Raw genomic sequence first — 115343 nt, 5'->3', positions numbered from 1 at the left:
CAGGGACTGGCCAACGCCGGCCCGCAGCGCGGTGGCCGCGGCTTCGTAGCTGCGCAGACCGAGCAGGAACTCCAGGTCGGCGGCTCTGCCCTCCGCCGTGTCACGGCCCTTGGGCGCGGAGCGCAGATAGGCGAACACCCGGCGCAGGTCCTGGGGGACCAGGTTGTTCCAGAGCGGTCCCGGGACGGCCCGCGCGGGATCGTCGCCACGACGAAGGAGTCCCAGCGCCACGCGGGTCCGGACCGGCTCGGGGAACAGGGCGGGCGGCAGCGACAGCGGGTCGATCGGCTTGGCGCCCTCGGCGGGTTCGCCGCTCGCGGTGGGAAGCCCTTCCGCGGCGGCGAGCCAGACGTCCAGGTGATCCTCCCGGGTGGCCGCGGCGGCCAGCGAGGCGTAGCGCTCCTCGTCGTCGTCCCGCTCCCGTGCGAGCACGGTGAGCAGTGCCTCGACCTCGGGTCGTGTGCCCACTCGGAACACCTCGCTCGCCAGGAACGCCGGATCCGCCAGCAGATCGGAGTCCTCGTCGTCCGCCTCCAGCTCCGCGATGAACGCGCGCGCGGCGTTCAACCGCTGCTCGGCCGCATCCTGCTGACCCCTTTTCCGCTTGTAGCGGTCGGCCCGGGCGCGGGCCGTCAGCCGTCCGGAGGATGCGGCATCGGGGTGTACGGCGGCGTCCGCGTCCCTGGGCCGACCGGTTTCCGTGGCGGTGCGCCAGGAGGTGTCCCCCCATCGCACCCGGGTCAGCACCGCCGGCGCGATCCCCGAGCCGTCGTCCCGGGCGGGCAGCGACCCGGCCGCCTCTTCGGCCGCACCGAGCAGGGCTTCCTCGTCGTCCCCTCGGACATGCAGCAGCACTGCCGCGCCGGGGAGCAGCGAGGCGACCGCCCGCATGAGGTCCACGGCGGGACGGACGGCGCCCGAAGCGCAGCCCCGGGGCGCGTCCCAGCACACCACGAACCCTGTCGAGGAACCGTCGGGGTGCGCCTTCAGGTGCGCGTTCCAGCCGTACGGGCGGGAGACCAGGAGGTTCAGCGCGTCCGGGGAGCCCGGGATCTCCGCGCCGTCGCACTGCAACTCGTACCACTGCCGCCGGGGTAACAGCGCGGTCCCGGTCGCCCGACGTCCGGGGGGTGTGGTGGCGGGCGCCAGCGGGCCGTACTCCACGCGGTCGAGTTCGTCGGCGAGCCGGGTGTCGGGCCGGTCGGCCAACACGCCGCGGATCGGCCCCCGGTCGAGGCCCCACAGGACGTCGAGCCGGCACGGACCCTCGTCGTATACGAGTCGGCCCGCCGTGGCCCGCTCCCCCGACACGGCCGGGAACGCCGTGAGTTCCTCGCGCGCCACGGCCGGCGCCGGTGCCCGGAACCGGGCGTCCGGCGCGGACTCGGAGGTGTGGAGCACGGGGAGCCATCCGGGCTTGCCCACCTCGTCGCGGGCCCGGGCCAGCGCGTTCTCCACGGAGTCGCCGTCCTTCAGCCCGGCCAGGAACTGCCGGGTCAGCTCGGCCGCCACCTTGTCGTCCACCAGGCCGCGTATCCCGATCACCCACGGGACCCCGCCGTCGACGAGAGTCCCGGCCACGCTGCTCCAGCCGCTCGGCGTGTCGACGGCGCCGGAGCCTGCCTCGGTGGCCGTATGGCATGCGGCGAGGACGGCGACCTGCACCTTCGCGGCGTACAGGACGCGGGCGAGGTCGGTCGCGGTCATCAGCTCCAGGTCCTCCCGGCCGCCGGGCCCGGTGAGCACGATGCCGTCGGCGGTGCCGTGGCCGCCGAACACGAACGCCCAGGCCTGGGTGGCGAGGACGTCGCACAACTCGTCGCGGCTGACGGGATCCCGGGTCACCACCGGCTCGTAGCGTGTGCCCTGGAGCCGATCGGCCGCCTGCACGGCGCTGATCGCGGAGATGTGCCCGCCGACACCGGGCTTGCGCTCCTGGAGTCCGAAGCGGCCGTGGCGGTCGAAGACGTCCAGCGCGGTGGCCACGACCACCGGCCCGGTCTCGCGGGCGAAGGCTTCCGCTTCCGGCGGCCGGAAGGAGCGGACACGCCTGCGCGCCACGGACACCGCCTCGTGGCGGTACAGAAACCGCCGTTCCGGTCCGCCGCCCGCGGTGTTCACCTCCACGGAGCAGATCTCCCAGGGGACGGCGGCCAGTTCGGGGTCGGTGGTCTCGATGCACAGCCGGACTCCGGCCCGCCGCTGCCGGGCGTCCTCCAGGGCGGCCCGGAAGCGGGCGGCGACGAGCTTGGGAAGCAGCGCGCTCCCCATGATGCTCGCCATGTCGGAGTCGGTGACGCCGAGTTCGTCGAACCTCTCCGCGAACTGCCGTACGTTCTCGATGTGAAGCGACCTGCCCGGGACCCGGACCTGGTCCTCCACCGCGTACACGTCGAAACAGAGCCTCCCGGAACCGCCCCCGGTGTCACCCGTACCGTCCGTCGGGTATGTCCGGACCAGGCGAACGGTGAAGTCCCGGTACTCACAAGGCCTGTTCTGCCCGACCACCGTGCCGTGCCCCCTCGCCCGGGCCTCAGGCCCCGGTGACGTCTTCGGACGGCCGAGGCGAGGCGCGCTCTCATCCCCCAGATTACGTACCGATGAACAGATTTGTGTGAGAAAAGGTTCTCCTTGACAGGACTGAGACTGGCAGGATGTCCGGGCGCCCTCAGCCAGCCGTCTCCGGAGGTGTCAGCGACCGTGCCTTCCAGCCGTTCCGATTCCGGACGTCCCGCCTTTCCCGCCCTGCCGCGTGGCGTCACCGACGCGCGGGTCCGCAAGGTCGTCCACGCCGGGTGGCACAAGCTCTCCGAGGGGACCCGAGCCGCTCTGGTCGAGTTCTACGACCGCTCCCACGGTCTGGACAACGACGACTTCCAGGCGGAACTCGCGGAGCTCGTCCACACGCACACGGACCTCCAGGACCTCCTGCCCCAGGGCGAGTTCGCCGAGAACTCGGACCCGCGAGGCACCGATATGCCGGCCGAGCCGAACCCGGGGGCGGCCGGGCTCCCGGACCCCTTCGGCAGCGCGAACGCCCAACAGCCGCCGCCACCGCCGCCACCGCCATCGAGCGGCGGGGAGTCCCAGGCGCGAAGGTAGGCGAGAAGGCAAGAGGGGAAGGCAAGGGGAGAAGATGCCGACCAGTGTCGTCGCGCTCGCCGTGCTGCTCGTCTCCGCCGCACCCGGGTACGTCTACGTCCGTATCGTCGAGGTGCGTCGAGCGCGACGCCGGCGCACCTCCCTCCTGGAACTCGTGGACCTGGTGTGCGTGGGAGCCGCGGGCAGCGCCGTGGGCACGCTGGTCGTGCTGCTGCTCGCGCCGCACTGGACGGCGCTGCTGCCGCTCGAAGGGCTGCTGAAAGGCTCCGCCTACCTCACCGTTCATCCCTGGCAGGCCATCTGGTCGGGTGTCCTGGCGTTCACCATCAGCCTGGGGATCGCGGGGTCGGCCGGACTGGCGGTCGCCCGCTACAAGGGCACGTCGGTCCGGCACACCCCCTCTCCCCCGCTGCACAGGGCCGTCGAGCTGACCCCGCCGGGGCATTCGCTGTGGCTGGCGGTGCAGTTGACCGACGGACGCCTGTGGGAGGGGAAGCTGCTGAGCCTCGACGGCGAACGGGACACGCTCGGCGAGGGCGACCTGGTGCTCCAGTGGCCGCTCGCGGTCACCGAACCCGGGCAGGAGCGGCGCCACCACCCGGCCCGGTTCGTGGCGATACCCGGCCCGCAGATCGTCCTGGTCCACGGAGCCGACCTGCCGCCCCAGCCCCCCACACCCATCCCGGAACCGCCCGCCCCTCCGGAACCGCCGGACGCGCCACCGCCCTAGCTGCGACTCGGGGCGCGGCACTGCGGGACCGGGCACAGTGGTTCGGGTTGCACGGGCCGTTGCGTCGACGGACCCTGAGAAGAGGCGGATTCCGGCGTCGTCCCCGGCAGACGAAGACCGGACGCTCCGCTCTTGGACCCGTACGACCGGCCGGGCCGGCCTCGTGGTCATGTGTCCCGCACGCGGCAACGCGGAATGTCCGCGTCCGCGCGCTCCCCGACCGAGTCGGAGAGCCGGCCATGACAGGCAGCACCGAACTCAGCATCCTTCGCCCCCACGACCTGGTCGCCCTGGACTTCCGGCTGGTCAATCTGCGGGTGTCGGCCGACGGGCAGACGCTGGTCCCCGAGGACGAATCGGCGGAAGCGTTCGTCGTCGTCACCTTCCCGCCCCAGGCGATGTCCGAGACGGTCGTTTCGGCCGAACCGCCACGGGCCGTCCCTCCGCTGCGGACCGCGCTGGCCGGACCCAGCCGTCTGGTGTTCCGGCTCCCCGCCGGGCAGGGACTTCCGTTGACGACGGAGGCGCTGCTGGCCTGGAACGACTGGACTCCCGTCGTAGCGCCGACGGCCCTCCTGCCGCGCGGAACCCCTGGGAGCGCGGCCCTGCCGGAACGAGTGCCTCCCACCGAGCTCGAGACAGCCGTCGAGTTCCCGTGGCGCCTGCTGCTCTCGCCCGTCGAGGACGGCCGCTGGCACACGGACAACGGGGCCTCGCTGGGTGGCGCCCACCAGTTGTGGAGCGCGGTGCTGGCTACCGCCACGGGCCGCGGGGGCGATGTGCGGGCGCTGACCGCCCTCGCCGGGCCAGACCCGGACTTCCCGACCTCCCTCTCCGACGGGCCCGTCGGGGACCGGGAGCAGATCGCCCGGCTCAGCTCCGACTTCCACCTGCCGACCGGTGACGGGACGTACTTCACGCCCGTCCCGCTGACGGCCGGCCGGCTGGAGCTGACCGCGCTGGGCGCCAACACCGAACTGGAGGCCGGCTGGGACTACCCGGAGTTCGCCGCGGAGGGGGAGACACCCCCGCCCAGCGGCTACGTCCCCCTGAGTCTGCGTCAGTACATGCACATCGCCGCGCTGGGGCGCGACACCCTGGTGCGAACCGTGAAGGCGGGATATCTCTGCCCCACCGGTCACCGGGCCGTGGTCGTCGAGAGCGTCGAGCGGCTCCCCCAGCCTGTCAACGCCGGCGGTGCGCGGGGTGTTCTGGTCAGGACGGCCGAACTGATCGTGCAGCAGCCCGTGGTCGACTACGTCCCGCTCGTCCCCGCCTTCGCCCGTGCGGGCCGCGAGTTCCCCTTCGCCTCCGTACAGCTCACCACCACGTCCGCACGGATCGACGCTTCGGAGTCCGTGGACGCCAAGCCGGTCTGGCTCCGCGATCCGGACAGTTCCATCCCGATCGGGTTCCGTGCCGTCGGCCTGGACGTCGCGGGCCATGCCCTCGACTTCTCCCTGCCGCTGATGTTCGTGACGTCCGGTCAGATCAGAAGCCCTCGCACCATCTCCGACGCCTACTTCTCCTCCCCGGACGAGCCGCCGATCACCGTCACGCTGGGCGGCCAGTCCATGGCGGCGGCCGCGGAGGCCCCGGGCCGGCCCGGCCCCACGACACTGAAGGTCGAAAGCCTGGACTGGAGCCTCGAACTGCCACCGGGAGCGTCCAAGGCAGACCCTGATTTCGCCATGCAGCCGGCGCCGCCGTGGTACGTGCCCTGCTTCCTGCCCCGCATCACCAACATCACGGCGTCCGTGCCCGCCATCGACGAACTCCTCGGCATGTCCGGACCCGTCGACTTCACCCTGGACCCCGTGTACCTGGAGCACGGCTTCGAAACCGCCAACCGCGCGCAGGTCTTCGTGAGCCTCACGAGCGAACTGCCGCTGGAGCTGTCCCCACAGCGCGGCGGCGGCCTGGCCAGTCCCGCACTGGCCGTCACAGCGGTGTCCCGGACGCTGGGGCCGGTCTCCGCACCGGACAAGCTGCAGGCCGGCCAGGTCGACGTCGCCGCCTTCAGCAGGATGAAGCTGCTCGGCACGATCACGCTCATGGACCTGCTGGACACCCAGCGCATGGACTTCATGGGCGGCGACTCGGCCGGTGCCGAGGTGGCCCAAACCCAGCTCGACCAGCCGGAGTTCGTGCTCAATCCGCCTCGGCTGACGAGCCGGCGGCTGCCGGCAGCCGGGCCCGGAGGTTCCGAAGGCGTGGAAACCCGCTTCTTGTGGAAGCCCCCGCTGGCCAGGCAGGGAAACCCCCTGCTCGACCTGACGGGAGCCGACCTGCTGCTCGACGCCACCACGCGCAAGGTCCGCGGGCAGGAGGCCGTGACCGAGGTGAACGGGCGGCTGCGAAAAGTGGGGCTGACCTTCGCGGGGGCACTGAGCGCGAGGATCGGCGTCCTCGCCTTCCGCTCCGAAAGCGGCAAGAAGGTGGAGGTCGAAGCCACGGCCGTCAAGATCGAGTTCGAAGACCCGCTGAAGTTCGTGGACGCCCTGCTGTCGGTCCTGCCTTCGGACGGGTTCGCCGATCCGCCTTTCCTGACGGTAGACGGCCAGGGCGTGGTGAGCGGCTACACCCTCGGGGTACCCAGCGTCTCCGTCGGCGTCGTCAGCGTGCAGAACATCGCCGTCACCGCGGCGCTCTCCATCCCGTTCACCGACCGCCCGGCAGGCCTGCGCTTCGCCGTTTCGGAGCGGCACAAACCGTTCCTGGTCACGGTCAGCCTCTTCGGCGGCGGCGGGTTCTTCGCGGTCGAGGCCGGCGCGAAGGGCCTGGAGCAGCTGGAGGCGTCGATCGAGTTCGGCGGGAGCGTCAGCCTCAACCTCGGCGTCGCCTCCGGCGGTGTCTCCGTCATGGCCGGGATCTACTTCGGCATGAAAGGCGCGAGCGTCGAGCTGACCGGCTATCTGCGCTGCGGTGGATACCTGGAGGTGCTCGGTCTGATCTCCGTCTCCCTGGAGTTCTACCTGGCCTTCACTTACGGCGAGACGCCGAACGGCGGCACCGAGGTGTGGGGGCAGGCAAGTCTCACCGTGCGCGTGAAGATCGCCTTCATCAGCAAGTCCGTCACCGTCTCCGTCGAGCGCCACTTCGCCGGCTCGGGCGGTGATCCCACCTTCCAGCAGTGCTTCTCGCCGACACAGTGGGCGGGATATCTGGAGGCGTTCGCCTGACCGAAGCCCGGCCCAAGACCCTGCGACCAAGTCCCCGCGACCGAGGCAGGACCTCATGATCCGACACCAACTCGTCCAGTGGATCCTGCTCCCGGGCGGCCTCACAGGCGACGGCCAACTGCGGGCCTCCGTGTTCGTCGCCCCCCGGCTGCACCCGGGAGGAAACGCCACCCTGGCCGACTTCCCGGACTTCGCGGACTGGAGCTCGGTCCTGAACGGGCTCACACTGCTCGTGGAAAGACCGGACGGCGCCACGGAGGCCCCCCTGCGGGTGACGGCCTCCGCGAGAGGTGGACTGTGGCGGGCGCTGCTCCCGGCCACGACGCCGGTGACGGCTTTCACCTTCGAGGACCTCGCCGACCGGCCGCTCATCAGCTTCCCCGTCGGCGACGTCCTGGCATACCTGCGCAACCAGTGGGCGACGCTCGCCCTGGCCGCACACGACGATCTGCCCGTCACCAACGACAACGCCTCGCCCATCGGAGGAGCGTCCACGAGGCAGGGAGAACAGCGCCCGTTCACCCTCTCGCGCCATTTCAGTGACCTCATCGAGGCCCTGAAGCTCGGTGGCTTCGAGGGGACCGAGGAACGGGAGGAGCTCTCGCGCCGGTTGCGCTCCGTGCTCGACGGCGCCGCCGAGGAGGCACGGGCCCTGCGACAACGGCACGAGACGCTCACCCAGGACCTCGTGCGTCCCTTCGGCTCAGGAACGGGCGGCCCCGCGCAGGCCCTGTACGCCCTGGCCGGGTTCCACGCTCGTCCGCAGAAGGAGAAGCCGAAGGTCCTCCCGGCCGACCAGACCGCCGCGCGGGCGCAACAGGAGCAGACCGAGGACTTTCACCAGCACCTCTCCACTCTCGGCGACCACCCGGCACTGCTGCGCCGCCTCGGCCTCGTCCTGGACCTGGAGATACGGCCGGACTTCGTCCCGCAGAGCACCGACTCGGACCCGCCGACCAGGCTGCGGCTGCGCGTCGAGCGCCCGTCCGCCTTCCCCTCCCGCGACGACGATCCCGACGCGGACGCCTGGAACGCGGACGTCACGCCCTGGACCGTCTGCCGGCGCAGCGAGATCGGCGGGCAGCCGTTCTTCGACGCGGTCGAACGGACCTCCCGAGGGGACTTCGCACACGGGTTCCTCCGTATGGACCCCGACCGCTACCGGCCGGAGACCGTGGACGTGGACGGGCTCGCGCTGAAGGCACTGAACATGGCCGCCACCCTCGGCCGCCAGGAGGACCAGAAGCAGCGGCCCGTGGACGAGCCCGAGCGCGACGGCGTCCCCACCGCACGGACGGGTGGCCTGGCTGTGGTCCACGCCCACCACGCCGAGGAACTGCACGAGGACTTCTACCAGGCGCGGCTCAACAACGACGCCCTCGAAAAGGACCCCGACAACCCGCCCGTCCTCGCCTATGAGGATCTGCTGCGCGGCTTCCGCATGGACGTCCTCCGCACCGGCGACGGTTGGCGCTCCCTGCACGCCCGGCACATGGTGTACACCCCCTTGCGTGACCCGGGCGAGGAAGTGACCGTCGACGACGAAGGATTCGTCCAGCTCTCCCTGACCGCGGAGATGGACACCCCGCAGGCGCCCGCCGACCCGGACCGGCCGCTGTACGCCCACGAGTCGCTGGTCACCTGGGACGGCTGGAGCCTGTCGGCGCCCCGCCCCGGAGAACCCGTCGCCCAGGAACCAGCGCCTCCGGCAGCCGCCGCGGACCTCGGCGGCCTGCGGTTGTCGATCGCGGCCGGCGCACCGCGCGGCGCCCTGCCCAGACTGCGGTTCCGCTCCCGCTACCGAATCCGGCTGCGTACCGTGGACCTGGCCGGACGAGCCCACGAGCTGCCTGCCGCGGACGCGCTGACGCAGATTCTGGAGGCCGGCGGCGACAACCGCTATGTGTGCGCCGCTCCCTCGGGCGAACTGCCCTACCTCCGCTTCGAACCGCTGCCCCCGACGGAACTGGTCCCCCGTCGCCCTTTCACCCCCGGCGAGGGCATGGAGCGGCTGGTCGTCCGCAGCACGCCCGGCCAGTCGGCCGCGGAGTACGCAGCCGCCTGCCAAGCGTCGACCGGTCCCGCCCACGAGTTCCGGGCGTTCTGCGACCGTCACCTTGCCGCGCCCAAGGCGTCGCTCCAACTGTTCGAGACGCATGGGCTGCTGGACGACACCATCCAGGCCATGCACGGCTCCGATCCTTTGGCCGCGGCCGCGGCGGCCCAGTCCGCGTACGACTTCGCGGTGCGGGAGTGCGCCGCCTTCCACGAGGTCCCCGGCCCACCGGATGCGGACCGGGCGTATGTGGTCGTCGACGCCGACACTGTTGACCTTCCCTATCTGCCGGACCCGCTGTGCGCGGGCCTCAAGGCGCGGCTCACCCTGCGGCCGGACGCCCCGGAGAAGACCCTGGACATCCCCTTCGAACAGGCCGGCGCCGAGCAGGACGGCTCCCACTGGCCCAGGCCCCTCCCCATCCGACTGCGCCTGGAGGAAGGCGACTTCACCACTCACTACAGTGCCGACGACCGATTGCTCACCGTCGGGCTCCCGCCCGGCCGTACGGCACGGCTACGGCTGTCCTCGCTGTTCCTCGACGATCCCGACGTCTTCGCCCTGCTGGGATGGTGCGACGACGTACTCGGGGCCTCAGACGCGCAGACGGTGCGCGAGGCGATCGCCGCCGGTACCCACTGGATGACCACACCGTGGCGGGACCTGGTCCTGGTGCACGCCGTACAGCGTCCCGTGGAGCAGCCCAACCTGCTGCTGACAGACCGGCAGGGGACAGCGGTGACCTCCCTGGCGCGTACCCAGGGGGCGAGCGCCGCCGATCTTGAGGGCCTGATGTATTTCGACGAGTTCTCGACCGGCCGGCTGGACCTGTCCGCCAAGTGGGACGAAACCGAGGACGACGGCGCCACACGCTACGCCGACGTGCACGCCATGGTGCGGCACGTCCGGAACACCGTCTTCTCGCTGACGGTGCCCGAGCCCTTCGGTACCCGGTGGCTGCCCGAAATCAAGCCGCTGATCGGCCCGTACGACCGCTGGATGCCGTTCCGGACCCGGGGCGCCGAGGGCGAGACGCCGGAGACCCTGCGCGCCCGCCTGCTGTCCGCTGCGGCGGCCGCGGATCTCCCCGCCGCCGAGCGGCGCCGACTCGAGGCCGGGGCCGCCCAGCTGGAAACGTTTCGAGCACACGAGTTCGGAGACACCCGCTACCGCCGCGTCACCTACCGGTTCACCGCCGCCACCCGCTTCCGCGAGTACTTCGACCCCGCCATGCCGACCACGGACGGCAGCAGCGCCGCCGAGCCGTTCGACGTCATCCTGCTCAGCAGCGCGCCACCGGCGAAACCGAAGGTTCGGCAGGTCCTGCCGTTGATGGGCTACGCCCAGCATCGTGCGACCGACGGCTCCGTCGTCAGCGAGCGCACGAACCTCGGTGTGCGGGTGTGGCTGGAGAGACCGTGGTTCTCCTCGGGGGCCGGGGAGGAACTGGCCGTAGTCTGCGGCGACAAGCTGATCAGCCCTCTCACCGAGCTGTCCCGCGAAATCAGCTGCCTGCTCCACGACCCGACCCATGGTTCGACCGTGCCCGAGCCCCTCCTCGCCCCGTCCTTCGGCAACGGCCGGCAAAGGGGACGGGTCCGGCTGTGTGCATCCTCCCTGGAGAAAGATGTCGTCACGTTCCAGCCCACCTGGGACCCCGAACGCGCCTCCTGGTACGTCGATCTTCGCTTCCCGACGGGAATGGCCTACTTCCCCTTCGTACGACTGGCGCTGGCGCGCTATCAGGAACATTCCCTCCCGGGCTGCGAGCTGTCACCGATCGTGCCGACGGCCTTCCTTCAGACCGTGCCGGACCGCACCCTCAGCTGTGCGGTTTCCGGAGACCGGGCACATGTCACCCTGAGCGGTCCGGCACCGGAATCGTCGGCCGACGAGCACGGCGACGTCATCGCCCGCTCGAACACGGTCGCCGCCGTCGTCGAGGTCCAAGACCCGGCGTTCACTGACCCGTACCTCGGCTGGACGGCCGTGGACGGCGTCGAAACCCTGCTGAACGGAGCGCCGGCCGTGGCCGGGCACCCGGTTGTCTGGGAGGGCGACGTGCCGCTGCCGCCGACCGGCGGGCGCAGGCTGCGGATCGCGGTACGGGAGTACGAGCTGCATCCGGCCGACGACCGCGCCGCCTCGCCTCCCGTCTCCCTCACCGAGGCCCGCCGCCTCGTCCACGCCGACATCGTCCCGTTGTGACCCAGGCCGACGGGAGCCTGTCCGCGGTCTGCACCCGCCTGGCCGAGCAGTCCGGCCATGCCGAGCCGTACCGTGTCAGGAGTGCACCGGCATGGGCACATGGGCCGGGCGGCCCGGTGGGTTGAGGGGTCGTGCCGGCGGCGGGCGGGTCGGTCGGCTGTCTAAGGTACAGAGAGATCACCGCCTGCCCGGGAGTTCCCATGATCGGTATCCGTCGGAAGAGAGCCGCCGACACCCTCGATGCCATCGAGCCTCCGAGCAACGCCGAGACGGTCGTCGGGGTCCTGTCGGTGACGGTCCTGGTGGAGGTCCTCGGCGTCCTCTCCGGGTCCGAGGTGTGGCTCCTCGGGCTACTGGTGTTCCTGCCGGGGACGGCGTCGGCACTGTGCACCGTCCAGCAGACGAAGTTCGTCGCCGCGTGGACGACTCTCTTCGTCACCCTCACCGTGCTGCTGCGCACCGGCAACGGCGGCCGACCGCTCGACCGGACGCTGCTGGTACTGCTCACCCTCGCCCTCGGAGTCGCCTCCGTCTACGCCTGCCACCGGCGTATCGGGCGCGAGCACGAGATGCTGCGGCTGCGCTCCACCGCCGCCGCCATGCAGCGGCACATCCTCCACCCCCTCCCCCTGCTCACCGACGACGTCCTGGTCAACGGCGTCTACGAACCCGTGCAGGAGGACCGGCTCGTGGGCGGCGACATCTACGACGTCGTCGCCTCGCCCTGGGGCACGCGGGTGCTGATCGGCGACGTGCAGGGCAAGGGCCTGGCCGCCGTGGGCGCCGCGTTCGCCGTCATCGGCGCCTTCCGCGAGGCGGCCCACCGCGAGCCCACGCTCACCGCGCTCGTCGACGCCCTGGACGCCTCCGTCGTCCGGCACAACTCCTACGCCGAACAGACCGGCGACGACGAGCGGTTCGTCACCGCCCTCATCATCGGCGTCGACGCGGGCGAGGAGGTGCAGGCCGTCAACTGCGGCCACGTCCCGCCCCGGCTGGTGCACGAGGGCGCCGTCAGCACTCCGCCGCTGGACTCCGGCGTCCCGCTCGGGCTCGCCGAACTGGCCGCCGAGCCCACGACCGTGGACTGGTTCGCGTTCCCGGCCGGTTCGACGCTGTTGCTGACCACCGACGGCCTCACCGAGACCCGCGCCGCCGACGGCACGTTCTACCCGGTCGACGAGCGCCTGATGAAGCACCTGGACCTCTCCCCCACCGAGCTGCCCCGGGCGCTGCACGAGGACGCCCGCGGGTTCGCCGGCGAGGACCGGCGGCACGACGACGTCGCCGTACTGACCGTCCGCCGGTCACCGCGCCGCTGACGTCCTCCTGGCACGCGCTCAGCTCGGGCACACGGTTCTCACGGGGCGGTCTTGCGCGGCGCAGGACGGGCGCGGCGCGCTGCGCATCGTCCGGGACCGCGCCCCGCACGTCGTCGTCCTCGCGGTGGTCATCCGGCGGCAACTGCGCCCGCTCGGCCGGGTCGCGGCCACTGCCGCCGAGCTCACCCGGGTGCCGCTGGACCGCGGCGAGGTCGCCCCGCTCGCCCGCGTCGCCGCCCGGGACACCGACCCCGGGACCGAGGCCGGCCAGGCCGGCGTCGTGCTCAACCGTCGGATCGACCACGTGGAGTCGTCGCTCGCCGAACGCCGGCGCACCGAGGAGCGCATGCGCCGGTTCCTCGCCGACACCGGCCACGGACCTCGTCGAGGACCTGCTCCTGCCGGCCCGGCTCGACGAGGGCCGGCCTCTGGAGCTGACCGAGGTGAACCGCGCGACCCTGGTCACCGAGGCGGTCTGGGACGCCCCGGCCGCGGGAAGCGGACACGACCGGCAGCTCGCGCTGCGCCTCGGCGGCCCGGTGTCGGTCGTCGCCGACCCGTCCCGGCTCCACCAGGCGGTGGCCAACCTGTGGACCGACACGGCAACGCCCTGACCGACACCCACGTCACCTGGACCGGCGGCACCGGCGACGACCACGCCTCCTACGTCCGCCTGCACAGCCCCGTCGGGTGGATCGAGGTCGACTGCCAGGCCCCGGGGCCGCTCGCGGGCGCGTAGGGCGCGACCCAGGGCAGCGGCGATCTGATCACCGGGCCGGGGCCCCGTCGTCCCGGCCCGGTTTCCCCTCGCGGGAAAGGCGGTATGCCCGCCCCAGCGGGCCGAATCGTCGTGCCCGTTGGGCCCCCGGCCCCGGTGGGTCTATCGTCTGAACCGTGGGCCAGAGCGTTGGAGGGCGGCCGGTGATGCCGCAGGACGAGGCCGTGATCGGCTGTACGGGGAAGGTGCTCGTCGGAACCCGCGGTTCCGCGGGCCCCGGCGAGATCCTGGTGCGGGTCAGAGGCGGTTCCGAGACCTTTCTCGCCTGGTCGGAGGATCCTCTACCCGCTGGGGCGACGGTCCTGGTGATCGAATCGCGTGGATGCCGCGAGGTCGGCGTCATCGAGTGGAGGGATCCATTGGACGCGCTCGGCGATCTCGCCGACGCCGACTGAGGAGCATAAGAGAGATGTTCGGATACCGCGTTCCCGCTCCCGACGAGGCGATGTTGATCTCGGGGGGCCGGCGGGGACTGGGGGGCGCGCCGTTCCGAGTGGTGACGGGGCACGGCAAGTTCGTGATCCCGTTCTTCCGAAAGACCCGTTTCCTCACGCTGTCGATGTGCGAGGCCGAGGTCACCGAGACCTGTGTGACCAGGCAGGGCATCGCCCTGCACGTGCGTGCCGTGATCGCGTTCAAGGTCGGCAACGACCACGAGAGCATCATCAACGCCGGGCAGCGCTTCCTCTCCGACCAGGACCAGATGTCGGTGCTGACCGGGCGGATCTTCGCCGGGCACCTGCGGGCCATCATCGGCTCGATGACGGTCGAGGAGATCGTCACCGAGCGGCAGAAGCTCGCCGCGGAGGTGCTGGACACCTCCAAGATGGAGATGGCGAAGATCGGTCTGATCGTGGACTCGCTGCAGATCCAGTCGATCGACGACGGCGACGCCGGCTACATCGACGCGATGTCCGCTCCGCACAAGGCGGCCATCCAGCGGCAGGCCCAGATCGCCCAGGCCCAGGCCACCCAGGCGTCGGTCGAGGCGGAGCAGGAGGCGGCCCGCAAGCAGGCCGAGTACGCCCGGCAGACGGCCATCGTCAAGGCGGAGTACTCGGCCGAGGTGGACCGCGCCCAGGCCCAGGCCGCCCAGGCGGGCCCGCTGGCGCAGGCCCACGCCCAGCAGGAGGTGCTCGCCGCCCAGACCGAGCTGGCGCAGCGCCAGGCCAAGCTGCGCCAGCAGCAGCTGGTGGCCGAGATCGTGAAGCCGGCCGAGGCCGAGGCCGAGCGGATCCGGGTGCTCGCCGCCGCCGACGCGCAGCGCATGAAGATCCAGGCCGAGGCGGCCGCGTCCTACGACCGGGTCGCGCTCGACCGGATGCTGATCGACCAGCTCCCGCAGATCGTGAAGGAGGCGGCCGGCGGCCTCGCCGGCGCCAACGTCAACGTCCTGAACGGCGCGGACGGCCTGGGCGAGATCGCTGCCGGCCTGGTCTCCCAGGGCCTGACGATCCTCGACTCGGTCCGCCAGAACCTGGGCGGCCAGGACTCCGGCGAGGGCCGTGGCCGCCCCGAGAACGGCAACGGCAGCGCCCTGCTCCAGCTGCACCCGGGCAAGGACCGCAAGCCGGACGACGGCCCGGTGGACGTCGACTAGGCCGGCTGGGCCCTGTCCGGCCAGGGCCCGCCCGACCGGGCCCGCCCCGCCCCCGCCGCCGTCTCGGCCTCCCACTCCGCCGCCGTCAGCGCAGGGCGCCCTTCGTGGCGTCCGCGATGAAGCCCCGGGCGAAGAACGTGAACACCAGCACCAGCGGGATGACCGACAGGAGCACCCCGGCCATCACCATGCTGTAGTCGGTGGAGTGGCCGGCGTACAACTGGGCCAGCGCCACCTGGAGGGTGAGACGGTCGGGGTTGACCAGCATCACCAACGGCAGGATGTAGTCGTTCCAGGCGGCGATGAACGTGTAGATGCCGAGGAACGCCAGGGCCGGGCGGACGCACGGCAGCACCACGTGCCAGTACAGCCGGAAGAACCCGGCGCCCTCGATGCGGGCGGCGTCCAGCAGTTCGTCGGGGACGCTGGTGGAGGTGTACTGGCGCATCCAGAAGATGCCGAAGGCATTGGCGGCGGCGGGCACGATGAGCGCCTTGAGCGTGCCCAGCCAGCCCAGCTGCACCATGATCTCGTACTGCGGGATGATCGCCAGCTGGGTCGGCAGGATGTACATCGACAGCAGCACGCCGAAGAGGAACTTCTTGCCGGGGAAGTCGTACTTGGCGAAGGCGAAGGCGGCCAGCGAGTCGAAGAACAGCACCAGCGCCGTCGTACAGACCGCGACGATCACCGTGTTGAAGAGGGAGCCGAAGAAATCCATCTTGTCGAACAGGTGCTGGATGTTGGTCAGCAGGTGGTCGCCGAACCAGAGTTTCGGCGGGTAACTGTAGATGTCCTGCGAGGTGTTCGTCGCCATGACGACGATCCAGTAGAACGGGAACACCGAGATGACGACGCCGGTCATCAGTGCGGCATGGACGCTGAACCCCCGCAGGCGTTTACGGTTCTGGCTGTTCACGACCGTCGCTCCTTACGCTGCACCAGACGCCAGTTGATGAGGACGATGAGCAGGATCAGCAGGAAGAAGGCCCAGACGATGGCGGCGCCGTAGCCGAAGTCGTTGTTGTCGAAGGCCTGGTGGTAGAAGTACAGCAGGGTGGTCATGCCCGCCTGGCCCGGACCGCCGGAGTTGGGGTTGGTCGAGGCGTCGCTGTTGAACAGCACCTGGGGTTCGGTGAAGCTCTGCAGTCCGGTGACGGTGGAGACCACCACGGTGAACAGGATGATGGGCCGCAGCAGCGGGATCGTGAGGGAGAAGAAGATCCGGACCGGTCCGGCGCCGTCCATCCGTGCGGCCTCGTAGAGCTCCGAGGGGATCGCCTGGAGCCCGGCCAGATAGATGATCGCGTTGTAGCCGGTCCACTGCCAGGTCATCAGCGCCGCGATCACCAGCTTGATCGTCCACTCGTTGCTCAGCCAGGGCACGGCCGACACGTGCAGGGCCCGCAGGATGGCGTTGATCAGGCCGAAGTTGTTGCTGAAGATCGCGCCGAAGAAGATCGCGATGGCCACCAGCGAGGTGATGCTGGGGATGAACAGGGCGACCCGGTAGAACGCGGTGAGGCGATTGGTGGAGTTCACCAGCACCGCGAGCACCAGTGCCATGAAGAGCATCGGCACGGTCGACAGGACCCAGATGACGAGGGTGTTGCGGATGGACAGCCAGAACACCGGGTCGTCCCACAGGAACCGGAACTGCTGGAACCCGACGAAGTGCATGTCCCCGATGCCGTCCCATTTCTGGAACGCCAGGTACACGGTGTAGATCACCGGGAAGAGCATGAAGACCGAGAAGATCAGGTAGTACGGCGAGATGGCCAGGTACTGCGGCCAGTGTCTGGCGACCCGCCGCCCCGGCCCGCGCCGGGCCCCGGCCGACACCGGCCGGATCCGGGGGGCGCGTCGGCCCGGACCGTGGAGACGGTCCGGGGCCGGCTGCCCGGTGGGACCGGTGTCGGATCCGGAGGTCGGTCCGGTGGGAGCCGGGCCGGCTACCGGGCTGGACGACATGTCACTTCACTCCCTGCCGCTGGGCGATCTGCTTGGCCTGGCCGACCGCGTCCTTCCAGGCCTCGTCGGGGTCCTTGCCCTTGGCCTCGATGCTGGTCAGCTCGCTGTAGTAGGGCGCGGCGACCGCCGCGTCGGCCGGGGCCTCGTAGGCCGCGGGGATCTTCTCGGCGGCCGGGCCGAAGATCTCGATGGTCTTCTGGCCGCCGAAGAAGGCGTCGCCGCCGGTCAGCGCCGGCAGCTTGTAGGCGGCCGGGGCGGTCGGGAAGAGGGCCGCGTCGGTGAAGCCGCGGGCCTGGTTGTCCGGGTCCAGGATCCAGCTGATGATCTTGAAGGCTTCCTCGGGGTTGCCACTGGTCGCGGGGATGGCCAGGAAGGACCCGCCGAGGTTGGACGGGCCGCCCGGCAGGCTCGCCACCCGCCACTTGCCCTTGGTGGCGGGCGCGGCGTTGCTGATGTCCAGCGCGTGCCAGGCGGCGCCGATCTCGGTGCCCAGGGAGCCGTTGCCGATCGCGGCGTTCCACGTGTTGTCGTTGATCTTGGCGTCGATGCCGAGGGTGTAGGGCTTCACTGCGGTGGTCCAGGCGGTACGGATGTGGTCCTGGTCGCCGATGAACGTGTTGTTCTCGTCGATGAAGCGCTGGGTGCCCTGGCCGATCATCATCGAGAACACGGAGCCGATGTTGTTGATCAGATAGGTCTTCGGCACGGCCTTGTGCAGTTCGACGCCGGCCTTGAAGTAGTCGTCCCAGGTGGCCAGCTCGGCGGAGACCTTCGCCGGGTCGGTGGGCAGCCCCGCCGCGGCGAAGAGGTCCTCGCGGTAGAACGTGGCGCAGGGCCCGATGTCGATCGGGAAGCCGATCAGCTTGCCGTCCTGCGTGGTGGCCTGCTTCAGCTTCCAGGACAGGTACTGCGGCATCAGCTTGTCCGCGCCGACGGTCTTCAGGTCGACGAAGCGGTCGGCGTTGGGCAGGAAGGAGGCGATGTCCTCGCCCTTGACGCCGGTGATGTCCGGGGCGGACTGGGCGGCCCTGAGGCCGGTGAGCAGCTTGGTCTTGAAGTCGCCGCCGACCACGGAGGTCTTGAGGGTGATGTCGGAGAAGTGCTTCTTGGCGTCCGCGACGACCTTGTCGCTCAGCCCGCCGGACCAGTACCAGAGGCTCAGGTTCTTGCTGTCCTTGCTGCCGCTCGATCCGGAACCGCCGCCGCACGCTGCGGTGGCGCCGGCCGCGGCGGCCGTCAGTACGGCGGCCTGGAGGAATCGTCTGCGGGAAAGGTCCACTGTCTTCTCCTGGATTTCGGCGAGTTCGGCGAGTTCTGGGGATACGGCGGGTTCGGCGGGAACGGCGTGTCGGGCATGTCCGACAGGACCTGTGGGTGCTGGGCCGCGGTGGGGCGCGGCGGGGAGGCCGGGTGGCTGAAGAGCATCGGCGTGGGTGGTAACCCTTCAGCCACCCGGGGTGTGTGACCTGGTCCTCTCAGACGGCGCCGACGCGTCGTGACGGCGGAATACGCCGTTCATCCGCTTCGGCCGACCGGAGTGGGGTCCGGGCCTGGCTCCGAATTACGCAAGAGAGTGCACCCGGTGCGCGGGTTTGACAAGGGTCAAGCAGGTATCGAGACATTCATGCGCGACTTTGCTTGAGTTTGGCGAGTTCGCGAGTATGGTCTGCCGCATGCTCCCTGACCGAAGACATCAGCTGATCCTGCGCGCACTGCGTGCGGACGGGCCCACCTCGGTGGTCGCCCTGGCCGAGAAGGTCGGGGCGAGTCAGGCCACGGTCCGGCGCGACCTCGCACAACTGGACGACGAGGGACTGCTCAAGCGGGTGTACGGCGGCGCCGCCCCCGTCGTGGGCGAGGACGACCCGTTCGCCGACGTGGCCGGCGTCCGGGTCGAGGCGAAGGACGCCCTGGCCCTCTGGTGCGCAAACCTCGTCAGGGACGGCGAGACCGTGCTGCTCGACATCGGCACCACCGCTCACCGGGTGGCCCGGCATCTCCACGGCCGGTCCCTGACCGTGATCACCAGCAACCTCGCCGTCTACGAGGAGCTCCAGGACGACAAGGACGTCCAGCTGATCCTGCTGGGCGGCGTGGTGCGGCGCGACTACCGTTCGCTGGTCGGTTTCCTCACCGAGGACAACCTGCGCCAGGTCCACGCCGACCGGCTGTTCCTGGGCACGAGCGGGGTGCGACCCGACGGACAGGTGCTGGACACCACCGCGGTCGAGGTGCCCGTCAAACGGGCGATGATCGCCGCCAGCGCCCAGGTGGTCCTGGTGGCGGACGCCGGCAAGTTCCCCGGCACCGGGATGGCCCGGGTGTGCGGCCCCGAGGAGCTCGACGTCGTGGTGACCAACGCGCCCGGGGACGCGAAGACCTGTAATCGACTGCGCGAGGCGGGAGTTGAGGTGGTCGAAGTATGAGACTGACGATCCTGGGCGGCGGCGGCTTCCGGGTCCCGCTGGTCTACCGGGCGCTGCTGGGCGACCGCGGCGAGGGACGCGTCACCGAGGTGACCCTGTACGACCTGGACGCCTCCCGGCTGGCCACCATCCGCAAGGTCCTCGCCGACCAGGCTGCCGGGCATCCCGACCCGCCGGCCGTCACCGCCACCACCGACCTGGACGAGGCGGTCACCGGAGCGGACTTCGTGTTCTCCGCCATCCGCGTCGGCGGACTCGCCGGCCGCGCGGCGGACGAACGCATCGCGCTGGCGGAAGGCGTGCTGGGCCAGGAGACCGTCGGCGCGGGCGGCATCTCCTTCGGGCTGCGCACCGTCCCGGTGGCCGTCGGGATCGCCCGCCGCATCGCGGCCCTGGCGCCCGAGGCCTGGGTCATCAACTTCACCAATCCGGCCGGTCTGGTCACCGAGGCGATGACCGCGCACCTCGGGGACCGGGTGATCGGGATCTGCGACTCGCCGGTGGGCCTCGGCCGCCGCGTGGCCGGGGCGCTCGGCGTCGATCCGGCACGCGTCCGCCTGGACTACGTGGGCCTGAACCACCTGGGCTGGCTGCGCGGCCTGTACGCCGAGGGCCGCGACCTGCTGCCGTCCCTGTTCGCGGACGAGGCCGCGCTGACCTCCTTCGAGGAGGGCAAACTCTTCGGCGCCGACCTGCTGCGCACGCTCGGCGCGCTGCCCAACGAGTACCTGCACTACTACTACTTCAGCCGCGAGTCGGTGCGCTCGGCGGGGGCCGCCGAACAGACCCGGGGCGCCTTCCTGCACTCCCAGCAGCAGCACTTCTACGACTCCCTGGGCGCCGTCGCCGACGCCCCGCCGGCGTCGCACGCCGCCTGGAACGCCTGGGACGCGACCCGCCTGGAGCGCGAGGTCACCTACATGGCCGAGAACCGCGAGGCCGTAGGCATGGGGGAACGCGACTCCTGCGATCTGGAGTCGGGCGGCTACGAACAGGTGGCCCTCGCCCTGATGCGGGCCATCGCCCTGGACGAGCGGGCGACTCTCATCCTCAACGTCCGTAACCGCGGCCGGATCCCGGTCCTCGACGACGACGCCGTCATCGAGGTGCCCTGCCATGTGGACGGCAACGGCGCCCATCCCATCGCCGGGGCGCCGCTGCCCGACCACGGCACCGGCCTGGTGTGCTCGGTCAAGGCCGTCGAACGTGCGGTGATCCGGGCCGCCACCACCCGCGATCGCGCGCACGCCATGAAGGCCCTGACCATCCACCCCCTGATCGACTCGTACGCCGTCGCCAAGCGCCTGCTGGACGCCTACCAGAAGCACTTCCCCGAGCTCGCCTACCTGGGCCGCTGACGCGTTCACCCGAGACACGGCCACGAGGGGCCGGACCGGCAACAGATATTCCTTGACACGAATATTCTCTGTCAGGAATACTCGTGGCCATGGACGCACTTCTCACCGCGCTCGCCGACCCGGCGCGCTGGCGGCTCGTGAGCCTGCTGGCCGAGCGGCCCCGCTCCGTCGGGGTTCTCGCCCAGCTGGCCGAGGCGCGTCAGCCGCAGACGACCAAGCATCTGCAGACCCTTGAGCGGGCCGGCGTCGTCACGTCCCAGCGCACCGGCCAGCGCCGTGTCTACGCGCTGCGGTCCGCCGCCCTGCGGGACCTGGCCGCCGAGCTCAGCCGGCTCGCCGACACCGCGGACCGGGCCGACGGCCCCCGCTCGGCCTACGACCGCCATGGGCTCAGCCTCCGGGCGGAGCGGCTGGCCGCCGAGGAGCCGGGGTGGGCCGACGGCCGCTCGTTCAGGTTCCTCCGGTCGCTGAAGGGGCGCCCCGAGCTCGTGTGGCGCCACCTGACCGAGCCCGACCTGCTCGCCCGTTGGTGGACGCCCGACGACCTGCGCGTCTCCGAGCTCGTCTTCGAGGCGCGAGAGGGCGGGCGGGTCGTCCTGGAGTACCGCGACGCCGAGGACGCCGACGGCTCCGACCTGGTCGCCGGGCGCGCCGAGGGCGTCGTCCACGAGGTGCACGCGGGTGAGCGCCTCGTCTACCGGCTCTCCCCGCTGCTTCCCGACGGGGGTCTCGCCTTCACCTCCCACGTCGAGTTCGTCCTCACACGCACCGGCGCCGGCACGGACCTCGACGTCCTTTACCGGATCACCGACAGCACCGTCGACTCCGCGGACTTCGTCGCGGGCATCGAGACCGGCTTCGGTCAGAGCCTCGACAAGCTCACGGCGACTCTCGCAGCGGAGCCCGACGTCACCCACGACACCGGTGCCTCCGACGGCACCGACATCGACACCGACATCGACACCGACATCAACATCGACACGGACCCGAGGAGCACGAAATGACCGAGCAGACCGCCGCCCATGGCCGCAGGGTCGTCACCAACATGAGCCTCTCCCTCGACGGCCGGTACGCCGGACCGGACAACCCCCTGGACATGAGCTGGGTGATGCCGTACGCGGTCACCGACGTCGCCCGCGACCATCTGATCAGCCTGTGGGAGCCGGCGACGACGACCCTGCTCGGACGGGTCAACGCCGAGGGTTTCCTCGGTTTCTGGCCCACCGTCATCGGCATGGAGGGCGCCGACCCGCGCGACGAGGCCTTCGCGAAGTGGCTCGTCGACACCGACAAGGTGGTGCTCTCCTCCACCCTCGGCGAGGCGCCGTGGGAGCGGACGACGATCGTCGACAAGCCGGCCGCCGAGGCGGTCACGGACCTCAGGGCGACCGACGGCGGCGACATCCTCGTGCTCTCCAGCGCGAGCGTCATCAAGGCGCTGCTGGCCGCCGACCAGGTCGACCGGCTGGCGCTCACGGTCTTCCCGGTCTTCCTCGGCGGCGGCCCGCGCCTCTTCGACGACGGCCTGCCCGCGGGGAAGTGGTCGCTGGCCAGTCAGACGGCGGGCGAACACGGCACGTTGGCCCTGGTCTACGACCGGATCCGCTGAACCGCGGCTTCGGGCTCACCCTGGTCGGCCACTGGCTCGTCGGCCTCGCAGCCACCGCACTGCTCCTCCTGCGCCGCTTCCACCACGCCCTCACCCTCCACACCGCGCCCCCGGCGATCGCCACCCCCTGAGGGGTCACGGTCACCCGGGGCGTGATCGGCCTCGGCGAGGAGGGTCCTCCTCCCCCGGCTCCTGCGGCGTACGGGTCGTGAGCCCGGGCAGGCGGCGGGCCGCCACATGCGCGCACAGGCTCAGCCAGGCGGCGGCCAGCAGCCAGCCGCCGAGGACGTCGCTCGGCCAGTGCACGCCGAGGTACACGCGGCTCAGGCCTACGGCGACGGCCCAGCAGGCGGCCACGGCGCATACCGTCCGGGCCTGGGCGGGCGCCGTCCGCCGCAGCACCGCCCAGGCCAGCAGACCGGCGGCCAGCGCCGAGGTCGTCGCATGGCCGGAGGGGAAGGCGTAGCCGGAGGCGGCCGTTGCCCAGTCGGCGGGGGCCGGACGGGCGCGGGCGAGCAGCTCCATCAGTCCGGAGCGGATGGACTGTCCGGCGAGGAGGACGCCCACGGCGACCGCCACGGACCAGAGCCGCTCCCGAGGCGATCGTCCGGCGATCAACCCGGCCGCGACGGCGATCAGATACGGCCAGACACCCCCGCCCGTCACGGTGACCCCGTGCGCCAGCGCCTCGGCCACCGGCGGCCGGTGCGCGAGCGACCATGCGTGGACGGCGCGGTCGCCCGGCAGCGGCGCGCCCTCGCGCACGGCCACGACCGTGGCGAGGGCGGCGAACAGCGCGAGGCAGACGCAGGCGAGCAGGAGGGCCATGGCCGCGACCTCTTTTCCTGCCGGAACGAGCCCGGTTGACTACAGGTGCGTAGACGGTCCAGCGCACTGTAGACGAAAGAGGGTCGAGGAGCGATCGCCCGAAGGGAGGACGGCTCAGGCCCAGGCGGTCACCGGCACGAAAGAACTGTCCTGGCGGAAGAGGTCCGTGCCGTCCGGCTGCTCCACGCGGAGTTGGTAGTTGTAGTGGCGCAGGTAGTAGCCGGGGTAGTTGTACGACTCGAAACGGATCGCACCGCTCGTCGAGCCCGTCCGGGCGATGAACGTGGCGTCCCTGGCGAAGGTCGACGTGCCGTCGTTGGCGTCGAAGCGGCCCCGGAAGGAGTAGTGGCGCAGATAGTTGCCGGAGGCGTCGCGGAAGGAGTAGGCGTTCGCGTCCGCGAGACCCGCCACGACCGTGAAGGTGGACGCCTGCTTCTCGGCGGTGGTGCTGGAGCCGGTCACCACGGGCAGGTTGAGCAGCGCGGACTGCTCCTGCCAGTAGCGGGTGGTGTAGTTGGCGGAGCGCAGGGACCGCGTGGCGTTCTTCGTGATGGCCGGGCCGCCGGTCACCGTCTCCTTGATCACCGTGAAGTGGCGTGCCGTGCCCGAGATGCCGGGCAGGGCCTTCGGCGCGGTCCAGGTGGCGAAGGTGTCGTAGCTGTCGCTGTAGTAGTAGTTGCCGTCGCCGTAGCCGTCGAAGAAGATCCGCCAGCCGCCGTTGTCGAGCTGGATGACGGACGGGCCCTCGCGGTAGCTGCCCCAGCCCGCCCAGTCGCCGGTCCTGGTGATCGTGTACGGGCCGGCGAGGCTGGACGCGGTGCCGTACTCGATGTACTTCGCCGTCTCGTTCTTGGTGAACGCGTGGTACGTCGAGCCGATCTTCACGATGTACGTGTCAATGTGGTTCGACCCGATGCCGGACAGGGCGACCGGTGAACTCCAGGCGGTGAGCGCGGAGTTGGTGGCCTTCAGCAGATACGGGGTGAAGATCCACTCGTCGCTGGTCACCGAGCAGGACACGATGACGTTGACGCTGCCGTCGCTGTCGACGAACCACTCCGGCGCCCAGGCGCGGGAGAGGTTCGCGATCGGGACCGTGTAGTCGTACAGGAACGTCCAGTTGACCCGGTCGGAGCTGCGGGCGAAGCCGATGGTGGTGCTGGCGTCCTGCCAGGTGTGGGTGGTGTAGGTGATGTAGTAGTAGCCGTTGGTGTGCCTGAAGACGCTCGCGTCGCGGATGCGGTTGCTGGGCGGGGTGTACGCGGAGGACTGCACCAGTCGGAAGTCGGTGGCGTCGTCGGACTGGTAGACGTTCACCGTGCCGTCGTTGCTGTTGAGGAACGGCACGATGGTGTAGCGGGTGGCCGATCCGGCGGCCGGCGCGGCGGCGAGGGCCGTGCCGAGCAGGCCGGGCGCCTCGCCCAGCACGAGTGCCGCGGCGGGCAGCGCGGCCATCGCGCGCAGCATGGCACGGCGGGACGGAGCGGGGTGACGTGTCGTCATGGTGCGGCTCTCCTACGGCTCAAGGTTCGAAATTCCGAACACGGTTCGGAACATCGATCGGAAGGTAGGGGCGAGACAGGGACACGTCAATCCTTCGCGCAGTAACAGACGATGCCTGTGGGACGGCTGTGGCGCGGATCCTGGTCGCGGGGAAGCGGTCGCGGACCGCCCGGCCGGCCGAGCGGGTTCCACCCGTACCCTGTGACCATGGACGATGCGTCGATGGTCGGGCTCATGGGGCGGGTCACCGGGGCGATCGGGCCGGGACTCGTGGGCGAGGTGATCGTCCGGGTGCGCGGCGGGGCCGAGCACTTCCTCGCCTACCCGGCGGACGGCACGGGCCGCATCGAGTGCGGCACGGTGGTGATGGTGGTGGAGCACCTGCCGCCCAGGACGGTCTACGTCACCCCGGCGTACGACAGTTGAGCCTGCTTCGGCGCAGGTGAGAGCGGTTTGGTGCGCCTTCGGGAACGTATGCGTCAAGATTGCAACAAGGATTCCACAGCGTCTTCAACCTGGACTCGGGCAGGCGCACACTCCCTTCGTTCGGTGCCGAAAGGGCACCATCCAAAGGGGGCGTATGCCGATGATTGTCGGCGTCGTTGCGGGGGCGGCGGTTGTCGCCGTTCTCGTTCTGCTGGGTCTGTTCAAGATGATGTGGCGGGTCGCGGAACCCAACGAGGCACTCGTCATCTCCGGTTCCAACCACCGCACAGAGGGCCTGGAAGCGGGGATGGGCTTCCGTATCGTCACCGGGCGCGGCACGCTGGTGATGCCCGGCGTGCAGGTGGTGCGGAAGCTGTCGCTGGATCTGAACGAGACCGAACTGCATGTGGACTGCGTGACGCACCAGGGCATTCCGCTCAAGGTTCGGGGCGTGGTCATCTTCAAGGTGGGCGACGACTTCGTGTCGATCGCCAACGCGGCCCGGCGTTTCCTCGACCAGCAGAAGCTGATGTCGGAGCGGGTGCACAACGTCTTCGCCGGCCATCTGCGGTCCATCGTGGGCGGGTTGACGGTGGAGGACATGATCCGCGACCGGGAGAAGCTCACCGGGCAGACCCGTGCCGCCTGCGGTACGGAGATGGAGAAGCTGGGCCTGATCGTGGACTCTCTGCAGATCCACGAGATCGAGGACCCGACCGGCTACATCCGCAACCTGGCGATGCCGCACGCGGCGGCCGTGCAGCGGGACGCGCGCATCGCCCAGGCGGAGGCGAACCGTCTCGCCACGGAGGCGGAGCAGGCCTCGTTCGCGCGGATGGCGGAGGCCACCCGGGACAGCGAGATCCTCCAGGCCGGCTACCAGGCCGAGCGTGACAAGGCGGGCGCCAAGGCCCGCCAGGCGGGGCCTCTCGCGGACGCGGCCGCCCGGCAGGAGGTCGTCGTCCAGGAGACCCGGGTCGCCGAACTCGAGGCGCACCGCAGGGAGCAGCAGCTCCAGGCGGACGTCCGCAAGCCCGCGGACGCGAAGGCGTACGAGAAGCGCACGCTGGCCGAGGGCGAGCGCGACGCCCGGATCTCGGCGGCGCAGGCCAAGGCGAAGGAGACCGAGCTCGCGTCCGCAGCCGAGGCGAGCCGGCTCAAGCAGGCCGCCGGCGCCGAGGCCGAGGCGACCAGGGCCCGCGGTGAGGCCATGGCGGCCGCGACCCGGGCCACCGGTGAGGCCGAGGCGGCCGCCGCGCAGGCCAGGGGTCTGGCGGAGGCCGAGGCGACGAGGGCGCAGGGCCTTGCGGAGGCGGAGGCCATCAAGGCCCGGGCCGCCGCGCTGGCCGAGAACCAGGAGGCGGTCGTCGCCCAGCAACTCGCCGAGAACTGGCCGGAGATCGTACGGGCCGGCGCGTCCGCGTTCGGCAACGTCGACAACATGGTGCTGCTCAACGGCGCGGACGGTATGGCGGACGTTTTCGCCAAGGCGCTCACCATGGGCGGGACGGGCCTCGGTCTGGCACGTCAGCTGCTCGCCTCGATGAACCAGAACGGGCAGGCCCCGCACGGGACTTCGCCCCTCAACGGGATCGTGAGCCCGCCCTCGGGCCCGCCGTCGCAGCGGGTGCCGGTCGAGGAGAAGTGACCCGGCGGTGAAACGCGGTCACGGGGGCAGCCTCTAAGGTGCCCCCGTGACCGCGTTTACCGATGCAGATGCAGACGTCCCGGGCCGCTTCGGCCCCTCCGCCACGACCGAGGCCGACCCCCGCGAGACCGGCCGGGTGCGCACGGAGTACTCCCCCGCGCACGACGGCGACCCCGACCCCGGCGAGATCGTGTGGACCTGGGTGCCCTTCGAGGAGAACGACGGCCGGGGCAAGGACCGCCCGGTGCTCGTCGTCGCCCGGGAGGCGGGCGGCACGTTCCTCGCCGTACAGCTCTCCAGCAAGCGGCATGAGGGTGACCGGGAGTGGGTGGCGATCGGCAGCGGGCCTTGGGACCGGACCGGACGGGACTCCTGGGTGGACGTCGACCGCATCCTGCGGCTCCACGAGGACGGCATGCGCCGCGAGGCCTGCGCGCTGGACCGGATGCGGTTCAACCTGGTCCGACAGCGGCTGCATGAGCGCTACGGCTGGACCTGAGCCTCTGTCGGACCATGAAGCGGGGCGAACGTCTCTTCGAATGCGCCCCGCACCGCGCCGCCCGGCGTCCGGTCGAGCACTCCGAACACCACGCGATCGAACGCCCGCCCGAACCGCCCGTCAGGGGCGAGCAGGGCCCGGAACGCCCCCGCCACCTGCGCGGGGTCGTTGCGGAACACCCCGCAGCCCCACGCGCCCAGCACCAGGCGTCGGTAGCCGTGCGCGACGGCCGTCTCCAGGACGCGCTCGGCACGGACGGCCAGCGCGCGCGGCAGCTCGGACGTGCGCTCCGGCGCCGTCCGCAGCACCACGCCCGCGTTGGGCGCGGCGGCCGTCAGAAAGCCGACGGGGTACGGCTCGTCCAGCAGCCGGCCCCGGTCGTCACGGAAGACGGGCACGGCCGGTGAGTGGATGACGCGGTCCGTGTAGAACGGGTCGCGGTGGGCGCGGTGGTGGTCGTAGAACTCCCGGGCCGTGAGCAGGCAGGTGTACAGCGCGGAGGCCCGGCACAGGGCCTCCTCCTGCGCCTGGGCGCCGTTGAGGTAGCCGCCGCCCGGGTTGCGCGCGGAAGCGAAGTTCAGGACGGCGACGGGGCCGGCGTCGGCGAGCCGGCGGGCGGCCTCCAGGCTGCTCTCGCCCGTGACCTCGATCAGCGTGTCCGCGACCGGAGCCACCGGCGCGGGCACGGCGACCGGCCCCGGTCCCGCCGTCCGCGTTGCCGCGCGGGCCGCCTCGATCGCCGCCGCGAGGGGCACCTCGCGCCCGCCGGACGCGCGGTAGCCGCCCTCGGCGACGATCTGCTGCGTCTCGTGGGCGATACCGCGCAGTCGCGCGCTCATGGCGCCACCCCCGTGGACTCCATGGTCGCGCGCCGCGCGGTCACTCGCGCCCCGCCCGCCTCCCCCGCCGTGCTCATGCACGCATCGTGAGCGATCCTGGACACCTGGTGCAACAGGGTTTCCAGGGCCGGGTAACACCGCGCCGACACGCCGAAAACACATAGGAAACAGCTCGAAATCGGCACGGAATGAGCAGGGAATGACCAGGGAATCCGGCATTCCCGGTCCCAAAAGTGCCGTTGTGTACCCTTGTGCGATTCGTTTCGAGGGACTTGGGTGGGACGAGCTATGCCGGTCCGGCCGCACCGAGGCCGGACCGGTGGCATGGTGGAATCTCAGGAGGATCCCGACATGTCCGATTCGGTCAGCGACTGTACCGACAGCACCGAAGGTACCGAGCGCCGCACCGCCCTCACCGAAGCCGAGGTGGAGGCCCTGGTCAGGGGCATCTGCTTCAAGACCGGCCCGCCCCGCACCGTCGGGGTCGAGGTGGAATGGCTCGTCCACGAGCTGCGCTCGCCGCAGCTCCCCGTCACAACCGAACAACTCGAAACCGCTTACGCCGCACTGCGCACCGTGCCTCTGAGCTCGCCGCTCACCGTCGAACCAGGCGGCCAGCTGGAACTGAGCTCCCCGCCCGCCGCCTCCCTGATGGAGTGCGTGGGCACCGTCTCCGCCGACCTCGCCGCCGTCCGCGCGGCCCTGGCCGAGCACGGACTCGCCCTCTCCGGCAACGGCACGGACCCCTGGCGCCCACCCCGCCGGTTCCTGCACGAGCCGCGCTACGACGCCATGGAGGCCTGCCTCGACCGCACGGGCCCGGCCGGCCGCGCCATGATGTGCACCTCGGCCTCCGTGCAGGTCTGCCTGGACGCCGGGTACGAGGAGCCCGGCCCGCTGGGGCACGGACGGCGCTGGTGGCTGTCGCACACGCTGGGCGCGGTGCTGGTGGCGGCCTTCGCCAACTCCCCGCTGCTCGACGGCAACCCCACCGGCTGGCGTTCCACCCGGCAGTTGCTGTGGATGGAGATCGGCGCCGGCCGGGCGGGCGGACCCGTCCTGGACGGCGATCCACGCGCCGCCTGGGCCCGGCATGTGCTGGACGCGCCGGTGATGTGCGTCCGGCGCGACAGCGGGCCGTGGGACGTGCCCGAGCGGCTCACGTTCCGGGAGTGGACCCGGGCGGGAGAGCCGACCCGGGAGGATCTCGACTACCACCTCACCACCCTGTTCCCGCCGGTCAGACCGCGCGGCCACCTGGAACTGCGCATGATCGACGCGCAGCCCGGCGACGACGGCTGGATCGTCCCGCTCGCCGTGACGGCGGCGCTGTTCGACGACCCGGAGGCGGCCGAGAACGCCTACCGCACCGTGAAGCCGCTGGCCGAGCGCGCCCAGCCGCTGCCGGCTCCGCACAATCCGCTGTGGATCGACGCGGCCCGCTACGGGCTGGCCGACCCCGAGCTGCACGAGGTCGCCGTCGCCTGCTTCACCACGGCGCTACGGGCCCTGCCCCGCCTCGGCGCCGACGACGGCGTCATGGACGCGGTGACGGACTACTTCAACCGCTACGTCCTCAAGGGCCGCACCCCCGCCGACGACCAGCTCGACCGCCTGCGCGGCACGGACACCCGCGCGTACGGGAAGGACCTCCGCACATGACCGAGCCCGCACTGGACACCGAGCCCGCGCCGGCCACCGAGCCGGCCGGGGACGCCGCGGCCGCGCCGGACGCGGAGGCCCTCCGCGCCCGCGTGCTCGCCTCGCTCACCACGGCCCGCGAGCGCACCACGCTGCTGACGAGCTGCGTGGAGGAGCCCGACCTCACCGCCCAGCACTCCCCGCTGATGTCCCCGCTGGTGTGGGACCTCGCGCACATCGGCAACCAGGAGGAGCTGTGGCTGCTGCGCGCGGTGGCCGGCCGTGAGGCGATGCGCCCCGAGATCGACGGGCTGTACGACGCCTTCGAGCACTCGCGCGCCGAACGGCCCTCGCTGCCGCTGCTGCCGCCCGCCGAGGCCCGCCGGTACGCGGCGGAGGTGCGCGGCCGGGTGATGGACGTGCTGGAGTCGGCCGACTTCCGGGGCACCCGGCTGACGGAGGCCGGCTTCGCCTTCGGGATGATCGCCCAGCACGAACAGCAGCACGACGAGACGATGCTGATCACCCATCAGCTCCGCACCGGCCCCCCGGCCCTGACCGCCCCCGACCCCGACCCGGTGCCGTTGTTCACCGGCCCGTCCGAAGTCCTCGTCCCCGGCGGCCCGTTCACCATGGGCACGTCCGGCGAACCCTGGGCGCTGGACAACGAACGGCCCGCGCACCGGCGCGAGGTGGCGGCCTTCCACATCGACACCACCCCGGTGACGAACGCCGCGTACCAGGCGTTCATCGAGGACGGCGGCTACGACGAGGAGCGCTGGTGGACGAAGGAGGGCTGGGCGCACATCCGCGGGCACGGCATCCACGCCCCGCTGTTCTGGCGGCGCGACGGCGGGCAGTGGCTGCGCCGCCGCTTCGGCGTCACCGAGGTGGTCCCGCCCGACGAACCGGTGCTGCACGTGTGCTGGTACGAGGCCGACGCCTACGCCCGCTGGGCCGGACGCCGGCTGCCCACCGAGCCCGAGTGGGAGAAGGCGGCCCGCTTCGACCCGGCGACCGGCGGCTCCATGCGCTACCCGTGGGGCGACGCCGATCCCGGCCCCGAACACGCCAACCTGGGCCAGCGCCATCTGCGCCCGGCTCCGGCCGGCAGCTACCCGGCCGGGGAATCCCCGCTCGGGGTACGGCAGTTGATCGGTGACGTGTGGGAGTGGACGTCCAGCGACTTCCTTCCCTACCCCGGTTTCCGGATGTTCCCGTACAAGGAGTACTCGGAGGTGTTCTTCGGCCCCGAGTACAAGGTGCTGCGCGGCGGTTCGTTCGCGGTGGACCCGGTGGCCTGCCGGGGCACGTTCCGCAACTGGGACTACCCGATCAGGCGACAGATCTTCTCCGGGTTCCGCACCGCCCGCTCGGCCGGGGCCGCCTGATGTGCCGTCACCTCGCCTATCTGGGCCGCGAGGAGCCACTCGGCCGGCTCCTCGTGGAGCCCCCGCACGGCCTGTACCGCCAGTCGTGGGCGCCACGCCGGCAGCGGTACGGCACGGTCAACGCCGATGGTTTCGGGGTGGGTTGGTACGCCGAGGGGGATCCGGTGCCGGCGCGTTACCGCCGGGCCGGGCCCATCTGGGCCGACCTGTCCTTCGCCGACCTCGCCCGGGTCGTACGCAGCCGGGCACTGCTGGCCGCCGTCCGCGACGCGACGCTGGCCGGGGCCGACGCGGAGGCCGCGGCGGCGCCGTACGCGGCCGGGAGCTGGCTGTTCAGCCACAACGGAGCGGTGGCGGGCTGGCCACGCTCGCTGGGGCCGCTCACCGGCTCCCTGCCCGCCGCCGAACTGCTGTCGATGGAGGCCCGCAACGACTCGGCGTTCGTGTGGGCGCTGGTCCTGGCCCGGCTGCGCGGCGGGGACACGGAGAGCCAGGCGCTGACGGACACGGTCGTCGAGGTCGCCGCGGCGGCCCCCGGCTCCCGGCTCAACCTGCTCCTCACCAACGGCGAGACCATCACGGCGACCGCCTGGGGCGACACCCTCTGGTATCTGGCGGAGCCCGGCCGGGGCACGGTCGTGGCCTCCGAACCCTACGACGACGATCCGCGCTGGCAGGAGGTCCCCGACCGCACCCTGCTCGCGGCGAGCCGCGCCGACGTCCTGCTCACCCCGCTCAAGGACCCGAGCCCGGACGTGGCACCCGCACCCCGCAAGGAGACCGGCACGTGAGCCCGTTCCAGATCACCCGCACCCTCCCCGGGGTCGCCACGGACGCCGCCCCGCGCGCCGCTGTTCGGAGGGTCATCGTTGCCGCGGGCGTCGCCTGCTCAGCCGATGAAGTGCGGCTTCCGCCCTCCACCGACATGGCGTCAACCGAAGAGAGGCACTCATGACCGGCACTCGTGGTTACGGTTACACCGACACCCTCGACGCCGAGCACTACACCAAGGCAATTCGCGCCGACATCCACGGCGGACTGACCAGCACCCCCAAGTCCACGGCTCCCACCTGGTTCTACGACGCCCGGGGCAGCGAACTCTTCGAGGAGATCACCCAGCTCCCGGAATACCCCCTGTGGCGAGCCGAACTGGGGCTGCTGCGACTGCACGCCCGCGACGTCGCCGCCCGAACGGCAGCCCGCAGCCTTGTCGAGCTCGGATCCGGGAGTTCGACCAAAACCAAGCTGATCATCGAGGCCTTGGGGCCGACGGGCCTGAACTACGTGCCGGTCGATGTCAGCGCGGATGCCCTCCACCAGGCCAGCGCCCAACTCGTCCAGGACTACCCGGGGATCCGTCTTCACGCCCTCCGCACCGACTTCACGGCTCCGCTCGTTCTGCCGGAGCTGCCTGAGGCCGGCCCTCGGCTCATCGCCTTCCTCGGCAGCACGCTGGGCAATTTCCGCCGGCCCGCCCGCGGCCCCTTTCTCCGTGGGCTCCGTGACATCATGCGCCCCGGCGATTTCCTCCTGATCGGCGCTGACCTCGTGAAAGACGAGCAGGAGATGATCGCCGCCTACGACGACACCCAGGGCGTTACGGCCGAATTCAACAAAAATCTGCTCTGCGTCCTGAACCGCGAATTGAACGCCGACTTCGACCTCGACGTCTTCGACCACGTAGCCGTATGGAACAGCACGGAAAGCCACATCGAAATGAGGCTGCGTAGTCGAGCCGAGCAGCTGGTCAAGATTCGGGAACTCGACCTGGCGGTTCACTTCGAGCGCGGAGAGGAATGGATCACCGAGCGCAGCGCCAAGTTCACCACGGAGGGACTGGCGGAAGAGATCATTGGAGCCGGCCTCCGTACGCAAGAGCTCTGGGCAGACTCCGACGCCGGGTTCGCGCTGATTCTCGCCACGGCTGAATAGAGGGCATCACTCTCACCGCGTCGCCGGATCGCCGGCCCTCGACGTCCGGGCTGTGCCGCAGACACCGACGTAGGGGGCCGGTTCGACTCCGAGCAGCCGTGGAGCAACTCCTCGACGGTGGCCGCCCAGCGGTTCCAGCCGCCGGCGAGGAGGCGCACCGGCCAGTCGGAGCCGAACATCAGCCGCTCCGGGCCGAAGGCTGAGACCAAGGTGTCCCATACCGCGCGGATCTCGGCGACCGTCCACTGATGGCAGCTCCGGGTGGCGTTCGGCGAGGCGGATCGCCCGCGGGAACCGGTGGCTGCGGATGAGGACGTCGTAGGCAAATCCACGTTCGGCCACAGCGCGCAACGGCGGTGGGGACGGCGGGAGGCGCCCGCGAAGTGGGGGGCGAGAGTGCGGACCACGGGCAGGGAGCGAGCCAGGAAAACCGCTCGACCGCCGTGGCGAGTCATCAGCGGCCCGGCGCAGTGCGCCGGCCGTCAGAAGCAAGGTGAGCGTGGGGATGAACGCGGCGACCAGCAGGATCGATTCGGCCAGGACGGCCACAGCCACCACCAGGTAGGCCGAGACAGGGGGAAGGAGGCCGAGGATCTCGGACAGCGCGTTCACCGCTTCACGCCTCGACGACGTCCAGGCCGGCGGGCGGGGTGCCCGGGCCCTCACGGGTTCGGTCAGGGCGCGGACCAAGGCCTTTCCGCTGGGGGCCACGCCGCCCGTGCTCCTCAGAGCGCGCGCCGTGTCGACCGCGCTCCCCGACGGAAGTAGGGGGTCAAGGTGACAGATCGTCGGACGGAAGGCCCGCACGGAATCCGTCATTCTGCGACGGAGTCCCCCTACGAAAGCAGGGGGCGGACATCGCCGATCGTCGGACGGAACCCAGCGGTGGCCTGCCTAGGATCGCGAAGGTGAACTGGAGCAGCGCCTAGAGGTGGGCAGCGGGCTTCGGGCGCGTAGGACTCGTGGTGTTCCTTGTGGTCGCCGCATCGGTGAACGGCGCATCGGTCGCGGGCGGTCGATACATGGCCCCTGTCATGGCCTCGGCAGTGGCCTGCGCGGTGGTGCTGCTCGTGCCGCCGCTGCGGTGGCCCCTCGCGCCGGTTCTGGTCACGGCGGTGACGGCGTGGTGGGGGTGGCTGGCGACGCCGGACTCACCGCATGACCTGAGCCCGTCTCAAAGGATGAGGGCCGTTAGTACTGCGGTACTGGTCGTCGACCGAAGCGGGTCCCGGGGTGCCGGGGTCGCGCGGGGATTCGCTCCTAGCTTGAAGTCCGGGTCGTCCAGGCCCGTTCTCGTACCAATGTCTTCCCTGCTGGGGGTATCACCGTGGCTACGTTCCTCTACCGGCTGGGCCGGTTCTCGTTCCGGCGACGACGGCTCGTCCTGATGCTGTGGATCGTCGTTCTGGCAGGCCTCGGCATAGGGTCCACCAGTGTCAGCGGCAAGACGTCCGACGCGTTCACGCTGCCCGGCACCCAGTCCCAGAAGGCCATCGATCTGCTGGGCAAGGAGTTCCCGCAGGCCTCCGCGGGCGGCGCCACCGCGCGCGTCGTCTTCGAGGCGCCCCGCGGGCAGAAGTTGACCTCCGCCGCGCACAAGTCCGAGATCGAGGCTCTGGTCGCCGAGCTGAAGAAGGCGCCGCAGGTCGCGACGGTCTCGGATCCCTTCGAGAACCGTCAGGTCAGCAAGGACAGCACGATCGCCCTCGCCGGTGTGACCTACACGGTCCCCCAGGCCGACGTCAGCGGCGCCGCCCACGACCGGCTCAACGAGATCGCCGCCGAGGGAGAGAAGGCGGGCCTGAACGTCAGCCTGGGCGGCAACGCCGTCAAGGCCAAGGAAGCGAGCAAGGCCGCCGAACTGATCGGTCTCGCCGTCGCCGCCGTCGCACTGGTCATCACCTTCGGCTCACTTCTCGCGGCCGGGCTGCCTCTGCTGACCGCCGTCCTCGGCGTCATGGCGGCCATCTTCTGCATCACCATCGCCACCCGGTTCTGGGACGTCGCCTCCACCGCCTCGACCCTGGCCCTGATGCTGGGTCTGGCGGTCGCCATCGACTACGCCCTGTTCATCGTCTCCCGCTACCGCAGCGAGGTCCGCGAGGGCCACGACCCGGAGGAGGCCGCCGGACGCGCCCTGGGCACCGCCGGATCCGCCGTGGTCTTCGCCGGCCTGACCGTCGTCATCGCGCTCGCCGGTCTGAGCGTCATCGGCATCCAGATGCTCACCTCGATGGGCCTGGCCTCCGCCTTCGCGGTCGTGATGGCCGTCGTCATCGCGCCGACGCTGTTGCCCGCGCTGCTCGGCTTCGCCGGGATGCGGATCACGAAGGGCAAGCTGCTCACCCGCCGTATGAAGGCCCTGGAGCGCGGCGAGGGCGAGTCGATGGGCGTGCGCTGGGCCAGGCTCGTCACCGGCCACCCCGTCAAGACCCTCGTGCTGTCGGTGGCCGCCCTCGGGCTGCTGGCCATCCCCGCGATGTCGCTGCGCCTGGCCCTGCCCGACGACAGCATGAAGGCGCCCGACAGCACCCAGCGGGTCGCCTACGACACGATCAGCAAGGGCTTCGGACCGGGCGTCAACGGTCCGCTGACCGTGGTCGTCGACGCCCGCGCCAGTCACGACCCCAAGGCAGCCGCCGCGGACGCGACATCCGCCCTGGGCAAGCTCGACGACCTCGCCTCCGTCCGCCCGGCCGCCTTCAACCAGTCCGGCGACGTCGCCATCATCGGCGTCATTCCGAAGAGCTCTCCCAGCAGCCAGGCCACCAAGGACCTGGTCTCCGCCATCCGCGACCAGAGCACCACCCTGCGCAAGGACACCGGCGCCGACCTGATGGTCACCGGCACCACAGCCGTCAACATCGACGTCAGCACCAAGCTCGGCCAGGCGATGGTGCCCTACCTCGCCATCGTGGTCGGCCTCGCGCTCGTCCTGCTGCTGCTTGTCTTCCGTTCCGTGCTGGTCCCGATCAAGGCCGCCCTCGGCTTCCTGCTCAGCGTGGCCGCCACCCTGGGTGTCCTCGTCGCGGTGTTCCAGTGGGGCTGGCTCGCCGACGTCTTCGGGGTCAGCCAGACCGGCCCCATCGTGAGCGTCCTTCCCATCCTGCTCATCGGCGTGGTCTTCGGCCTGGCCATGGACTACGAGGTCTTCCTCGTCACCCGGATGCGCGAGGAGTACGTCCACGGCGCCGAACCCACCAAGGCCGTGGTCGAGGGCTTCCGGCACAGCGGCCGGGTCGTCACCGCCGCCGCGGTCATCATGATCTCCGTCTTCTCCGGCTTCCTCCTCGACGACACCGCTCTCATCAAGTCGATCGGTCTGGGGCTCGCCTCCGCCGTCCTCTTCGACGCCTTCGTCGTCCGGATGACCATCGTCCCCGCGGTCATGGCCCTCGTCGGCCGCCGCGCCTGGTCCCTGCCCACGTGGCTGGACCGCGTCATGCCCGACGTCGACGTGGAGGGTGAGAAGCTGCGCCACCAGCTGGAGGCGAAGCAGACGGCCGCCGCACCGGGCGGTGACGCCGAACCGCCTACCGGCACAAGCGCCCTCGTCGCCGTCGGCGCGGCCCAAGCCGCCCGGACGGCCCTCGACGCGAACGCGGCGGCCCCGTCCGCGCCGGCCACCAAGGCCCGCGGGCTGCGCCGGCTCCGGCAACGCGAAGCGGGCACCGCCACGGCGTCGGCCGATGCCACGGGCGATCCCGAGGCGTCCGACGTCGCGGAGCCCCAGCAGAGGCGGCGCAAGGGCCTGCGCGGGAAGCTTTCACGGAAGAACTGATCGCGCGGTCCCGCCATCCCGCTTCGGCCGGCGGGCCCGGCGCGCCTGGCTCCACACCCACGCCCGCCGGCCTCCGCGCCGGGTCGGCGGGCGACCCCGCCTGAAACGTGAAGGGCCCTCCCGTGACCCCACCGCACGCATCCGCGCCGACGGCTCGCTCCCCCGTGCCGCCGACACGGCTGCCGGAGCCGCAGACGAGCGATCCGGAGCAGCGGGTGATCTTCTCGATCATCTCCCGGCTGGCCGAGTGGCGAGTGGCCGATCGGGCCCATCCCCGGGTCCGGCGCTGGGGAGTGCCTGCCCTGTGTGCCCTGCTGGGCATCCCGTCCATGTTCAACCCCGCGAACAACGCCGGCCCGTTGGTGCAGCTGGCGCTGACCGTGGCCTTCACCGTGCCGCTGCTGTGGCGCGAGCGCCGTCCGATGCTCGTGTTCGCCCTCACCACCGCCGTGTCCGTGGCCGCCCTTCCGCTCGGGGCCTTCAACGGCGCCGATGCCGCACGGGCGGTGGCCCTGTACAACGTCGGCCGCCTCGGCACCCCGCGCCAGTTGGTCCTCGCCCTGGGAATCACCATCGTGCAGCTCGTCGCCTGGGCCACGGTCTACTGGACCGGCGGTCAGCTGGAGAGCGCCACCCGCCCGGAGGTGGTGACGGCGCTGGCCATGGCCGCGATGGCCGCGTTCGCCGGTCTCGGTCTGGCCGGGCGGCTGGTGAACACCGTCATCGTCACCCTGGACAAGGACCGCGACCAGCGGGCACGGCTGGCCGCGGCCCAGGAACGCGCGCGGGTGTCCCGGGAGATGCACGACATCCTCGGTCACACGCTCGCCGTCATCGTCGGTCTCGCCGACGGTGCCGCCGCTCTCACCGCGACCAAGCCCGAAAGCGGCGCCGAGACGCTGCGCATCATCGGCGACAGCGGCCGCGACGCCCTGGCGGAGCTGCGCCGCCTGCTCGCCGTCATCGGCGACGACGGCGCCTCCCGCAGCGACGCGCCGTTGGCACCCCAGCCCGGACTGGCCGACCTGGACGGTCTGCTGGACCGGTTCCGGGCCGCCGGCCCGACCGCCGCACTGCACACCGAGGGCCACCTGACCGGACTCTCCCAGGGCCTCCAACTGGCTGTCTACCGCATCGTGCAGGAAGGACTCACCAACGCCCTCAAACACGCCGCCCCCGACACCACCGTCACCGTGCGCGTCATCGCAGCCACCGATGCCGTACACGTCACGGTCGAGGACACCGGTCCGCCCCGGCAGCCCGCCGACGGCCCACGGCACGCCGGCCAAGGGCTGGTCGGCATGCGCGAACGGGCCGCCCTGTACCAGGGAAGGGTCAGCTCCGGCCGCAACGCCCGCGGCGGCTGGACCGTCCACGCCCGACTCCTGCCCACTGCTCCCACCATCCACCCGGAGAAGCACCCCACATGACCACCGTTCTGATCGTCGATGACCAGGCCCTGCAACGTCGCGGGTTCAGCATGCTCTTGGAGGCCCAGCCCGACATGACCGTCGCCGGCGAAGCCGGCAACGGCAGCGAGGCCGTCCGCATGACGGCCGAACTGCGCCCCGACGTCGTCCTGATGGACGTCCGCATGCCCGGCATGGACGGCATCGAGGCGACCCGCCGCATCATCGGGTCCGGCGGCCGCTCCCGCGTCCTGGTCCTGACCACCTTCGATCTCGACGAATACGCCTACGAGGCGCTGCGTGCCGGCGCCAGTGGCTTCTTCCTGAAGGACGCGCGTCCCGAGGAGCTCGTCGTCGGGATCCGCGCCGTCGCCGCGGGCGACTCGGTCATCTCGCCGGGCCTCACCCACAAACTCATCGACGCCTACACGACCCGCCGCTCCGGCCGCAGCCCCGAACAGGAGCGCCGACTGGCGGAACTCACCGAACGCGAACGCGAGGTCCTCACCACCGTCGCGACCGGAGCCACGAACTCCGAAGTCGCCGAACGCCTGCACCTGGCCGAGTCGACGGTCAAGTCGCACGTCAGCCGCATCCTCACCAAGATCGGTGCCCGGGACCGCGTCCAGGCCGTCATCTTCGCCTACGACACCGGACTGGTCCGCCCCTCCTGACCCCTCCTGCCCCCTCCACCCCACCGACCACGACAACCGGCTGCCCCGGCCACGCACACCGCCACGTCCCCACGCCGGTCACCACCGGCATCCGCTTCGGACACCGTCCCTTCCCCCGCCCCCTCACGCGGGAAGGCGCTCGACCCTCGGGTCGGGCCTTTCAGAGACAGGACACAGCAATGGGACTGTTGGCACGCACCGGCCTGGCCGGAGTGGTCACCGGCGGCATACTGCTCGTCGTCATCGGCGTCGCACGGCCCGGCGACACGAACAGCGGCACAGGCCCCGGGCGGGCCCCGGGCGCGGCACCGGTGCAGGGGCCGTACGTGGCCCTCGGCGACTCCTACACCTCCGGCCCCGGCATACCCGATCAGACCGGCACGCCCACCGGCTGCGACCGCTCCAGCCGGAACTATCCGGCGCTGGTCGCGAAGGACCTCGGCATCCAGCCGGCCGATGTCCGCGACATGAGCTGCAGCGGCGCCACCACCACCGACCTCACGGCACCCCAGACCACCGACCACGGCACCAACCCCGCCCAGTTCTCGGCACTGAGCGCGAAGACCCGGCTGGTCACCCTCGGCATCGGAGGCAACGACATCGGCTTCAGCTCGATGATCACCAAGTGCGTCACCGCCGGAGTGTTCTACAAGGCCGCCGACAACCTCACGCCCGTATCCGACGACGCTCCCTGCCGACGCCGCTATCACTCGGGCGACACCGACACCGTGGGGCAGAAGATCGAGACAACGGGGCAGCGACTCGAACGCGCCCTGTCCGAAGTGAAGCGGCGTGCCCCCCAGGCACGCGTATACGTCGTCGGCTACCCGTCCATCCTGCCCACCGAGGCATCGGCCTGCGACGACGCGATCCCCCTCGCCCCCGGCGACCTGACGTTCCTGCGCGAACAGGAGGAAAGGCTCAACGCCATGCTGCGGCAGCGCGCCCGGGCCGCCGACGCCACCTACATCGACACCCACACGCCCTCGGTCGGCCGCGACGCCTGCTCGCCCGCGAAGACCCGCTGGGTCGAACCACTCGAACCGAGCAGCCCCGCGGCACGTGTCCATCCCAACGCCCGCGGCGAGCGCGGCATGGCCGACGCCGTCCTGAAGGCCGTCAGGTCCTGACCAGCCCCGGGCACGCGCGAAGCGGCGCGCGCCTGCACCGGCGCCCGTGGGGACGGGGCCGTCCGGTGCGGGTGAACGACCCGGCCGCGATCCCCTGTCACCCAGGGGATGTGCGGCCGGGTCCTCGCCCCCGGCCACCCCACACCGGCCCGCTCCCCTCGCCTCACCGTCGTCCGACATGGTTCTTCTGGACCTGGGGCTTCCCGATATCGACGGTCTGGACGTCTGCCGGGAACTGCGGGCCCGCAGCGACGTACCGCTCATCGTGATCAGCGGGCGGTCCATCGCAGACGGCCGGGCGAGGGTACGAGAACGGACGTTTCCGGCACCGACGTGTACGGACGGATCGTTCTCGACCGGCGCGCCCACCGTGACTTCCTGGACGGCGCAGAAGTCGCCCTCAGTCCCAAGGAGTTCGCGCTGCTGGTCTTACTCCTGGACCGGCTGGAGGCTCTGGTCACTATCTCTGCGTTGTTCAGCATCCGACAGTGCGATGAGTCGCGTCACTTCTACGACCGCAAACGCGCCGAGGGCACGCGCCACACCCAGGCCGTCCTCGCCCGTGCCCGCCGCCGCGTCAACGTCCTCTGGGCACTCCTCGCGATGGGTGGTGCTACGAGCTCACCCCGCCCAGTGCCCTCGTGGCTTGACAGACGGCATGAACAATCACTGAATGTCGTCAATCATCTAAGATCGCCGCACAGGAAAACGGTGCGAGGTGGCGGCGTGCTCTGGTGGGCTCTGGACGAGATACGCGGGCAGGTGACCGGGCGCAGCGCCCGTTACTCGCAGGTGGTGTTGGAGCTGGCCTGGAATCCGGGCCCGGAGGCGGACGCGTCGGCTGCGGCGCAGCTCCTGGCCGGTGTGCCGCAGTCGGCGCAGCTGTGGGCGCCGATCGGGTCGGTGGTCCTCGTGGCACCCGGAGCCTGTGCCCACCCCGGAGTGAAGCCGGCCGTGGACAAGGTCCGGGAGCTGTGGCCGGCGGCGGTGGTCACGGTGGTGGACGAGACGGTGGCCGCCCTGGCCGGTGCCGGCCTGGACCCGGAGCCGGCCGCGTGTGTCGTGGTGCACCAGGACGGGCTACGCACCTCCGTCGCTGTCGTCGCCGGGCGCGAGGCGATCGCCGGTGGTCTGGCGGCCGGTGGCACGCGTGGTCTGGCCCAGGCGGTGATCGAGCACCTGCGGGCCGAGCACCGGCTCGACGCCGCCCTGGAGCAGGGGTGGGCCGCCGTCGTTCACGGCGGCGTGTTCGCGCCGTCGTCAACGGTGCCCGGCCCCAGGCACGTCTACGGGTCGGTGATCACCGAGGAGCGTGTCTTCCCTTCGCCGCCGGGCACGGTCACCTTGTCGTCGACCGAACTGCGCGCCGTCGTGGCCCCTGCCTACCCGCCGGTGGTGGGCCTCGTGGAGCAGGTGCTGCGTGAAGCGCCGCCGGAGACCGCCCGGCAGGCGACCGCCGGCGGGCTGCTGCTGACCGGCCCGCACCCGCCCGGAGCGGAGGACCACCTGACGGATCTGACCGGGCTGCCCGCTCGCCGGGTGGTCGAACCGAAGGCCGGGTTTCACCGCCCCCAGGTCCTCCTCGACGGGGTGGCCCGGCTGCTCGCCGAGAATCCGCCTGCCCCTGTCATCGTCGAGCACCGCACCGACCTTTCAGAGACGTTGCGGCTGCTGGAGCAGCTCGGCCTGTTGCCGCCACGTGATCTCAACGCCGACGATCGGTGAACTCCGTGCGCGTTCCAGCGCATGTCCTCCTCCTCAGCCCAGGCCCGGATGGGACGCGACCCGCTGATTCGCCGCCGCCCCCGTCTGTTCGATGTGGTTGTCATGCCCGTTGATGTACCGAGTCGTAGTGGACAGCCGTTCGTGGCCCAACAGCTCCTGCACGGCCTTCAGATCGACGCCCTGCAGGTAGAGCGAGGACACGCAGAAGTGGCGATGCGGGCACCGGCGTCGCCTCGCTTGCGGTGACCTCCGGCTCCAGCGCCAACCGTGAACTGGGCGCCGACTTCGACCCCGGCGCCTTCGACCACGTCGCGCTCTGGGAGTGGACCGACGCCCAGGGCTGCTTCGCCCTGTCGCTGAGCACGGTGCGGTGACGGACGGCTCGCGCTCCACGGCGGACTGAGGCACGGTGGAATGACGCGTGACACAGCCGTCACGGCGGAGAGGAGCACCCGCATGTCGAACCACACCTACCGGGTCACGGAGATCGTCGGCACGTCGCCCGACAGCGTCGACCAGGCGGTCCGCAACGGGATCAGCCGTGCCTCGCAGACCCTGCGCAACCTGGACTGGTTCGAGGTGACCCAGGTGCGCGGCCAGATCGAGGACGGGCAGATCCAGCACTGGCAGGTGGGCCTGAAGGTCGGTTTCCGGCTGGAGGAGTCCGACTGACGGATCTCAGGTCCGTCCCTCCCGCTCCTGCGCGGTCTCCAGCGCGGCGGAAGGGGCGGTCCAGAGCGCCCGTACGACGGTGAATCCCGCCCGTTCGGCGTCCGCGCAGACCAGCTCGTCGTCGTCGACCAGCACCCGGATCTCCCGGGTGCGGGCGAGCCGCTTGAGGATCTCCAGCTTGGTGCGCCGGGCGGGCCTGCGGTCGTCGTTGCGCCGCATGTGGACGCGTCCCTCCGGCAGGCCCTGCGCGGCGAGCCACTCCAGCGTGTCCCGACGGCAGCGCTCGGGCCGGCCGGTGAGGTAGACGACCTCGCACTCCTCGGCGTGGGCCAGCGCCAGCGCGATGCCCTCCGGGATCGGCGGGTCCTGCGGCGCGGCCGCGAAGAACGCGGTCCAGTCGCGCGGTGCGCGCTCCAGGAACCGCTGTCGGTGAGCCGTGTCGGCGAGGGTGTTGTCCAGGTCGAACACGGCGAGGGGCCTCTTGCTGCTGTCGGTCACGAAGCTCACCCTAAACAGATCGCCGACCCCGGCAACCTTCCCTCCCCCGGCGCCCACTGCCCTGCGGCAGCAACGACAGCAAGCAGGCACAGTGGACTGGCGGAGGCGGGAGAGCCCATGCGCAACGCGTCGATCTGGACGGCAGTGGTGTTGAGTGCGGCACTGGCGACGGTGGCGGGCCCGGCGGGCGAGGCGTCCGCCGCGCCCAGGACCCTGGTCGTGGCGACGAACGGAAACGATACGGCGCCCGGCACGCTCGCCCAGCCGCTGCGGACCGTCCAGCGGGCGGTGGACCTGGCCGCGCCCGGCGACGTCATCACCGTGCGCGGCGGCACCTACGCCCTCACCGACAACATCACGATCACCACCTCGGGCACCGCCGCGCAGCCCATCACCCTGGGCGCCTACGGCGGTGAGCGGGTCCGCATCGACGGCGAACAGCTACCCGCGAGCCACACCCCGGTCGGCGGCAGCATCCCGCGCGCGCAGCGCGGGGCGATCCACCAGGAGGCCTCGTACTGGCGGATCTCGAACCTGGAGATCGTGAACGGCCCGTACGGCGTGTACTGCGACGGCTGCAACGCAAACGTCTTCTCCCGGCTTTCCACCCACGACAACTACGAGTCGGGTTTCCAGCTCCAGGGCGCCTCCGCGAACAACCAGATCCTCGACCTGGACAGTTACGCCAACCGGGATCCGCGCAAGAACGGCGAGAGCGCGGACGGACTGGCCGTCAAGGAGGGCAGCGGCACGGGAAACGTGGTGCGCGGCGCCCGCCTGTGGAACAACGTCGACGACGGTTTCGACGCCTGGAAGTTCACCTCGCCGATACGGATCGAGAACACGGTCGCCTACGGAAACGGTTTCAACCGCTGGAACTTCCCGGACTTCGCCGGTGACGGCAACGGGTTCAAGCTGGGCGGGGGCAGTCCGGCGCCGGCGGTGGCGCACACCGTGCGGGGCTCGGTCGCCTTCAAGAACGCGGCGCACGGCTTCACGGACAACGGCAACCCGGGCGCCCTCGCCCTGACCAGGAACACGTCCTACGCGGCCGCGGGCACGGGCTTCGACTTCGACACCTCCGGCGCCAAGGCCGTCCTCACGGGCAACCTCGCGGTGGCCGACGCCCGCGCCTCGGCGCTGGGTTCGGCGACCGTCTCCAGCGGCAACTCCTGGGATCTGGGCGGAACTTGGAACGCGTCCTCGGTGCTGAGCACGGACGCCGGGCCGCTCACCGGCGCCCGCGCGGCCGACGGCACGCTGCCGTCCGCCCCGTCGTTCCTGGTCCCGCGCAACGGGGCGGCCATCGGGGCACGATTCTGACCCCGCCCCGCCCCGCCCCGCCCCGTCGGCCACCGTCTGTGTGCTGCAGTTCCTGCTCGGCCTGTCGGACCGGCAGGCCGCCGAGGCGGTCCGCTGCCGCATCGACTTCAAGTACGCCATGGCCATGGAGCTGGACGAACCAGGCTTCCACCACAGCGTGCCGGCCGACTTCCGCGGCCGTCTCGCCGAAGGCGACCGTGCCGACCGCCTCCTCGACCTGGCGCTGGCCCGCCTCGAGAAGGCCGGCCTGGTGCGCGAGCGCACCACGCAGCGCACCGACTCCATCCATGTCCTGGCCGCGGTGCGTGACCTGACCCGCCTGGACCTGATCACCGAGGCGGTCCGCGCCGCGCTGGAAGAAGTCGCCGGCATCTCTCCTCAAGACCAGGATCCTCGCCACCGGAAACGACGGCGTCCGGCTTCGGGCGGGGGTCCCCGAAGCGACGGGGCGGAGGGACGCCGACGCCGTCAGTATTCGTGGTCCAGCCGTCGCATCCGCGGTTTAAGCGGCGCCCGTCTTGTCGTTGGTCTGGAAGGTGATGACGTCGACTTCGTCGATTCCCGCCAGATCTGGGTAGTGGCCCTTGAGGGCTTCCCGGAGTTGGGCTGCGGTCGTCAGCCCCTCAGCTTGCGCGTCCTGGTCGGTGAGGTCACTGACCATGCAGTGCCTGATGCCGGTCACCTCTGCCGACAGGACGACTTCAGGGTCGCTCTCAAATACCAGTCTTGCCGGGCCGAGCTGCGCAGGGTCCCGGAAGCGGGTGGTCTTGGTCTTGGCGCCGGAGCGGACGACTTCGAGGTAGCGGGGGTTGAACCGAATGATCGGGGGACCAGCCGTCTCGGGATCTTGGTAGAGCGATGGGTCGAGACCGTTCATGCCCGCCTCGGGGGTCCATCGTTGAGCGAGCGGCATCAGGTCGGCGGCGAGCACGGACCTGAGCCCCGCGGGGGTGGCCACGATGACGCGCATGGTGGGGTAGTAGTCCACGAAGACCTGCCGATCGCGGCCGCACGGACCGATGACCCCGCGCCCGTGGTTTCCCACGGCGACGATGCAGCGCATCTGGCGGGCGCCCTGGGCTCGCGCGGCTCCCAGAGCCACGAGTTCGGCGCAGGGCCCGCCGGTGAAGTGGTAGAGGTTCACGCCGGCGAACATCCGGTAGTCAGCGGCCATGACCGCGGCGCCCACCGTGTGGATCCCATCTTCGTCGGGCCCGGCGTCGGTATGCGCGTCTATGGTGCGGCGTGCCAGCTCCACGAGTTCACGCTCATCATCATCGAGAGCTCGCGCAGATGACGGGACATACACCTTTTGACCTTCCCTTCCTTCAGCAGTCGCCCAAAAGCATTCCACGCGACGCAGGCCGGCTCCACAGGGTTTCGGCTTACCCTGGCTGGCCCCCCCCGAGGTTGTGCCGGGGGCGCGGTGAGCCGTTGAAGCCGTCGGCGAAGTCGACGGCGAAGTCGACGGCGGTGTTCAAGCCTGTGTCACATCCACGGTCGCACTGCGCCCGCCGAGGAATCCTGCGGGCCACCAGGCGTTGAACCCGGTATGAGTTCCGTGATCGCCTCGGCCCGCTTCTCCGTCCTCGACCGTTCCCGCGTCCGCGAGGGGCACACCGCCGCCCAGGCGCTGCGGGACACCGTGGCGCTGGCGCAGGAGGCCGAGCGCCTCGGCTACCACCGGTTCTGGGTCTCCGAGCACCACGGCGTGCCCGGCGTGGCGGGTTCGGCGCCCACCGTGCTCGCGGCCGCCGTGGCCGGGGCGACGCGCACGATCCGCGTGGGGACCGGAGGGGTGATGCTGCCCAACCACCGGCCGCTGGTCGTGGCCGAGCAGTTCGGCGTGCTGGAGTCGCTCTTCCCCGGCCGGATCGACATGGGCCTGGGCCGCTCGGTGGGCTTCACCGACGGGGTGCGCCGGGCGCTCGGCCGGGACAAGGACGACGCCGACGACTTCGCGGCCCAGCTCGAGGAACTGCTCGGCTGGTTCCGGGGCGCCTCCCCGACCCGGGTCCACGCGTACCCGGCGCAGGGCCTGACCGTGCCGCCGTTCGTCCTGGCGATGGGCGAGGGCGCGGAGATCGCCGCCCGCGCGGGGCTGCCGATGGTCATCGGCGACCTGCGCGACAGGGAGAAGATGCGGCGGGGCATCGATCACTACCGCACCCGTTTCCGGCCCTCCGCCTGGGCGGCGGAACCCTATGTCGTCATCTCCGGGACCATCGCCGTCGCCGCGACCCCCGAGGCGGCCCGACGGCTGCTGATCCCGGAGGCCTGGTCGATGGCACACTCGCGCACCCGGGGCACCTTTCCCCCGCTCCCGCCCGCGGAAGCGGCCGAGGCCCGCACGATGACCGCGAAGGAGCGCGGCTTCTACGAGTCCGGCCTGACCGCTCACCTCGCGGGCGCCGAGGAGCAGGTCGCCCACGAACTGGAGACGGTGCTGAAGGAGACGGGAGCGCAGGAGGTCCTGGTCACGACCAGCACGTACGACCGTGCGGCGCTCCTGGACTCCTACCGCCGGCTGGCCGGCATCGTGCACAGCGAGCGCAGCGGCAGCCGGCCGCCGCTCTCCCAGGACAGGTCCTAGGGCGAAACACGCCCTAGTTCCGCTGCTCCTGCCAGGAGCGGTAGTGGTCCAGCAGGGTTTCCTCGATCGGGCGGTAGGTGAGGCCCAGTTCCTCGGTGCTTCTGCGGTTGTCGACGCGGAAGCGGATGCCGAGGTGCGCCCGGATGTAGTCCTGGGAGAGGCCGAAGGCGGGGCCGAGGACGCGGACCGGCCAGTGCGGCAGGGCGGTCCGGGGCAGCCGCAGGTTGCGCGGGTGGTGCTTGCGCAGGGCTCTCGCCATCTGGTGGAAGGAGGTCATCTCCTCGGCCGCGACGATGTACCGGCCGTGTGCTTCGGGGCGTTCCGCTGCCGCGATGTGGGCCGCCGCCACGTCCCGTACGTCGACGGTGGTGAAGCTGAAGTCGGGGGCGCCGTAGAAGAAGTAGCCCTTGAAGAGCTCGTCCAGGAGGAACAGGCTGCCCGAGTCCGAGGCGGGGGTGAGCGAGGGGCCCAGGATCAGGCCGGGGTTGACGGAGACCATGCGCCAGCGCTTCTGCGCCGCCTCGGCCTCCCAGGCCGCCTGCTCCGCCACGGTCTTGGCGTAGTGGTACGGGTTGTTCTCCACCGTGCTGGTGGTGTTGAAGTACTTCTCCGACAGCGTCTGGTCGTCCATCTGACGTACGTCGATGTAGTCGCCGAAGATCGCGCCCACGGTGGAGGTGAAGACGAGGCGCTCGACGGTCTCCGTGCGCTCGATCGCCGCCACGACGTTGCGGGTGCCCCGCAGGGCCGGTTCCACCACGTCCCGCAGGCCGTCCTTGATCTTCTCCGGCATGAGGAACGGCGAGGCCACGTGGAAGACCACCGCGCAGCCCTTCGCCGCCTCGTCGAAGGAGCCCTCCGTCAGCAGGTCCGCCTCGAAGAGGTCGAGCCGGCCGGGGTGGGCGTCCCGCAGGGCGTGCAGGGGACGGAGCTTGGCCGTGTTCGCCGTGCCGCGCACGGTGGTGTGGACGTGGTGGCCGCGTTCCAGGAGCTGTTGCACGAGATGGGCGGCCACGAAACCGCTGCCTCCCGTCACGAGTACCGTCCGGCCGGCCGGGCTTCCGCTCACGTGCGCTCCCCTCAGAGGTCGGGTTGCGTCATGATCCCATCAAGGACGGCCATCTCCCCCTTGCCTACCGGGAATTCGCCGGACCGGCGTCCGCCGAGCGGGCCGTGCCGGTCGGCCGGTGCGGGGATCCGCCGCCCGTGCGTCCCGCCCAGCACCCGGGCCCCGGCGTCGGCCGCCAGCGACCTACGGTCGGCGTGACCGCCCGGTGCGAGCGCCGGCAGTACCTCGACGTCCGCGACCAGACCCCGCGCCGACACCACCCGCCACAGCGAGGCGAGCAGCGGGTCGTCGCCGACGAACGCCGCCGCGGTGCTGGCCCCGCCCGCGCGGTCCAGATAGCGGATGCGTACCGGCTGGACGGGCACGCGGGCGTCCAGCGCGGCCTGGAACACGGCCCGCCGGAAGTGTCCCTGGGCGCGGCCGCACCAGGTGCTGCCCTCCGGGAACACGGCGACCGCCCGCCCGGCCCGCAGCACGTCGGCGATCCGGGTGACCGTGGCGGGCAGGGCGCGCAGCCGGTCGCGGTCGATGAACAGGACGCCGCCGCGGGCGGCCAGCGCGCCCGCCACGGGCCACCGCCGGATCTCGGCCTTGGCCAGCATCCGGGCCGGGCGGACGGCGGCCAGCAGCGGGATGTCCAGCCAGGAGATGTGGTTGGCGACCAGGAGCAGCCCGGTGGTGGTGGGCGCGGGCGAGCCGGTCACCCGGATCCGCACCCCCGCCGCCCGCACCACGGCCCGGCTCCACGACCGCACCACGCGGTCCGGTATCCACCGTCCCACCGGTGACAGCACGACCCCGACCAGGACCAGCACGACCACCGACGTGAGCCGCAGCACGGCCCTCGGTACGGCCGTGAGGGACGCCGTCGTCTCCACGCACGCCCGCGGGGTGCAGGGTGCGCTGGGCAGCCAGACGCTCATCAGGCCGGGACGAGGGAGAGGAAGTGCCGCAGATAGCGCTGGTTGACCCGGCGCATCGACAGCAGCACATACAGGTCGGCGACGCCGAAGTCGGGGTCGTGGGCGGGCTCCCCGCACACCCAGGCGCCGAGGCGGAGATAGCCGCGCAGCAGCGCCGGGAGTTCGGTGCGGGCGACCGGGCCGGCGCCGTTCGGGGTCCAGGGCCGCAGCGGCCGTACTCGGAACTCCTCCGGGGCCAGGTGCTTCTCGCGCACCCGGTCCCAGGTCGCCGCCGCCAGGGCGCCGCCGTCGGCGAGCGGGACCGAGCAGCAGCCGGCCAGCCATTCGTGGCCGCGGTCCACCATGTAGCGGGCGATCCCGGCCCAGATGAGGCCGATGACGGCGCCGTCGCGGTGGGCGGGGTGCACGCACGAACGGCCGACCTCGACCAGGCCGGGCCGGATCGCGTCGAGCCGGCTCAGGTCGAACTCGCCGTCGGAGTAGAGCCGTCCGGCGACCGCGGCCCGCTCGGGCGGCAGCAGCCGGTAGGTGCCGACCACCTCGCCGGTGCCCTTGTCCCGGATGAGGAGGTGGTCGCAGTACGCGTCGAAGGCGTCGGTGTCCAGGCCCGGTTCCGGGCCGTCGAGCCGGGCGCCCAGCTCTCCGGCGAACACCTGGTGACGCAGCCGCTGCGCGGCCCGGACGTCGTCCAGGTCACGGGCGAGCGACACGAGGTAGCCGGAACCGCCGGGCGGGACGGCGAGGGCGGGGGGCGAGACGGGCATGGCGGTCATGGAGGTCTCCTGCGCCGAGCGGAAAAGCATGGGGACAGTGCATGGGGAATCTGCACCTGCTTTCTTCCGCGGTCGGCTGGCCTCGGCGTGTCCGGCGCGGGACCCGTGGATGTGCGAATGCTGAATGCCGGAAGTCGCCGCCCACCGACCGGACCGCCCCGCCGCTCCCGACCGCCCCGCCGGCTACGTTCCGGCAGCCCCATGGATGCCGGGCGGGGCCGGGGATCCCGGGCGGGGCCGGGGATGCCTGGCAGGACCGTAGGTGCCGGGCAGGACCGGGGATCCCGGGCAGGACCGGGGATCCCGGGCAGGACCGGGGATCCCGGGCAGGGCTAGGGGTGCCTGGCGGAGCCGTAGGTGCCGGGCGCAGCCGAGGATCCCGGGCGCAGCCGAGGATCCCGGGCGCAGCCGAGGATGCCAGGCCGAGCCGAGGGCGCCTGGCCGAGCCGAGGATGCCAGGCAAAGCCGAGGATCCCGGGCGCAGCCGAGGGCGCCTGGCCGAGCCGAGGATGCCAGGCAAAGCCGAGGATCCCGGGCGCAGCCGAGGGCGCCTGGCCGAGCCGAGGGCGCCTGGCCGAGCCGAGGGCGCCTGGCCGAGCCGAGGGCGCCTGGTGGGGCCGAGGAGCCTGGCCGAGCCGGGGGTGCCTGGCGGGGCCGGGGATGAGCACCACTCCCGGCCCCGCCCGTCCGCACCTTGTCGGCGAACGTCCGGTGGTCCCGCTGTAGCCGCTACCGCGCTACCGCTTGGCGACCTTCCTGGTGGCCCGCAGCCACTCCTTGTTCATGCTGGTGATGGAGACCAGCGGGATGCCCTTGGGGCAGGCCGTCGCGCACTCCCCGGCCAGCGTGCACCCGCCGAACCCCTCCTCGTCCATCTGCGCCACCATGTCCAGCACCCGCGTCTCCCGCTCGGGCGCCCCCTGGGGCAGGACGTTCAGGTGGTTGACCTTGGCGGACGTGAACAGCATCGCCGCCCCGTTCGGGCAGGCGGCCACGCATGCCCCGCACCCGATGCACTCCGCGTGCTCGAAGGCGAAGTCGGCGTCCGGTTTCGGCACCGGCGTCGCATGGGCCTCCGGCGCGGCACCGGTCGGGGCGGTGATGTACCCGCCGGCCTGGATGATCCGGTCGAACGCCGACCGGTCCACGACCAGGTCCTTGATCACCGGGAACGCGGACGCCCGCCACGGCTCGACGTCGATCGTGTCGCCGTCCTGGAAGGACCGCATGTGCAGCTGGCAGGTGGTGGTGCGCTCCGGGCCGTGCGCGTCGCCGTTGATGACGAGCGAGCACGCGCCGCAGATGCCCTCGCGGCAGTCGTGGTCGAAGGCGACCGGGTCGTCGCCGCGCAGGATGAGTTCCTCGTTGAGGGTGTCGAGCATCTCCAGGAAGGACATGTCGGGCGAGATGCCGTCCACCTCGTACGTGGACATGGCGCCGTCGGCGTCGGCGTCGTGCTGCCGCCAGACGCGCAGGGTGAGCTTCATGCGTAGCTCCGCTGGGTGGGATGGACGTACTCGAAGACCAGGTCTTCCTTGTGCAGGACGGGGGCGGAGCCGGTGCTCGTGAACTCCCAGGCGGCCGCGTACCCGAACGCGTCGTCCCGGCGGGCCGCCTCACCGTCCGGAGTCTGGGACTCCTCGCGGAAGTGGCCGCCGCAGGACTCGGCCCGGTGCAGCGCGTCGAGGCACATCAGCTCGGCGAGCTCCAGATAGTCGACGACCCGGTTGGCCTTCTCCAGGGACTGGTTGAACTCCTCGCCGGTTCCGGGCACCTTGATGCGGCGCCAGAACTCCTCGCGGATCTGCGGGATGCGCGTCAGTGCCTTGCGCAGCCCTGCGTCCGTGCGGGCCATGCCGCAGAACTCCCACATCAGCTCGCCGACCTCCCGGTGGAAGGAGTCGGGGGTGCGATCGCCGTCGACGGACAGCAGCAGGTTCAACCGGTCCTGCGTCTCCGCCAACACCTCCTGTACGACGGGGTGTTCGTCGCCCACCTCGCCCTGGTGCGGGTTGCGGGCGAGGTAGTCGTTGATGGTGGCCGGCAGCACGAAGTAGCCGTCGGCCAGGCCCTGCATCAGCGCGGACGCGCCGAGGCGGTTGGCTCCGTGGTCGGAGAAGTTGGCCTCACCGATCGCGAACAGGCCCGGGACGGTGGTCTGCAGGTCGTAGTCGACCCACAGGCCGCCCATCGTGTAGTGCACGGCCGGATAGATCCGCATCGGCACCTCGTACGGATCCTCGTCGGTGATCCGCTGGTACATGTCGAAGAGGTTGCCGTACTTGGCCTCGACGGCGCCCCGCCCCATCCGCTCGATGGCGTCGGCGAAGTCCAGGTAGACGCCCTGCCCGCCGGGGCCGACTCCCCTGCCCTCGTCGCAGACGTTCTTCGCGGCGCGGGAGGCGATGTCACGCGGGACCAGGTTGCCGAAGGAGGGGTAGATGCGCTCCAGGTAGTAGTCGCGCTCGTCCTCGGGGATCCGGTTCGGCGGACGGTCGTCGCCCTTGGCCTTCGGCACCCAGATCCGGCCGTCGTTGCGCAGCGACTCGCTCATCAACGTCAGCTTCGACTGGTGGTCGCCGGTGCGCGGGATGCAGGTGGGGTGGATCTGGGTGAAGCAGGGGTTGGCGAAGTACGCGCCACGCCGGTGCGCCCGCCAGATCGCGGTGGCGTTGGAGTTCATCGCGTTGGTCGACAGGTAGAAGACGTTTCCGTAGCCGCCGCTCGCCAGGACGACGGCGTCGGCGACGTATGTGTCGATCTTCCCGGTGATCAGGTTCCGCGCGACGATCCCGCGCGCCCGCCCGTCGATCACGATCAGGTCGAGCATCTCCGTGCGCGGGTGCATCTCGATGTTGCCCGCGGCGATCTGCCTGCTGAGCGCCTGGTAGGCGCCCAGCAGGAGCTGCTGGCCCGTCTGGCCGCGGGCGTAGAAGGTCCGCGACACCTGGACGCCGCCGAAGGAGCGCGTGTCGAGCAGGCCGCCGTACTCCCGGGCGAAGGGCACGCCCTGCGCGACGCACTGGTCGATGATCTCGACGGAGATCTGCGCCAGCCGGTGGACGTTGGACTCCCGCGCCCTGAAGTCGCCGCCCTTGACGGTGTCGTAGAACAGCCGGTGGATGGAGTCGCCGTCGTTGCGGTAGTTCTTGGCGGCGTTGATGCCGCCCTGTGCGGCGATGGAGTGGGCGCGGCGCGGGGAGTCCTGGTAGCAGAACTGGACCACGTGGTAGCCCTGTTCGGCGAGGGTGGCTCCGGCGGAGCCGCCGGCGAGGCCGGTGCCGACGACGATCACGGTGTGCTTGCGCCGGTTCGCCGGGTTGACCAGCTTGGCCTCGAAGCGGCGGGTGTCCCAGCGCTCGGCGACGGGGCCGGCGGGGGCTTTGGCGTCCGCGAGGGGCTCGCCGGTCTCGTAGTCCGCGTAGTCGGTCATTCAGCTCACCACTTTGGTCATGACGCCCACGGGCACGGCGATGAAGCCGGCCGTGAGCAGCAGCGCGAGGACGTCGGCGACGATCTTCAGGGCGCGGTCGCGGGAGCGGCTGCCGACGCCGAGCGTCTGGGCGGCGCTCCAGAAGCCGTGCCGGACGTGCAGACCGAGGGCGAGCATCGCGACGATGTAGATGACGTTGCCGTACCAGGTGGAGAAGGTGTCCACGACGTTCTGGTACGGGTGGCCCTCCTGGAAACCGCCGCTGTGCACGGTGCCGGTCGTCAGGTCCAGGATGTGCCAGACGATGAACAGGCCGAGGATGATCCCGCCCCAGCGCATGGTGCGCGTGGCGTAGCTCGCCCGGGGCTTGCGGTGCACGTACTTGCTGGGCCGCGCCCTGATGTCGCGGCGGCTGAGCTGGTACGCGGAGACGGCGTGGGCGACGACCGCGACGACCAGCACCACGCGGATCAGCCAGAGCGTCCACTCGTAGTGCATGAACGGCTCGCCGACCGTGCGCAGCCAGTGCGCGTAGTGGTTGAACTCCCCCGCCCCGAAGAAGATCTTCAGGTTGCCGATCATGTGGGCGACCAGGTACAGCAGCATGATCACGCCGCTGACGGCCATCACGGTCTTCTTGCCGACGGAGGAGTCCCACACGGTGCGTGCCATGGACGGCCGTCGGTCCGTCCGCGTTGCCAGAGCCATGGGTCAAGACGCTAGGGCCGGGCCACCCCATCGGTCCAAGACATGGTCCGCCTCGATTCCATAGGCTGTGACTATCGAGGCGTAGGGTTGCGGCATGCAGTTCCAGCAGCTCCAGTACTTCGTGGCGGTCGCCGAGACCCGGCACTTCACCCGGGCCGCCGACCTCGTGCACGTGGCACAGCCCTCGCTGTCGCAGCAGATCAAGGCGCTGGAGCGGGAGTTGGGCGCCGATCTGTTCCTGCGGGCCCGCGGCAACATCACGCTCACCGACGCGGGCGAGGCGCTGCTGCCGCTGGCCCGGCGGATCCTGGCGGACACCGAGACCGCGCGGTACGAGGTGCAGGAGCTGGTGCAGCTGCGCAGCGGCCGGGTGCGGCTCGGGGCGACGCCGAGCCTGTGCACGGGTCTGCTGCCGGATGTGCTGCGCGCCTTCCACGACCGCTATCCGGGCATCCGGCTGCTGATCGAGGAGGGCGGCTCGCACGACCTGGTCCGGGAGCTGGCCCGCGGCGCCCTGGACCTCGCCCTGGTCGTTCTGCCGCTGCCGACCCCGTCCCCGGCGCTGACGACGGTGGAGCTGCTGCGGGAGGACCTGGTCGTGGTGTCCTCCCCCGAGGCGTCGATACCGGGCGACGGGCGGCGCACGGTCCGGATCGCCGATCTGGAGCGCGAACGCCTGGTGATGTTCCGGCACGGCTACGACCTGCGGGAACTGACCGTGGCCGCGTGCCGGGCGGAGGGCTTCGAGCCGGACTTCGCGGTGGAGGGCGGCGAGATGGACGCGGTGCTCGGGTTCGTGCGGGCGGGGCTCGGGGTGGCCGTCGTCCCACGGATGGTGGCCGCCCGCTCGGGCCGGGGGCTACGGGTCACCCCCCTCGCCCGGCCCGGCCTGCACCGCACGATCGCCCTCGCGCACCGCAGCGACGTGGCTCCGCCGCGGGCCGCGCGGGAGTTGCAGCGGATGCTGCTGGAGAGATGACCGCAGCGGTGACCGGAGCGCTGGGCTGTCAGCCTTCGGCTGCCGGCCTGAGCACCTCCTCGCACCACTGGCGGAAGGTGGTCGGCGCGAGGTCGGGCGTCGGGCGCTGGGAGGCGCCGTAGAAACCCTGCTCGTTCTGGGCCGTCACCATGTCGGTGTAGGAACGGACCCAGCCCTCCGTCGCCCCGGCCCGCAGCAGCCCCGCTCGCTGCTCGGCGACGGGAAGGAACTGAGCGCGCACGGGCCGGCCGAGCACCTCGGCGAGCACTTCGGCCATGCCCTCGGGGGTCAGCGCGTCCGGGCTGACCAGGGGCACGTCCGCCCGCCCGGACCAGGAGTCGTCGAGCAGCAGCCGGGCGGCCGCGGCGCCTACGTCGCGCGTGGCACACAGCCGCAGCACCCGGTCGGTCACATGCCCCGTGGCGAAGACGCCGGTGTCACGGATCGCGGCCAGTTGACGGAGCGTGTTCTCCATCAGGGCGGGCGGGCACAGCGCCCGGTAGGGGACGCCCGTGGCGGCGATCCGCTCGTCCATGGCGAGGCCGGCGGAGATCAGCCCGGCGCCTCGCGCGATGCCCCGGCCGAGGGTGGAGACGGCCACCACTCGCTCCAGGCCCTGCGCCTCGATCACCTCGCACAGCCGGTCGGTGAACTCACGGTAGTGCGCCTCGGCGTCGGGCACGGTGGGGGTCGGCGGGACCAGCCAGAACACCTGGTCGGCACCCTGACAGGCTTCCTTCAGCACGGCGGGGTCGGCGTGCGACCCCTGGACGACGTCGACGCGCTCGCGCACCTGCGGGGCGAGCGAACCGGGGTCGCGGACGATCACCCTGACCGGTGCGGAGCCCTCGCCGGCGTCGAGGAGGCGGGCGACGACCTCTCGGCCGATCTGCCCGGTGGGCGTGGTGACGACAATCATGAACTGCTCCTGAAACAGGCCTGGTTGGGATGTCCCTCGGTGGGATGTCGTCGAGCCTGCCGCCCTGCGGCGGTGAACTGAAGGACCCGTTCGGTCGCGGTTGTTACCCTCAGAGCAATACCGAATCGAGGGAGCCGCCCATGGAGTCCCGTCCGCTGCGCTACTTCGTCGCCGTGGCCGAGGAGCTCAACTTCACCCGCGCCGCGGAGCGGCTGGGCATCTCCGCGCCACCGCTGTCCCGGGCGATCCGCGGGCTGGAGACGGAGCTGGGGGCCGCCCTCTTCGAGCGGACCACCCACAGCGTGGCGCTCACCCCTGCGGGAGAGGTCCTCCTGACGGAGGCCCGGTTCGCGCTGGAGGCGTTGGAGGCCGCGGGGCGGCGCGCGCGGCGGGCCGCCGACGGGGGCCCGAAGCTGGTGCTGGCCGTGAAGGCCGACGGCGACGCGGGGCTGCTGGAGGCGCTGTGCGCGCGCTACGCGCAGGAGCCGTCCGCACTGCCGGTCACCGTCCGCCTGAGCGGATGGCAGGAGCAGCCCCGGCTGCTGCGGCTCGGCGAAGCCGACGCCGCGCTGATCTACGAGCCGTTCGACCGCACCGGCCTCGACTCCGAGAGGCTCACCACCGAGCCGTACGTCGCCGCCCTCGCGGCAGACCACCCGCTCGCCGCCCGTGACCGGGTGACCCTCGCCGACCTGGGCCTGCGCCCCGGCGGACTGCACCGGTACCTGGACGAGATCCGCAGCCAGGGCCGCGACCTCGCCCAACTCATCACCCTGGTCGGCCTCGGCCGCGTCGTGCCCCTGCTGCCCGCCTCCGTCGTCGTCCGCTACCCCCGCCCGAACGTCGTCTACCGCCCGGTTCCGGACGCCCCGCCCGCCGCGCTGGCCATCGTCTGGCCGCAGCAGTCCCGCTCGACGGCCACGGCCGCCCTCGTCCGCGCCGCCGTGTCGGTGGCGGAAGCGGCCGGGGAGGACGCCCCCCTGACGCCCTTGCGGCAGCGGGAAGCGGGCTGACGGCCGGGCAGCGGCGGCAGCCCGCGCGTCCGGCCGGTGCGCTCACCCCGTGGCGTCCACCAGGGCCAGTTGGTGGAGCCGGTCCGGCGGGCCGGGGCGCGCGTAGTACCAGCCCTGGGCCGTGTCGCAGCCCAGTATGCGCAGCTGCTCGGCCTGCGCGCCGGTCTCCACGCCCTCCACCGTGACCGCGAGGTTCAGGCTGTGGGCGAGCGAGACGATCCCCTCGACGATCTTGAGGTCGACGGGGTCCGCCGGGAACTGCTGCATTCCCTGGGTGAAGGACCGGTCCAGCTTGAGCACGTTCACCGGGAGACGGCGCAGATTGGCCAGGTTGGAGTAGCCGGTGCCGAAGTCGTCGAGGGCGATGTCGACGCCCATCTCGGCGAGTTGGCGCAGGGGTTTGAGCAGGTCGTCGTCGGCGCCGATCAGCGCCGACTCCGTCACCTCCAGGCACAGCGCCTCCGGCTCGACGCCCGCCCGCTCCAGGATGTCGACGGTGTCCTGCACCAGACCGGGATGGGTGAGCTGGCACGGGGAGAGGTTGACGTTGATACGGACGGGCTCGGTGTCCCCGTTGCGTTCCCGCCACTCGCCGGCCTGCCGGACCGACTCCTGAAGGACCCAGCGGCCGAGCGGCACGATCAGCCCGGTGTGCTCGGCGAGCGGGATGAACCGGTCGGGGCCGAGCACCCCGTGCTGCGGGTGCAGCCAGCGCACCAGGGCCTCCGCGCCGCGCACACTGCCGTCGCCGAGGTGCACCAGCGGCTGGTACTCGATGAAGAACTCACCGCGTTCGAGAGCCGCCGGAAGCGCCGTGGTCAGCCCGTGCCGGGTGATCGCGCGGGCGTCGGCCTCCGGGTCGGCGAGCTCGAAACGGTTGCCGCCCGCCGACTTGGCCCGGTACATCGTGATGTCGGCGCTGCGCAGCACCTCCGCCGCGCTGCGTTCCCCGGCCGGCCCCTCGACGATGCCGATGCTGCCGCGCACGGTCAGCTCACGGCCGTCGATGCTGACCGGCGCGAGCAGGGCGTTCATGATGCGCGCGGCGAGTTCGTCGACCTCGTGGCGGGTGTCGGGGCCGGTGGTCAGCGCCACGAACTCGTCGCCGCCGAGCCGGGCGACCATCTCACCGGGCGCCGTCGCGCAGGACTGCAACCGGTCGGCGACCTCGACGAGCAGCCGGTCGCCGGCCGCGTGTCCGAGACTGTCGTTGATGGTCTTGAAGCCGTCCAGGTCGAGGTAGCACAGACCGAAGCGCTGGTTCTCGCGGGCGCCCAGCGCCTTCTCCAGGCGTTCGAAGAACAGGGTGCGGTTGGGCAGGCCGGTCAGCGCGTCATGGGTGGCCTCGTAGCGCAGCCGGAGGTTGAGCAGCCGGCGCTCGGTGGTGTCCTCCATCAGGGCCAGCTGGTACTGCGGTTTGCCGTCGGCGTCACGCAGCAGCGAGACCGTCAGGTTGGTCCACAGGACCGTTCCGTCAGGACGGCTGAACGCCTTCTCGGTGTGGTAGTGCTCGCGCTCGCCGCGGACGAGTTCGGAGTACAGCCTCCAGGTCTGCGGCGCGTCCTCGGGATGGGTCAGGTCCTGGACCCTGCGGCCCCGCAGACTCTGCTCGGAGCCGCCGAACATCCGCAGCAACGCCCCGTTGACCTGGAGGACGTTGCCTTCCAGGTCGGCGATGCCGATTCCTATCGCGGCGCCCTCGAAGACCGCGCGGAAGCGGGCCTCACTCGCGTGCAGCGCCTGCGCGACCACGCCCTGGGCCCGCAACGCGGCCTGGGCGATGGCCTCCTGCTCGGCGAGCGTGCGCCGGCGCAGCGCCTGCGCGTACCCGGCCGCCATGGCGTGCTGCAGCCGCGAGGCACGGGTGCGCAGGTCCTCCTGGGGGCCGTCCTCGCCGCAGTAGAGCACCAGATAGGCGTCCACGCAGTCGAGGGAGCGGCTGAGCGCCTCGGGGTCCGTGCAGTGCGCGTCGACGAGAGCCGCGCCCACCGCCTTGCCCGCGTCCGCGTCGAAGGCCCGCTCCAACAGCGCCTCGCTCAACCGCCGTGCCAGCGGCAGCAGTTGTTCCTCCAGCTCGGGCCGGGTCAGCGACGTCGAGGTCACCGGGAACACGGCCCGGCTCCAGATCGTCACGAACCGCCGCAGTCTGTCCTCCGGCCCGTCCGGCTCCGTACTCACGCCGTACGCCCCACGCCGGCGAAACCCGAGAAGGCCCAGGGGTCCTCGTCCTCCGGCGCCGTGTCCGGCCGCCAGTGCGGCATCGGCACCAGTCCCGGTTCCACCATGTCGTACCCCTCGAAGAACCGCTCGATCTCGGCACGCGAGCGCATGACCAGCGGGTTGCGAATGTCCTTGTATACGTCCACCGCGCCCTCGGCCCGCTCCGGCGGCAGCGGGATTCCCTCGTACGAGGCATGCGTGAGCACGAGCAGACTGCCGGGCGCGAGCGCGGCGCCGAACTCGGCCACCGCCGCGTACGGGTCGTCCGCGTCCTGAACGAAGTGCAGCAGGGCGACGAGCAGCAGCGCCACCGGCCGTTCCAGGTCGATCAGTTGCTCCACCTGCGGGCTGCCGAGGATCTCCTGCGGCTTGCGCAGGTCGGCGGCCACGACGTCGGCGTCGGCGTTGTCCGCCAGCACCGCCTCGCTGTGCGCGACGGCCACCGGGTCGTGGTCGACGTAGACCACCCGCGCCCCGGGGCTGGCCGCCTGGGCGACCTCGTGGACGTTGCCGAAGGTGGGGATGCCGGAGCCGATGTCGAGGAACTGGGTGATGCCCTCGCCGACCGCGTACCGCACGGCGCGGCGCATGAACGCCCGGTTCGCCTGGCTGATCTTCGGGAGTCCCGGCATGAACTCCATGGCCCTGCGGGCCGCTTCCCGGTCGACCTCGAAGTTGTACGAACCGCCCAGGTAGTAGTCGTAGATCCGCGAGACGCTCGGCACCGAGATGTCGATGCTCCGAGGGGCCCAGGCGGGACGCTCCATCTATCTCTCCAAGGCGTAGGCGATCCGGTGTTCGAGCTGAGGCTACTGATCGCCCGCCAAACGGGCGAGTGGAAACGGAAATTGACCGTCCGTTCCCGGTCACTGCCTGCGGCACGTGCCGAATCGACGACCCCCGAGGGGCTACGAAAAGTGCCCGGGGCGTTCCGGAGAGTTCCGGCACGGTCCCCCAGGGCGGCGAAAGTCTACGCATACGGGGTTGGAACGGGAAAACGGCGATCCGCCCCCTCCGTGCGGCGTGGAGGGGGCGGATCTGTGGTCGTGCGCGCTCGTTCAGCAGGTGCGGTGATCAGCCCTGGGGAGGCGATCCCTACTGCTTGGGCGCGCCGACCAGGTCTCCGTTGGGGGCCACGGCGTACCAGGTACCGCCGACGCCCTGGCCGTTGATGTCGCCGGGGGCCTTGTCACCGGAGAAGGTGTAGATCGGGAAGCAGTTGATGGTCTGCTGCTTGTCGCCGTCGGACCGGGTGAAGTTCATGTAGCCCTTCTTCTGGATCCCCTTGGTCTGGGAGAAGTCGACGGGCTCGACCACCGGCCACTTGTCGCGGCAGGCGCCGTTGCAGTTCGACACCGGCTTGGGCCACGCCTTGTCCTTGAGGAAGCGGTAGACCGTCATGCCGGCCTTGTCGACGACGATGTCACCGAGGTTGGCGTCCTTGCGGACGGACAGGCCCGCCTGGGCGGTGCCGGAGCCCGACGCCGAGTCCGACTTGGCCTTCTTGCCGTCGGGGGCCAGCGCGAACCACTTGTTGCCGACGCCCTGGCCGGTGGTGTCACCGGGCTTGGCGTCCTTGGCGTAGTAGTAGGCGGGCCAGCCGCCGACGGTGAGCTGCTTGGTGCCGTCGGGGCGGGTGATCTCGCCGAGCAGCGACTTGTCGATGCCGTCGCCGGCGCTGGTGTCGTCGGCGGACACCGGCGGCCAGGTGGTGGCGCAGTCGCCGTCGCAGTTCGACTTCGGCGGTTCGGCGGTGTCCGCGTCGAAGCGGTAGAGGGTCTTGCCGGCGCCGTCGGTGAGGATCTTGCCGAGCTCGCCGTTCGCGGAGATGGCCAGTTCACCGGCGCCCGCGGTCTGGGCTCCGGTACCGGTGCCGGTGCCCGCACCGACCCCGCCGGGCGCGCTGGCGCTCGCACTGGCGCCGACCCCGCCGTAGCCGCTGCCGACGCCGCCGATGCCACCGGCCGGAGCCGTGGCTCCGACGTTCTGGCTCGACGCCGACGTGCCGCTTTCGGATCCGCACGCCGCCGTCAGCGCCAGAACGGCCACGGTGCCCGCCGCGAGTGAGGCGCTCCGCCAGGTGGTCTTCATCGTCAACAACTCCCCGATCGTCACAAGGGTGTTGCAGCGCCCTGCTGCGCCGCCGCACGGCCCTGAGTACGCATGCGGGCGGTCGTTGTGTTCAAACCCGGCACGAAAATCTTTCCGGAAACTGTGGCATGGGCTCCGGGCCGGCCCTCCCATCGGCCGATCCGCCGGCCGATCCGCCGGCCGATCCGCCGGTCGATCCGCCGGTCGATCCGCCGGTCAATCCGCCGGTCAATCCGCCGGTCGATCCGCCGGTCAATCCGCCGGTCAATCCGTCGGTCGGAGAGTCCGCCGGAGAGTCGGCCCGTCACCGGGTCGCACAGGCACGCGAGGGACCGGATGCGCGGACGCACTCCGGGCAAACCCCCGGTCCCGAACTTCCCCCGTTCGGGGCATTCCCCGCCGGGTACAGGCGTAGGCAGGTGCGAGAGGTCGCATGCTCTCCGTCGTGCATGGACCCCAGCAGACCCGATCCGCCCTCGCCGCAAGGGCGTTGGCACTGGTGACCGTGGCCTGGATCCTCGCGGCCGCACCGGCCGGGGTGGCGGCGGCCGACGCGTGCGCATACGCCTCGACGGGCCCGGACGGCATCGAGGCGGTGGCGGTCGCGGGGAGCGACTCGTGGCCGACTCCCCCGGTGTGCCCGAAGCCGACGCCGACGCCCACCCCGAGCCCCACCCCGCCGAAACCGGAGCCGCCGCCCAAGCCGACGCCACCGCCCGAGCCGACCCCGAGCCCGCCCCCGAAACCCACCCCCAAGCCGACCCCCACCCCGAAGCCGCCGCCGCCCGAGCCCAGGCCGCCGGCGCCGCGCCCGGCTCCGCGCCCGAAGCCACCGGCGCCCCCGCAACCCCGGCCCGCCGCGCCACTCCCCCGGCCGGCCCCCACGCCCACCCCCACACCGACGCCGACGCCCACGCCGCGCCCCTCCGCGACCCCGGTGACCTATCCCGTGTATCGCCCCTCGGTGCACCAGCGGCCCGCCCGTGGCAGCCAGTCGCCGGTCGTCTACGTCCTGCTCATCACCGTGCCCGCGGTGATCGCCGTCGCCGCGATGCGACCGCGCTAACGATGATCCTGGAGGCATCACTTGCCGGAATGGCTTGTTCTCACCCTCGCGATGCTCGCCGCCTGTGCGGTGGTGGTCGTCGTCACCCTCGTACGGCACCGCAGGGCGCCCGAGGACGAGGACCCCTCCGAGACCCCGGACGTCATCGAGTACATGACGATGTGGATCGGCGTGGTGTACGCCATCGTGCTGGGCCTGGCCATCGCGGGCGTGTGGGAGGCGCGCAGCGTCGCCCAGGACCACGTCCAGGCGGAGGCCCAGGCACTGCATGAGATCTCCGAGCGCGTGCGGGTCTACCCGACCGACGTCCGTGACCGCATTCGGGACGATGTCAACGCCTATGTCGGACACGTCGTCACCGTCGAATGGAAGAAGATGGCCGACGACGGCGAGGTGACCAAGCGCGGCGACGAACTCCTGCAGCGCGTCCGGGTCGACGTCACCGACTACCGGCCGGCGTCCGACTTCGAGGCGCAGGCGTATCAGCCGCTGCTCGACCAGATGGCCGCGGCGGACCAGGCGCGCAACGCCCGCGCGGCCTCGACCGGGGCGACCATGCCCGGCGTGGTGTGGTTCGGGCTGCTGGCCGGGGCCGTCATCACCATCGGCATGGTCTTCGCTCTGCAGATCCGGCGCACGCCCCGTGAACTGGTCCTGGCCGGGCTGTTCTCCGCGCTCATCGCCTTCCTGCTCTTCCTCATCTGGGACTTCGACGCGCCCTACAGCCGGGGTGTCACCGCGTCGGCGGAACCGTTCCTCCACCTCTTCCCGCACATCAGCGGCTGAGGTTCGCTCCCGCGCCGGGGGGGGCGGCCGCCACGCCGCGGCCGTCCCCCGGTCGCACGAACGGCGTCCCCTGTGCGGCCCACACGCTTGCCCCATTCGCGCGACTGCGATCGCGGCGGCGCACACGTGTTCCTAGCGTTTCGGTCATCGAGGTGCATTTACGGCGCAAGCGGAACAGGTCCGCAGCGCTGCTCCTCGAGGACCGGAGGATCCACATGCACGCGATACGCGTCGCTTCGGCCGCCCTGCTGGGCTTGACCGCCCTGACCCTCTCCGCACCGGCCGCCCTCGCGAGCGACGGCGGCGACGACAACCACTACGTCATGTCCAACGGCTACGACGTGCTGCCCTCGGTCGTCGCGGCGGGCGGGCAGGTCACCCTCCGGGTGGACCGCGTCGCCAGTGGCTGCGGACGCTCCGTGACGGTCTCGTCGCCGGTGTTCGACACGGTCGTCATCCCGAGGGGGTCGTCGTCGGCGGTGACCCTGGTCGACCGGGACGCCAGGGTGGGCGTGTCGCACCGGGTGACGTTCGTCTGCGGCGGCATCAGCGCCGTCAAGGAGTTGACGATCGCCGGCGGCCGTCCGGGCGATCTCACGCCGTCGCCCTATCCGGTGCAGCGGGGTGTGCACGCCGGCGAGGGCGGCACCGTCGCAGGGTTCGACCTGAAGGAGATCGGGCTGGGCGCCGCGCTCATCGCCGGATCGGTCGGCGCCGCGTACTGCCTCTCCCGGCGCCGCACCGGTGAGGACGGCGGCTGACGCTCCGCCGGGCGCAGGTCTTCGCCCCGGATCCCAGCAGGAACCGGGGCGAAGGTCTGTGCGACGTGCGGTCTGCGGGGGTGCGGGGGCGCAGCTCAGATGCGACGCTCGGCACGGCGTCGCATCCAGAACAGACCGCCGCCGACCACGGCCGCGGCGACGAGGCCGCCGCCGATGGCCATGTCGGTCGGCGTGGCGCCGGTACTGGTGCCGCCGCCCAGACCGCCGCGAACACCCCCGATGACGGTGAAGGCGTCCGGGCGGGTCAGGGTCCGGCCGGAGCAGTTGACGGTGATGTCGTACGCGCCGGGGCGGGCGTCGTCGTCGATGATCGCCGTTCCCTTGGCGGTCTGGTTGGCGCCGTTGATCGGGGTCAGGTTGGCCGTCCCGAAGGCGGGCGACGTCATGGTGCCGCCGCTGGGGCAGCCGTCCACGGTGACGGTGATCTGTCCGCCGCGGGCGATGACGGCGGGCAGCACGACGATGTTGCTCGGGCTGACGCCCATGCCGTCACGCGCGAGCGCCGCGGGCGCGGCGAGGCCGAGGGCGGCGACCGAGGCGGCTGAGACCGCCGCGGCCGCCAGGACACGAGTGGTACGCATGTGATCCTCCGCGGAAGGCGTCCCGGGGCCCGTCCCCGGCATGTCGGCGAGAAAGCACCTCCCGGAAAGACCCTCAGATGCCGTGCACGCGCCCGCATTTCGGGAATGGTCCGTACTGGTGAGAGGACACGCCGGGCGGCATGCGCACAAGGGGATATCGCCGCAGGTCACGGACCGTCAGAAAATTCCTGCCGTCGGCAACTCGGATGGCGCACCGAAGAGGGTCGGGGCCACCCGTTCGCTACTGCCCCGTCGCCGGTTAACCACTCGGGACTTAGCGTTCTCGTATGCGCGAAAAGGACGTGGCGACGGCCCCGTCGAAAGGGGATGGCGAATGTATGCGTACGAGCTGTCCGAGGCGGCGGAAGAAAAGGAGCGGCAGACGAAGCGCGCCCCTTGGGGCGTGATAGCGCTTGTTCTGCTGACCGGTCTCGCGCTCATCCGGAACGGGTCGGGGGAGTTCGACATCGGCCCGCCGCAGCCGGCCTCGGCGGCGGCCGCGGACAGCCGGGCCGGCGCCCTCGGCCTGCCCCCGACTCCGCTGGCGTACGCCGTGCCGAACCGGGTACGGATCCCCGCCATCAGCGTGGACGCGCCGATCATGCCGGTCGGCCTGGACACGGACGGCTGGGTGGCCGCACCGCCGCCGGAGGACCCGAACCTGGCAGGCTGGTTCACGGGCGGGGTCTCGCCCGGCGAGAAGGGGACGTCGGTCGTCGTCGGCCATGTCGACAACAAGCTGGGTCCGGCCGTCTTCTATGGTCTCGGAGCCTTGAAGAAGGGAAACCGCGTCGAGGTGGCGCGGCAGGACGGAAAGACCGCGGTCTTCGATGTCTACGGCGTCGAGGTGTTCGAGAAGAACAACTTCCCCGGCGACCGCGTCTACGCCTCGAAGGGCTCTCCGGAACTGCGGATCATCACCTGCGGCGGCGGTTTCTCCAAGGCGAAGGGTTACGACGGGAACGTCGTCGCTTTCGCCCGCCTGGTCGAGGTCCGTTGAGCGGTTCCCGACCGGGCGGGCGGGGGCCTCGCGTCAGGTGTACTTCCGGTGCGGAACGGTGATGTGATAGCCGGAATCCAATAGCTGCGGCAGATATCTGCGCAGCGCCCGCACGCTCTGGGAGCGGTCGCCCCCGGCGTCGTGCGAGAGCACCACGACGCCGGGGGCGGCGCCCTGTTCGACCCGTTCGACGATGGTGTCGGTGCCGGGGGTGGTCCAGTCGAGGCTGTCGACCGTCCAGGCGAGGGGTTCCATGCCGAGTTCGGCGCCGAGTTGGAAGGCGGCGCGGTTCCAGGCGCCGTAGGGGGCGCGGAACCAGCGGGGCCGCTCACCGTAGTTCTCCTCGATGACGTCGCTGGTGCGGATCATCTCGGAGCGGATCTGACGGCGGGTCAGCCGGGTGAGCAGGGGGTGGGACCAGGTGTGGTTGCCGACGATGTGGCCGTCGTCGGCCATGCGTTCCAGCAGGTCCTCGTTGTCGACGGCCATCTCCCCGCACACGAAGAACATCGCGCGCACGTCGTACTCGGCCAGCGTGTCGAGGATGCCGGGGGTGTAGCGGGGGTCGGGGCCGTCGTCGAAGGTCAGCACCATGGCGCTGCCGCGGCCGCTCATCCTCAGCAGCGGTTCGCGGCGCACCGGGGTGCGGGCGGGCGCGGCATGCGGGGGGCCGTAGCCGGTCAGCGGCTGGAGACGGTAGGCGGAGGGCTTCAGCGGGACGCTGCGCGCCGGGGCGCCCGCCGCGGGGGCGGGGGCGGCGGCCTTCACCGGCTTGCTGTCCCCGCCCCACCCGAGCACTTGGGCCGTGCCGACCGCTCCGACCGCGGCGGCGCCGGCGAGCAGGGCTCGGCGCCGCGTGAACAACTGATCCTTCTTCATGAGTCATCAGTCGCCCGACGAAGCCTCGACGCACCACACCGACACCGCCCCGGCGGCACGATTCCACCCGACCGGCGCAGTGCGGGGTCGGCCGGCGCGAGCAAGGGAGCGGCCGGCGCGCGGGGAGCTGTCCGGCCGCTCCGGTCGCGGGAGAGCCTCGGCGCCGTACCGGCGTGATCGGCCGGGCGGGTCCCATCCGGACCTGCGGGTTCCGATAGCCTCTGGGCCGTGACGGAACAGTACTCGCAGCAGCCAGCGCACCAGTTCGAGCGGGGCACGGACGGACCCAAGGTCATCGTCGCCGGCGTGGACGGCTCCGACACCTCGCTCCGGGCCGCGGCCTACGCGGCCGGTCTGGCCCGGCGCCAGCACGCGCTGCTCGCCGTGGTGTACGTGCAGCCGGTGCTGGCGGCGGGCGCGGCGCTCGGAGTGCCGGTCGCCGACACGACCGACGCGATCGCCGAGGACCTGGTCGCGCAGATCCGGCACGCCACCGAGCAGACGCGCGGGATATTCGATGTGCGCTGGGAGTTCCACACCTTCCGCGGCGACCCCTACAGCGGGCTGGTGAAGGCGGCGGACCAGCTCAAGGCGGACGCGGTGGTGGTGGGCGCCTCCGAACAGGCCGGCCACCGGATCGTGGGGTCCGTCGCGATCCGGCTGGTGAAGGCGGGGCGGTGGCCGGTGACGGTGGTGCCGTAGCACCCCCCGTCATCCCCAAGGCCCGGCCGCCGTTCCTCTCACTCCCGCGTCACAGGTCACTCCCCATCACAGGTCACTCCCCCATCACCAGACCGTCCTTCGCCGCCCCCCGGCTGAGGACCACGGTCCTGATCCGGTCGCGCACTCCCTCGACGTCCGCGCCCCGGGCGAGCGCGTTGTTGAGGTTCACCACCCGGCCGGCGTCGATGTCGAACATCTGGGGTACGAACTCCGCCTTGCGCACCTCCCAGCGGCCGCCGTGCCGGGCGGGCGGCGCGAAGGTGAAGCGGGCGAGGGTGGACTGGTTGCCGCGCGGGTCCTGCACGCCCTGGTGGTTGAACATCTCGCCCGCGATCTGGTCGCCCAGCCCGAAGACGACCCAGGTGCCGTTGATCTTCTCGTAGGCCTGGGGGACGTGCGCGTGGGTGCCCAGGATCAGGTCGATGTCGGGCCGGCCGGCCGTGCGGGCGGCGGTGAGGGTGCGGGCGAGGGCGAGTTGGCGGTCGTCCGGCGCGTCCTGCCATTCGGTGCCCCAGTGCACGGAGACGACGACCACGTCGGCGCCCGCCTTCCGGGCGGCCTTGGCGTCGGCGACGATCCGGTTCTCGTCGATGAGACCGACGGCCCAGGGCTGCCCCGGCGGGGACGGGTTGCCGTTGGTGTCGTAGGTGTAGGCGAGGTGGGCGACCTTCGCCGGGCCCGCGCGCAGCAGCGTGACCGAGTTGGCCTCGGCCTCGGTGCGCGCGGTGCCCGCGTGCCGCACGCCGGCGCCGTCGAGCGCGTCGAGGGTGCGCCGTACGCCGGCGGCGCCGTCGTCGAGGCTGTGGTTGGAGGCGGTGGAGCAGCCGTCGTAGCCGGTGGCGGCGAGGGCCGGGGCGATCTCGGGCGGGGACCTGAAGACGGGGTAGCCGGTGTAGGCGCCGTTCGCGCCGTAGACGGTCTCCATGTGGCACAGGGCCAGGTCGGCGCGGGAGACGACGGGCTTGACGCCCTCGAACATCGGGCGGAAGTCGTAGCCGGGGCCGCCCGCGTCGAAGTGGGCGCGGTCGATGATGGTGCTGTGCGGGAGGACGTCGCCGGAGGCCACGAGGGTGAACGCGCGGGCGGCGGACGGCGCCGGACGTCCGGACCGCTCGGCCGGCCGGTCCCGGGCCTGGCAGGCGGCGGCCGACGCGAGGACGGCCGTGAGGACCAGCGCCATCTGATGTCTGCGTGCGATCACCTGATCACTCCACTTCACAGGAATTGTCATATTTACACATGTATCAGTACTAATGGATGAGAGGCGTCGGACCGCCCCACCACTCCCTGCGTCCAGGGCCGATGCCCGCGATCGGCGTAGCCCGGACCGTTCGTCGAACCGTTCGTCGACGCGATCGACCGTCCGCCGCAGATCCCTGTGCGGACACTGTCCCGAACCGGCGCACTGCGGTGCCATACGCCCATGACCGCCGGAAACACCCTCACCGCGACCGGGCCGACGACCGCCGAGCACGAACTCGCCGCCTTGCAGCGCGAGCACGGCAGGCCGCTCTTCGCGCTGCTGCTGAGGCTGTCCGACGGCGACCGCCAGCGCGCCGAGGACCTCGTCCAGGAGACCCTGGTGCGCGCCTGGCAGCATCCCGAGGCACTGCGCGCCGACGCCTTCGACTCCGTACGGCCCTGGCTGCTCACCGTGGGCCGACGGCTCGCCATCGACGCGCGGCGGGCCCGGCAGGCGCGGCCGGCGGAGGTCGGGGACGCGGTGCTGGAGAACGCGCCGGTCCACGCCGACCACGCCGAGCGGGCCGCCGCGGCCCTCGATGTGCGCGAGGCTGTGAAGACACTCACTCCGGAACACCGTGAAGTCCTGGTGCTGGTGTATTTCCAAGGGGCGAGTGTGGCGGAGGCCGCCGAAGCCCTCGGAATTCCTCCGGGTACGGTGAAGTCCCGCGCGTACTACGCGCTGCGCGCCCTGCGCCGGGTGCTTCCGGGATACGCGGCCGACCTGCACTGAAACCCACGGCTCGGTCAAGCCTCCGTAAAGCGCCTTGCCGAGGACCCCCGTTGAGTAATCGGGTGTCCTTATCCGTGTTCCGGACGGGGTCCTCCCCAGGGTCCTTGCATCGGGCGACGCGCACGCACCGGAGGAAGGCAGGAAGGGATGCTGCACAGAGGTCACCAGGACACGGACGGCACCGGCGGCGGTGAACTCACCGTCCCCATGGCCTGGCTGTACGCCGAGTACATCGCCGACGAACTGCTGCGGACCGGCGATCTGATGCCACCGACGTCCTTCGAGTTCCGGGCCGGACGCGATGCCCTGGCGCTCACCATCTTCCTGTCCGACACCGACGGCGAACTGCCCGGCATCCGGGTCGTCACTCAGCTGGAGACCTGGCTTTCGCTCACGGCGTACGACCAGCCGTGGCAGGACTGGGTCGGCGAACGTATGTCTCAACTGACGGCTGAAGCTGCCGCGTTGGACGGGCCCGCCCCGGATCTCGAACTGGCGGCCGCGGCCTGGCGCTGGCTGGAGGAGACGGAGCTGCTGGCTCCCGACCTCAACGCGGTGCCGGGCGGCGCCCCGGTGGTCGGCGAGGAGGACGGACCCAAGGTCTGGACACCCGCCTGGCAGCTCGGACTGCCCCTCGGGCACCTCGCCATTCATCTTTTTTAGATTCGCACCAATCCGCGGGCCGGTCCGCTCCGAACATCTGGGTCACGATTCGGTACGCGGCTTGAGTGATTCGTCTGTCGGGTGCGTACCGGTGGGAGCAAGGAGTAACCCCACTGGCACTCAACGGCACGAGGTTTCGGCATGAGGTCCCTGGAAAGGCATCGCGACGTCGGCGCGTACGCGCTCGGCGTGCTGGACGAAGCGGAAGCCTTCCGCTTCGAGGACCACCTCATGGAGTGTCCTCAATGTGCGGCGCAGGTCACCGAGTTCGGCCCCACCGCCCGACAGATGATGCTCTACCGGCGCGCCACCCCGCGCGCCGTGCACCCCTTCGCCGGGCCCGGCCCGCAGCTGCTGGACCGACTGCTCGGCGAGGTGGCGGCCCGGCACCGCGCCGTGCGCCGGCGGGTGCTGTACGCGGTGGCCGCCTCGGTGGTGGTCGCCCTGGCCGGTCCGGTCATCGCGATGATGGCGGGCGGCGGCAGCGACGGCGTGCAGGCCGCGCGGGTCACCGCGACCGACGAGAAGTCCGGGGTGTGGGCGCAGATCACCACCGAGGACGAGCCGTGGGGCAGCCATGTGGAGCTGAAGGTGAAGGACGGGGCCGGCCCCCGCTCCTGCCGCCTGATCGCCATCGGCGCCGACGGCTCCGAGCAGACGATCACCAGCTGGGTCGTCCCCACGCACGACGCCCGCCCCAACACCGTGCAGGGCGCGGCGGCCTGGCACTCCGACGAGATCGTCCGCTACGAGCTGCGCACGGCGACCGGCGAGCACCTGGTGACGCTCGACGCCCACTGACCTCGGCCCGAAGTGAGTTCAGGTCACTTCGTGCCCAGGTCGGCAGGGACGCCGCCGCGGCGTGACGCCTACTTCAGCAGGCGCGACATCCGCCGGTCCGCCAACGGCTTGCCGCCCGTCTGGCAGGTGGGGCAGTACTGGAGCGAGGAGTCGCTGAAGGAGACCTCGCGGACGGTGTCGCCGCACACCGGGCAGGGTTCGCCGGTGCGGCCGTGGACCCGCAGGCCACTCTTCTTCTCCGCCTTGAGCCGCCCCGCCGCCACACCCCGCGAACGCTCCAACGCCGCCGTGAGCGTCGTGCGCAGGGCCTCGTAGAGGGTGTGGGTCTCCTCGGGCGTGAGGGACGCCGCGAGCTTGAAGGGGGACATCCTCGCCGCGTGCAGGATCTCGTCGCTGTAGGCGTTGCCGACGCCCGCGATCAGGCTCTGGTCGCGCAGGGCGCCCTTGAGCCGGCGCCGTTCCCCGGCGAGGAGTGCGGCGAGGCGGGGCTCGTCGAAGTCGGCGGCGAGCGGGTCGGGGCCCAGCCGGGCGACGCCGGGCACCTGTTGCGGATCGCGCACGACGTACACCGCGAGCCGCTTCTGGGTGCCGGCCTCCGTGAGGTCGAAGCCCGCCCCCGTCTCCAGGGCGACCCGCAGCGCGAGGGGGCCCTTGCCGGGGCGCGGCGGACCGTCGGGCAGGCGGTCCTTCCAGTGCAGCCAGCCGGCGCGGGCGAGGTGGGTGACGAGGTGCAGCCCGTCGCCGGCCGTCAGGTCGAGGAACTTGCCGTGCCGGTGCACGGCGGTGACCTCCTGCCCCTCCACGGCGGTGACGGGCGGGTCGTACGTCTTCAGCACGCTGATCGCGACGGGCAGCACGCGCACGATCTCGTGGCCGACGAGATGCTCGGTCAGGAAGTCCTTGAGCGCTTCCACCTCGGGGAGTTCCGGCATACGTCCAGAGTGCCACGAGAGGTCACCGGGGCTCGCGTACGACGAACTCGCACCACACGCACTTGCCGCCGCCCCGCGCCTCCACGCCCCACGCGTCGGTGAGCAGGTCCACCAGCAGCAGGCCGCGCCCCGAGACGCCCGAGACGCCGGCCTCACGGCGGCGCGGCAGGGCGCTGGAGGAGTCCTCGACCTCGACCCGCAGCCGGCGCTCGCCGCCGGTGACCACCCGCACGGTGACGATCGCCGCGCCCTCGGTGTGCATGAGGGCGTTGGTGATCAGTTCGTCGGCGACCAGCTCGATCTCGTCGGAGCGCTCCCCGGCGCCCCAGGCGCGGACGGCGGCCCGGATCATGTGCCGGGCCTCGGCGAGGGCCTCCGGGTCGCCGGGCGCCACATGCTGCTGGAGCCGGTTCCCGGCCTGCGGGGTGTCCGGGCCGCGCCGGCGCAGCAGGAGCAGGGCGACGTCGTCGTCCCCGCCGCGTTCCTCGGCGACCTCGATGAGCTGGTCGGCGAGCTTGCGCACGTCCCCCGGCCCCGCGGCGACCATGGCGGCGAGGGCCCGCATGCCGTCGTCGACGTCGGCGCCGGGCTGCTCGACCAGACCGTCGGTGTACAGCAGCAGGGTGTGGCCGGGGTCGAGCTCGACGGTGCCGACCGGGTACTGGAGGCTGCCGAACTCGGCGGACAGACCGAGCGGCAGCCCGCCGGGCACGGAGACGCGCCGGCAGGTCCCGTCGGGGGCGCGCAGCAGGGGGTCGATGTGTCCCGCGCGGACCATTTGGACGACCCCGGTGGACAGGTCGGCCTCCGCGTACAGGCAGGTGGCGAAGCGGTCGGTGTCGAGCTCGTGCAGGAAGACGGAGGCCCGGGCCATCACGGTGGCCGGGGTGTGGCCCTCGGCCGCGTAGGCCCTCAGGACGATGCGCAGCTGGCCCATGACGGCGGCGGCATGCGTGTCGTGGCCCTGGACGTCGCCGATGACGGCGCCGACCCGCCCGCCGGGCAGCGGGATCAGGTCGTACCAGTCGCCGCCGATGCCGCGGCCCAGCGAGCCGCCGATGGTGGCGGCGCGGTAGCGGACGGCGACGTCGGCGCCGGCGACGCTGGGGATGGTGCGCGGCAGCATGGCCTGCTGGAGGCCCTGGGCGATGTCCTTCTCCTGCTCGTAGAACATGGCCCGTTGCAGGCTCTGCGCGATGCTGCTGCCGAGCGCGACGAGGATGTTGCGCTCCTCCGGGGTGAAGCCGTGGCGGTCGCTGTAGAGCAGGCCCATCGCGCCGATGGGCCGGGCCTGCACGATGAGCGGCAGATAGGCCGCGGAGGTGATCTTCAGGTCGGTGAGGTGCGGCCACAGCACGGGGTAGCCGCCGGCGAACTCCTCCGGCGACTCGATGAAGCGGGGGGTGAGGGTGCGCACGACCTCGCTCATCGGGTACGGCTCGTCGATCCCGGTGACCAGCGTGCCGGGCACGAAGCTGCCCTCCGGCCCCTCGGCGATCAGCCGGATCCGGCCGGCCTCGACCAGCCCCATGACGAGGCTGGTCGCGCCGAGATGCGTGAGGCCGTGGGTGTCCTTCAGGACGTCGATGACGTCCTGCACGGTGCGGGCGTGGGCCAGGGCCGCCGTGGTGAGCTGGACGACGTTGGTCTGCTCGCGGCGCGCGTCGTCGAGGGTGGTCTCCTCGGTGCGGGCGGCGAGGTCGCTCAGCTCATCGGACGCGTCGCGCACGATGCCGACGATGCGGCGCGGGCGGCCGGTGTCGTCGCGCCGGATGTAGCCCTGGGTGTGGGTCCAGCGCAGGGCGCCGTCGCGCAGCCGCATACGGAAGTAGGCGCCGTAGTTCTCGCTGCCGTCCTTGATGGCCTGGGCGATCACCTCGTCCAGCCGGATGGCCTCGACCGGCGGGACCCGCACGGCGAGGGAGTTGGGGTCGCCGTCGTACTCCTCGGGCCGCAGGTCGAAGATCTCGTGGGCCCGGGCGTCCATGTGGAACAGCCCGGTGTCCAGGTCCCAGTCGAAGCTGCCCATCCGGTTGAGCGCCAGGATCGGGTCCGGGTGGGCGGGCCAGTCGTCCGGGAGCGACAGGGCGCTCGCTGCCCGATCAACCATGGAGCCACCTTGTCAGGGTTTGTCCGATTCTTCGACCGGGGGCCTTCAGCCGGGCATGACGTCGGACTCGTCGGATTCGTCGGGCCCGTCGGGGATCAGCCCGCCCCCGTCGGGCAGATCGGGAACCTCCGGGACGACCTCCGGGCCGATGGCGTCGGGGTCGGCTTCACCTGCCTCGTCCGGGAGGTCCGGGACCCGCTGGACATCGGGAACGACGGGAACATCCGAGCCATCGGGTTCGAGGGCGCGGTCGAGGCCCGGATCGGCGTCGGAGGCATCGGCGGTGTCGGCGGTGCCGGAGGTGTCGGAGGTGTCGGCGAACAGGTGGCCGAGGGTGTCGTCGAAGGGGTCGGTCAGGAGGACACGCCCCTCGACCGCCGGGGCGACGACCTCCGAGCCCGGCGCGGGTTCCTTCTGCCCTTCGCCGCCGCGGCCGACGACGAGGAGCGCCGCCGAGAGGGCGCAGGCGGTGATGAGGGTGGCAGTGGGTAGTCGCACGACCACTATTGTCTGCCCCACCCACCCGCGTCACGCAAACGGAAGAGGGGAACACGCACGGTGACGAGGTCAGAATGGGAGAAGAGGAGCGAACCGCCGTGGACTGGTTCACCGCACCCGAGTACTGGCTGAGCCGGCTGGTCTTCCAGCGGGCCCTGGCCGGTGTGTACCTGGTCGCCTTCCTGACGGCGGCATGGCAGTTCCGGGCGCTGCTGGGTGAGCGCGGGATGCTGCCGATCCCCCGCTTCGTCGAGCGGGTGCCGTTCCGGGCGGCCCCGAGCCTGTTCCAGCTGCGCTACTCCGACCGTCTCTTCGCCGCGGTCGCCTGGACGGGCTGCGCGGTGTCGGCGGCGCTGCTGGCGGGGCTGGACGGCCGGCTGCCGCTCTGGGCCGGGATGGTGATGTGGCTGGTGCCGTGGGCGCTGTACCTGTCGATCGTGAACGTCGGTCAGACCTGGTACTCGTTCGGCTGGGAGTCCCTGCTGCTGGAGACCGGCTTCCTCGCCGTGTTCCTCGGCAACGACCAGGTGGCCCCGCCGGTTCTCGTGCTCTTCCTGGTGCGCTGGATCCTGTTCCGGGTCGAGTTCGGCGCCGGCCTGATCAAGATGCGGGGCGACGCCTGCTGGCGGAAGCTGACCTGTCTCTACCACCACCACGAGACCCAGCCGATGCCCGGCCCGCTGAGCTGGTTCTTCCACCACCTGCCCAAGCCACTGCACCGGATCGAGGTGGCCGCGAACCACTTCACCCAACTCGTCGTGCCGTTCCTGCTGTTCACCCCGCAGCCGGTCGCCACGGCGGCCGCGTCCCTGATGATCCTCACCCAGCTGTGGCTGGTGCTCTCGGGCAACTTCTCCTGGCTGAACTGGATCGCCATCGTCCTGGCCGTGCCCGCGCTCGCCCTCCCCACCGGCCACCGGTCGGGCCCCGCCGCACCGCTCTGGTTCGAGATCGTGGTCCTCGCCGCGGCAGCGCTCCTGCTGTTCCTCAGCTACCACCCGGTGGTCAACATGCTCTCCCGCCGCCAGGTGATGAACCGCTCCTTCGACCCGCTGCACCTGGTCAACACCTACGGAGCGTTCGGCAGCGTGAGCCGGATCCGCTACGAGGTGGTGGTCGAGGGCACCCTCGACGACGTGCCGCGCGAGGAGTCCGAATGGCGGGAGTACGAGTTCAAGGGCAAACCGGGCGATCCGCGGCGCTGGCCGCGTCAGTTCGCCCCCTACCATCTGCGCCTGGACTGGCTGATGTGGTTCGCCGCGCTCTCCCCCGCATACGCCGGGCCGTGGTTCGGCGCCCTGGTGGAACGGCTGCTGGAGAACGACCGCGACACCCTGAAACTGCTGCGCCGCTCCCCGTTCCCGCCCGACGAGCCGCCGCGCCACATCCGCGCCCGCCTCTTCCGCTACCGCTACACGACCTGGCGTGAGCTGCGGGAGACGGGCGCGTGCTGGGAGCGGACGTATGTACGGGAGTATCTGCCGCCGACCCGGCTGGCCAGGGTCTCTCAGAGGTCGTAGACGCGGACGGCCGTGGCCTCGAAGATCTGGGCGTGGTCCCGCGGGTCGGTCAACTGCCGTGCCAGGCCGAGGACTTCGCCGTACGACGCGGTGGGCGTGCACACCGGCCAGTCCGAGCCGAACATCAGCCGGGCCGGACCGAAGGCCTCCAGCACCGTATGGGCGTACGGGCGCAGGTCGTGGACGCTCCAGGAGGCGGGGTCGGCCTCGGTGACCATGCCGGAGAGCTTGCAGACCGTGTTGGGCAGCGCGGCGAGGGTCCTGATGTCGCGGGCCCAGGGCTCCAGTGTGCCGGAGGCGATGGGCGGCTTTCCCAAGTGGTCGAGGACGAAGGTGAGTTCGGGCAGGGCGGCGGCCGCCTTGACACAGGCCGGGAGCTGGTGGGGCAGCACGATCAGGTCGTAGACCAGCCCCGCGTCGGCGACGGCGGAGAGAGCACGCCGTACGTCGGCCCGCAGCAGCCACTCCGGGTCCGGCTCGCCCTGGACCTGGTGCCGGACGCCCTTGAGGTACCGGCCGCCGGGGAGCTCCCGCAGCCGGGCCAGTTCGTCGGCGACGTCCGGGCGGGTGAGGTCGGTCCAGCCGACGACGCCCGCGATCAGCTCGTGCCCGGCCGCGAGGGCGAGGAACTCGGGAGTCTCCTCGGCCACGGTGACCGTCTGGACGAGGACGGTACGGTCGACCCCGGCCGCGCGGGCCTCGGGCAGCAGGTCCTCGACGGCGAAGTCCCGCCGCAGGGGGCTGCCTTCGGCGATCCAGTCCTGGTCCCGCACCGACAGGTCCCAGACGTGGTGGTGGGCGTCGACGGTCATGACAGCTCCCCTGCGCTCATGACGACCGCGCTACGGTCATGGCAGCTCCCAGACGACCGGCAGGCCCGCGCCGGCTCCCTCGTCGGAGTAGTCGTGCACCACGTCGAGCAGCTCGGCCATCCGCGCCTGCCACACCATGTTGACCGGCAGCTTCTCCAGCTCGGCGAGGAGGCGTGCGTAGTCCTCGCACTCCAGGACATGGAACAGATCGGTGCCGCTGCGCCAGATCGTCCAGGAGGTGGCGCCGGCCGCGCGGATGGCGTCCGTGAGTTCCTTCGGCACCTCCCGGTGCGCGGCCTCGTACTCGGCGATCCGGTCGGCGCGGACCTTGGTGTGCAGGGCGATCCTCATGACGACTCCTGTGAGGGCAGCAGACCGGTGTCCCGCAGCTCGTCCCAGAGGGCGGCCGGGACGGGGGCGGCGAACTGCTCGGCGCAGTCCTCGGCCTCGGCCGGCGAGCGGGCGCCGACCAGGACGCTCGCGACCGCCGGATGGGCGGCGCAGAAGGCCAGGGCGGCGGCGCGCAGGGTGACGCCGTGCCGGTCGGCGACCGCCTTCATGCGCAGGGCCGTCTCCAGCAACTCGGCCGGCGCCTGCGCGTAGTTGTACGTCGCTCCGGGCCTCGGATCGGCCAGCAGGCCCGAGTTGAAGGCACCGCCGATGACCACCGACACGCCCCGTTCAACGGCCGCGGGCAGCAGTTCGGCGCGGGCGCGCTGGTCGAGCAGGGTGTAGCGGCCCGCGCAGAGCACCACGTCCACGTCGGTCTCGCGGACGAACCGGGTGAGCATCTCGGCCTGGTTCATCCCGGCGCCGATCGCGCCCACCACCCCCTCCGAGCGCAGCTTCTCCAGGGCGGGATAGCCCTCGCGGAAAGCCTGTTCGGCGTGGTCGTCGGGATCGTGCAGATACACGACGTCGACGCGGTCGAGACCGAGCCGTTCGAGGGATGCCTCCAGGGAGCGGCGTACGCCGTCGGCGCTGAAGTCCCACACCCGCCGATGGGTGGCGGGCACCGCGAAGCCGTTGGCCAGGTCGTCGCCGGCCGGCGGGTCCACGGGTTCCAGACGGCGGCCGACCTTCGTGGAGACCGTGTACTGCGCCCGCGGGAAGTCCCGCAGGGCGGCGCCGAGGCGCCGCTCCGACAGGCCCAGCCCGTAGTGCGGCGCGGTGTCGAAGTAGCGCACGCCCCGCCGCCAGGCGGCGGTCACGGTGTCGTACGCCTGCTCGTCACTGACCTCGGAGAAGAGGTTGGCGAGGGGCGCGGCGCCGAGGCCGAGAGGGGTGACCTGCACGCCGCTGCGGCCGAGGCCAATCATCGGGGGTCCGCCGGGCGCAGCCGCAGGCCCTGCATGCCGCCGTCGACGGCGAGGGCGGTGCCGGTGGTGGCGCCGGACAGGGGGCTCGCCAAGTAGGCGATGGCGCCCGCGACTTCGGCCGCGCTGACCAGGCGGCCGGTGGGCTGGCGGGCCTCCAGGGCGGCGCGCTCGGCGGCCGGGTCGTCGGCCGCGTCGAGCAGTCGGCCGATCCACGGGGTGTCCGCGGTGCCGGGGTTGACGCAGTTGACGCGGATGCCCTCACGTACGTGGTCGGCGGCCATGGCGAGGGTGAGCGAGTACACGGCGCCCTTGGCCGCGCTGTACAGGGCCCGCTGCGGCAGGCCCGCGGTGGCGGCGATGGAGCAGGTGTTGACGATCACCGCGTGCGCGGAGCGCCTCAGGTGCGGCAGGGCGGCGCGGGCCGTGCGGACCATGCCGATGACGTTGACGTCGAGGACGCGGTGCCATTCGGCGTCGTCGTTGTCCTCCACGGTGCCCTGGGCGCCGATGCCCGCGTTGTTGACCAGGACGTCCAGTCCGCCGAGGTCGCTGACGGCGGCCGCGACCGCCTCCCGCACCGAGGCGTCGTCGCCGACGTCGGCCCGGTAGCCGAGCAGCGGCTTCTCCACGTCCGACAGGTCCAGGTCGAGGACGGCGACCCGGGCGCCGCGCTCGGCCAGGAGCTGTGCGGTCGCCCGGCCGATGCCGGAGCCGCCCCCCGTCACCAGGGCCGTCAGCCCTTCGAAGTCGCTCACGCCGCCTTCTCCTTCCGGCTCTTGAGGCAGGCGGTCCAGCAGTCGCCGCCGGGATACACGTACCGCTGCCGCCCGACCGGTCTGGCGTCGGACTGGTCCTGGGGCTGTCGGTCTGGCGGACGCTCCAACGGTTGTCGCATATTTATCAGACCACTTCGCCTCTACAACACCCTCCGAGTGGAGATTCGACGCATTATTGCCTCTAGTGGTCCGACCACCTCCCTGGCTGGACTGCGGCGCATCAGCGACAGGAGAGGCCCCGTGGAAGACACCCCGTCCAGCGCGCATGCCCCCAGGGGCACGGTGACACAGCGCGCCATCGAGCGCATCAAGGCGATGATCGCCGACGGTCTGCTGGAGCCGGGTCAGCGGCTGCCCACCGAGCGGGACCTCGCGGCGCAGCTGGGCATCTCCCGCAGTTCGATGCGTGAGGCGATCCGCGCGCTCACGGTCCTGGGCGTGCTGGAGGCCCGGCACGGTTCGGGCATCTACGTCACCGCGTTGAAGGCCGGTGATCTGCTGGAGACGTTCGGGGTGGTGGCCGACCTCTCGCGGGGCCCGCGTCTGGTCGAGTTGCTCCAGGTGCGCCGGATCCTGGAGTCGACGGCGACGGCACTGGCCGCCGCCCGCATCACCCCGGAGGAACTGGCCGTCGTGGCGGGGCACTTGGCGGCGATGAACGCCACGGACGACCCGGAGGAGATCCTCGCCCACGATCTCGCCTTCCACCGTGCGATCGCGACGGCCGCCGGCAACGAGACGATGGCGGCGATCCTGGACGGCCTGTCCTCGCGCACGTTCCGGGCCCGGGTCTGGCGCGGCTACCAGGAGGAGGGGGCGTTCGCCCGTACGCGCCGCGAGCACGCGGCGATCCACCGCGCCCTGGCCGCCCGCGACCCGGAGGCCGCGCGGGCGGCGGCGGCCGCGCATGTGGGCGAGGTGGAGGAGTGGCTGAGAGCCCAGATGAGCCTGTGACCGGCCCTCACGCACCCGGCCCCGTCACGTGCCCGGCCGCCACGTGCCCGGAACCCGCGTGCCCGGAACTGGCATGCCCGGAACCGCGTGCCCAGGACCTGCGGGACCGGGACCCACGGGACCGGGACCTGCGGGACCGGGACCTGCGGGACCGGAACCCACGGGACCGGAACCCCGCGAGACCGGGACCCCGCGAGACCGGGACCTGCGGGACCGGAACCCCGCGAGACCGGGACCCACGGGACCGGGACCTGCGGGACCGGAACCTGCGGGACCGGGACCTGCGGGACCGGGACCTGCGGGACCGGGACCCACGGGACCGGGACCTGCGGGACCGGGACCTGCGGGACCGGGACCCACGGGACCGGGACCTGCGGGACCGGAACCCACGGGACCGGAACCCACGGGACCGGAACCCACGGGACCGGAACCCACGGGACCGGGACCCACGGGACCGGGACCTGCGGGACCGGAACCCACGGGACCGGGACCTGCGGGACCGGAACCCACGGGACCGGGACCTGCCGGACGTGCGGTCGCCCCTCGACTCGGCGCTCCGGGGCGGGCACAGTTCTCCCTACGCGACGTACTCGCGAGTAGCGCACGCACACCGAGGGAGCTGCCTGTGACCAGCTGGGCCGGCCGGACCGCCGTCGAGATCGCCGCCGCCGTGCGGGAGAATCAGGTCACCCCGCGTGAGGTGGTGGCGGAGCATCTCGCGCGGATCGAGCGGCTGGACGGCCGGATCGGTGCGTTCCGTGCGGTGCGGGCGCAGGCGGCGCTCGCCGAGGCGGACGAGGTGGCCGCCCGCGGCGACCTGGACGCTCTGCCGCTGGCCGGGGTTCCGGTGGCGGTCAAGGACAACCTGGCCGTGCGGGGCGAGTCCACCCGCGTCGGCTCGGCCGCGACGCCGGACACCCCGGCCGGCGCCGACCATGTCACCGTGGCCCGGCTGCGGGCGGCCGGTGCGGTGGTGGTGGGTCTGACGAACGTGCCGGAGCTGTGTGTCTTCGGCACCACGGAGGGCGTCCACGGCACCGCCCGCAACCCGTGGGACACCTCGCGCACGGCCGGCGGCTCGTCCGGCGGCAGCGCTGCCGCGGTCGCCGCCGGGATGGTGCCGATCGCGTTGGGCAACGACGGCATGGGGTCCCTGCGCATACCGGCGGCCAACTGCGGCCTGGTGACCATCAAGCCGGGCCGCGGCGTCGTCCCGGCCGGGATCGGGGACGGCGACTGGTTCGGGATGTCGGAGAACGGCCCGTTGGCGACGACGGTCGGGGACGCTCGGCTGATGCTGTCGGTCCTGGCCGGCACCGACGCCGACGCCGTCCGGGCCGAGGAACCCGGGGCGCTGAAGATCGCCGTCTCGGTGCGCAGCCCGCTGGCCGGGGTCGCGGTGAGCGGGCCGTACTCGGGCGCGGCGCGGGAGGCGGCCGGGGTGCTGGTGCGGGCGGGACATCATGTGGAGCGGGCCGAGCCGCCGTACCCGCTGTCGCTGAGCATGACCTCGCTCGCGCACTGGACGGCGGGCACGGCGGTGGACGCCGCACCGCTCGACCCGCGCCTGCTGACCCGGCGCACCCGGGTGCACGCGGCCCTCGGCCGGCGCTTCATGAACGGGGTGCGCGACGGCTCGGCGCGGGAGGAACTGCGCCGCCGTCTGGAGCCGTTCTTCGCGGAGTACGACGTGCTGCTCACACCGGCGCTCGCGCGACGGTCGCCGAAGGCGGCGGCGTGGCACGAGCGGGGCTGGCTGCGCAACGTCCTGGTGAACACGAACTACTCGCCGCTGACCCCGCCGTGGAACCTGACCGGCTGGCCCGCGATGGCGGTGCCCTTGGGCACGCTGCCGTCGGGCGCTCCCGCGGCCGTGCAACTGGTGGGCCGGCCGGGGTCGGAGGGCGAACTGCTGCGGGTGGCGGAGCAGTTGGAGAACCTGCGTCCGTGGCGGCGGACGGCGCCGCTCGACTGAGCGAGGGGACGGCGACGCGAGGCGGCCGGGAGAGCAGGGGGCTCGGCATGGGCGTGCCGGGTGCACGCCCATGCGGTGAGCGATCGCGAGCGGGTCAGTCCACGCTGGGCAGGATGTGGGGCTCGGCGAGGTCGTCCTCGTAGCCTGCCAGGCGGATCGGGGCGGAGCGGGCCCACACGTCGAGGCTGCCGATCTCGCCGGGCCTGCGGCCGGCCCGCTCCGGGCGTTCCTTGGGGCGTTGCTCGCGATTCGTCTTCTCCGGTGTCACCGCGCACTCCTTATGTGTCGGGTCACCCTCGGGGCGTGCCGACCAGTCTGCGGTCCGGCACCTGACGCTCCCTCGGGTCTGGCTCAAGTCGGTCAAGGACGCGGTGGCGCCGGCAACTCCTGTGGAGAGCAGGCCGTTGTGAAGCGGCTTGTCCCATGACGGACTGTGGGTGTGGGTGGCACTCCGTTTTGTCGTCCGTCCGCTACAGAGTAACCAAATGAGCGGGGGTCCGCTCGATAGGGCTGAAGATTTGAGGTAACCATGGGAAGCCACTCTCATGCTCTCCGTAGGAGAATTGAACACTTTTACCCCGTTTCGCGCCTTTTAAATTTGCCCGTTCGGGCTACGGCAGTGCCGTTCAAGTCCCGTTCGTCCGATCGCAAGCCGGCCATGATCTGCTGGCGTCCGGCAACGGCTGTCTCGCGGAAGGACAGACGCATGGAGCTGCGCAGCGTCGAGGAGCTGATGGACCTGCTGTACGCCTGCCGGGGCGTACGTGACACGCCGGGCCGCGGTGGGCCCGGCGTCGACCTGCACGATCACGCGCTGCAGACGGCCGCTCTGCTGCGCCGAAGCCGCCCCGCCGACAAGGAGCTCCAGCTCACCGGGCTGGTCCACCCCATCGGCCACCTCCTGTGTCCCACCGACCCCGCCGGCCGCTCGGAGCGCGCCGCCGACGCCGTACGCCCGCTGCTCGGCCCTCGTGTCTCCCGCCTCGTCGGCCTGCACCCCTGGCTCGGCACACCCGCCGACGACGACCTGCTCAGCCTGCGCCAGGCCGCCGAGGACGGCCGGGTCGCCGGGTTCGACGCGGGTGTGCTGGAGGATTGGCGCACGGTCCTGGAACTGGTGGCGGCCCGCACCTCACGTCTCGGGGCTGTCGACTGACGGCCCACCGTGAGACCGTACGCCGATGACGTCGTCGCATGCGTTACGAGACAGGGCCGCAGTCGTCACGGGCGCCACGCGGGGCATCGGCCTGGCGGTGGCACGGGCGCTGGCGGAGGCCGGGGCACGGGTGTGCGTCAGCTCGCGGAACGCGGACGAGGTGCGGCGGACCGCCGCGGAGCTGGGCGGGGTGGGCCTGGCCGGCAGCGTCGGGGACCCCGGTCACCCCGAGGAGCTGACGGACCTGTGTCTGCGCGAGTTCGGCCGGCTGGACGTCCTGGTCAACAACGCGGCGACGAACCAGCCCTTCGGCCCGCTCATGGACGCCGACCCGGCGCTGTGGCGAGAGGCCTTCGCGGTGAACGTCGAGGCGCCCCTGCGGCTCACGCAGTGCGCGTGGCACGGCTGGATGCGCGAGCACGGCGGTGTGGTCATCACCATCTGCACGGAGGGCGCGACCCATGTGGGCCCCGGTGTGGGCGCCTACGGCACGAGCAAGGCGGCCCTCCTCCACCTCACCCGGCAACTCGCGGGCGAGCTGGGCCCCGGGGTGCGGGTGAACTCCGTCTCCCCCGGTTTGGTACGGACAGAGATGGCCCGCTTCATGTGGGAGCCGAGGGAGGAAGAGATAGCGGCGGGATTGCCCCTGGGCAGGATCGGCGAGCCCGAGGAGGTGGCGGGAGCGGTGGTATGGCTGGCGTCGGACGAGGCGAACTGGATCACGGGCACGGACCTGGTGGTGGACGGCGGCACGAGAGTACGAGCGGCACGCACCGCAACCTGAGGGGGCGCGGGGGCCGCGTCGATCAGCGGCTGCCGCGGGGCGCGACCGGCCCCCACGCACGCGCACCCGACCACCGGCGTACACCGCTTCCGGTTACCACTTGCCGGGCACGTAGTCCTTCAGGAAGACCCCGTACACGTCCTCCCCCGCCTCACCCCGCACGACCGGGTCGTACACCCGAGCCGCCCCGTCCACCAGGTCGAGCGGCGCGTGGAACCCCTCCTCGGCAAGCCGCAGCTTGTCGTAGTGGGGCCGCTCGTCGGTGATCCACCCGGTGTCGACGGAGGTCATGAGGATGCCGTCGGCCTGGAACATCTCCTGCGCGCTGGTCCGCGTGACCATGTTCATCGCGGCCTTGGCGGCATTCGTGTTGGGGTGCCCCGCGCCCTTGTACCCGCGGCCGAAGACCCCCTCCATCGCCGAGACGTTCACGACGTACGCGCGCCCGCTCGTCGCCGCACGGGCAGCCGCGGCCATGGCCGGCCGCAGCTTGCTGATCAGGATGAACGGCGCCGTGTAGTTGCACAGCTGGGTCTCGAGGAGCTCCACCGGGGAGATCTGCTCGATGGTCTGCACCCAGGTGTTGGTGTCGACGACGTCGGGGACCAGGCCGCCCGCGTCGATGGCGGTGCCGTCGAGGTGCCGGGCGACGCTGGCGTTGCCCGCGACCAGGGCGAGGTCGGCGACCTGCTGTGCGTCGAGGCCGCTGATGCCGACGGGCAACGCGGCCAGGCCGTCGACCGCGCCGGAGCCGAAGGCGCCGATGACGTGGTGGGCGGGGAGCTCACCGGCGGGCAGCGGGGCGCTCTCGCCCTCGACCAGGGCGGCGTAGGCGGACGGCAGCCGGCGTACGGTCTGGGTCGCGTTGTTGACGAGGATGTCGAGCGGGCCCGCCTCGGCGACCTGGTCGGCGAGGGCCACGGCCTGCGCCGGGTCGCGCAGGTCGATGCCGACGACCTCCAGGCGGTGCATCCAGTCCGCCGAGTCGTCCATGGCCTTGAAGCGGCGGATGGCGTCCTTGGGGAAGCGCGTGGTGATCGTCGTGTGCGCGCCGTCGCGCAGCAGCCGCAGCGCGATGTACATGCCGATCTTGGCGCGGCCGCCGGTGAGCAGGGCGCGCTTGCCGGTGAGGTCGGCGCGGGCGTCGCGCTTGGCGCGGTTCAGGTCGGCGCAGTCCGGACAGAGCTGGTGGTAGAAGTAGTCGACCTCGACGTACCGGGTCTTGCAGGTGTAGCAGGAGCGCGGGCGCTGGAGTATCCCGGCGACCCGGCCCTCCTCGGTGATCGACGACGGGAGGATGCCCTCGGTCTCGTCGTCGATGCGCTGGGCGGAGCCGGTCGCCGTGGCCTCCGTGACCGCCTTGTCGTGGGCGGTCTTGGCGGCCCGGCGCTCCTGGCGGCGGCGCTGCTTCACCGTGCGGTAGATGCCGGCGGTGGCACGGCGCACGGCGATCGCGTCGGGGTGGTCGACGTCCAGCTTGTCGAGCTCCTCCAGCACGGAGAGGCAGAGGGCGAGCCGCTCCGGGTCGATGCCGGGCCCGTACACGACCTCGTCCACGACCTCCTCCGTGACCGCCGTCGAGCCGTCCTCTGTCACCGTCATCGCGCTGCCGCTTCCCTGATCACCCGTGCGGCGCTCCGACCGCGCCCGCCTCGAACGGGGAATTTTACGGAGCGCCGGGCCCCTCCTCCAAACCCGTTCCCGTCAAGAGCCGCAGGCCGTGATGAGCGTCTCCACCTCGGCGGTCAGCGCGCGGGCGAACCGGTCGAGATCGGGGACGGCCTCGGCGTCGGCGACGAGCCCGTAGTGGACGCGGCCGCGGTAGGTCGAGACGGCGACCGCCAGGGCCTGGCCGCGGGCGAGCGGGGCGTACGGGAAGACCTCGGTCACCGGGTTCCCGCCGAGCTTCAGGCCGAGGCTGGGCAGGGGGACGCTGGTGACGAGGATGTCGAACCAGAGCCGGGCGGCCTGGCCGGCCAGCGGGCCGCCGAGGCGGTGACCGAGGGCCGGGACGTGGTCGGCGAGCAGGGCGACGGCGCCGGCGCCCCGGCCGGGTCCCGCCTCCTTGTTGCGGTCCATGGCGGCGCGGACCGTGCCGAGGCGGCGCAGCGGGTCCGGGTCGTCGACAGGAAGCCGTATCAGGTACCCGGAGAGCCGGTTGCCCTGCGGGTGGGCGGTGCGCGGGCGGCGCTTGGAGACGGGGATGAGGGCGCGGGGGACGACGCCCTCGCTGCCGTCGCCGCGTTCGTCGAGCCAGCGGCGCAGCGCTCCGGCGACGACCGCGATCAGCACGTCGTTGACGGTGCCGCCCTCGGTCTTGCGGATCCGGTGCACGTCGTCGAGGTCGATGACGACGCCGGCGGTGCGGCGGGTGCCGGTGGGCCGGGCGGTGAGGGCGGGCGTGGGGCGCATGCCCAGGGTGTGCACGGCGACGGCGGCGCCGATGTCGAGGGCGCGGCCCACGTCGGAGACGGCCCCGCGCAGCAGACCGGGCAGCCTGCGCACGTCGGGGAGGCGCCCGCGCGGCGGCTCGGCGGGTCGCGGCCGGGGCGCGGGCAGGTCCATGGGGTCCAGGACGGCCGCGGCCAGCGTCAGGGCGCGCAGGCCGTCGGCGAGGGCGTGGTGGAACTTGAAGAGCACGGCGAAGGAGACGCCGTCCGCGCCCGGCAGCACGTGTGCCTCCCAGGGCGGGCGGCCGCGCTGCAGGGGCCGCTGCATGAGCCGGCCGGCCTCGGTCTGGAAGTCGGCGGTGGGGGCGTGCAGGGTGACGTGGTGGACGGGGTCGAAGTCGGGGTCCGGCTCCCGGGTCGCGCCGCCGAAGGCGAGCGCGCCGCGCAGGTCGAGGGGCCGGCCGGCGCCGAAGGGCCGCCACAGGTCCCGGATCCGCATGCGCAGCCCGGGGACGGCGGCCGCGCGGGCGGCGAGCAGGTCGGCCGCGTGGGCTCCCGCGGCGGGTGAGTGCGCCGCGAAGACGCCGAGCGCCCCCAGGTGCATGGGGTGCTCGGCCGACTCGAGGTTCCAGAACGCCAGGTCGAGGGGTGCCAGCAGATCATCAGCAGTCAAGGACTTGCCTCGCAACGACGAAGGGTGAGGCAAGTAGTCAAGCGCGCCCGGGCGATTACGGTCAAGTACGATCAGACTACGTACAGTTAACAAGCCGTTAAGTTCAGGACACTCGCTGGCCCTTTCCCAGGGCGATCACGCCGTTCTTGGACATCGTGTACAGCTCCGTGTCCCGCTCCGGGTTCACGCCGATGGTCGCACCCGGAGGGACCTCGACGTTCTTGTCCAGGACCGCCCCGCGCACCACCGCACCCCGCCCGATGTGGACGTTGTCGTGCAGGATCGAGCCCTGCACGACCGCTCCCGGGTCGACCACGACGCCCGGCGACAGCACCGACCGGGTCACCTGCCCGCGGATCAGACAGCCCGCACTGATGATCGACTCGCTGGCCATGCCGCCCGCGGCGAACCGGGCCGGGGAGAGCTGACCCGAGTGGGTGTAGATCGGCCAGCTGCGGTTGTACAGGTTGAACGCGGGACGCTCGGCGATCAGGTCCATATGGGCGTCGTAGTACGCGTCGAGGGTGCCGACGTCCCGCCAGTAGCCCTGGTCGCGGCTGGTCTCGCCGGGGATGTGGTTGCCGCTGAAGTCGTACAGCTGGGCCTCGCCGCGCTCGGTGAGCTGCGGCAGGATCGAGCCGCCCATGTCGTGCACGGAGTCCTCGTCCTCGGCGTCCCGCTGAAGGGCCTCGATGAGGGCCTTGGTGGTGAAGAGGTAGTTGCCCATCGAGGCGAACACGGTGTCCGGGTCGTCGGCGAGGCCGGGCGGGTCGGCGGGCTTCTCCAGGAACCGCTCGACCGTCAGGCCGTCCGAGCCCGGGGTGATCACCCCGAAGGAGGAGGACTCGCTGCGCGGGACCCGTATCCCGGCGACCGTGACGCCCGCCCCGCTCTCGATGTGCTGGGTGAGCATCTGGCGCGGGTCCATCCGGTACACATGGTCGGCGCCGAACACGGCCACGTACTCGGGCCGTTCGTCGTAGACCAGGTTCAGCGACTGCAGGATGGCGTCGGCGCTGCCCAGGTACCAGCGCTTGCCGAGCCGCTGCTGGGCCGGGACCGGGGTGACGTAGTTGCCGAGCAGGCTCGACATCCGCCAGGTGGTGGTGATGTGCCGGTCCAGCGAGTGCGACTTGTACTGCGTGAGCACGCAGATGCGCAGGACGTCGGCGTTGACGAGGTTGGACAGGACGAAGTCCACGAGCCGGTACGTGCCGCCGAACGTGACTGCCGGTTTGGCGCGGTCCGCGGTCAAAGGCATGAGGCGTTTGCCCTCACCGCCCGCAAGCACGATCCCGAGTACCGAAGGCCCACCACGACGCATGGCCGCTCCCCTCACCCTGGTTGATCCATGACCTTCCCCCGTGGAGGGCGCGCTACGCCTGTTTGAGGATCTCCTCGTACAGGCGGACCGTACGCCGGGCGACGGCGTCCCAGCCGAACTCCCCCAGCGCGCGTGCCCGCCCGGCCTCTCCCATGCGACGCCCGGCCGCCGGATCGCCGAGGATCGCGTCCAGCGCCCTCGCGAGACCCGCCTCGAATCCCTCGTCCACGGTGACGAGCGTCCCGGTCACCCCGTCCTCGACGACCTCCGGGATTCCGCCGACCCGGGAGGCCACGACCGGGGTGCCGCAGGCCATCGCCTCCAGGTTGACGATGCCGAGGGGCTCGTACACCGAGGGGCAGACGAACACGGCCGCGTGCGTGAGAAGTTGGATCACCTCGGGGCGCGGCAGCATCTTCGGGATCCAGTGCACCCCGCCCCGGGCCCGGCTCAGCTCCGCGAAGAGATCACGGAACTCCTGGTCTATCTCCGGGGTGTCGGGCGCTCCCGCACACAGCACGACCTGCGCCTCCGGATCGATGTCCCGTACGGCGCGCAACAGATGGGGCACGCCCTTCTGCCGGGTGATGCGGCCGACGAACAGCACATACGGGCGGTCCGGGTCGAGGCCGATCCGGGTGAGGGCGTCGGTGCCGTGGTCGGGACGGTAGAGACCGGTGTCGATGCCGTTGTGCACGACGTGGACCCGGTCCGGGGCCAGCGTCGGATAGCAGGCCAGGATGTCCTCGCGCATCGCGGCGGAGACGGCGATCACCGCGTCGGCGGCCTCCACCGCGCTCCGCTCGGCCCAGCTCGACAGGGCGTAGCCGCCGCCGAGTTGCTCGGCCTTCCAGGGCCGCAGGGGCTCCAGCGAGTGCGCGGTCACCACGTGCGGGACGCCGTACAGCTGCTTGGCGAGGTGACCGCCGAGGTTGGCGTACCAGGTGTGGGAGTGGACGAGTTCGCGGCCTTCGAGGGCGGCCGCCATGGCGAGGTCCACGGAAAACGTGCGCAGCGCGTCGTTGGCTCCGTCGAGCGCGGACCAGGGACGGTGGCGCAGCACGCCGTCCGTGCGGCCCTCGCCCCAGCAGTGCACGTCGAGGTCGACCAGCCGCCGCAACTCGCGGGCGAGGAACTCGACATGGACGCCCGCTCCGCCGTACACGTCCGGGGGATACTCCCGGGTCAGCAGTCCCACTCGCACCCGGAAACCCCCAGTCTCAGCGGTCGGCTCCCTTCATGGTCACCCAGACGGGGCGCGTGGGGAAGAGCGCGGGGGTCGTGTGAAGCAACAGTCACCGCACAGACCCCCGCCGGGCACCCGGTAGTACAGGCAGCAGCTGTGGCGGCGGAACGCGGTGCCCGTCAGTGTGCCGGTGCCGGCGAGGAGGGGGTGCGTGAACAGCTCGGCGGTGAGGGCACGCGCGCGTGCCGCGACGTCGGGGCGGCCGTGCCCCCGGGCCCACTGGTCGAGCTGCCGGGCGGTTCCGGCCAGCGCCGATCCGGCATTGCCCCGCAACAGGCCCGCCGCCACCGATCGGCGGGCGCGCAGGGCCGCGGAGAGGGGTTCGAGGTGGCCGACGAGGACAGTCGCGGCGACGGTCGCCGCGTCCCCGGGCAGGGACCGCATCTCCGTCAGCCACAGGTCGTCCGGCGCGCCGGCGTCCGGGTCCCAGCGCAGCAGCCCCGGGGCCAGGTCGGGGACGCGTCCGTAGAGGACGGCGCAGCCCAGGGCCACCGACCACAGCCGGGCCGCCAGGCCCTGCTGCGCCACGGAGGCGGCGATCCGGTCCTCCGGGGAGCGCAGGGCCCGGGAGACCTTTCGGACCCGGAAGGCCAGCGGATCTCCGGAGACGTGAAGATCTCCGTACCCGTCCGAGGCGGCGCGATCGGGGGTTTGCGCATAGGCCTGTGCGAGGGTCGGCAGCGCTCCGGGTAGCTCTCCTGGGTCGCCTCGTAGCGTGCGCAGGACGAAGAAGCCGCCGAGCGGGCGGAGCGCGGCGAGTTCGGGGTCGAGGTCCACGAAGTGCAGTAGTACCAAGGCGAGTAGGGGTGGTGATCAGGGGGATCCCTGGTACGTCACCCGCCTGAGGGAGGACGGCGGGCCCGTCGTACTCCATCGGTAGTAGGACCCATTGGGTGCTCAGGGACGACGACGGGAACAGATCGAGAAGGCATCGTGTTGGTTATGAGAGCCGACCGTTCGCCGCGCCGGGCCCTGCGCCCCCGCCTCACGCAGAGGAGCAGCTCATGAGCGCCCTCGCGTTGTCCGTCGTCCTGTCGCTCGTCTCCGCTGTCGCGTACGCGGGCGGGGCGATCGTGCAGGAGCGGGTCGCGGTGTCCTCGCCCGACGAGGAGTACGCCCCGCTGCGCCGGCCGAGCTGGTGGGCCGCGGTCGCGATGAACGGTCTCGGTGGACTCCTCCATGTGGTGGCCCTCGCCTACGGTCCCCTCAGCCTGGTCCAGCCGCTCGGCGCGCTGACCATCGTGTTCGCGCTGCCCATGGCCGCGCTGTTCGTCGGCCGCAAGGCCGGGGCGACGGCCTGGCGCGGCGCGATCATGGCGACGGTCGGTCTCGCCGGTCTGCTGTCCCTGGTCGGGGCGGCCGACGCGCAGACGCTGAGCACCACGCAGCGGGTGACGGTGGCCATGGTCACCGCCGCCGCGGTGGTGACCCTGATGGTCGCCGCGCGGGCCGCGCATCGGCACGCGGCGGTGCGCAGCATGCTGCTGGCGACCGCGTCGGGCATCGCGTTCGGCATGTCGTCGGTGTTCACCAAGACCGTCGCCGTCGACTGGAGCGGCGGCGTCACGGCGGCCGACATCCCCTCCCTGGCCGTGATCGGCGTCCTGGCCACGGCCGGCATGCTGCTCTCGCAGGCCTCCTACCGGGGCGCGGGCCTCGCGGCCCCGCTGGCCACGCTCACGGTCATCAACCCGGTGGTGGCGGCCGCGGTCGGCATCACGATGTTCGGCGAGACCTTCCGCTACGGCAGCACGGGCACCGCGCTCGCCCTGAGCTGCGGTGTGGTGGCGGCGGGCGGACTGATCCTGCTCACGACGGAGCGCCTGCAGGGAGCCCAGCAGGAGACGGCGCAGGCGGCAGCGCGGGCGCAGGCGGAGGCAACTGTGCAGGCGGAGGCGGCTCCGGCCCGTATTCCCGCCCCGCGGGCCCAGGCCGACGCCGCCCCCGCGTCGGCCCCGGCGGCGGACGAGGCGCTCGGCGGGATCTCGATCCCCGAGCAGATCGAGCTCCCCGCGCAGATCGAGATTCCGGAACAGCCGGTCGCGCCACTGCTGGAGGACGTGCGGGAGGACCGGCGGGTACCGGCCCCGGCCTCGCCCGGCGAGGAGGACCTCTCGGACCCCGACGACGCCGAACGACCGTGGTACTACGCCCCGGTCTACGGAGGGCTGCTCGTCCCGATGCCGGCCGTCGACCGGCATCGGGTGCGCGTCAAATCCTGACGCCGCCTGCACGCAGGTAGGCGACCGGGTCGACGTCCGACCCGAAACCGGGCCCCGTCCGCACCTCGAAGTGCAGATGCGGGCCCGAGCTGTTGCCGGTGGAGCCCGACCGGCCGATGCGCTGGCCGCCGCCGACCGACTGCCCCTCGCGCACGGAGATCGCCGACAGGTGGGCGTACTGCGTGTAGCGGCCGTCGGCGTGCCGGATGACCACCTGGTAGCCGAAGGAACCGCCCCAGCCCGCGCTCACCACGCTCCCCGCCTCGACCGCCTTCACGGACGTGCCGGTGGGCACGGGGAAGTCGACGCCCGTGTGGTAGCCCTTCGACCAGGAGGAGCCGGTCGCGTGGTACGGCGTCCCGGTGGCGGCGCTGACGGGCGCGACGAGGGAATGGCCGGTCGTCGCCTTGTCGTCGTCCCTGGTCCTGGTGCTCTTGGCCGGCTTGCTCCCCTTGCCGCTCGGGGCTTTGCGGCCCGGGGCCTTGGTGCTCGGGGCATGGCGGCTCGGGGCCTTGCCCGCGGCGGCCGCGCGCTCGCTCAGACTGAGCCGCTGGCCAGGCAGGATCAGGTCCGGGTCGCCGCCTATGGTCGTCCGGTTGGCCGCGTACAGCCCTTGCCAGCCGCCCTTGACCTCCTCGGTCTCGGCGATGCCGGAGAGGGTGTCGCCGCGGACGACGGTGTACATCTCGGCGGTACCGGCCCGCGACTGGGGCGTGCTCTGGGGCCGCACGTCGTCGAGGGACGTCTTCGAGCCCTTGGCGGAAGCCATGGAGGACGTGGAGGCCTTGGAGGACGTGGACGGCTTCGTGCCGTGGGCCGTCTTCCCCGACGAGCCGTTCGGGTGGACGTCGGGGGCGTCGCCGCCCCTGCTCAGTCCGGCCTTGACCGAGCACAGCGGCCAGGCGCCCGGCCCCTGCCCGTCCAGGACCTTCTCCGCCACCGCGATCTGCTGGTCCCTGGTGGCCAGATCCGCACGGGGCGCATACCGCGTGCCGCCGTACGCCTCCCAGGTGGACTGGGTGAACTGCAGCCCGCCGTAGAAGCCGTTGCCGTTGTTGATGTTCCAGTCGTTGGTCGACTCGCACGCGGCGACCTTGTTCCAGGTGTCCACGTCGGCCGCCTGGGCGACTCCGGTGCCGATGAGCGGTATCGCCATGCCGGCGCCGCCCGCCGTGACAGTGAGTGAGGCGCGGTTGATCCTGTTCGGCTGATACCGGCGGTGCCGGCCGCGTACGGCCATGGAGGTCCCCCTCGACGAGCGTCAGGAGGGGCAAAAATAAGGGCCGCGAACTGGCCATGACAAGGCGACAACCGGCCGCTCCGACGCGCCCGGAAGCTCGGGGCACCCCACCGGGAATCCCGTCGGGAAACCCGTCAAGATGGTCCCCAGGACGATACTGACGGGCACACCCCCCGGAGGAGCCAACCGTATGAGCACGACAGCGCAGATCGGTGTCACGGGACTGGCGGTCATGGGCCGCAATCTCGCCCGCAACTTCGCACGCAACGGCTACACGGTCGCGTTGCACAACCGCACGGTGGCGCGGACGCACGCCCTGGTCGAGGAGTTCGGCCACGAGGGCGAGTTCGTCGCCGCCGAGACCGCCAAGGAGTTCGTGGCGGCCCTGGAGCGGCCCCGCCGCCTGGTCATCATGGTGAAGGCCGGCGAGCCGACCGACGCGGTGATCCGGGAGTTCGCCCCGCTGCTCGAACCCGGCGACATGATCATCGACGGCGGCAACGCGCACTTCGCCGACACCCGCCGCCGCGAGCGCGAACTGCGCGAGCAGGGCATCCACTTCGTCGGCACGGGCATCTCCGGCGGCGAGGAGGGCGCGCTGCACGGCCCGAGCATCATGCCGGGCGGCTCCCCGGAGTCGTACGAGTCGCTGGGCCCGATGCTGGAGAAGATCTCCGCGAAGGCGGCGGACGGAACGCCCTGTGTCACCCATGTCGGCCCGGACGGCGCCGGTCACTTCGTGAAGATGGTCCACAACGGCATCGAGTACGCCGACATGCAACTGATCGGCGAGGCCTACCAGTTGCTGCGCGACGTCGCCGGGTACCAGCCCGCGCAGATCGCGGACATCTTCCGCACCTGGAACACGGGCCGCCTCGACTCCTACCTGATCAAGATCACCGCCGAGGTGCTGTCCCACGTGGACGCGGCGACCGGCAGGCCCTTCGTGGACGTGGTGGTCGACCAGGCCGAGCAGAAGGGCACCGGCCGCTGGACCGTCCAGATCGCCCTCGACCTGGGCGTGCCGGTGTCCGGCATCGCGGAGGCCGTCTTCGCCCGGTCGCTGTCGGGGCACGCGGCGCTGCGCGAGGCCTCGCGCGACCTGGCAGGGCCCAAGGCGTCGACGCTGGGCGAGGCGGAGGCGCAGGCCTTCGCCGACCGGGTGGAACAGGCCCTGTACGCCTCGAAGATCGTGTCGTACACGCAGGGCTTCCACGAGATCGCCGCGGGCAGCGAGGAGTACGACTGGGACATCGACCTCGGCGCCGTCTCCGCGATCTGGCGCGGCGGCTGCATCATCCGCGCGGCCTTCCTCGACCGGATCCGCGCCGCCTACGACGCCCGGGCGGACCTGCCGAGCCTGCTGTCGGACGAGACGTTCGCCTCGGAGATCGCGGCGGCGCAGGAACCCTGGCGTGAGGTGCTGGTGGCCGCGACGCTCCAGGGCGTGCCCACGCCCGGGTTCGCGGCGGCGCTCGCCTACTACGACGCGCTGCGCGCGGAGCGGTTGCCCGCGGCGCTGACGCAGGGGCAGCGGGACTTCTTCGGCGCGCACACGTACCGGAGGGTGGACCAGGAGGGCGCGTTCCACACCCTGTGGGGCGGCGACAGGTCGGAGGTGACGGCCTGACGGCACCCTGACCGTCACCGTCCCCCTGCCGGGGCCATCCCGAGATTCGCCCACTCCCGCGCGCTGACCGGGGCCGATCCCGTCCCGCTCAGGTGAGCGGCGGCCCCGGCTCCGGGCTCGGGACCGGCTCTGGGCCCGGCGGGACCGGGGACGGGGACGGCTCCGGGGGCGGGCCCGGCTGCGGGGTCGGCGTGGGCGACGGGGGCTGCGGTGACGGCGGGGGCTGCGGGGTCGGCACCGGGCTCGGGTACGGGTCCGGTGGGCCGGGGACGGGTCCGGGCGGGACCGGGTCGGGCTGCGGGTTCGTCATGGTGTCCTCCGGGCAGTCGAGAAGCTCGGCTCTGGACTACTCCTCCGCGTACCCGGCTCCGCCCCGGACACTCACCCGGCTGAGCCCACCCGGCCACCACGACCCGGCCTGCCGGGGTGGTCCTGGTCGGTCAGAACCGCCCGGGGTGCGCACGCAGCCAGTCCTTGGCGGCGCTCAGCAGCTCGGGGTCGGCCACCGGAGCCTCCTCGGGATGGCGGGCCGCCCACTTCACGACGTACGGGCAGAGCGGGGCGACGGGGACACCCTCGCGCGCGGAGACGGCGTACAGCTCGCGCGCCAGCGAGCCCGCGATGCCCTTGCCCTCGTGGGCCGGCTCGACGATGGTGTGCACCGGCACCAGGGCGGGTGCGGGCGACTCCAGCACGAAGTACTCGATGCGGCCCACGACTTCACCGCCGTCATCCAGGGCCTCGAGGCGGCCCGCCGCCCGGTCGTCGCGGATCTCGATGTCGCTCATGGGCACTCCCGGTGCGATGCGTGCGCTGCCTGCTTCGGTCAGACCGACGCGGCCTGCGGGCTGCGCTCCTGGTCGGAGCCCGGTACCGGCTCCGAGGCATCGGCCCCGAGGGCCACGATCCGGTTGTCACGGTCCACATGCACGACCCGTGGCTTCAGAGCCCGCGCCTCGGCGTCGGTCACCTGAGCGTAACTGATGATGATCACCAGATCGCCGGGGTGTACGAGATGGGCGGCGGCCCCGTTGATCCCGACGACACCCGAGCCACGCTCCCCCTCGATGACGTACGTCTCGAGCCGTGCCCCGTTGGTGATGTCGACGATGTGAACGAGCTCGCCCGGCAGCAGATCAGCGGCGTCCAGCAGCTCGGCGTCGATGGTCACCGATCCCACGTAGTGCAGGTCGGCCTGGGTGACGGTGGCACGGTGGATCTTGGACTTGTGCATGGTGCGCAGCATTCAGCACTCCTAGAAGACGGCTCCCTGCCTGCTTTGTGCAGGTCAAGGGCGGTCTTCACTCTATACAGGCAGATCGCGGGTCACGTCCAGCAGGATGGTACGACCATGCCGGCGCCGACGCCGACGAGACGTAGCGCCCCCGTTGCGGGCGCCGTTCAATCGGTGCCGGGCTGGACGAGCTTGAACAAGAGGCTGGCGGCGGCTTGGCGGGCGGCCCGGCGCAGACCTGTTCTGGGAGCCGGGGCGGGCGTCGCGCCCAGGCGGGGGAAGAGGGCTTCGGCGTTGGCGTGGTTGACGGCCGTCAGGACCGGTGGGGCGACGCCGGTGTCGAGGCCGGTGGCGAAGTACTGGGCGGCGGGTGCGGGCGCGAACGGCCAGTCACTGCCGAAGAGGATGCGCCCGGGACGGGCGAAGGCGAGCAGGGTGGGCAGGGCGGCGGGGCTGGCGGAGAGAGCCGTGTCGAAGTAGAAGGTGCGGAAGTCGTCCAGGATGTCCAGCGGGCTGCGGCCGGTGTCGGCGGCGAGGGTGACGGCCAAGCGGTGGGAGGCGTACGGCAGGAAGCCGCCGGCGTGGCTGAGGACGAACCGGATGTCCGGGTGGCGGCGCACAACGCCGCCTCGTACGAGCAGGTAGGCGGCCCGGGTCGTGTCCAGGAGGAAGTCCGCGGCGAACGACGGGACACCGTCGACGGCCGGTGTCCCCGGGAGGTCGGCCGGGTGGACGAACACGACGGCGCTCCGGTCGTTCAGGGTCCGCCACAGTGTGTCCTGGCCGTCCGCGCCGAGATAGGCGCCCTGATGGTTGGCGAGCAGGGTGACGCCGTCGGCGCCCAGTTCGTCCAGCGCACGCTCGGCCTCGGCGGTGGAGGCGGCCGTATGGGGCATCGGCAGGGTGGCGAACCAGCCGAAACGGCCGGGGTGTTCGGCCGGGAGCAGCGCCGCGAAGTCGTTGAGCCGACGGGCCAGGCCCGCGGCCTCGGCCGGGTCCGGGAGGAAACCGGCGCCGGGGGTCGAGACGGACACGACGGCTGTGGCGGTGCCCAGCAGATCCATCAGTTCCAGCGCCGCCTCGGGACTCCAGTCGGGCAGTGCTCGGCCGCCCGCCCCGGTGATGCCCGCCTTGGCGAGCGCGTCGCGGTAGAAGGGCGGGAGGAGATGCTGGTGGACGTCGATACGGCGGGCAGAGCAGGTCATGGTGCGGCCTCCGGTGCGGGGATCAGGTCGAGGGCGGTGTCGGCGATGCGGCCGACAGGCAAATGCTGTTCTCCTGCCGGGACTTGGTAGGCACGAAGAGACCTCTTAAGCTGAAAAACCACCATAAGGAAGTCAGTAAGGTGGGCTGGTGAGGGAGACGAGCGCCGGGAACGGCGCCTATGACGTGGCAGTGATCGGATACGGCCCCACAGGTGTGAGCGCCGCGAACCTGCTGGGTGCGATGGGCCTGAGAGTCGTCGTGCTGGAGCGCGACGCCGAGGTGTACTCCCGGGCGCGGGCGATCTCCACCGATGAGGAGGTCCTGCGGGTCTGGCAGCGTGTGGGCCTGGCCGAACGACTGAAGCGGGACATGCTGACCGACCGGCCGGTGGACTTCGTCGACGCGCGTGGCCGGTCCTTCATCCGTGCCCGTCCCACCCCGCGCGGGCACGGTCATCCCCCGCAGATGTTCGTCTACCAGCCCGCGCTGGAGGAGGTGCTGCGCGAGGGAGTGGCGCGGTATCCGAACGTCGAGGTGCGGCTGGGGCACGAGTGTGTGGGGCTGCGGCAGGGCAGCGGGGGCGTCGGGCTGACCGCCACCGCCGGTGATGCCGTACACCGGCTGCGGGCCGCCTACGTCATCGCGGCCGACGGCGGCTCCAGCCCCACGCGGGCGCGGCTCGACGTGGGGTACGAGGGCCGGACGTACGAGGACCGCTGGGTGGTCGTCGACACCGAGATGCTCCGGCCCTGGCCGGGCCACGACCGGCTGCGCTTCCGCTGCGACCCGGCCCGCCCGGCGGTCGACTGCCCGACCCCGCTCGGCCACCACCGCTGGGAGTTCCCCGTCCTGCCGGGCGACGACGAGTCGTATCTCACCACTGACGAGGCCGTACTCGCTCTGGTGACGCGGTACGGCATCGCCCCGGACAGCATCCGGATCCTGCGGTCCACGGTCTACAGCCATCACGTCCGTTTCGCCGCCCGCTTCCGGGCGGGCCGGGTCTTTCTCGCCGGTGACGCCGCCCACGCCATGCCGCCGTGGATCGGACAGGGCATGGCGGCCGGGGTGCGCGACGTGGCCAACCTGTGCTGGAAGCTGGCGGCCGTGCTGCGCGGTGAGCTGCCCGAGACCGTCCTCGACAGCTACGAGGCCGAGCGCAAACCGCATGTCAAAGAGGTCACCAGACGAGCGGTGTTCGTGGGACGGATCATCACCGAACGGCGGCCTGCCCTCACCCGGCTGCGGGACACCGTGCTTCCGGTCCTCAACCGCGTGCCGGGCTTCGCCCAGTGGCTTCAGGACTCCCACTGGATCCCGGTCGCCCACTACTCCGCCGGGTTCCAGGCCCGGCCGCGCACCCGGGCGTCCGGCCGCCAGATCCCCCAGCCCCAGGTCACCGCACCCGACGGGACACGCGTACGGCTGGACGACGCGCTCGGCGGCCGCTGGGTGCTGCTGCACGCGCGTACCGCCACCCCTCAGCCCCTGTGGAAGGTGCCGTCGCTCACCGTCACACCCGCCGGATCCAGCCCCGCGCGGGGCACCCTCGTCGACGACGACGGCGTTCTGCTGCCCTGGCTCGCCGGGCACCGCTCTGCCACCCTCGCGCTGCGCCCCGACGCCTACGTCTATGCCGCCGCCCGCCAGGGCGCATCGCTCCCACCGCCCCCGCCCGGGTTCGTCCCGGCGCCGCACCCGACCGCCACGAGCGGCGGATGAGAACCGGGGCGCGCTACCGGCGTTGTCGGGGGTCGTGTGGGCAGGCGTCAGCGGATCCGTTCCGTGATGAGCCTCAGGACCCCGTCGAGGGCCTGGTCGGGATGGCAGAAATAGTGATCGCCGGAGAGGACCTCCAGTCGGAAGCGCCCTTCGGTCACCCGCTCCCAGGCGCGCATGTCGTCCTCCGCCACCATCGGGTCGCCCTTCCCGTGCAATGCCGTGACGGGCACCCGCAACGGGGACTCGTCCGGATCGTGCCGATAGGTGTGGACGAGCCGAAGGTCCGCGAAGAGGGCCTGCTCCGCCGCCGTGCACAGGCCGGCGGCGACGTCCTCCCCGAGCCGACCGGCGAGGGCGCTGCGGAACTCCTCTGGGCGAGCGCGCAGTTGGCGCAGCAGCTCCGCCGAGGTGGGCAGATCCGGCAGCCCCAGCTCCTGGCAGGCGCCGATGATCCGGCTCAGCAGCGGATTGGCGCCCCGTGACGGGCAGCTGAAGGCGGCGACGAACAGATGCCGCAGCCGGTCCCCGTGGGTGGGGGCGAGCCGCCGGGCGAGGCGGTACGCCAGCAGACCGCCGACGCTGTGCCCGTACAACGCGAACGGCCGGTCGGCATGGGCACGTACCACCCCTTCCAGCGCGTCGAGCATCTCGTCGACGTCCTCGATGCACTCCTCGTCGCGGCGGTTCTCCCGGCCCGGCAACTGCAACGGGCAGACGTCGATGTCGTCCGGCAGTGTGTCGGGCCAGGTCAGGAAGAGCGAGGCGCCGCGCCCGCCGTAGGGCAGGCAGAACAGCCGCACTCGCGCCGTGTCGGTCAGCCGGGCGTGGCGCAGCCACCGGGCGGGCTCGTGCGACACCGCCCGGCCGGGGCGCGGCGGCGCGTCTCCCGCCAGCAGCCCGGTGAGGGTGCCCACCAGATCGGCGGTCGTGCCGTGCAGCAGGCCGTCGAGCGGAGGTTCCACGCCCAGGTCGGTGCGCAGACGGCCGCGCAGTTCCAGTCCGCGCAGGGAGTCGACGCCAAGCTCGGCGAGCGGGCGGCCCGGGGGACGGCCGAGCGCGGCCGCGTCGTCGGGGACCTCCAGCAGGGTACGGAGATATGCGCCCAGGATGTGCGGCCGAAGCTCGCCGGAAGCCTTCAGGAAACGGTCGAGGACGTCCCTCCGCGCCGGGCTCCGCCCCTCCGGGGCGCCTTCGGCGGCGGCCTGCCACTGGGCGCGCCGGGCCGCGTCGATGCGCCGTACCGTGGCTCCGTCGCACTCGGCCACCAAGTGCCCGGCGTCGTCCCACAGCCGGTAGTCGGCGGTCAGCGTGTCGTCGGCGGGCTCGTCGGTGAGGGTGAAGCGCACCCACAGCGGGCCGCGATCCGGCCGCCGCCCCAGCAGGGCGAAGCGGCTGATACGGCTGGTGAGGAACACGTCTGCGGCGGCGAGCCGGTCTCCGGCGGCCAGGACGTACAGCTGGGCGCAGGCGTCGAACACGCCGGCCGGTACCGGCAGCACACCGCCGTGCCCGTCCGCTCCGCCGTCCCCGCCTGCCCCGGCGGGCTCCGGGGCCCTCAGCCGGGCGACAGCCTCACCCCCGCCGTACCAAGCCTCCTCGATCCACTCCACCGACGGGCCGAGCGCCAGGCCCCGGGCCCGCAGGTCCGCGTAGAACCGTGTGCCGTCGACATGTTCGGGCAGGCGGGCGAGGAACTCGTCCCGGCCTTCCGGCCCGCCCCAGGGGGTGGCCGGGTCCGTCCCGGACCCGCGGGCGCCGAGTCCGCCGCGCAGGTGCAGCGTCCAGTCCGCCTCCCCGTCGGCCAGGCTGTGCACGGTGCAGGAGCGCCCGCCACCGGACGACCGGGGGGAGAGCGTCAGCTGAACGGTCCGGGTCCGCCCGCCGGTGTGCAGTGCGTGCGTGAACTCCGCGTCGCGCAGTTCGTGTCCCGTCGCGCCGTCGAGTTCCGTCGCGGCCGCCGCGAGCATCTCCTGGTAGTAGCCCACGTGGAGGACGCCGCCCGTGTCCGCGAGCTGCGGCAGCACGGCCCGGCTGAGGGTGGTCCGGAACTGGGCGTGCTCCAGGGGCGAGGACAGCACACGCAGTGCGGTGGCCCCGCCCAGGCGGCGCGTCGCCGGGTCCTCGGCGGCCGCCGCTTGGGCGCGCGGTACCGGCGGCGCGTGCCGCCGCCGCTGGAACGGGTAGGCCGGCAGGTCCAGGCACACCGTGGGCTCCTCGCCGTGTACGACGGCCCAGTCGAGGTCCACACCGGCCCGGTAGGCCATGGCCAGTCCCTCCAGCAGTTCGCCCACCACGTCGCCCCGGTGCGCGATGCGCCACCACAGCCCCGTGAGCGGGGGCTCGGGAGACGATCCGCCGACGGCGATGAACAGGCCGTACTCCCTTTCCGCCAAGCCGGCAGCGGCGGCTGACGCCTCCTTCGCCGACCGCGACGCCGGGTCGCACCAGAACCCCGGATCCGCCAGGCGGTCCCCCGGCACCGTCTCCCCGCCGCCGTCACGCAGCAGCCGTACGGCCGGTGGCCGGCAGCGCACCGAGGCGGGCGCGGGCCCGCCGTGCCGGGCCGTCAGCAGCGCACCGGCCGCCGGGAGATCCAGTGCCTTTGCGACGACTGCGGCGGCCAGGTCACCCGCGTCGCCGGAGCCGCCCACGGCGGCGGCATGCACGCCCCGGTCCGCGAGCAGGCGGCTCAACGCGACCTGGAACGCCAGGGTCACCGCGTCGGCGGCGAGCGGGGTGAGGGCTTCGGCGGAGTTCGGCAGGCGGGCGGGGAAGGCGCCGCCCGGCAGCCGCAGCTGTTCGGCGCACTCGTCGAGGAGCGCGCCGAATCCGCCGTGGCTCACGCGCAGGGCCGTGGCCGCCGCCAGGGCCTGCCGGGGTGTGGCGTCCAGGAAGAGCCCGATGTGCCACGCACCCGGGACGGAGTCGGGGTACGGCGTGCCGCACCGGTCGGCCAGAGCGTCGAGGAGAGCGGCGAGGTCGGGGCCCTCGCTGTCGGTGACGAGCGCCGCCCGGTGGCGGAAGTGGCGGCGGTGGGCGCCGAGGGTGCGGGCCAGGTCCCCGAGCCGGACGCCCGGGTGGTCGCGCAGCCAGGCGGCCGTACGACGGGCCAGCGCCGCCAGCGCGGCGGGCGAGGCCGCGGACAGCGGTACCACGTGGGCCGCCGGTGGCGTGGCCCGCGAGCGCGCCGGTGACGGGGCCGGGGCCGGTACGGCCGTGTCGGCGCCCTCCAGGACCACGTGCGCGTTGGTCCCGCTGAAGCCGAACGAGCTGACGCCCGCGATCCTCGGCGTGCCGTCGGCCGGCCACGGCTCGGGCCGCCGGGGCAGGATCACGGGCAGCCGCTCCACGCCCAGCCGGGGGTTGGGTTCCCGAAGGTGCAGGTTGGCCGGTACCCGGCCGTGCCGGAGGACCAGCACCGTCTTGATCAGACCGGCGATGCCGGCCGCCGCCTCCAGATGGCCGATGTTGCTCTTCACCGCCCCGAGCCGCAGCGGCCGTGCCTCCGGCCGATCCGCGCACAGGACCTCCGCCGCCGCACCGACCTCGATCGGATCGCCGAGCGGTGTCCCGGTGCCGTGCGCCTCCAGATAGCCGACCGCGTCACCCGTCAGCCCGGCACCGGCCAGCGCACTGCGAAGCAGCGCCCGCTGGGCCCGGCCGTTGGGGACGGTGAGCCCCCCGGCGCCGCCGTCGTGGTTGACGGCCGACGCACGGATGACGGCGTGCACCGGGAGCCGGGCCGCGACCGCGTCCGGCAACCGCGTCAGCGCGACGGCGCCGCAGCCCTCCGCCCGCACGTACCCGTCGGCCGACGCGTCGAAGACCTGGCAGCGCCCGTGTGGGGAGAGCGCCTGCATCTCGTCGAGGACGACGAACACGTCCGGGGACAGCATCACGTTGACCCCGCAGGCGACCGCGGCGTCGCACTCGCCCCGGCGCAGGCTCTCCACGGCCAGATGCACCGCCACCAGCGACGAGGAGCAGGCGGTGTCCACGGCGAGCGCCGGACCGTGCAGCCCCAGGGCGTGCGCCACCCGGCCCGCCGCCATGCTGGGTGCGGCCCCGATCGCGGTGAACGCCCCGACGTGTTCGGGCCGCACCGGCACCCGCGCGTGGTCCGAACCGGAGACGCCCACGAACACGCCGACACGGCCGGAGCCGGGGCGGCCGGTGAGCAGCCCGGCCCTTTCCAGGGCCTCCCACACGGTCTCCAGCAGCAGCTTGTGCTGCGGGTCCATGGCCGCCGCCTCACCCTTGGACACCCCGAACAACGCGGCGTCGAAAGCGTCGACGTCCTCGTCGAGGAACCCGCCGCGAGCCGATCGGGCCGGGCCGGGCCGCCCGGCGGGGAACGGCCGGTCCGGCCACCGGCCGGCGGGCACCGGGCCCACGGCGTCCCGGCCGTCGTCCAGCAGCTTGAAGAACCGCTCCGGGGTGTCCGCGCCGCCGGGGAAACGGCAGGCCAGCCCGGTCACGGCGATCGGTTCGGCCCTGCGGGCGCGCTCCTGGGCCAGTTCGCCGCGCAGGGTGCGGATCGCGTGGAGCGAGCGTTCGAGCAGGTGGTCCGGTCCCGGGACCGGGCGGTACCGCTCCGGGCGGGGTGCGGCGGGGATGCTGCTCACAGGCCGAGTTCCTCCAGTACGCGGTGGAGTTCGCGGTGTACGTCGTCGGTGGTCCGGGCGCCGCGCGGCGGCAGGACGTCCAGCACCCGGCTGAGCCGGGCCGGGTCGGCGTGCAGGACGCCGAACTCGCTTTCCTCGCGGGCCAGGGCCCGGTCGAAGGCCGCGGTGCCCATGGGTGTCTCCAGCAGGGCCAGCCCCAGACGGCCCAGCAGCGCCTCCTCCGTCCCTGCGTCGGCCCTCATGCCGCCGTGCCTCCAGGACGGCCACACCACGGCGATGCTGCGGCCGTTGCGTTCGCCGGCCAGCCGCAGCCGCTCGCGGTGGCGGGCGAACGCGCACAGGAAGCGGTTGGCGTACGCGTAGTCGGTCTGCCCGGGGTTGCCGATCAACGCGGTGAGCGAGGAGAAGGCCATGAAGAAGGCCAGGTCGTCGTCGCGGGTGAGGTCATCGAGGTGCAGGGCGCCGAGCACCTTGCCGGACAGCACCGCGTCCAGCTCCCGGCCCGTCTTGTCGGCCAGCAGAGCGTCCTTGACACACCCCGCGGAGTGGAGCACGCCGTTGATCCCGCCGTGTCGGTCACGGACGCGTCCGATCAGACGGCGGGCGTCCCCTTCGTTGCCCACGTCCGCCCGCACATACTCCACGTCCGCACCGAGGTCGGCGATCCGCCGGACGGCCGCGGCCCGTTCGGGGCCCAGCTCGGAGCGTCCGCTGAGCACCAGCCGGGCGCCCGGAGCCCGGCGGGCCAGGTGCTCGGCGAAGAGCAGTCCGAGTCCGCCCGCCCCGCCGGTGACGACGTACACGCCGCCGTCGACGAGTCCCGGCGCGGACTCGGCGCCGTCGGCGCCCTCGGTGCCGTCATCGGGGGGCAGCTCACGCACGCGGCGCACACTGCGCAGAGCGCCCCGGTGGCGGACCTCGGCCTCCTGCCCGGAGGCGCGCAGTTCCGCCGTACAGGCACGAACGACGTCCTCGGGGTCCGGCCGCTCACCGTCGCGGTCCGCTTCGACCGCCACGGCCTGGTACAGCAGGCGGGGGTTCTCGTGGCGCAGCGAGCGGGCGAAGCCCGCCAGGGCCTCGGCCAGCGGGTCCGGCCGGTCGGTCGGATGGGCGTCCACCTGGAGCACCCGGACCGTCGTCTCCCGCGCCGTCGGCAGAAGGCCGCGGGCCAGCCGGAACAGGGAGCGGATACCGAGGTCGAGGCGGCGCCGCGGGTCGTGCCCGGCCGCGGCGGCCGTCCACAGATGGACGAAGGTGCGCGGGCGGGTGCCGTCCGCGCCGAGGCTGTCCAGCAGCCGGTCCCAGTCGTCGGTGTCGCCGGGCCGGACCCGGTAGTCCCCGGCGCCCGCGCGGGAGTACTTCGCACCCGGCCTGACGAGGACCACAGGTGCGTCGCAGCCGTGGGCGCGCAGCCGGTCCCCGAGCAGGCGGGCGACCGTGTCGTCGGTGTCCAGGACCACCGCGCCCGAGGACCAGACGTCGCCGAAGTCCTCCGGCCCTGGGTCTGCCGCCGGTTCCGGCTCCCAGTCGGCCGTGAAGTGCAGGGTCCGGTGGCACGGGGGCGGGTCGCTCTCCCCGGGGGCGGCGGGCACGTCGAGGTCGACCAGGGAGAGCAGACAGGTGGCCAGTTCGCTGATCGAAGGGTGGTCGAAGGCGACAGTGGCATACAGTTCGACGCCCAGTTCCTCCTCGATCCGGGTGCCGAGGCGGACGGCGAGGACCGAGTCCAGGCCGAGATCGAAGAAACCCGTGTCGGGGTCGGGCGGTTCTTCGGGGTCGCATTGGAGCAACCGGCCCAGTTCCGTGCGCAGGTGCCCGGTCAGCAGCGCGAGCCGCTCGCTCGGCGGCGCGGCACGCAGGGCGGTGCGCAGCCCGGTGCCCGCCCCCTCGTCGCTGTCGGCCGCCGCCTGCGGGGCGCTGTCCACGGATGTCCCGGTGCCGGTGCCGGTGCCGAGCCAGTAGCGGTGGCGGCTGAAGGGGTAGGTGGGCAGGGAGATACGGCGCGGGGACACGGCCTGCCCGTCGTGGAGGGCCGCCCAGTCCCAGTCGGTTCCGGTGGCCCAGGTACGGGCGAGTTCCTCGGCGTCCTGCCCGGCGGACGGCCGGTTCCGGGCACCGGACGGGGAGGGAGCCTGGCGCGGTACGACACCCGTATGGACGCGTTCCGTGTTCCGCCCGGCCAGGTGGGCGTCGAGCAGGGAGATCGCCTCGGTGGGCCGGGAGGCGGTGAAGGCGAGGCGGTGCGCCAGATGCACCCGCCCCGTCTGGAGGGTGTGGGCCGTGTCCAGCAGCAGCGCGGCACCGCCGTCGTCCGGCTCCGCGGACGAGACGGCGTCGGCCAGGAAACCGCGCAACCGTAGGGCGTACTCGCGCAAGTTGGCGGCCTCGGCCGCGGAGAGCAGCAGGACCTGTCGTCGCTCCGCCGCAGCGGGTCGAGGCACGTGTGGGGTCTCCTCCACGATCAGGTGCACATTCACCCCGCCGGCTCCGAAGGAGCTGACGCCGGCCCGGCGGGGACGGCCGCAGGACGGGGCCTCCCACGATGCGGTTTCGAGCTGCACCCGGAACGGGGTCTCCTCGAAGGGGATCTCCGGGTTGGTCCGCGCGGAGTGCAGCAGCGTGGGGGCCAGCCGGCGGTGCCGGAGCTGAAGCACGGTCTTGGTGAGCTGGGCGATCCCGGCCGCCGCCTCGGCATGCCCGATGAGGGACTTGACCGACCCGATGGCGCACGACTGCCGGGCGGTGACATCGGCGTACGCGTCGCACAGTCCGCGCAGCTCCACCGGGTCGCCGAGGGCGGTGCCGGTGCCGTGTGCCTCCAGAGCGTCGATGGTCGCGGCCTCGACGCCGGCGGAGCGCAGGGCCGCCCGGATCACCTCCGTCTGGGCCACCGGGTTGGGCACGCTGTAGCCGAACGTCCGGCCGTCACTGTTGACCGCGGAGCCCTTGATGACCGCGTGGACCGTGTCGCCGTCGCGCAGCGCCTGCCCAAGCGGCTTGAGCAGGACGGCGCCGACCGCCTCGGCGGGCACATAGCCGTCCCCGCCTTCCCCGAACGCCCGGCACCGGCCGTCGCTGGCCAGGAAGCCCGTCTCGGCGAGGGTCATGTACTTCGCGGGGTGCAGACTCAGGTTGACACCCCCGGCGATCGCGGCCGCGCACTCGCCGCGCCGGATGCTCTCGCAGGCCAGATGCACCGCGTACAGGGAGGAGGAGCAGGCGGTGTCGACCGTGAGACTGGGGCCGCCGAGGTTCATCAGATACGAGACGCGGTTGGCGATCGAAAAGGTCTGTGTCTCCACCGCCAGCCACTCACCGCGCTCCAGTGCCGCCGAGCCGAACAGCTGGTAGTTGTTGAACGTCACCCCCGCGAAGACTCCCACCGCGCCGCGCCGGTCGCCCGCAGCCGGGTCCGCCAGAGTGTCCGGCGTGTGACCGGCGTCCTCCACGCACTCCCAGGCGACCTCCAGGAACAGCCGCTGCTGGGGGTCGAGGTAGCGTGCCTGGAGCGGCGAGAAACGGAAGAACGGGGCGTCGAAGGCGTCGATGTCCTCCAGCCACCCGCCCCAGCGGGGCCAGGCGTCGCCGTACCGGTGCCGGGCCGCCTGCGCGTACTGCCGGAAACCGGGCCGGTCCAGCGGCATCTCGTCGACGCAGTCGCGTCCCTCTACGAGGTTCTGCCAGAACTCGGCGACGGACCTGGCGTGGGGGTAGCGGCCGCTCATCCCGATGACCGCGATGTCACCGGCACGGACCTCCTCGGGCGGGCGGGCGGCGGGTACCGCTTTGCCGGTCGGCGGCGCGGGGCTGGTCGGGGTCCGGCGGCCGGCGAGGTACGCGGACAGGCTGTGGACGTTCTTGTGGGTGAAGACGAGCGTGGCGGGCAGGTCCCCGTAGGTCCGCTCCAGCCGGACCCGGATCTGCTGCACCGCGAGGGAGTCCAGGCCGAGCCGGTCGAAGCCGGTGGACTCGTCGAGTTCGTCGGGCTGCCAGCCGAGCGTGTCGGTCAGGACCTGGATCAGGTGCCCGGCGATCCGCTCACGGTCGTGCTGGTGCCCTGCCGCGGTTTCGGCGCGGTTCGCAGGGGGTGCTTCGGCGGGCGCCGGCCCCGCCGTCGGGGCAGTGGACTTCGCCCGGGCGGGGCGGGGCCACAGGCTGCGTTCCGTGAAGGTGTAGGTGGGCAGGGGCAGTCGGCGGTGCGGTCCCGCCGGTGGCAGCAGGCTCCAGTCCAGCGCCGCGCCCGTGGTCCACAGCCTGGCAAGGCCGGCCAGGTCCGCACGCGCGGCCAGAGCGCGGACACGGGCCTCGTCGACGGCGGCGTCGTTGTCGTTGTCGACGGGGGACGGTGCCGTCGACACGGAAGCGTCCCCGGTCCACACGCCGTCCGCGTGGCCGTCGCGCAGGAAGCGTTCGAGACGAGCGCGCAGTCCGGCCGCGTCGGCCGCCGCCACAACGAGCCGGTGCTCCATGGGCCTGCGGCCCGTCCGCAGGGTGGCCACGAGATCGTCGAAGGAGTACTCGTCCGCCGGACGGTGCGCCAGCCAGTCCGACAGCTGCTCGGCCCTGGCCCGCAGGCCGTCCGCGTCCCGCGCCGACAGCGGCACCAGCCGATCGCCGGCGGCGTGCGGGGCCGCCGGGGCGCGCGGGGGCCGCCGGTCATCGAGGTACTCCTCGACGACCACGTGCGCGTTGGCGCCCCCGAAGCCGAACGAGCTGACGCCGGCCCGCCTGGGCAGCTCGCGTCCCCGCGCGTCCCTCGGTCGCTCCCACCGCTCGGTGCCGGTCACCAGCCGCAGAGGGCTGCCGTCGAGCCGCAGGAGCGGGTTCGGTGCCCGGAAATGGGCAAGAGGGAGCAGCGTGCCGTGGCGCATGGCCAGCAGCACGGTCACGAGCCCGGCCAGGCCGGCGGCGGGTTCCAGGTGCCCGATGTGAGTCTTCACGGCGCTCACGGCCAGATGCGGCCGCCGGGGCTCCGGGAGGCCCCAGTCGGCGTAGAGCCTGCCGAACGCCCTGCGCAGCCCCTCGATCTCGATCGGGTCGCCCAGCGCCGTGCCGGTGCCGTGCGCCTCGATCAGGCCGGCGGTCGACGGGTCGAGCCCCGCGGCCCGCCAGGCCGTGTCGATCACCTCGGCCTGGGCGTCCGGGTCGGGTGCCGTGAGGGAGACCGTCCGCCCGCTGTGGTTGACGGCGCTGCCGCGCAGCACGGCGTGGATGTGGTCGCCGTCGCGCTCTGCGTGGGACAGGGGCTTGATGAGGAGGGCCACCACGCCCTCGCCGCGCACATAGCCGTCGGCCCGTACGTCGAAGGTCTTGCACCGGCCGTCCGGGGAGAGCATGCCGGCCTTCGTCAGCGAGATGAACGCCCCCGGGCCCGCGATCACGTTGACCGCACCGACGAGTGCCTGGTCGCACTCGCGCTGCCGGATGCTGGACATCGCCCGGTGCAGGGCCGCCAGAGAGGACGAACAGGCGGTGTCGACGGACTCGCTCGGTCCGCTCAGGCCCATGAAGTGGGAGATCCGGTTGGCGAGCAGGGCGTGTGCGAGCCCCGTCACCAGATACGGCTCCCTGAGGGAGTCGGCGGCGGTGAGCACTTCGACGTAGTCGATGGCGGTCGCCCCGACGAAGACGCCGGTACGGCGCGCGGCCGGCCCGTCGAGACGGTGACCGGCGTCTTCCGCGGCCCGCCAGGCCGACTGGAGCAGCAGCCGCTGCTGAGGGTCCATCAGCTCGGCTTCCTGCGGTGAGATACCGAAGAACGCGCAGTCGAAGGCGTCGGGGGCGCGCAGGAACGCCCCCCAGGGCACGTGCGCGCAATCGTCGTCGCCGTGCCGCCCGTAGGGCGCGCGCCAGTCCCAGCGGGTCTCGGGGACACGGCGGATGACATCCTGACCGGCCATCAGGTTCCGCCAGAACTGGTCCAGGTCGTCGGCGCCGGGCAGCATCCCTCCCATGCCGACGACGGCGATGGGTTCGGGATGGGCCTGGGCCCTGTGCTCGGACACGACGGGGGCGGGCACAGGGCGTTCGGTGGGCGCGGGGCTCGGCGCCGGGGCCTCGGGACCGGCGGCGGACCGATGCGCCGCGTCGGCGTCCTCCTCGTCGTCCTCGGCGTACCGTGCCGCCAGCCGCTCGCCGTACGTGTCTACGAGGTGTGCGGCGAGATCGCGCACCGTGCGGTGCTGGAAGAGGACCGCCGGTGGCACGTCGAGTCCGAGTGCCTCGCACAGTTCGGCGCCGAGGTCGACCAGCGCGGCCAGGTCCATGCCGTGGGTCCCGAGGTCCTCGTCCGGCGCGGGCCCCGGACCGTCGGCGCGCAGTACTTCCCGCACCCGCACCCGCAGCTCCCGCTCCACCCGGGCGGCCAGCGGTCCGGCGGCGTTCGCGGGCCGCGCGGGCGCGGTGGCGCGGATGTCACGCACCATCGCGTCCAGGGCTTTGCCGACTCCGACCTGCCGGAAGTCCTCCACGCCCGCCGCGAGAAGGTAGCGGATGGACTGGGTCCACCGCACGGGCGACGAGAGCTGCCGCACCAGGTCGTCGGTCGGGTCGGGGCCGTGCGGCAGCGCCGTGACGTTCGAGACGACCGGGAAGCGCGGCGCGCTGAGCGCGGCCGACCGCACATGGGCGGCGAACTCCCGCTCCGCCTCGCGCATATAGCGGGAGTGGAAGGGGCCGCTGACGTCGAGCCGGGAGTACAGGCGGACACCGGCACGGCGGAAGGAGGACTCCGCGCGGGCCAGGCTCCGCGCGGGACCGGAGATGACGAACTGCGTCGGCGTGTTGTGGTTGGCGATGTCGAGGTCGTCCAGCCCGGCGTCCCGGAGTACCGCGGCGACCCGCTCCTCCTCCAGTCCCACCACGACGGACATGGCGCCCTCGGGGGCCCGGGACATCAGCTCGGCACGCCGGGCCACCAGACGCAGACCGGCGGCGAAGCCGAGAACGCCCGCCGCCTCCAGGGCGTTGTACTCGCCCAGACTGTGACCGGCGGCGAAATCCGGGGAACTTCCGTGCTCTTCCCGCCAGGCGCGGTGGGCGAGGGCGTTCACCACGTAGAGCGCGGGCTGGGTCCACCTGGTCTTCCCCAGCAGCCCGTCGGGGTCGTCCAGACAGAGCCGGTCGATCGCGTAACCCAGGACGTCACCGGCCTCGGCGGTCAGTTCCGGATACCGCCCGAAGAATTGCGCACCCATGCCGAGGCGCTGGGCCCCTTGCCCGGGGAAAAGGATTGCGATCACTTCACAGAAGGTACGCGGCCGGGCGTATACGCAGGCCAAGCGTGGGGGAATGTCACTGAGGGAGGTGAGGTGCGCTAACACCCATGGACACCATGCGGATTGTCATATGAGGCGACGATTCGGCAAGCGGGCCAGGTGGGTTCATCCGGTCGAGTGCTTGTCGCGAAGAATGATCAAAAACGGCCGAGGGGAACTCTAGGCTTTGAGGGGCCGCGCTTTTCTCCGCTGCTTCTCTCCGCTGCTTCTCTCTTTTAATTCCCTCTGCCTGCTTGATGACGATCCTGGAATGGTGGGGCATTCTCCACATGAGTACCGTGTCAGCGGACGATCCGGCGTATTCCCGGGACCGCCACAGCGCCGAGGAATCGGTCACCGGCCGGCCTTTCTCGCCCGAATCCGTGGCACGTCTGGCCCGGACACCCAGGATTCCCGTCACCCTGCTCAGCCGGCGTACCGACGGACGGCGCGGAACGCTGCCCTCGGCGGACGTCGCCCAGGGGCTCGCCGCAGGGATCGACGTCATCGGCGAGCTGCCGGGAATGTATCCGGAGTGGCTCGGCGACCGGTGCTTCACCTCCGCCCACGGGGTGCGTTATCCCTACGTCGCCGGGGAGATGGCCAACGGAATCTCCACCACCGCGATGGTGAAGGACATGGCCCGGTTCGGAATGCTCGGGTTCTTCGGTGCGGCCGGCCTGCCCCTGGAGCGGATCGAGGCCGCGACCGCCGCCCTGACCGGTGCGCTGAGGGACGACCAGCCCTGGGGCGTCAACCTCATCCACGCCCCGGGCGAACCCGCGTTGGAGGAGCGGACGGCGGACCTGCTGCTGGCCCGAAACGTCCGCCGGATCAGCGCCTCCGCCTTCATGGAACTGACCCCCGCCGTCGTCCGCTGCTCCGCCGCCGGACTGAGCACCGACCGGGCGGGACACGTCGTCCGCCGGACCCACCTCTTCGCGAAGGTCTCCCGCCCCGAGACCGCGGCCGCCTTCATGTCCCCCGCACCCTCTGCCCTGCTGACCGCGCTGGTCGAGCGCGGGCAGCTCAGCCACGAGGAGGCGGCGCTCGCCGCCCGGGTGCCCGTGGCTCAGGACATCACCGTCGAGGGCGACAGCGGCGGACACACCGACAACCGGCCGCTGATCTCCCTGCTGCCGCGTGTCCTGGCGCTGCGCGAGAGGATCCAGCAGCGGTACGACCAATCCGAGGCGGTCCGCGTGGGCGCGGCGGGCGGCCTCGGCACGCCGCAGTCGGTGGCGGCGGCCTTCGCCCTGGGAGCGGCCTACGTCGTCACCGGCTCGGTCAACCAGACCGCGCGGGAGGCCGGGATCTCCGACGAGGCCAAACACATGCTCGCCGCGGCCGACCTCACCGATGTGATCATGGCGCCCGCCGCCGACATGTTCGAACTCGGAGTCAAGGTCCAGGTCCTGCGCAGGGGCAGCATGTTCGGCGTGCGCGCGCTGAAGCTGTACGACCTGTACCGCACCTACGACAGCCTGGAGGCGCTGCCCGCCACCGAGCGCGCCGTACTCGAACGCGACATCCTGCGCGCCGGTGTGGCCGAGATCTGGGCCGAGACAGCACGCTTCTGGGGCGAGCGCGAACCCGGACAGCTGGAGCGTGCTGCGGCCGACCCCAAGCACCGTATGGCGCTGCTCTTCCGCTGGTACCTCGGCCGGTCCTCCGGCTGGGCCATCACCGGAGACACCCGGCGCAGCCTCGACTACCAGCTGTGGTGCGGACCCGCACTCGGCGCCTTCAACCACTGGGCGGCGGAGAGTTTCCTCGCTGATCCCGCCCAGCGCACGGTCGTGCAGATCGCCCGCAATCTCCTGGAAGGCGCCACCGTGCTGACCCGCGCACACCAACTGCGCGGCCTCGGGCTACCCGTGCCCGACAGCGCCTTCTCCTTCACTCCCAGGCCGCTGGCCTGAGCCGGTTCTGTCCGCTTTCTCACGGCAAGGCTCTCTCCATGCCCTCCTCAGGCACCGGGCCCGAACGCCTCGACATCGCCATCATCGGACTGTCCGCGCTGCTCCCCGGGGCGGCCGGTCCCGACGAGTTCTGGCGCAACGTGGTCACCGGCCGCGACCTGATGCGCGACGTACCCCCGACGCACTGGAACCCCGACGACCACCACGACCCCGATCCGGCCGTACAGGACAAGACCTACGCCCGGCGCGGCGCCTTCCTCGATCCGGTCGAGTTCGACCCGCTGGCGTTCGGCATCCCGCCCAACCAGATCGAGGCGACCGACACCACCCAACTGCTGTCCCTGCTGCTCGTCCGCCGACTGCTCGACGACATCGCCGACGGCGACCCCGCACGGCTGTCCGGCGACCGGACCGGCGTGGTGATCGGCACGAGTGTCCTGCCCCTGCTGGCCCAGATGGGCACCCGGCTCGGCCGTCCCGCCTGGCTGCGCGGCATGCGCGAGGCGGGCATCGACCCGGACACCGCCGAGCGCGCCGCCGACCTCATCTCCGGCCGGTTCACGCCCTGGCAGGAGGCCACCTTCCCCGGCCTGCTCAGCAACGTCGTGCCCGGTCGCATCGCCAACCGCTTCGACCTGCGCGGCCCCAACTACGCCGTCGACGCGGCCTGCGCGTCGGCCCTCGGGGCGCTGTCGGCGGCCGTCGGCGAACTCGCGCTCGGCCGCTGCGACATGGTGATCACCGGCGGGGTCGACACCTTCAACGACCCGCTGATGTACGTCTGTTTCAGCAAGACACCGGCGCTGTCCCGCACCGGCGACTGCCGTCCCTTCGCCGCCTCCGCCGACGGCACCATGCTCGGCGAGGGTCTGGTGCTGTTCGCGTTGAAGCGGCTGGCGGACGCCGAGGCGGACGGCGACCGGATCCACGCCGTGCTCCGCGGGATCGGCTCCTCCTCGGACGGCAAGGGCTCGGCCGTCTACGCCCCGGTCTCCACCGGACAGGCGCGGGCCCTGCGACGGGCCTACGAACAGGCGGGCTACGGCCCGGAAACCGTGGAACTGGTCGAAGGCCACGGCACCGGCACCCTCGCCGGGGACGCCGCGGAGTTCGGCGGGCTCGCCCAGGTCTTCGGGGAGGCCGGCCGTAAGGACACGGGGTGGTGCGCGCTCGGGTCGGTCAAGTCGCAGATCGGGCACACCAAAGCCGCCGCCGGGGCGGTCGGCCTGCTCAAGGCCGTCCTCGCCCTGCGCCACCGGACGTATCCGCCCACCATCAAAGTGGACCGCCCCAACCCCCAACTGCCCCTGGCCGGCAGCCCCTTCTACCTCAACACCGAACTACGGCCCTGGGTGCACGCCCCGGGCACGCCCCGCCGCGCGTCCGTCTCCAGTTTCGGCTTCGGCGGCAGCAACTTCCACGCCACGGTCGAGGAGTACGCGCCCGAGGACGGCCCGCGCAGCCCCGCGCCACGGGTGCGCACCGCACGGACGGAGCTGTTCCTGTGCTCCGCCCCGAGCGCCGCGGAGGTCGCCGACCGGCTCCGGACGGCCGCCGCGGCCACCGACGCCCCGGCCGCCCTCGCCCACCGGTCCCAGCGGGAGTTCCGGTCCGACGCTCCGTACCGCCTCATGGTGACCGCCCCGGACGGCGCCGAACTGCGCCGCAGGCTGCTGGCCGCCGCCGAACGCGTCTGCGCCGCACCCCGGCAGTCCTTCCACCTCCCCGACGGCACCCGCTACGCCTGCACCCCCGCGCGAACGGCGCCGACGGCCTTCCTCTTCTCCGGGCAGGGCAGCCAGTACGTGGGCATGGGCGCCGGCCTGGCACTGGACTGCCCCATCGCGATGGACACCTGGGACTCCCTCGCCGACTGGCGCCCCGAGGGAGCGGAACCACTGCACCGCGTGGTCTTCCCGCCGCCCGCGCACACCGAGCGGGAGCGGGACGCGCAGCGCGACCGGCTCACGGCCACCGAGTGGGCACAGCCCGCCCTCGCCGCCCAGTGCCTCGCCCAGCTGGCGGTCCTGGCCGAGACCGGCGTACGACCCGACTGCGCCGCCGGACACAGCTTCGGCGAACTGGTCGCCCTGCACACCGCCGGTGTCCTCACCGCGACGGAGCTGCTGTCCCTGGCCCGCTCCCGCGGCGAACTGCTCCGCGACGCGGCCACCGCCCCCGGCGGGATGACGGCCGTGCAGTGCGGCCACTCACAGGCCCGTGCGGTGCTCGACCGGCACCGGCTGCCCGAGGTGTGGCTCGCCAACGACAACGCCCCGGACCAGGTCGTCGTCTCCGGCACGCTCGACGGACTCGCCCGGGCGGAGCGGGCCTTCGGCGCCGCCGGGATCAGCGTGCGCCGACTGGTCACCGCCGGGGCCTTCCACACCCCGCTGGTGGCGACCGCCGTGCCGCGCTTTCGCGAGGTACTGGCACAGACCCCTCTGCGGGCGCCGCGGCTCGACGTGTACTCCAACGCCCGCGCCGACGTCTACCCGGCGGACACCGAGGTCATCGCGGACCGGCTGGCCGAACACCTGGTGTCGCCGGTGCGCTTCACCGAACAGATCGACGCCCTGTACGCCCGAGGAGTGCGCACGTTCGTGGAGATCGGGGCGGGCGGCGTGCTGACCGGCCTGGTCGGGCGGATCCTCGGCGACCGTGAGCACCTCGCCGTCTGTCTGGACCGGCCCGGCGAGAACGGCTTCACCACCCTCCAGACGGCGCTGGGAGCACTCGCCGTGCACGGCGTGCCGGTCGACTTCGGCCCGCTGTGGCGCGACGTCCGGCCGCCGGCCGACTCCCCTGCCGGACGCGAACAGAAACCGGAAAGGACCAAGAAGAGCATGACCGTGCAGATCACGGGGGCCAATTACCCCCCGCAGGCCCCGGCTGTCCCGGCGGTCCAGGCCGCCGCCCCGCCCGCGGCCTGGACCGACCCGATGAGGGAAGCGCAGCGGCGGCTGGCGGAGTCGACCGCCGCCCTCCAGCAGGCGGTCGCGGGTTGCCTGCAGGCGCTGGAGGCGGCAACGGCCGTCCAGTACGCCCTCCAGCAGGGGCAGCCCGGCACGGCCTGGACACCCCCACCGCCCGCCCCCGGTCCGTGGTCGCCCCCCGGCCCGCCCGCATGGATGCCGGGGCCCTCCGGGTGGGTGCCCGGCCCGTCCACGTGGACACCGTGGGCGCCCGCGCAGGCCTGGCCGCCCCCGCCCGTCACCACGCCCTGGCCCCCCGCTCCCGCGCAGGCTCCGGCACCCGTCACGTGGCCGCCACAGCCCGCCGATGTCGCCTGGTCGCAGGCGCCCGCTCCCGCCGCCCCACCGATGGGGTCCGTTCCGTCGGGGCCCGCTACCCCGGTGGCACCCGCCGTGGTGGCCGCCGTCCCCGCGGCCGCACCCGAGACCATGCGCCCGGCGCCCGTGGCCTGGTCGCAGGCGCCCGCTCCCGCCGCCCCACCGACGGGGTCCGTCTCCCCCGGGCCCACTACCCCGGTGGCACCCGCCGTGGTGGCCGCCGTCCCCGCGGCCGCACCCGAGACCATGCGCCCGGCGCCCGTGGCCTGGTCGCAGGCGCCCGCTG

Annotated in this window: 90 protein-coding genes and 5 pseudogenes (1 of these 95 running past the window's edge); 52 read left to right on the top strand and 43 right to left on the bottom strand. The window is 72.1% G+C overall.

The window, feature by feature from the left end:
- On the bottom strand, nucleotides 1-2391 hold the 5' portion of the coding sequence (locus ACZ5SK_RS04150; protein WP_361704111.1) for a CHAT domain-containing protein. It extends 258 nt beyond the left edge of the window; 2391 of the gene's 2649 nt are visible here — the first part of the coding sequence; the start codon lies at nucleotides 2389-2391; the stop codon falls past the left edge of the window.
- A 309-nt stretch (nucleotides 2392-2700) separates the two neighbouring features.
- On the opposite strand from ACZ5SK_RS04150, the gene ACZ5SK_RS04145 reads away from it, so the two are divergent.
- The 9 genes and pseudogenes from ACZ5SK_RS04145 to ACZ5SK_RS04105 all read left to right on the top strand — a co-directional run bounded on the left by ACZ5SK_RS04145 (nucleotide 2701) and on the right by ACZ5SK_RS04105 (nucleotide 14978).
- Complete coding sequence (locus ACZ5SK_RS04145) at nucleotides 2701-3102, top strand: hypothetical protein (protein ID WP_334582797.1); 402 nt, start codon at nucleotides 2701-2703, stop codon at nucleotides 3100-3102.
- Nucleotides 3103-3136: 34 nt separating this feature from the next.
- Nucleotides 3137-3832 carry a DUF6338 family protein gene (locus ACZ5SK_RS04140; protein WP_334582798.1) on the top strand — a complete coding sequence of 232 codons (696 nt, stop codon included), beginning with the start codon at nucleotides 3137-3139 and terminating at the stop codon, nucleotides 3830-3832.
- Between the two features lie 239 nt (nucleotides 3833-4071).
- Nucleotides 4072-7014 carry a hypothetical protein gene (locus ACZ5SK_RS04135; RefSeq protein ID WP_468156187.1) on the top strand — a complete coding sequence of 981 codons (2943 nt, stop codon included), beginning with the start codon at nucleotides 4072-4074 and terminating at the stop codon, nucleotides 7012-7014.
- A gap of 55 nt (nucleotides 7015-7069) precedes the next feature.
- Entirely contained in the window at nucleotides 7070-11278 is a 4209-nt protein-coding gene (locus tag ACZ5SK_RS04130; protein ID WP_468575298.1) for a hypothetical protein, read from the top strand.
- A gap of 200 nt (nucleotides 11279-11478) precedes the next feature.
- Nucleotides 11479-12600 carry a PP2C family protein-serine/threonine phosphatase gene (locus tag ACZ5SK_RS04125; RefSeq protein WP_334582801.1) on the top strand — a complete coding sequence of 374 codons (1122 nt, stop codon included), beginning with the start codon at nucleotides 11479-11481 and terminating at the stop codon, nucleotides 12598-12600.
- Nucleotides 12601-12715: 115 nt separating this feature from the next.
- A pseudogene (locus tag ACZ5SK_RS04120) lies at nucleotides 12716-13190 on the top strand (sensor histidine kinase); the annotation flags it as partial.
- A complete protein-coding gene (locus ACZ5SK_RS04115) occupies nucleotides 13190-13339 on the top strand; it encodes a DUF3500 domain-containing protein (protein WP_361704126.1) in 150 nt (49 codons plus the stop codon). The pseudogene ACZ5SK_RS04120 and the gene ACZ5SK_RS04115, both read left to right, overlap by 1 nt.
- Nucleotides 13340-13524: 185 nt before the next feature.
- Complete coding sequence (locus ACZ5SK_RS04110; protein WP_334583801.1) at nucleotides 13525-13773, top strand: hypothetical protein; 249 nt, start codon at nucleotides 13525-13527, stop codon at nucleotides 13771-13773.
- 14 nt (nucleotides 13774-13787) lie between these two features.
- On the top strand, nucleotides 13788-14978 hold the full coding sequence (locus tag ACZ5SK_RS04105; protein WP_334582803.1) for an SPFH domain-containing protein: 1191 nt from the start codon (nucleotides 13788-13790) through the stop codon (nucleotides 14976-14978).
- 85 nt (nucleotides 14979-15063) lie between these two features.
- Here the strand turns inward: ACZ5SK_RS04105 and ACZ5SK_RS04100 are convergent, their stop codons facing one another.
- From ACZ5SK_RS04100 to ACZ5SK_RS04090, 3 genes are read right to left on the bottom strand one after another with little or no spacing between them, the layout of a single operon-like run.
- The gene (locus ACZ5SK_RS04100) at nucleotides 15064-15843 is read right to left on the bottom strand and encodes a carbohydrate ABC transporter permease (protein ID WP_079665238.1); all 780 of its coding nucleotides are present in this window, start codon (nucleotides 15841-15843) and stop codon (nucleotides 15064-15066) included.
- A gap of 50 nt (nucleotides 15844-15893) precedes the next feature.
- Nucleotides 15894-16949: a carbohydrate ABC transporter permease gene (locus ACZ5SK_RS04095; RefSeq protein WP_468575296.1), complete on the bottom strand. Its 1056-nt coding sequence runs from the start codon at nucleotides 16947-16949 to the stop codon at nucleotides 15894-15896.
- A 1-nt stretch (nucleotide 16950) separates the two neighbouring features.
- Nucleotides 16951-18228: an extracellular solute-binding protein gene (locus tag ACZ5SK_RS04090; RefSeq protein WP_468575294.1), complete on the bottom strand. Its 1278-nt coding sequence runs from the start codon at nucleotides 18226-18228 to the stop codon at nucleotides 16951-16953.
- Between the two features lie 355 nt (nucleotides 18229-18583).
- Between ACZ5SK_RS04090 and ACZ5SK_RS04085 the strand changes: the two genes are divergently transcribed.
- From ACZ5SK_RS04085 to ACZ5SK_RS04070, 4 genes are all read left to right on the top strand, one after another.
- The gene (locus ACZ5SK_RS04085; RefSeq protein WP_468575292.1) at nucleotides 18584-19375 is read left to right on the top strand and encodes a DeoR/GlpR family DNA-binding transcription regulator; all 792 of its coding nucleotides are present in this window, start codon (nucleotides 18584-18586) and stop codon (nucleotides 19373-19375) included.
- Nucleotides 19372-20733, top strand: coding sequence for a 6-phospho-beta-glucosidase (locus ACZ5SK_RS04080; RefSeq protein ID WP_334582806.1), 1362 nt, complete (start codon nucleotides 19372-19374; stop codon nucleotides 20731-20733). The genes ACZ5SK_RS04085 and ACZ5SK_RS04080 overlap by 4 nt, the downstream gene beginning before the upstream one ends.
- 89 nt (nucleotides 20734-20822) lie before the next feature.
- Nucleotides 20823-21737, top strand: coding sequence for a metalloregulator ArsR/SmtB family transcription factor (locus tag ACZ5SK_RS04075; RefSeq protein ID WP_468156193.1), 915 nt, complete (start codon nucleotides 20823-20825; stop codon nucleotides 21735-21737).
- Complete coding sequence (locus ACZ5SK_RS04070; protein WP_334582808.1) at nucleotides 21734-22342, top strand: dihydrofolate reductase family protein; 609 nt, start codon at nucleotides 21734-21736, stop codon at nucleotides 22340-22342. The genes ACZ5SK_RS04075 and ACZ5SK_RS04070 overlap by 4 nt, the downstream gene beginning before the upstream one ends.
- 141 nt (nucleotides 22343-22483) lie before the next feature.
- On the opposite strand, the gene ACZ5SK_RS04065 is transcribed toward ACZ5SK_RS04070, so the two are convergent.
- A complete protein-coding gene (locus ACZ5SK_RS04065; RefSeq protein WP_361704137.1) occupies nucleotides 22484-23170 on the bottom strand; it encodes a phosphatase PAP2 family protein in 687 nt (228 codons plus the stop codon).
- 114 nt (nucleotides 23171-23284) lie between these two features.
- Nucleotides 23285-24673, bottom strand: coding sequence for a glycoside hydrolase family 43 protein (locus tag ACZ5SK_RS04060; protein WP_334582810.1), 1389 nt, complete (start codon nucleotides 24671-24673; stop codon nucleotides 23285-23287).
- Nucleotides 24674-24880: 207 nt separating this feature from the next.
- Between ACZ5SK_RS04060 and ACZ5SK_RS04055 the strand changes: the two genes are divergently transcribed.
- The 3 genes from ACZ5SK_RS04055 to ACZ5SK_RS04045 all read left to right on the top strand — a co-directional run bounded on the left by ACZ5SK_RS04055 (nucleotide 24881) and on the right by ACZ5SK_RS04045 (nucleotide 27246).
- Nucleotides 24881-25099, top strand: coding sequence for a hypothetical protein (locus ACZ5SK_RS04055; RefSeq protein ID WP_319347097.1), 219 nt, complete (start codon nucleotides 24881-24883; stop codon nucleotides 25097-25099).
- A 154-nt stretch (nucleotides 25100-25253) separates the two neighbouring features.
- Complete coding sequence (locus ACZ5SK_RS04050; RefSeq protein ID WP_334582811.1) at nucleotides 25254-26747, top strand: flotillin family protein; 1494 nt, start codon at nucleotides 25254-25256, stop codon at nucleotides 26745-26747.
- A gap of 46 nt (nucleotides 26748-26793) precedes the next feature.
- Nucleotides 26794-27246, top strand: coding sequence for a type II toxin-antitoxin system PemK/MazF family toxin (locus ACZ5SK_RS04045; protein ID WP_334582812.1), 453 nt, complete (start codon nucleotides 26794-26796; stop codon nucleotides 27244-27246).
- Here the strand turns inward: ACZ5SK_RS04045 and ACZ5SK_RS04040 are convergent.
- Nucleotides 27231-28085: a TIGR02452 family protein gene (locus ACZ5SK_RS04040; RefSeq protein WP_468575290.1), complete on the bottom strand. Its 855-nt coding sequence runs from the start codon at nucleotides 28083-28085 to the stop codon at nucleotides 27231-27233. The genes ACZ5SK_RS04045 and ACZ5SK_RS04040 overlap by 16 nt on opposite strands.
- A 351-nt stretch (nucleotides 28086-28436) precedes the next feature.
- Here ACZ5SK_RS04040 and egtA point away from each other — a divergent pair, with 351 nt between their 5' ends.
- The 4 genes from egtA (at nucleotide 28437) to egtD (ending at nucleotide 33049) form a co-directional block, all read left to right on the top strand.
- Nucleotides 28437-29747 (top strand): ergothioneine biosynthesis glutamate--cysteine ligase EgtA, encoded by a 1311-nt coding sequence (gene egtA, locus ACZ5SK_RS04035; RefSeq protein ID WP_334582814.1) that lies wholly within the window; start codon nucleotides 28437-28439, stop codon nucleotides 29745-29747.
- Nucleotides 29744-31117 (top strand): ergothioneine biosynthesis protein EgtB, encoded by a 1374-nt coding sequence (gene egtB, locus ACZ5SK_RS04030; protein WP_334582815.1) that lies wholly within the window; start codon nucleotides 29744-29746, stop codon nucleotides 31115-31117. Before egtA ends, egtB begins: the two co-directional genes overlap by 4 nt.
- Nucleotides 31117-31908: an ergothioneine biosynthesis protein EgtC gene (gene egtC / locus ACZ5SK_RS04025; protein WP_334582816.1), complete on the top strand. Its 792-nt coding sequence runs from the start codon at nucleotides 31117-31119 to the stop codon at nucleotides 31906-31908. The genes egtB and egtC overlap by 1 nt, the downstream gene beginning before the upstream one ends.
- Before the next feature lie 160 nt (nucleotides 31909-32068).
- Nucleotides 32069-33049, top strand: coding sequence for an L-histidine N(alpha)-methyltransferase (gene egtD / locus ACZ5SK_RS04020; RefSeq protein ID WP_334582817.1), 981 nt, complete (start codon nucleotides 32069-32071; stop codon nucleotides 33047-33049).
- 137 nt (nucleotides 33050-33186) lie between these two features.
- Here egtD and ACZ5SK_RS04015 read toward each other — a convergent pair.
- Nucleotides 33187-33504: pseudogene (locus tag ACZ5SK_RS04015) on the bottom strand (amidohydrolase family protein); the annotation flags it as partial.
- Between the two features lie 872 nt (nucleotides 33505-34376).
- Here ACZ5SK_RS04015 and ACZ5SK_RS04010 point away from each other — a divergent pair.
- The 7 genes and pseudogenes from ACZ5SK_RS04010 to ACZ5SK_RS03980 all read left to right on the top strand — a co-directional run bounded on the left by ACZ5SK_RS04010 (nucleotide 34377) and on the right by ACZ5SK_RS03980 (nucleotide 41768).
- Nucleotides 34377-36830 carry an MMPL family transporter gene (locus ACZ5SK_RS04010; protein ID WP_361704147.1) on the top strand — a complete coding sequence of 818 codons (2454 nt, stop codon included), beginning with the start codon at nucleotides 34377-34379 and terminating at the stop codon, nucleotides 36828-36830.
- 122 nt (nucleotides 36831-36952) lie between these two features.
- The gene (locus tag ACZ5SK_RS04005) at nucleotides 36953-38260 is read left to right on the top strand and encodes a sensor histidine kinase (RefSeq protein ID WP_334582819.1); all 1308 of its coding nucleotides are present in this window, start codon (nucleotides 36953-36955) and stop codon (nucleotides 38258-38260) included.
- Nucleotides 38257-38913: a response regulator transcription factor gene (locus ACZ5SK_RS04000; protein ID WP_334582820.1), complete on the top strand. Its 657-nt coding sequence runs from the start codon at nucleotides 38257-38259 to the stop codon at nucleotides 38911-38913. The genes ACZ5SK_RS04005 and ACZ5SK_RS04000 overlap by 4 nt, the downstream gene beginning before the upstream one ends.
- 179 nt (nucleotides 38914-39092) lie before the next feature.
- Nucleotides 39093-40043: an SGNH/GDSL hydrolase family protein gene (locus tag ACZ5SK_RS03995; RefSeq protein ID WP_361704151.1), complete on the top strand. Its 951-nt coding sequence runs from the start codon at nucleotides 39093-39095 to the stop codon at nucleotides 40041-40043.
- A 178-nt stretch (nucleotides 40044-40221) separates the two neighbouring features.
- Nucleotides 40222-40275, top strand: a pseudogene (locus ACZ5SK_RS03990) (hypothetical protein); the annotation flags it as partial.
- 209 nt (nucleotides 40276-40484) lie between these two features.
- Nucleotides 40485-40693, top strand: a pseudogene (locus ACZ5SK_RS03985) (IS110 family transposase); the annotation flags it as partial.
- 76 nt (nucleotides 40694-40769) lie between these two features.
- A complete protein-coding gene (locus tag ACZ5SK_RS03980) occupies nucleotides 40770-41768 on the top strand; it encodes a rod shape-determining protein (RefSeq protein WP_468156276.1) in 999 nt (332 codons plus the stop codon).
- Between the two features lie 33 nt (nucleotides 41769-41801).
- Here ACZ5SK_RS03980 and ACZ5SK_RS03975 read toward each other — a convergent pair whose 3' ends face one another.
- Nucleotides 41802-41969: a tyrosine-type recombinase/integrase gene (locus ACZ5SK_RS03975; RefSeq protein WP_334582823.1), complete on the bottom strand. Its 168-nt coding sequence runs from the start codon at nucleotides 41967-41969 to the stop codon at nucleotides 41802-41804.
- A 41-nt stretch (nucleotides 41970-42010) separates the two neighbouring features.
- Here ACZ5SK_RS03975 and ACZ5SK_RS03970 point away from each other — a divergent pair, with 41 nt between their 5' ends.
- Nucleotides 42011-42142, top strand: a complete 132-nt coding sequence (locus ACZ5SK_RS03970; protein WP_334582824.1) for a hypothetical protein — start codon at nucleotides 42011-42013, stop codon at nucleotides 42140-42142.
- A gap of 82 nt (nucleotides 42143-42224) precedes the next feature.
- Complete coding sequence (locus ACZ5SK_RS03965) at nucleotides 42225-42440, top strand: dodecin (protein WP_079663938.1); 216 nt, start codon at nucleotides 42225-42227, stop codon at nucleotides 42438-42440.
- Between the two features lie 6 nt (nucleotides 42441-42446).
- Here ACZ5SK_RS03965 and ACZ5SK_RS03960 read toward each other — a convergent pair whose 3' ends face one another.
- The gene (locus tag ACZ5SK_RS03960) at nucleotides 42447-42938 is read right to left on the bottom strand and encodes a phosphatase domain-containing protein (protein WP_361704155.1); all 492 of its coding nucleotides are present in this window, start codon (nucleotides 42936-42938) and stop codon (nucleotides 42447-42449) included.
- Nucleotides 42939-43055: 117 nt separating this feature from the next.
- On the opposite strand from ACZ5SK_RS03960, the gene ACZ5SK_RS03955 reads away from it, so the two are divergent.
- Entirely contained in the window at nucleotides 43056-44261 is a 1206-nt protein-coding gene (locus ACZ5SK_RS03955) for a right-handed parallel beta-helix repeat-containing protein (protein WP_457494917.1), read from the top strand.
- A 40-nt stretch (nucleotides 44262-44301) separates the two neighbouring features.
- Nucleotides 44302-44382 (top strand): annotated as a pseudogene (locus tag ACZ5SK_RS03950) (hypothetical protein); the annotation flags it as partial.
- Nucleotides 44383-44763: 381 nt separating this feature from the next.
- Here the strand turns inward: ACZ5SK_RS03950 and ACZ5SK_RS03945 are convergent.
- A complete protein-coding gene (locus tag ACZ5SK_RS03945) occupies nucleotides 44764-45138 on the bottom strand; it encodes an ASCH domain-containing protein (protein WP_468575397.1) in 375 nt (124 codons plus the stop codon).
- A 675-nt stretch (nucleotides 45139-45813) separates the two neighbouring features.
- Here ACZ5SK_RS03945 and ACZ5SK_RS03940 point away from each other — a divergent pair.
- Entirely contained in the window at nucleotides 45814-46854 is a 1041-nt protein-coding gene (locus ACZ5SK_RS03940) for an LLM class flavin-dependent oxidoreductase (protein ID WP_334582828.1), read from the top strand.
- A 13-nt stretch (nucleotides 46855-46867) separates the two neighbouring features.
- On the opposite strand, the gene ACZ5SK_RS03935 is transcribed toward ACZ5SK_RS03940, so the two are convergent.
- The 6 genes from ACZ5SK_RS03935 to ACZ5SK_RS03910 all read right to left on the bottom strand — a co-directional run bounded on the left by ACZ5SK_RS03935 (nucleotide 46868) and on the right by ACZ5SK_RS03910 (nucleotide 53724).
- The gene (locus ACZ5SK_RS03935; RefSeq protein WP_334582829.1) at nucleotides 46868-47923 is read right to left on the bottom strand and encodes an NAD-dependent epimerase/dehydratase family protein; all 1056 of its coding nucleotides are present in this window, start codon (nucleotides 47921-47923) and stop codon (nucleotides 46868-46870) included.
- A gap of 11 nt (nucleotides 47924-47934) precedes the next feature.
- The gene (locus ACZ5SK_RS03930) at nucleotides 47935-48846 is read right to left on the bottom strand and encodes a lysophospholipid acyltransferase family protein (protein ID WP_334582830.1); all 912 of its coding nucleotides are present in this window, start codon (nucleotides 48844-48846) and stop codon (nucleotides 47935-47937) included.
- Nucleotides 48846-49619, bottom strand: coding sequence for a GNAT family N-acetyltransferase (locus ACZ5SK_RS03925; RefSeq protein ID WP_443041379.1), 774 nt, complete (start codon nucleotides 49617-49619; stop codon nucleotides 48846-48848). The genes ACZ5SK_RS03930 and ACZ5SK_RS03925 overlap by 1 nt, the downstream gene beginning before the upstream one ends.
- 737 nt (nucleotides 49620-50356) lie before the next feature.
- The gene (locus ACZ5SK_RS03920) at nucleotides 50357-51106 is read right to left on the bottom strand and encodes a succinate dehydrogenase/fumarate reductase iron-sulfur subunit (protein WP_334582831.1); all 750 of its coding nucleotides are present in this window, start codon (nucleotides 51104-51106) and stop codon (nucleotides 50357-50359) included.
- Nucleotides 51103-53052 (bottom strand): fumarate reductase/succinate dehydrogenase flavoprotein subunit, encoded by a 1950-nt coding sequence (locus ACZ5SK_RS03915; RefSeq protein ID WP_334582832.1) that lies wholly within the window; start codon nucleotides 53050-53052, stop codon nucleotides 51103-51105. The genes ACZ5SK_RS03920 and ACZ5SK_RS03915 overlap by 4 nt, the downstream gene beginning before the upstream one ends.
- On the bottom strand, nucleotides 53053-53724 hold the full coding sequence (locus tag ACZ5SK_RS03910) for a succinate dehydrogenase (protein ID WP_334582833.1): 672 nt from the start codon (nucleotides 53722-53724) through the stop codon (nucleotides 53053-53055).
- A 130-nt stretch (nucleotides 53725-53854) separates the two neighbouring features.
- Between ACZ5SK_RS03910 and ACZ5SK_RS03905 the strand changes: the two genes are divergently transcribed.
- Nucleotides 53855-54739 carry a LysR family transcriptional regulator gene (locus tag ACZ5SK_RS03905; protein ID WP_334582834.1) on the top strand — a complete coding sequence of 295 codons (885 nt, stop codon included), beginning with the start codon at nucleotides 53855-53857 and terminating at the stop codon, nucleotides 54737-54739.
- A 28-nt stretch (nucleotides 54740-54767) separates the two neighbouring features.
- Here the strand turns inward: ACZ5SK_RS03905 and ACZ5SK_RS03900 are convergent, their stop codons facing one another.
- A complete protein-coding gene (locus ACZ5SK_RS03900; protein WP_468156204.1) occupies nucleotides 54768-55658 on the bottom strand; it encodes an NAD(P)H-binding protein in 891 nt (296 codons plus the stop codon).
- 140 nt (nucleotides 55659-55798) lie between these two features.
- Here ACZ5SK_RS03900 and ACZ5SK_RS03895 point away from each other — a divergent pair, with 140 nt between their 5' ends.
- Nucleotides 55799-56671, top strand: a complete 873-nt coding sequence (locus tag ACZ5SK_RS03895) for a LysR family transcriptional regulator (protein ID WP_334582836.1) — start codon at nucleotides 55799-55801, stop codon at nucleotides 56669-56671.
- A gap of 42 nt (nucleotides 56672-56713) precedes the next feature.
- Here the strand turns inward: ACZ5SK_RS03895 and ACZ5SK_RS03890 are convergent, their stop codons facing one another.
- From ACZ5SK_RS03890 to ACZ5SK_RS03880, 3 genes are all read right to left on the bottom strand, one after another.
- Nucleotides 56714-58849 carry a putative bifunctional diguanylate cyclase/phosphodiesterase gene (locus tag ACZ5SK_RS03890; protein WP_334582837.1) on the bottom strand — a complete coding sequence of 712 codons (2136 nt, stop codon included), beginning with the start codon at nucleotides 58847-58849 and terminating at the stop codon, nucleotides 56714-56716.
- Nucleotides 58846-59658 (bottom strand): SAM-dependent methyltransferase, encoded by an 813-nt coding sequence (locus tag ACZ5SK_RS03885; RefSeq protein ID WP_334582838.1) that lies wholly within the window; start codon nucleotides 59656-59658, stop codon nucleotides 58846-58848. The genes ACZ5SK_RS03890 and ACZ5SK_RS03885 overlap by 4 nt, the downstream gene beginning before the upstream one ends.
- A gap of 328 nt (nucleotides 59659-59986) precedes the next feature.
- Nucleotides 59987-60982 (bottom strand): SCO0930 family lipoprotein, encoded by a 996-nt coding sequence (locus ACZ5SK_RS03880; protein WP_334582839.1) that lies wholly within the window; start codon nucleotides 60980-60982, stop codon nucleotides 59987-59989.
- A gap of 445 nt (nucleotides 60983-61427) precedes the next feature.
- Between ACZ5SK_RS03880 and ACZ5SK_RS03875 the strand changes: the two genes are divergently transcribed.
- The 3 genes from ACZ5SK_RS03875 (at nucleotide 61428) to ACZ5SK_RS03865 (ending at nucleotide 63595) form a co-directional block, all read left to right on the top strand.
- Nucleotides 61428-62048, top strand: a complete 621-nt coding sequence (locus tag ACZ5SK_RS03875; protein WP_361704170.1) for a hypothetical protein — start codon at nucleotides 61428-61430, stop codon at nucleotides 62046-62048.
- Nucleotides 62049-62069: 21 nt separating this feature from the next.
- Nucleotides 62070-62834 (top strand): bestrophin-like domain, encoded by a 765-nt coding sequence (locus ACZ5SK_RS03870; protein ID WP_361704173.1) that lies wholly within the window; start codon nucleotides 62070-62072, stop codon nucleotides 62832-62834.
- Between the two features lie 215 nt (nucleotides 62835-63049).
- A complete protein-coding gene (locus ACZ5SK_RS03865; RefSeq protein ID WP_334582842.1) occupies nucleotides 63050-63595 on the top strand; it encodes a hypothetical protein in 546 nt (181 codons plus the stop codon).
- A 95-nt stretch (nucleotides 63596-63690) separates the two neighbouring features.
- Here ACZ5SK_RS03865 and ACZ5SK_RS03860 read toward each other — a convergent pair whose 3' ends face one another.
- Nucleotides 63691-64197, bottom strand: coding sequence for a hypothetical protein (locus tag ACZ5SK_RS03860; protein ID WP_334582843.1), 507 nt, complete (start codon nucleotides 64195-64197; stop codon nucleotides 63691-63693).
- Between the two features lie 334 nt (nucleotides 64198-64531).
- On the opposite strand from ACZ5SK_RS03860, the gene ACZ5SK_RS03855 reads away from it, so the two are divergent.
- Nucleotides 64532-65197: a class F sortase gene (locus ACZ5SK_RS03855; protein WP_361704177.1), complete on the top strand. Its 666-nt coding sequence runs from the start codon at nucleotides 64532-64534 to the stop codon at nucleotides 65195-65197.
- Between the two features lie 33 nt (nucleotides 65198-65230).
- Here the strand turns inward: ACZ5SK_RS03855 and ACZ5SK_RS03850 are convergent, their stop codons facing one another.
- The gene (locus ACZ5SK_RS03850; protein ID WP_361704180.1) at nucleotides 65231-66076 is read right to left on the bottom strand and encodes a polysaccharide deacetylase family protein; all 846 of its coding nucleotides are present in this window, start codon (nucleotides 66074-66076) and stop codon (nucleotides 65231-65233) included.
- 228 nt (nucleotides 66077-66304) lie between these two features.
- Here ACZ5SK_RS03850 and ACZ5SK_RS03845 point away from each other — a divergent pair, with 228 nt between their 5' ends.
- On the top strand, nucleotides 66305-66778 hold the full coding sequence (locus ACZ5SK_RS03845) for a universal stress protein (protein ID WP_334582846.1): 474 nt from the start codon (nucleotides 66305-66307) through the stop codon (nucleotides 66776-66778).
- A gap of 73 nt (nucleotides 66779-66851) precedes the next feature.
- Here the strand turns inward: ACZ5SK_RS03845 and ACZ5SK_RS03840 are convergent, their stop codons facing one another.
- Nucleotides 66852-68000, bottom strand: a complete 1149-nt coding sequence (locus ACZ5SK_RS03840) for a CapA family protein (RefSeq protein ID WP_334582847.1) — start codon at nucleotides 67998-68000, stop codon at nucleotides 66852-66854.
- Nucleotides 68001-68222: 222 nt separating this feature from the next.
- On the opposite strand from ACZ5SK_RS03840, the gene ACZ5SK_RS03835 reads away from it, so the two are divergent.
- From ACZ5SK_RS03835 to ACZ5SK_RS03825, 3 genes are all read left to right on the top strand, one after another.
- Nucleotides 68223-68774: a sigma-70 family RNA polymerase sigma factor gene (locus ACZ5SK_RS03835; RefSeq protein WP_334582848.1), complete on the top strand. Its 552-nt coding sequence runs from the start codon at nucleotides 68223-68225 to the stop codon at nucleotides 68772-68774.
- 147 nt (nucleotides 68775-68921) lie between these two features.
- On the top strand, nucleotides 68922-69437 hold the full coding sequence (locus ACZ5SK_RS03830) for a hypothetical protein (protein WP_079663916.1): 516 nt from the start codon (nucleotides 68922-68924) through the stop codon (nucleotides 69435-69437).
- A 141-nt stretch (nucleotides 69438-69578) separates the two neighbouring features.
- A complete protein-coding gene (locus tag ACZ5SK_RS03825; RefSeq protein WP_334582849.1) occupies nucleotides 69579-70238 on the top strand; it encodes a zf-HC2 domain-containing protein in 660 nt (219 codons plus the stop codon).
- A 68-nt stretch (nucleotides 70239-70306) separates the two neighbouring features.
- Here the strand turns inward: ACZ5SK_RS03825 and ACZ5SK_RS03820 are convergent, their stop codons facing one another.
- Genes ACZ5SK_RS03820 through ACZ5SK_RS03810 form a run of 3 tightly spaced genes read right to left on the bottom strand, consistent with a single transcriptional unit; the run spans nucleotide 70307 to nucleotide 73778 of the window.
- The gene (locus ACZ5SK_RS03820; protein WP_457494920.1) at nucleotides 70307-71170 is read right to left on the bottom strand and encodes an Fpg/Nei family DNA glycosylase; all 864 of its coding nucleotides are present in this window, start codon (nucleotides 71168-71170) and stop codon (nucleotides 70307-70309) included.
- A gap of 22 nt (nucleotides 71171-71192) precedes the next feature.
- Complete coding sequence (locus ACZ5SK_RS03815; protein WP_334582851.1) at nucleotides 71193-73280, bottom strand: SpoIIE family protein phosphatase; 2088 nt, start codon at nucleotides 73278-73280, stop codon at nucleotides 71193-71195.
- Nucleotides 73281-73325: 45 nt separating this feature from the next.
- Nucleotides 73326-73778, bottom strand: coding sequence for a hypothetical protein (locus ACZ5SK_RS03810; RefSeq protein WP_334582852.1), 453 nt, complete (start codon nucleotides 73776-73778; stop codon nucleotides 73326-73328).
- 98 nt (nucleotides 73779-73876) lie between these two features.
- Here ACZ5SK_RS03810 and ACZ5SK_RS03805 point away from each other — a divergent pair, with 98 nt between their 5' ends.
- Nucleotides 73877-75298, top strand: a complete 1422-nt coding sequence (locus tag ACZ5SK_RS03805) for a lipase maturation factor family protein (RefSeq protein WP_334582853.1) — start codon at nucleotides 73877-73879, stop codon at nucleotides 75296-75298.
- Here ACZ5SK_RS03805 and ACZ5SK_RS03800 read toward each other — a convergent pair.
- From ACZ5SK_RS03800 to ACZ5SK_RS03785, 4 genes are read right to left on the bottom strand one after another with little or no spacing between them, the layout of a single operon-like run.
- Nucleotides 75286-76110 carry an amidohydrolase family protein gene (locus tag ACZ5SK_RS03800; RefSeq protein WP_334582854.1) on the bottom strand — a complete coding sequence of 275 codons (825 nt, stop codon included), beginning with the start codon at nucleotides 76108-76110 and terminating at the stop codon, nucleotides 75286-75288. The two genes, ACZ5SK_RS03805 and ACZ5SK_RS03800, sit on opposite strands and share 13 nt — an antisense overlap.
- Before the next feature lie 36 nt (nucleotides 76111-76146).
- The gene (locus ACZ5SK_RS03795; protein WP_319674214.1) at nucleotides 76147-76461 is read right to left on the bottom strand and encodes an L-rhamnose mutarotase; all 315 of its coding nucleotides are present in this window, start codon (nucleotides 76459-76461) and stop codon (nucleotides 76147-76149) included.
- The gene (locus ACZ5SK_RS03790) at nucleotides 76458-77429 is read right to left on the bottom strand and encodes an aldo/keto reductase (protein WP_334582855.1); all 972 of its coding nucleotides are present in this window, start codon (nucleotides 77427-77429) and stop codon (nucleotides 76458-76460) included. Before ACZ5SK_RS03790 ends, ACZ5SK_RS03795 begins: the two co-directional genes overlap by 4 nt.
- Entirely contained in the window at nucleotides 77426-78184 is a 759-nt protein-coding gene (locus ACZ5SK_RS03785) for an SDR family NAD(P)-dependent oxidoreductase (protein ID WP_334582856.1), read from the bottom strand. The genes ACZ5SK_RS03790 and ACZ5SK_RS03785 overlap by 4 nt, the downstream gene beginning before the upstream one ends.
- 261 nt (nucleotides 78185-78445) lie before the next feature.
- On the opposite strand from ACZ5SK_RS03785, the gene ACZ5SK_RS03780 reads away from it, so the two are divergent.
- Nucleotides 78446-79159 (top strand): FadR/GntR family transcriptional regulator, encoded by a 714-nt coding sequence (locus ACZ5SK_RS03780; protein ID WP_334582857.1) that lies wholly within the window; start codon nucleotides 78446-78448, stop codon nucleotides 79157-79159.
- Between the two features lie 625 nt (nucleotides 79160-79784).
- On the top strand, nucleotides 79785-81134 hold the full coding sequence (locus tag ACZ5SK_RS03775) for an amidase (protein ID WP_468417544.1): 1350 nt from the start codon (nucleotides 79785-79787) through the stop codon (nucleotides 81132-81134).
- A 94-nt stretch (nucleotides 81135-81228) separates the two neighbouring features.
- Here ACZ5SK_RS03775 and ACZ5SK_RS03770 read toward each other — a convergent pair whose 3' ends face one another.
- Complete coding sequence (locus tag ACZ5SK_RS03770; protein WP_107472678.1) at nucleotides 81229-81402, bottom strand: hypothetical protein; 174 nt, start codon at nucleotides 81400-81402, stop codon at nucleotides 81229-81231.
- A gap of 438 nt (nucleotides 81403-81840) precedes the next feature.
- On the opposite strand from ACZ5SK_RS03770, the gene ACZ5SK_RS03765 reads away from it, so the two are divergent.
- Both ACZ5SK_RS03765 and ACZ5SK_RS03760 read left to right on the top strand, forming a co-directional pair.
- A complete protein-coding gene (locus tag ACZ5SK_RS03765) occupies nucleotides 81841-82290 on the top strand; it encodes a hypothetical protein (protein WP_334582859.1) in 450 nt (149 codons plus the stop codon).
- A gap of 25 nt (nucleotides 82291-82315) precedes the next feature.
- The gene (locus tag ACZ5SK_RS03760; protein WP_334582860.1) at nucleotides 82316-83074 is read left to right on the top strand and encodes an SDR family oxidoreductase; all 759 of its coding nucleotides are present in this window, start codon (nucleotides 82316-82318) and stop codon (nucleotides 83072-83074) included.
- Between the two features lie 93 nt (nucleotides 83075-83167).
- Here ACZ5SK_RS03760 and ACZ5SK_RS03755 read toward each other — a convergent pair whose 3' ends face one another.
- From ACZ5SK_RS03755 to ACZ5SK_RS03735, 5 genes are all read right to left on the bottom strand, one after another.
- A complete protein-coding gene (locus ACZ5SK_RS03755) occupies nucleotides 83168-84676 on the bottom strand; it encodes an SDR family NAD(P)-dependent oxidoreductase (RefSeq protein ID WP_334582861.1) in 1509 nt (502 codons plus the stop codon).
- A 102-nt stretch (nucleotides 84677-84778) separates the two neighbouring features.
- Entirely contained in the window at nucleotides 84779-86137 is a 1359-nt protein-coding gene (locus ACZ5SK_RS03750; protein WP_334582862.1) for a wax ester/triacylglycerol synthase family O-acyltransferase, read from the bottom strand.
- Between the two features lie 103 nt (nucleotides 86138-86240).
- On the bottom strand, nucleotides 86241-87461 hold the full coding sequence (glgC, locus tag ACZ5SK_RS03745; protein ID WP_334582863.1) for a glucose-1-phosphate adenylyltransferase: 1221 nt from the start codon (nucleotides 87459-87461) through the stop codon (nucleotides 86241-86243).
- Nucleotides 87462-87513: 52 nt separating this feature from the next.
- Entirely contained in the window at nucleotides 87514-88665 is a 1152-nt protein-coding gene (gene glgA, locus ACZ5SK_RS03740; RefSeq protein ID WP_334582864.1) for a glycogen synthase, read from the bottom strand.
- Nucleotides 88666-88704: 39 nt separating this feature from the next.
- A complete protein-coding gene (locus ACZ5SK_RS03735) occupies nucleotides 88705-89502 on the bottom strand; it encodes a (2Fe-2S)-binding protein (RefSeq protein WP_334582865.1) in 798 nt (265 codons plus the stop codon).
- Nucleotides 89503-89711: 209 nt separating this feature from the next.
- Here ACZ5SK_RS03735 and ACZ5SK_RS03730 point away from each other — a divergent pair, with 209 nt between their 5' ends.
- Complete coding sequence (locus ACZ5SK_RS03730) at nucleotides 89712-90929, top strand: DMT family transporter (protein ID WP_334582866.1); 1218 nt, start codon at nucleotides 89712-89714, stop codon at nucleotides 90927-90929.
- Here ACZ5SK_RS03730 and ACZ5SK_RS03725 read toward each other — a convergent pair.
- Nucleotides 90919-92169 carry a transglycosylase family protein gene (locus ACZ5SK_RS03725; RefSeq protein WP_334582867.1) on the bottom strand — a complete coding sequence of 417 codons (1251 nt, stop codon included), beginning with the start codon at nucleotides 92167-92169 and terminating at the stop codon, nucleotides 90919-90921. The genes ACZ5SK_RS03730 and ACZ5SK_RS03725 overlap by 11 nt on opposite strands.
- A gap of 190 nt (nucleotides 92170-92359) precedes the next feature.
- Between ACZ5SK_RS03725 and gndA the strand changes: the two genes are divergently transcribed.
- Entirely contained in the window at nucleotides 92360-93799 is a 1440-nt protein-coding gene (gene gndA, locus ACZ5SK_RS03720) for an NADP-dependent phosphogluconate dehydrogenase (RefSeq protein WP_468575271.1), read from the top strand.
- A 440-nt stretch (nucleotides 93800-94239) separates the two neighbouring features.
- Here gndA and ACZ5SK_RS03715 read toward each other — a convergent pair whose 3' ends face one another.
- The 3 genes from ACZ5SK_RS03715 to ACZ5SK_RS03705 all read right to left on the bottom strand — a co-directional run bounded on the left by ACZ5SK_RS03715 (nucleotide 94240) and on the right by ACZ5SK_RS03705 (nucleotide 96238).
- Nucleotides 94240-94587: a GNAT family N-acetyltransferase gene (locus tag ACZ5SK_RS03715; RefSeq protein ID WP_334582869.1), complete on the bottom strand. Its 348-nt coding sequence runs from the start codon at nucleotides 94585-94587 to the stop codon at nucleotides 94240-94242.
- A gap of 38 nt (nucleotides 94588-94625) precedes the next feature.
- On the bottom strand, nucleotides 94626-95045 hold the full coding sequence (gene panD / locus ACZ5SK_RS03710) for an aspartate 1-decarboxylase (RefSeq protein WP_334582870.1): 420 nt from the start codon (nucleotides 95043-95045) through the stop codon (nucleotides 94626-94628).
- A gap of 155 nt (nucleotides 95046-95200) precedes the next feature.
- On the bottom strand, nucleotides 95201-96238 hold the full coding sequence (locus tag ACZ5SK_RS03705; RefSeq protein ID WP_334582871.1) for an amidohydrolase family protein: 1038 nt from the start codon (nucleotides 96236-96238) through the stop codon (nucleotides 95201-95203).
- A gap of 148 nt (nucleotides 96239-96386) precedes the next feature.
- On the opposite strand from ACZ5SK_RS03705, the gene ACZ5SK_RS03700 reads away from it, so the two are divergent.
- Nucleotides 96387-97961, top strand: coding sequence for a bifunctional 3-(3-hydroxy-phenyl)propionate/3-hydroxycinnamic acid hydroxylase (locus ACZ5SK_RS03700; protein ID WP_334582872.1), 1575 nt, complete (start codon nucleotides 96387-96389; stop codon nucleotides 97959-97961).
- 47 nt (nucleotides 97962-98008) lie between these two features.
- On the opposite strand, the gene ACZ5SK_RS03695 is transcribed toward ACZ5SK_RS03700, so the two are convergent.
- Complete coding sequence (locus ACZ5SK_RS03695) at nucleotides 98009-102586, bottom strand: beta-ketoacyl synthase N-terminal-like domain-containing protein (protein ID WP_468575269.1); 4578 nt, start codon at nucleotides 102584-102586, stop codon at nucleotides 98009-98011.
- Nucleotides 102583-109827 carry an ACP S-malonyltransferase gene (gene fabD, locus ACZ5SK_RS03690; protein ID WP_334582875.1) on the bottom strand — a complete coding sequence of 2415 codons (7245 nt, stop codon included), beginning with the start codon at nucleotides 109825-109827 and terminating at the stop codon, nucleotides 102583-102585. The genes ACZ5SK_RS03695 and fabD overlap by 4 nt, the downstream gene beginning before the upstream one ends.
- Nucleotides 109828-110132: 305 nt before the next feature.
- On the opposite strand from fabD, the gene ACZ5SK_RS03685 reads away from it, so the two are divergent.
- Nucleotides 110133-111764 (top strand): PfaD family polyunsaturated fatty acid/polyketide biosynthesis protein, encoded by a 1632-nt coding sequence (locus tag ACZ5SK_RS03685; protein WP_334582876.1) that lies wholly within the window; start codon nucleotides 110133-110135, stop codon nucleotides 111762-111764.
- Between the two features lie 38 nt (nucleotides 111765-111802).
- A partial coding sequence (locus ACZ5SK_RS03680) for a type I polyketide synthase (protein WP_468575267.1) occupies nucleotides 111803-115343 on the top strand: 3541 nt, incomplete at its 3' end.

Source organism: Streptomyces sp. NPDC031474, from assembly GCF_055581185.1.
Note: the sequence above shows the minus strand (reverse complement) of the source record. Positions and strands in the feature narration are given on the sequence as shown.

Excerpts from the sequence above, each read along its gene's own strand:
- ACZ5SK_RS03945 (WP_468575397.1), bottom strand. The coding sequence starts at position 45,138 with ATGAACGGTCTCGACCCATCGCTCTACCAAGATCCCGAGACGGCTGGT.
- ACZ5SK_RS04060 (WP_334582810.1), bottom strand. The coding sequence starts at position 24,673 with ATGACGACACGTCACCCCGCTCCGTCCCGCCGTGCCATGCTGCGCGCG.
- ACZ5SK_RS04110 (WP_334583801.1), top strand. The coding sequence starts at position 13,525 with ATGCCGCAGGACGAGGCCGTGATCGGCTGTACGGGGAAGGTGCTCGTC.
- ACZ5SK_RS03790 (WP_334582855.1), bottom strand. The coding sequence starts at position 77,429 with ATGATTGGCCTCGGCCGCAGCGGCGTGCAGGTCACCCCTCTCGGCCTC.
- ACZ5SK_RS03765 (WP_334582859.1), top strand. The coding sequence starts at position 81,841 with ATGGAGCTGCGCAGCGTCGAGGAGCTGATGGACCTGCTGTACGCCTGC.
- egtD (WP_334582817.1), top strand. The coding sequence starts at position 32,069 with ATGACCGGCACTCGTGGTTACGGTTACACCGACACCCTCGACGCCGAG.
- ACZ5SK_RS03955 (WP_457494917.1), top strand. The coding sequence starts at position 43,056 with ATGCGCAACGCGTCGATCTGGACGGCAGTGGTGTTGAGTGCGGCACTG.
- ACZ5SK_RS03850 (WP_361704180.1), bottom strand. The coding sequence starts at position 66,076 with ATGAAGAAGGATCAGTTGTTCACGCGGCGCCGAGCCCTGCTCGCCGGC.
- ACZ5SK_RS03895 (WP_334582836.1), top strand. The coding sequence starts at position 55,799 with ATGGAGTCCCGTCCGCTGCGCTACTTCGTCGCCGTGGCCGAGGAGCTC.
- ACZ5SK_RS03915 (WP_334582832.1), bottom strand. The coding sequence starts at position 53,052 with ATGACCGACTACGCGGACTACGAGACCGGCGAGCCCCTCGCGGACGCC.
- ACZ5SK_RS03715 (WP_334582869.1), bottom strand. The coding sequence starts at position 94,587 with ATGAGCGACATCGAGATCCGCGACGACCGGGCGGCGGGCCGCCTCGAG.
- ACZ5SK_RS03860 (WP_334582843.1), bottom strand. The coding sequence starts at position 64,197 with ATGCGTACCACTCGTGTCCTGGCGGCCGCGGCGGTCTCAGCCGCCTCG.
- ACZ5SK_RS04055 (WP_319347097.1), top strand. The coding sequence starts at position 24,881 with ATGGACGATGCGTCGATGGTCGGGCTCATGGGGCGGGTCACCGGGGCG.
- ACZ5SK_RS04050 (WP_334582811.1), top strand. The coding sequence starts at position 25,254 with ATGCCGATGATTGTCGGCGTCGTTGCGGGGGCGGCGGTTGTCGCCGTT.
- ACZ5SK_RS04080 (WP_334582806.1), top strand. The coding sequence starts at position 19,372 with ATGAGACTGACGATCCTGGGCGGCGGCGGCTTCCGGGTCCCGCTGGTC.
- ACZ5SK_RS03885 (WP_334582838.1), bottom strand. The coding sequence starts at position 59,658 with ATGGAGCGTCCCGCCTGGGCCCCTCGGAGCATCGACATCTCGGTGCCG.
- ACZ5SK_RS03685 (WP_334582876.1), top strand. The coding sequence starts at position 110,133 with ATGAGTACCGTGTCAGCGGACGATCCGGCGTATTCCCGGGACCGCCAC.
- ACZ5SK_RS03760 (WP_334582860.1), top strand. The coding sequence starts at position 82,316 with ATGACGTCGTCGCATGCGTTACGAGACAGGGCCGCAGTCGTCACGGGC.
- glgC (WP_334582863.1), bottom strand. The coding sequence starts at position 87,461 with ATGCGTCGTGGTGGGCCTTCGGTACTCGGGATCGTGCTTGCGGGCGGT.
- egtA (WP_334582814.1), top strand. The coding sequence starts at position 28,437 with ATGTCCGATTCGGTCAGCGACTGTACCGACAGCACCGAAGGTACCGAG.
- panD (WP_334582870.1), bottom strand. The coding sequence starts at position 95,045 with ATGCTGCGCACCATGCACAAGTCCAAGATCCACCGTGCCACCGTCACC.
- ACZ5SK_RS04095 (WP_468575296.1), bottom strand. The coding sequence starts at position 16,949 with ATGTCGTCCAGCCCGGTAGCCGGCCCGGCTCCCACCGGACCGACCTCC.
- ACZ5SK_RS03820 (WP_457494920.1), bottom strand. The coding sequence starts at position 71,170 with ATGCCGGAACTCCCCGAGGTGGAAGCGCTCAAGGACTTCCTGACCGAG.
- egtB (WP_334582815.1), top strand. The coding sequence starts at position 29,744 with ATGACCGAGCCCGCACTGGACACCGAGCCCGCGCCGGCCACCGAGCCG.
- ACZ5SK_RS03905 (WP_334582834.1), top strand. The coding sequence starts at position 53,855 with ATGCAGTTCCAGCAGCTCCAGTACTTCGTGGCGGTCGCCGAGACCCGG.
- egtC (WP_334582816.1), top strand. The coding sequence starts at position 31,117 with ATGTGCCGTCACCTCGCCTATCTGGGCCGCGAGGAGCCACTCGGCCGG.
- ACZ5SK_RS03900 (WP_468156204.1), bottom strand. The coding sequence starts at position 55,658 with ATGATTGTCGTCACCACGCCCACCGGGCAGATCGGCCGAGAGGTCGTC.
- ACZ5SK_RS04130 (WP_468575298.1), top strand. The coding sequence starts at position 7,070 with ATGATCCGACACCAACTCGTCCAGTGGATCCTGCTCCCGGGCGGCCTC.
- ACZ5SK_RS04140 (WP_334582798.1), top strand. The coding sequence starts at position 3,137 with ATGCCGACCAGTGTCGTCGCGCTCGCCGTGCTGCTCGTCTCCGCCGCA.
- ACZ5SK_RS03925 (WP_443041379.1), bottom strand. The coding sequence starts at position 49,619 with ATGACCGCCATGCCCGTCTCGCCCCCCGCCCTCGCCGTCCCGCCCGGC.
- ACZ5SK_RS03830 (WP_079663916.1), top strand. The coding sequence starts at position 68,922 with ATGCTGCACAGAGGTCACCAGGACACGGACGGCACCGGCGGCGGTGAA.
- ACZ5SK_RS03930 (WP_334582830.1), bottom strand. The coding sequence starts at position 48,846 with ATGAGCGTCTGGCTGCCCAGCGCACCCTGCACCCCGCGGGCGTGCGTG.
- ACZ5SK_RS03835 (WP_334582848.1), top strand. The coding sequence starts at position 68,223 with ATGACCGCCGGAAACACCCTCACCGCGACCGGGCCGACGACCGCCGAG.
- ACZ5SK_RS03825 (WP_334582849.1), top strand. The coding sequence starts at position 69,579 with ATGAGGTCCCTGGAAAGGCATCGCGACGTCGGCGCGTACGCGCTCGGC.
- ACZ5SK_RS03755 (WP_334582861.1), bottom strand. The coding sequence starts at position 84,676 with ATGACGGTGACAGAGGACGGCTCGACGGCGGTCACGGAGGAGGTCGTG.
- ACZ5SK_RS03795 (WP_319674214.1), bottom strand. The coding sequence starts at position 76,461 with ATGAGGATCGCCCTGCACACCAAGGTCCGCGCCGACCGGATCGCCGAG.
- ACZ5SK_RS03910 (WP_334582833.1), bottom strand. The coding sequence starts at position 53,724 with ATGGCACGCACCGTGTGGGACTCCTCCGTCGGCAAGAAGACCGTGATG.
- ACZ5SK_RS03730 (WP_334582866.1), top strand. The coding sequence starts at position 89,712 with ATGAGCGCCCTCGCGTTGTCCGTCGTCCTGTCGCTCGTCTCCGCTGTC.
- ACZ5SK_RS03940 (WP_334582828.1), top strand. The coding sequence starts at position 45,814 with ATGAGTTCCGTGATCGCCTCGGCCCGCTTCTCCGTCCTCGACCGTTCC.
- ACZ5SK_RS03725 (WP_334582867.1), bottom strand. The coding sequence starts at position 92,169 with ATGGCCGTACGCGGCCGGCACCGCCGGTATCAGCCGAACAGGATCAAC.
- ACZ5SK_RS03855 (WP_361704177.1), top strand. The coding sequence starts at position 64,532 with ATGTATGCGTACGAGCTGTCCGAGGCGGCGGAAGAAAAGGAGCGGCAG.
- ACZ5SK_RS03800 (WP_334582854.1), bottom strand. The coding sequence starts at position 76,110 with ATGACCGTCGACGCCCACCACCACGTCTGGGACCTGTCGGTGCGGGAC.
- gndA (WP_468575271.1), top strand. The coding sequence starts at position 92,360 with ATGAGCACGACAGCGCAGATCGGTGTCACGGGACTGGCGGTCATGGGC.
- ACZ5SK_RS04075 (WP_468156193.1), top strand. The coding sequence starts at position 20,823 with ATGGACGCACTTCTCACCGCGCTCGCCGACCCGGCGCGCTGGCGGCTC.
- ACZ5SK_RS04125 (WP_334582801.1), top strand. The coding sequence starts at position 11,479 with ATGATCGGTATCCGTCGGAAGAGAGCCGCCGACACCCTCGATGCCATC.
- ACZ5SK_RS03705 (WP_334582871.1), bottom strand. The coding sequence starts at position 96,238 with ATGACCTGCTCTGCCCGCCGTATCGACGTCCACCAGCATCTCCTCCCG.
- ACZ5SK_RS04070 (WP_334582808.1), top strand. The coding sequence starts at position 21,734 with ATGACCGAGCAGACCGCCGCCCATGGCCGCAGGGTCGTCACCAACATG.
- ACZ5SK_RS04000 (WP_334582820.1), top strand. The coding sequence starts at position 38,257 with ATGACCACCGTTCTGATCGTCGATGACCAGGCCCTGCAACGTCGCGGG.
- ACZ5SK_RS04105 (WP_334582803.1), top strand. The coding sequence starts at position 13,788 with ATGTTCGGATACCGCGTTCCCGCTCCCGACGAGGCGATGTTGATCTCG.
- ACZ5SK_RS04065 (WP_361704137.1), bottom strand. The coding sequence starts at position 23,170 with ATGGCCCTCCTGCTCGCCTGCGTCTGCCTCGCGCTGTTCGCCGCCCTC.
- ACZ5SK_RS03880 (WP_334582839.1), bottom strand. The coding sequence starts at position 60,982 with ATGAAGACCACCTGGCGGAGCGCCTCACTCGCGGCGGGCACCGTGGCC.
- ACZ5SK_RS04100 (WP_079665238.1), bottom strand. The coding sequence starts at position 15,843 with ATGACCGGCGTCGTCATCTCGGTGTTCCCGTTCTACTGGATCGTCGTC.
- ACZ5SK_RS03965 (WP_079663938.1), top strand. The coding sequence starts at position 42,225 with ATGTCGAACCACACCTACCGGGTCACGGAGATCGTCGGCACGTCGCCC.
- ACZ5SK_RS04040 (WP_468575290.1), bottom strand. The coding sequence starts at position 28,085 with ATGAGCGCGCGACTGCGCGGTATCGCCCACGAGACGCAGCAGATCGTC.
- ACZ5SK_RS04135 (WP_468156187.1), top strand. The coding sequence starts at position 4,072 with ATGACAGGCAGCACCGAACTCAGCATCCTTCGCCCCCACGACCTGGTC.
- ACZ5SK_RS03865 (WP_334582842.1), top strand. The coding sequence starts at position 63,050 with ATGCACGCGATACGCGTCGCTTCGGCCGCCCTGCTGGGCTTGACCGCC.
- ACZ5SK_RS03995 (WP_361704151.1), top strand. The coding sequence starts at position 39,093 with ATGGGACTGTTGGCACGCACCGGCCTGGCCGGAGTGGTCACCGGCGGC.
- ACZ5SK_RS03920 (WP_334582831.1), bottom strand. The coding sequence starts at position 51,106 with ATGAAGCTCACCCTGCGCGTCTGGCGGCAGCACGACGCCGACGCCGAC.
- ACZ5SK_RS03815 (WP_334582851.1), bottom strand. The coding sequence starts at position 73,280 with ATGGTTGATCGGGCAGCGAGCGCCCTGTCGCTCCCGGACGACTGGCCC.